The following is a 115343-nucleotide window of genomic DNA, read 5'->3' on the forward strand; positions in this document are numbered from 1 at the left end:
ACCGGAAAACCGGTGCGGCCTTTGAGTTTTCGAGCGGTTTGCGGAGGTGTTGTCAGGCGCCGTCGCCCTGTGTCAGTGGCGGCCACCAGTCCTGGATGGCGCCGTCTTGCCACACTGCCAGGTCGCCGAATTGCAGCAACACGAATTCGCTTTGCGTGGGGCGCAGAAACAGTTGGTCATCCACCTGCAGCGCCGTGTCCGGGCTGCCGTTGAACATCATCTGGTTGGTGCTGTGACCATAGACGCTGTTCTCGCGGATGCCCGCCGGGGATACCGGAGTGGCTTTCCAGTAACCGCCATAAATGAAATAGGTCTGGCGACGATTCGGGTCCCAGCGTTGCCACAGCTCCCCCAGGGGTATCGGCCCGGGCAGGTTCAGGCCGTCCCATTGCTTGAGTACCGGCGCGGCGATAAACACCGCCGGTTCGAAATTCGCCAGCAGGGGCAGATCGAAGTCACTGGCTTTCACCAGGCAGGAGCCGGCGGCCAGTTCGTTGACCGTGGTGCTGTCATCATAGAGCCCGATGGTCGGGCTGCCGCCGCCGTTGAAGCACAGAGTTTCATTCCGGTAAGCCGGCGCCAGCTGGTAGAGGCGCTCGATATAGTGCAGATAGATGGCTTCGGTTTCCCGGTGACCGTCCTCGGCACTTTGAATAAACCCAGGTAGTTTGCCCACGTGGGCGTCATAGCCCATGAAACCGCTGAAACGCAGATGCGCCGGGTGGGCCTGAATCAGGGAAATTATCTCATCGAGTTGGCTTGGGTCGGTGAGGCCGCCCCGGTGCAGACCCACGTCGATTTCGAGGTTGATGTTCAGGCGTCGGTCCAGATCGATTGCCAGTTGCAGGTACTGGTCCAGCCGCGGACGGGAGTCGATCAGCCACTGCAGTTGCGGGTCCGCATCGAAGTCACCGCTCAGTTCGTTGTAGAACTGTCGGGCGGCCTGTACCGGCATGGGTTTGCCCAGCAGCATGTCCACGCCGGGCTCTGCGTCGGCCAGCGCATTCATGAAAGGCTGGTGGAATACCATCACCCGGTCGCTGCCAGTCTCGCGCATCACCGTTTGAATCATCGGCACACTGGGCAGGGACTTGGCCACGATGCGCAGCGCGCAGCGGGACGGCAGCATGGCTTTAAGGGTGTGGCAGTTGCGCACCAGGCGCTGCTGATCCACCAGCATCAGCGGCCGGCCGGGGCTGGCGTTACGCAGGTGGTCATTGATGGACTGGAAGTAGGGTGTATGCGGTGCCCCCTGATTGCCCGGCCGTAGCAGCCAGCCCCCGGCCGCCACCGCTCCCAACCCGATCAGAAATCCTCGGCGTTTCATCCGGTTTCTCCAAACAGGGTTTTCAGATGTTGGTTCAGCATCCTTCCGTGTGGGTCCAGTTCCCGGCGCACGGTCTGAAAGCGATCAAAGGCGGGATATATCTCGCGCAGTTGCTGCTGGCCCAGGGTATGCAGTTTGCCCCAGTGTGGGCGACCGGCGCAGCGGCGCAGGATCGGTTCTACCGCCGTAAACAGTGGCTGATAGTCCTGTGCGAAGTACTGATGGATGGACAGGCTGGCGCCGTCGCGCTGGTGGTACATGGACAGCAGGCTGTCGTCGGCGGCCACGTAACGGAATTCGATGGGGAAGAACACATTGATGTCCTGCTTGCGGATGGTCTCGCAGACTTCCTGCAGGCAGGCAATACCGTCTTCCGCCGGCACCGTGTATTCCATTTCGTTGAATCGCACCGCGCGGCGGTTGGCGAATACCTTGTGGGCAGGGCCGATGTAGGTGCTGTCTTCCACGAACAGGGTGACCAGCTTCTGCAGGCTGGGTGTCATCCAGCCGGCACGCATGGCCAGTTTGCAGACCAGCTCCAGCAGGTCGTTACTGTCTTCCCGTGCGCTGCTGTCGTTGGGGTCGTCAGTGATTTCCATGGTCTTGACGATGGCTTGCTCGCCTAGCGGGAAGGCAAAGAACTCGATGTGGCGGAAGTTGTTTTTTTCCCGCTCCACGAAGTCCATGGCCTCTTGTAGGGGCAGGGTCCAGGTGCGTTCCTTGAGCCGGTAGGCGGGCTCGTGGCGAAAACCGATCTCGCTGACGATACCCAGGGCGCCGACGCTACAGCAGGCGGCCAGAAAAGCATCGCCATCGTCACGGGTCAGATCCATGGCCTCGCCGTCGGGCAGGATCAGGCGCAGGCTTTCCACCTGGCCGGAGAGGCTCTGCAGACCACTGCCGGTGCCATGGGTGCTGGTGGCGATGGCGCCGGCCAGGGACTGCAGGTTGATGTCAGGTTCGTTGTTGAAGCTGTAGCCCATGCTGTTGGCCTGGGCACTGGCCATGGCCAGCCGGGTGCCGCCGCCGTAGGTGAAGACGTTGCCATCCTGGCCGCGCAGCCCCGCCAAGGCTTCCAGAGACACCAGGGTGTCATCACTGGGGACCACGGCGCTGAACGAATGGCTGCCACCAAAGGGGCGAATAGTGCCGGTGCTGTCGCGCAGGGCCTGGCGCAGCTGTGCTTCGCTGGTGGCAAATACCAGATTGGCCGGGTTGGCCCTCTGGTTGCCGGACCAGTTCTGCCAGGCTGGCGCCTTCTCTGTCTCGGCCAGCAGGGCCTGGGGCGCCAATGCGCCAGTGGCCCCGGCACTGGCCAAGGCTTTCAGAAAACGGCGTCGATCAATGGAATCCAACAGGGCCATGGTGCATCCTTTTTTTATTTGGCACCATCGTACAAGAAAAGCAATTGATAGTTAATAGTTGATAATTGATAACTGCGCGGGAGAGGTCGGGCGCCGCTTTGTTGCCTCTGTGGCCGCGCCCAACCGTTTGGGCGCGGCTCCGATGCTGAAAGACCTGGCGTCACTTGTCCGCGCCGTTATCAATTCTCCATTCTCAATTATCAATTTCCAGGCTTTCCCACATCTCATCCACCCGCTGCTTCACTGCCGGGCTCATGCTGATGGCGCGGCCCCACTCACGGTCGGTTTCGCCGGGCCATTTGCTGGTGGCGTCCATGCCCATCTTGGAGCCCAGGCCGGAGACCGGGGAGGCGAAGTCCAGGTAGTCGATGGGGGTGTTTTCAATCAGCAGGGTGTCGCGGGCCGGGTCCATGCGGGTGGTCATGGCCCAGATCACGTCCTTCCAGTCGCGGGCATTCACGTCGTCGTCGCAGACAATCACGAACTTGGTGTACATGAACTGGCGGAGGAAGGACCACACCCCCATCATTACCCGCTTGGCATGGCCCGGGTACTGTTTCTTCATGGTCACCACCGCCATGCGGTAGGAGCAGCCTTCCGGGGGCAGGTAGAAATCCACGATTTCCGGGAACTGCTTTTTCAGGATCGGCACGAAGATTTCGTTCATGGCCACGCCCAGTACCGCCGGCTCATCCGGTGGGCGGCCGGTGTAGGTGCTGTGGTAGATAGGATCGCGGCGGTGGGTGATGCGCTCCACGGTGAATACCGGGAAACGCTCCACTTCATTGTAATAACCGGTGTGGTCGCCGAAAGGACCTTCCTCTGCCAGCTCGTCCGGATAAATATGGCCTTCCAGTACGAACTCGGCGCTGGCCGGTACCTGCAGGTCGTTGCCGATACATTCCACCAGCTCGGTTTTCGAGCCGCGCAGCAGTCCGGCAAAGGCGTACTCGCTAAGGGTATCCGGCACCGGGGTGACCGCGCCGAGGATGGTGGCCGGGTCAGCGCCCAGGGCCACTGCAACCGGGAAGGGTTCTCCCGGGTGGGCCTGCTGCCACTCCTGGAAATCCAGGGCGCCGCCGCGGTGGCTTAGCCAGCGCATGATGAGCTTGTTGCGGCCAATCAGCTGCTGACGGTAGATGCCCAGGTTCTGGCGTTCCTTGTTGGGCCCTCGGGTGATTACCAGCGGCCAGGTGATCAGAGGGCCGGCGTCGCCGGGCCAGCAGGTCTGGATGGGGAGCTGGTAGAGATCCACGGCGTCGCCTTCCAGTACCTTTTCCTGGCAGGGGCCGGAGCCGCGCAGTTTGGGGCTCATGCTCAGCACCTTGCGGAACACCGGCAGTTTCTCCCAGGCGTCACGCATGCCCTTGGGAGGCTCCGGTTCCTTGAGAAAGGCCAGCAACTCCCCCAGTTCGCGCAGCTCTTCCACCGACTCGCGGCCCATGCCCAGCGCCACCCGTCGTTCGGTCCCAAAGAGGTTGCCCAGAACCGGGGTGCCGAAGCCCACCGGGTTTTCAAACAGCAGGGCGGGGCCGCCGGCGCGTAGGGTGCGGTCGCAGATTTCGGTCATTTCCAGGTGGGGGTTCACCGGTACGGTGATGCGCTTGAGCTCGCCGAGTTGCTCGAGCTGTTGCAGAAAGTCACGCAGGTCGCGGTATTTCATGGCGATCCTTTTGTCGGAAGTCAGAGGATGGCGACGTTGGTTTGAGGTGAGTATAGCAGGCTGATGTCAGGCCGCAGTGAGGGGTTATCGGATGAACAGGGTATGGTGGGGCGAACGAGATTTCCATGCTATGGAGTCTTTACCGCCGGAGAGCGGGGCGTCCCATCGATTTATCAATCCATGTCCTCCAGACGGGCCTTTATGCTCTCTCGCTTCTGTGATTCTCGGTTTCCTCACGGTGTCAGGTCGACAGTGTGTGAAAACAGACAATGGGGACAGGGATGAATCGCGCGTATCAATATGGGTTTTGTTTGCTGGGGTTGAGCTGGGCCGGCTCGGTTTTTTCTCATGAGCTGGCACCCGTGGAGGTTACCGGCGCAATGGCCCCTCTTCCTGTCTCCGCTTCGCAAGGGCATGTGACGGGTGATGAACTACAAGTTCGCCCCCTCCTAAGAGCCGGGGAAATCATGGAGGCGGTGCCCGGCATGATTGCCACTCAGCACTCCGGCAACGGCAAGGCCAACCAGTATTTCTTCCGCGGTTTTAATCTGGATCACGGCACGGATTTCCGTACTGAAGTGAACGGAATGCCAGTCAATCTGCCCAGCCATGGCCACGGTCAGGGCTATACCGATGTGAACTTCCTGATACCGGAAGTGATCGATACCGTTGAGTATCGCAAAGGTCCCTATTATGCGTCGGTGGGGGATTTCTCCAGCGCGGGCAGCGTGGATATCAGCACACGCCGTTCATTTTCCCGCCAGCATGTGAAAGTGACCGGCGGTGAGCATGATTATTACCGGGGGCTTGTCTATGGCGGCAAGCGTTCAGGTGATCACAAGCTGGTTTATGCTGTCGAAGGGCAGACCTTTAATGGGCCATGGCGAGATATCAACGAGGATGTTGAGAAGGTTAACGTCTTGTTGGGCCACGAATGGCACCAGGGTGAATCGCATTATGCGACGACCCTGATGGTTTACGATAATAAGTGGAACAGTGCCGATCAGATTGCCAATCGAGCCGTCCGCTCAGGCCAGATCAGCCGGCTGGGTTCTCTGGATGAGGATGCCGGGGGCGAGTCTCACCGTTACTCCCTGTCATTTCAGTGGGACAAACCCGGCCAGCGTGGCTCTGTCTATGCCATCGATTACGGGCTCAATCTGTGGTCCAACTTTACTTACTTTCTGGATGACCCGGTCAACGGCGATGAATTCGAGCAGATCGACGACCGCGCTGTGGTGGGTGGTGATGTGGAGTACGACTACCAGTGGTTAACCGCCTTTGCCCCTTTGACGTTGCATTGGGGGCTGGAGTGGCGTCATGACCAGATTCGTGATGTGGGACTGTTCAAGAGCGCTGACAGAAATCGACTGGGAGTGGTACGCCGGGACCGAGTCGCCCAAACCAGTGCGGCGCTGTTCGGCTCTGTAGTGTACCCCTTCGCAGAGAAGTGGCGGGCCACTCTTGGCATGCGCTACGACCATTATTACTTCGATGTGCGCGATCGTGCCGGGGTTAACGTTAACGGGTTCGATTTGTCCGCCAATGGCGGCAATGCGCATGACGGTATCACCAGCCCCAAGTTCAGCCTGGCGTGGCTGCCAAATGAAAAAGCCGAGTATTACCTGTCCGCCGGGTACAGTTTTCACAGCAACGATGCCCGTGGCACCACTATCGAGATTGACCCGGTGGCGGGAACGCCTGTCGATCAGGTGGACCCACTGGTGAGAAGTCGTGGTGAGGAGCTGGGTGCCCGATTCTATCCTAACGATCAGTGGCAGGTGACCCTGGCTGCGTGGCAGTTGCGGCTGGCTTCCGAATTGCTGTTTGTTGGCGACGCGGGCAATACCGAGGCGAATCGACGCAGTCTGCGGCGTGGGGCGGAGATGAATGTGGTTTACCGGCCCACCCGCAGCTGGGAGTTTGACGTGGAATTGGCAACCACACGAGCGCGATTCCAGGGTGACGAACCCGGGGAAGGCCGCTTTATTGAAGGTGCCCCTGACCGGGTCATGGCATTTGGTGCTCACTATCGAGGTCAACGCTGGTTTGCCGGGTATCGCCTACGCCACTTCGGCCCGCGTCCACTGGACAGTTTTTCGGACCAGGAATCATCCAGCACCACCATTCAGAATATCAAGTTGGGGATGCAGTGGCCGCGCTGGGAGGTGGCTCTGGAAGTCCTCAACCTGGCTGACGTTGAGCATAACGACATTGATTATTTCTATGCCTCACGACTGGCCGGGGAGCCTGCCGGGGGCGTGGAAGACCGGCATTTCCACCCTATTCTGCCCCGCACCTGGCGCCTCAGTGTAGAGCACCAGTTCTGATTGGTGACACCGGGCTCTACCAGCACAAACAAAAAAACCCGCCGAAGCGGGGTTTTTTGTTTGTCTGCGAGCGTTACTTTCTCTTCATGGACTCGAAGAATTCCAGATTGGTCTTGGTATGCTTCATGCGGTCGATGAGGAATTCCATGGCGCCGATTTCGTCCATGGGATGCAGAACCTTGCGCAGGATCCACATCTTCTGCAGTTCATCTTCGCTGACCAGACGCTCTTCGCGGCGGGTGCCGGACTTGCGGATGTTCATGGCCGGGAAGACGCGTTTCTCTGCTACCTTGCGATCCAGGTGCAGTTCCATATTGCCGGTGCCCTTGAATTCTTCGTAGATCACTTCGTCCATTTTGGAACCGGTGTCTACCAGGGCCGTGGCCAGGATGGTCAGGCTGCCGCCTTCCTCGATATTTCGTGCGGCACCGAAGAAGCGCTTGGGTTTTTCCAGAGCATGGGCGTCCACACCACCGGTGAGCACCTTGCCGGAGCTGGGCTGCACGGTGTTATAGGCCCGAGCCAGACGAGTGATGGAGTCGAGCAGAATTACCACGTCCTGCTTGTGCTCTACCAGACGCTTGGCTTTCTCTATCACCATCTCGGCCACCTGCACGTGACGTGCGGGGGGCTCGTCGAAGGTAGATGCCACCACTTCACCGCGCACGGTGCGCGACATCTCGGTCACTTCTTCCGGACGCTCGTCAATCAGCAGCACAATCATGTGCGATTCGGGATTGTTGCGGGCAATGGACTGGGCAACGGTTTGCAGCAGCATGGTCTTGCCAGCTTTCGGCGGTGCCACGATCAGGCCGCGCTGCCCTTTGCCGATGGGAGCCACCAGATCGATCACCCGGCTGGTGATGTCTTCGGTGGAACCATTGCCTGCTTCCATGACGAAACGTTCCGTGGGGAACAGCGGCGTCAGGTTTTCGAACAGGATCTTGTTCTTGGCGTTTTCCGGCCGGTCAAAGTTGATCTCGTTGACCTTGAGCATGGCGAAATAGCGTTCGCCATCCTTGGGAGGCCGGATCTTGCCGGAAATGGTGTCGCCGGTGCGCAGGTTGAAACGGCGGATCTGGCTGGGAGAAACGTAAATGTCGTCCGGTCCGGCCAGGTAAGAGCCCTCTGCGGAACGAAGGAAGCCGAAACCATCCTGCAGGATCTCCAGCACCCCGTCTCCGTAGATATCGGAGCCGTTCTTGGCGGCGCGTTTGAGGATGGAAAAGATTACGTCCTGTTTGCGGGTTCTTGCCAGGTTCTCGAGGCCGAGTTCCTTGGCAATGTCCAGAAGTTCTCCAATCGGCTTCTGCTTCAGTTCAGAAAGATTCATTGGCGTCTAGTTTGATGTCTTTGAATGAATTGAGAGGGTGCACCACAGGTGGTGCGGCGGTTGTTTTGATAATCTGGTTGATTCGGAATCTGGCCCGGCAAGCCTATAAAGGGGGCCATCAGGAAAAGGTAACCAGAGGTTCCGAAAGACTTGCTAAGGGGATGCTTGTTGTAAGCTGGTTCTGGAATCTACCACTGGAACAACAGGCTGTCTAGTCTTTGCTGGTAGTAATAAAACGTAACACCCCCGCCGGGCAGCGGGGGTGTTAGTGGGGGGTGCTGTCTGTCTTAGAGAGTGCTGTCCAGGAATGCGGCCAGCTGGCTCTTGGACAGGGCGCCCACCTTGGTGGCTTCCACGTTGCCGTTCTTGAACACGGTCAGGGTGGGAATGCCGCGAACGCCGTATTTCTTGGGCGTTTCCGGGTTGTCGTCGATGTTGATCTTGGCAATGGTCAGCTTGTCACCGTACTCGCCGGCCAGTTGCTCCAGGATCGGCGCGACCATTTTGCAGGGGCCGCACCAGGGTGCCCAATAGTCTACCAGCACCGGGCCGTCTGCATTGATGACCTGGGCTTCGAAGTCCGCGTCGGTCACATTGATAATCTCGCCGCTCATTGAATTCTCCTGAGATAGGGGGTTAGCTGGCCCGACGGGCGGGCTGTTGCGATGATGGATAATATCAGGTCGCGGGTGCCGAATTTCAAGCGAGTGAGTAAATTATCGCGGTAGAGTTTGCCTATGACACCGTAACGCCATGATATTCCGTTAGAATTCGGGGGCGTTTATCAATTCTCTGTCTACCCGTGGTGGGCAGGAAAAGGGCAATGGCCTTTCAGGAAAGGAGTGCATATGGAACATGGCGAGCATCTGGCGGCCATTGACCTGGGGTCGAACAGCTTTCACATGGTAGTGGCCCGCCAGGCCCATGGTGAGGTCCAGATCCTGGATGGGTTGTCCGAGAAAGTGCAACTGGGGGCCGGGCTGGACCGGGATAACCGACTGGACGCGGACACCCAGGAGCGGGCGCTGGATTGCCTGGGCCGCTTTGCCCAGCGGATTGCCGGTATTCCCCGCGGCAGTGTGCGCGTGGTCGGCACCAATACCCTGCGTCAGGCCCGCAATGCCCGGGAGTTCATCGAGCGGGCGGAAGCGGTGCTGGGGCACGATATCGAGATCGTCGCCGGGCGCGAGGAAGCTCGTCTGATTTATCTGGGGGTGGCGCACAGCCTGGCGGATGATGCTGGCCAGCGGCTGGTGGTGGATATCGGTGGCGGCTCCACGGAATTGATCATCGGCGAGCGTTTCGAGTCCACCGAAACCGAATCCCTGCACATGGGCTGTGTCAGTTTTGCCCAGCGTTTCTTTATTGATGGCAATATCACGGAAAAGGCCTTTGACCGGGCAGTGACCGCCGCCCGCCAGGAAGTGCTGTCGATCCACGCCAACTACCGGCGTCTGGGTTGGCAGCAGGCGGTGGGGGCGTCCGGCACGATCAAGGCGATTAGCCAGGTGTGCGTGGATAACGGTTGGTCAGAAACCGGCGTCACCATGGAGGGCCTGAAGAAGGCCCGCAAAAAAGTGATCAAGGCCGGCAAGGTGGAGCAGCTGGACCTGAAGGGGCTGCGCGAAGATCGCAGAGCCATATTCCCCTCCGGCCTGGCGATTCTCTACGGCATCTTCGAACAACTGAGCATTGAGCAGATGGAGGTGTCCGGCGGTGCCCTGCGGGAGGGGCTGCTGTACGACCTGCTGGGACGGTTCGGCCATGAGGATGTGCGCGAACGCAGCATCCAGTCGCTGATGAGTCGCCACCATGTGGAGCGCACCCAGGCTGAGCGTGTCTGTGACACGGCGATGGGACTGTATCGGCAGGTGGCCAAAAGCTGGCAACTGGACGATGACGAATTGGCTGACACCCTGCGCTGGGGCGCGTTGCTCCACGAGGTCGGCCTTGCCGTCTCCCATAGCCAGTTCCACAAGCATGGCGCCTACCTGGTGACCAATTCAGACCTGCCCGGGTTTTCCCGTCAGGAGCAGCAGGCGGTGGCGGTGCTGGTGCGTGGCCACCGTCGCAAGCTTCCCCTGTCTGCCCTGTCGGAGCTACCCGACGATGAGCAGCAGGGCCTGTTGCGGTTATGCCTGGTGTTGCGACTGTCTGCTCGCCTGCATCATGCCCGCTGTGATGAAGTCATTCCCGAGATGGTACTGAAAGCCGAAGGCAATACCTTGTCCCTGCAGTTTCCGGAGCACTGGCTGGAAGAGCATCCCCTGACACTGGCGGATCTGGAACAGGAACAGGATTATTTTCGTGCTGGAGGCTATGAGTTGAGGTTAGTTGATAATTGATAACTAGCGGGAAAGGGCATCAAGCCCCGAAACGCAAGAGGCCGCGCCCAAACGCTTGGACGCGGCCTCTTGCATTCAAAGACAACAGCAACACCAATCCGCGCCGTTATCAATTATCCATTCTCAATTATTAATGAAGAATTCAGCTTCCTCCCAAGGTTTCCAGTAATACGTGCTGTGCGATGAAGCTCTCCTGCCCGTCCTGGGGCAGGGCGTGCAGATAGTTTCCATCTGCCTGCAGCAGCCAGGCACGGCTGTTATCGCGCAGGTAAAAATGCAGCCCCTGCTCGATTACCTGGGCCTTGAGTACCGGGTCATTGATCGGGAAGCAGGTTTCCACCCGGTTGAACAGGTTGCGATCCATCCAGTCGGCGCTGGAGCAATACACCAGATCTTCTCCACCATGATGGAAGTGGTAGATACGGGTGTGTTCCAGAAAGCGTCCGATCACAGAGCGCACCCGGATATTCTCTGACAGACCTGGCACACCCGGTTTCAGGCAGCAAATACCGCGCACGATCAGATCAATCTCTACTCCCGCCTGGCTGGCCCGGTACAAGGCCTGGATGATTTTTTCTTCGGTGAGTGAGTTGAACTTGGCAATGATACGGGCGGGCTTGCCGGCAGTGGCCTGCTGCGTTTCAAAGTCGATCCACTCGATCAGAGAGGGGTGCAGGGTAAAAGGGGAATGCTTGAGCTGCTTGAGCCGCGCCGCCTTGCCCATGCCGGTGAGCTCCTGGAAGATCTTGTGCACGTCCTGGCAGATGCCTTTCTCGCAGGTCATCAGGCCGTAGTCGGTGTACAGCTTGGTCGTCTTGGTATGGTAGTTGCCGGTACCAAGATGCACGTAGCGTTTGATGCCGTCGCCTTCGCGGCGCACCACCAGCAGCATCTTGGCGTGGGTCTTGTAGCCCACCACCCCGTACACCACGATGGCACCGGCTTCCTGCAGGCGTCGCGCCCCTTCGATATTGGATTCCTCGTCGAAGCGGGCACGCAGTTCCACGATGGCGGTCACTTCCTTGCCATTACGGGCGGCGGTTTCCAGATGATCGAGAATCTCTGACTTGGTGCCGGTACGGTATAGCGTCTGCTTGATGGCCAGCACCTTGGGGTCGCGAGCCGCTTCCGCCAGCAGATTGATCACCGGCTGGAAGGATTCATAGGGGTGGTGCAGCAGAATGTCGCCTTGATCCATGGCGTCGAAAATGGTGTCGGCTTTTTTTACCGCCGGCGCCAGTTTCGGTGAGAAAGGCGAGTAGTGCAGGCGTGGGCGGTTCACGCTGGTGAACATGCGAGCCAGGTTCACCGGGCCATTCACCTCGTACAGATCGATCTCGGTCAGTTCGAACTGCTCCAGCAAATAATCAATCAGATGACGCGGGCAGTTGTCGGCCACTTCCAGGCGCACCTCGTCACCATAGCGCAGGGAAAGCAGCTGCCCTTTCAGGGCGCTGGCCAGATCTTCCACATCCTCGTCCACTTCCATGTCCGCGTTACGGGTAACCCGGAACTGGTAACAGCCGGTGGCCTTCATCCCCGGGAAAAGATCAGAGACGTGGGCGTGAATCATGGACGACAGGAACACAAAATTGTCGTCACCGCTCTCGCTTATCTCGTCAGGAATACGAATCAGACGGGGCAGGGAGCGGGGAGCGGGAACAATGGCCAGGCCGGTCGAGCGACCAAAGGCATCCTTGCCGTCCAGCGATACGATAAAGTTCAGGCTCTTGTTGACCAGCCGCGGGAACGGGTGAGAAGGGTCCAGCGCAATTGGTGTGAGCACTGGGTAGATCTGTTCGCGGAAATATTTTTTGACCCATTCCACCTGGGCTTCGGTCCAGTCTTCGCGGCGAAGAAAGTCTACCCCTTCCTCACGCAGAGCCGGCAGCAGGATGTTATTAAGGATGTGGTATTGGCGGTCCACCGCGTCATGGGTGATACGGCTGATTTCTTTCAGCACTTCTTCGGCCAGCATGCCGTCGGGTCCCGGCTGGCCGGTGTGGGTTTCCAGCTTGTTCTTCAGTCCGGCCACACGGATTTCGAAAAATTCATCCATGTTGCTGGAAAAAATCAGCAGAAAGTTCAGCCGTTCCATCAAGGGATGGCTGTCGTCCATGGCCTGTTCCAGCACCCGCAGGTTGAACTGCAACAGGCTCAGTTCCCGGTTGAAATAGTAGTCCGGGTTGTTGAGGTCGATGGCGCTGTGTTCGCTGGCAATGTCATTCATTGGCGTCGTCCTGACCGGGCCGTTTGCAAAGACCCTATTGCATGACATTAATGTGACACGGTAATGACAGGTGCAAAATGATTTTGTGTTAACGGGCTTTTCAGCAGCCTGTTAAGCAGGATAGCGCGCGGATCGGGGAGGCGGGAAGTGGAGATGAAATAATAAAGCCGCCCGCAGGCGGCTTTATGGATACTCAGCCCTGGAAGATCCAGGATTGCTGGATTATGTCCAGCTCCTGCATCTCCTGTTCGGTTGGGGCGCGGCCTTCAGCAGCGGCCAGGCTCGACAGGCTCAGGGTGGCGATCAGTATCAGTGTACGCATTACAGTTATCCTCGGGTCAGGGACCCAGTCATCAGAATCAGCAGAAAACGGTGAAATTCTAACCGTTTCCTCATATAAGCCATTGGCTGTTCCTGCCGGGATTCACGGCTCCGGGGGCCATCCCGGGAATCGGGCTGGCTTGTCTGTGAGGATAAAGCAATATAAAGTGTAAATACACTAAATGGTAATCATGGCACAGCAAGGCGCATTTGGGTTGCTTTTGAGTGTATATACATTAAAGGAGAAGGGTTATGTTGCTATCCGTTTTTCAAACCTTGATGGCTGGCTATAGTCGGCTGCTGCCAGGCAGCGCCAGTGATACGGCACTGCATCTGTTGACTACGCCCCGGGTGTCCAGGGGGCCATTGTCGTTCCGCACATCAGAGCCGGATCTGACTGTTTCGCTGGGTGAGCGGGCGCAACTGGCGATATGGCAGGGTGGCGACGAGGCCGCGCTGTTTGTGCATGGGTGGTCCGGCCGGGCCACACAGATGTTGCCCTTCATCGATGCAGTGAATGGCAACCGATATACCCGCTACGCCCTGATTTTACCGGGGCATGGAGAGCAGGCGGATGGGCCGGCCCATGTGGGGGATTTCATTGCCGCGATTCGTCTGGCGCTGGATTTTATCGGTGGTCCTGTATCCGTTGCGCTGGGGCATTCCATGGGTGCCGGGGCCCTGGCCCACGTGGCCACACAGGAAAGCCGTATCGGGAGGCTGGTGCTGATTGCCGGACCGGCGGAATTTCGCGGCATGGTCAATAATTTCGCTTCGTTTCTGCATCTGGGTGAGCGGGCACGACTCCAGCTTCTACAGAAAATGGCCGCCCGGGTGGGGATTGGTTTCGATGCACTGAATATAGCGCGGTTGGGCAAGCAGATTCGTGGCCCGGTATTGCTGATCCATGATACCGGTGACAGGGAGATTCCTTTTGCGGAGGGGCTGCGTCTGCAACAAGCCATTCCAGAGGCTACGCTGCATCAAACGCAAGGGTTGGGTCATCGCAAAGTGCTCAGGGATGCGGCGGTGATCGATACCGTTAAAGCGTTTTCGGATTCGCCCCTGCCTTCTCAAGCGCCGCTTAAAGCTCTTGCTTGACCCGGGTACTGAAGCGATGAAGTTGACTGGCCATATTGTCCCACTCCTCTTTGCCGACCAGTGACTCGAAAGCGTTCTGGGCTTCCTGCCAGCGTATCAGTGCCCGCCGGTAGAGAGCCTCGCCATCGGCAGTGAGCGACAGACCCAGTGAGCGTTTGTTGCCTGTGGGCTCGGATTCCACCAGCCCTTTCTCGATCAGTTTGTCCACGGTGCGCTGCAGGGAGGTACGCTCCATGCCCAGCCATTCGGATAACTGAAAAATGGATTCCGGCGGTTGTGCCTTGATGGCATTGAGGATGGAAAACTGGGTAATGCGCAGGCCGGTATCTGCCAGCTTGTTGTTGTAGAGGCGGGTGACCAGACGTGACAGCACCCGGGAATGCAGGGCGGCGCAATGGCGACCCACTTCCAGGGGGGCGAGGGTGTCGGTCTTGTCTTGGCCCATTGGAGCGCTCCGCTAATGTATTGGTGTATATGCATTATAGGATGCGGGCCGGTGCCCCTGTCCAGCGCATGCTGTGGGGTATTGCGTTCAATGGAGCGAATGCGCCGGACAGGGTTTCTCAGATCAGCCTTTCAGTTTCTGCGCAGCCGCCTTGGCAAAGTAGGTGAGGATGCCGTCGGCGCCGGCACGTTTAAAGGCCAGCAGGGATTCCATCATTACCTTGTCTTGGTCCAGCCAGCCATTCTGGAAGGCGGCCATGTGCATGGCGTATTCACCGCTTACTTGATAAGCGTAGACCGGCACCTTGAATTCGTCTTTTACCCGGCGCACCACGTCCAGGTAGGGCATGCCGGGTTTTACCATCACCATGTCGGCGCCTTCGGCCAGGTCCAGGGCGATTTCGTGCAGGGCCTCGTCACTGTTGGCCGGGTCCATCTGGTAGGTGGTCTTGTCCGCCTTGCCCAGGTTGCCGGCGGAGCCCACGGCGTCACGGAACGGTCCGTAGTAGGCGCTGGCGTACTTGGCGGAGTAGGCCATGATGCGGGTGTGGATATGGCCGTTCGCTTCCAGAGCGTCGCGGATGGCGCCGATGCGGCCGTCCATCATGTCCGAGGGGGCGATCACGTCGGCGCCGGCTTCCGCCTGGGACAGGGCCTGTTTGACCAGTGCGTCCACGGTGTCATCGTTGAGCACGTAGCCATTGTCGTCGATGATGCCGTCCTGACCGTGGGTGGTGAACGGGTCCAGGGCGCCATCGGTGATCACCCCCATTTCCGGCACTGCCGCCTTGATGGCGCGTACCGCCCGCTGGGCAAGGCCGTCCGGGTTCCAGGCTTCCTTGCCGTCCAGGGTTTTTACATCGGCGGGGGTCACCGGAAAAAGGGCCATGGCGGGGACTCCCAGCCTGGCCAGTTCCTCGGCTTCTTTGACCAGCAGATCCACACTCATGCGTTCCACGCCGGGCATGGAAGCCACCGTCTCGGTCTGATTTTTGCCTTCCAGCACAAACACCGGATAGATCAGATCGTCCACGGTGAGGGTGTTTTCGCGCATCAACCGGCGGGAGAAGTCGTCGCGGCGCATGCGGCGCAGACGGGTGGCGGGCCAGGGGGCGCGGGTGACAGACATGGGGCGGAGTCCTCTAGTAACATGGGGCGCCCGACGCAGGTGTAGCAGTATCCTGCATCGGGCGGAATGACGAGAGTTTAGCAAGAGCGGTAGACGATGGAAAAACAGCCGGCCTTTCACCTGGCCTTTATGGTGAATGACCTGGAAGAAGCGGCAGACTTTTACTGCCGGGTGTTGGGTGGCCGCCGGGGGCGGGATGCCCCTAACTGGGTGGATATTGATCTGCATGGCCATCAGCTTTCCCTGCACAAAGGTGAGGATCTGACTCCGATCCAGGGCTACAGTGAGGTGGATGGCCATCCGGTGCCCATGCCGCACTTTGGCGTGGTGCTGGATTTCGCCCGCTGGGAAACCCTGGTGGAGCGCATTTACGACAATGACTGGCCGTTCCTGCTCAAGCCCCGCGAGCGTTTTGTGGGGCAGCCCGCCGAGCAGGGCACGTTTTTCGTGCAGGACCCCACCGGTAATACGCTGGAGTTCAAGGGACTGCGCGAGATCGATCGTATCTTCGAGGTGTAACCATCATGGGCCGCTGGCGACCAAAAAGCATTCCTGCTTCCAAGTACATCACCGCCGAAGGCTACAAGAAGCTCAACGATGAGCTGCAATACCTGTGGAAGGAAAAGCGCCCGGCAGTGACCCAGTCAGTGCAGGAGGCCGCTGCCCAGGGGGACCGGTCCGAGAATGCCGAATATATCTACGGCAAGAAGCAGTTGCGCGAGATCGACGGGCGGGTACGTTTTCTGAGCAAGCGTCTGGATGACATGACCGTCGTGGAGCGTTTGCCGGAAGATCAGAGCAAGGTGTTCTTCGGTGCCTGGGTGGAGCTGGAGAACGAGGACGGTGACACCGAAACCTACCGTCTGGTGGGGCCGGACGAAACCGATGCCAAGAGACATTACATCAGCATCGATGCGCCACTGGCACGGGCTTTGCTGAAGAAACAGGTGGATGATGAGGTGGTGGTAGACACCCCCGCCGGCGAGCGTTGCCTGTTCATCAGTCGCATCTGGTATGAGCAGGGCGAGAGGCGTTGAGCGAACCCTTGCCGATCGGTGTTGTCTGTTCATCACTGCTAACAACATGATAATCGAAGGCTTATAGCCCATGAGCGCCAATCGCCGTATCTGGTTCTTTATCCGCAAGTCCCTGCTGGGTGGCCTGACCATTCTGTTGCCCATTTCCATCATCGTGTTTTTCTTCCGCTGGATTTACCAGACGGTGACGGAAATGATCGCGCCGTTTACCACGGTATTTATCCGTGCCTTTGAGCTACCCAAATTCGTGGCCGACTGGTTGTCGGTGCTAGCGGTTCTGGTGCTGTGTTTTCTGGTTGGCACCCTGGTGGCCACCCGGGTGGGTAGCTGGCTGTGGCATCAGTGGGAAGAGAACGTGATGACCCGGTTGCCGGGTTACAAGACGGTGAAAGAAGTGATCGGCCAGCTAATGGGCAGCAACAGCGACAGCCCGTTCAGTCGTGGTGAGGTGGCAAGGGTGTGGCTGTATGGTCGTGATACGGATGTGTCGGTGACCGCGCTGGTGACCTCCCGCCATGCGGATGGCCATGTCACCCTCTTCGTTCCCACCGGCCCCAATCCCACCAGCGGGTTTATCTACCACGTAGATCAGAATCTGGTGGAGCTGCACCCGGAAATCGGCGTGGAGAGCATGATGAAAACCGTGGTGTCCTGCGGTGCAGGCACGGCGGCGTTGTTCAAGACCGACAAGGCATAAGAGCTACGAGCTATGAGCTATGAGCTATGAGCTATGAGCTACGCTGGTTGGATTGGGAAGGTCTGGAAAGTTCCTTGAGCTTTGTCATTTCTATGAAGCCGCTGTAGGAACGGAGCGCAGCGGAGTAACGCACGTAGTTCCGTGCGGCCCGAAGGGTGAGCGAAGCGAATAACCTATGCTTGCAGGGCGATCAGGAATCTCCGCGCTCGACAGGTCTATCCAAATTCACCGCCCCTATATCTCCCAAACCCCATTCGCATGTCGCAGATCCCCTCGGGGGCAAGCATGGCTCCAACGGGGAAGGTGGCTTCAGCCTCTCGCCGCCGTTGCTTTCTCTTCCAGCGCTGCCTTCATGAAATCGCGCATGGCTTTCAGATACAGCCCCTGATCCAGATGCAGCAGATGATTGCCCGGGAACCAGTGCAGATCGCAATTACCCCAGTGCTGGTGCAGCAGATGACTATGCTTGGGTGGCGCAAAGCGGTCGCCGGCACCGCCGATGATCATGCGCCCGGCCTGGGGTACCTTGCAGGGCCAGGTGAGGGGCGAATGCAGGGCGGTGACTTCCCGTAGACCCTGCAGGTCGGTGCCGTAGACCTTCTTCAGCAAGCCCACTTGCAGGTTGATCGGGAACCAGCTCTGCATCAGATCGATGATGCTGACCAGCGGCACATTGGGAATGGCGAAGGCCAGGTCATCTTCCAGGGCGGCCAGTAACCCGGTGGTATAACCGCCCAAGGAAATGCCAGTGGCGCCCATGGCCGGCGTGCCCTGTTCGCGTAAATAGTCCATGAACAGACGCAGGTCATGGATGGCGTGAGCAAAGGTTTCGTTGAGCAGCGCCATGCCCTGGCTGAAAAATTCCGCGCCACTGAAGGGCGCGAAACGGCCTTTGCGCCGCCCGTGGAAGGGCAGGGTATAAAGCAGCACATCAAACCCCTGCTTGTAGAACCAGGGCAAGGCCAACCAGCGCGTGTTGAGCCAGTAAGGGTCGGCGACAAAGCCGTGGATCATGATCAGCGTCGGGCGCGGTTCGCCGTGGTGACGCCAGTGCTGGGCCCAGGCGGTGCGGTTGCGGCGATGGCCCAGGTAACGGTCACGCAGCGCCGGGTTCTTGGGCTCGAAGGGCGAACGAAAACGCAGGGTATGGGCGTCGCCATCCTCCGGTTGAAAGTGATAGGGGGCCACCGGAATACGTTCAATATTTGCCGTCTGTGTAGGCCGGGAGAAGAACGTATTGGGATCCTCTTCCTGAAGAAAGGGGCGATAAAAATCCACCAGTGCCCGTTCTTCCCTCTGCCGCGAGATATTCAGTGTGGCGGGCAGGGCCGCAGCGCCGGCCATGCTGGCCAGGCCGGTACGCGCCAGGGTGTCGATGCTGGCGGTGTAGTCGATTCGCCAGCGGGTATCATTATCCGCGAGAAAATGATCCGGCAGCGCATGAAAGTTACCCGGCAGAGTCTGCCACCAGGGCTGGGCAAGCCGGGGCAGATCCTCGTCACAATAGTCGTCCGGATGGATGCGGGGCAGTTCTGTCATTACCGTCTCACTGTCACTGTGAACTATTCAGTTAACGCCGCTGCTGCGCTGGCAGCAATGACCAAAACAGTCAGGCGGTGCGGATAAACTCGACCACACTTTTCAGATCCCGATTTGCCTCCGGCAGGAAGGGCACCATGATCGGCCAGACATGGAACAGGCCGGGGCGCTCAATCCATTTCACCCGGACACCGGCCTGTTCTGCTGCCTTGCGGACTTGCTTGCCATCCGGGTAAAGCACTTCGTCGGTGCTGGCGGTAATCAGCAGCGGACAGACACCGCTGTAGTCACCCAGACAGGGCGACGCGTAGGGGTGCTTGCGATCTTCCTGATTGGGTAGATAGACATCAATCACGGTGCGGATAATGTCCGCCGACAGCATGGCGTCGCTGGGGTCCAGCGCGGCCATTACCTTGTCATCCGGGAAGGCATTGCTGGCCGGCGAAAACAGTACTGCGCAGCGTGGCTGGGGCAGGCCCTTGTCACGGATATGCAGCAGGGTGGCCAGGGTCAGGCCGCCGCCGGCGGAGTCGCCGGCAATCACGATATCGCTGGGATTCTTACCCTTGGCCAACAGGTATTCGTAGGCTTCCATCACCCGGTTCACGGCTGCCGGAAAAGGGTGCTCGGGCGCGAATGGATAAAGGGGCAGATAGACTTCGCCATGTAGCTGTTTTGCCAGGCGCCCGGCCAGGTTGTGATAGGTCTTTGTGACCCCGCCAATATAGGCGCCGCCATGCAGATACAGCACCGTGGTGGACGGGTTGCTGACACTCAGGTGGTCACCTTCGAACTGCGGTTCGCGGATCTGGTTGAGTGTCACTTTTCGGGGCAGCAGGGTGAGAACCGGGGTGTCATTGAACACCTTGCGCAGGTGACGGACCAGTTGCTGCTCGTTGAGGCCGTGACGTTTGATCGTGCGGCGGGTCACCGCCTTGATGATTTTTGCCTGAATGCTCATGGGACGTTCCGTATTGATTATTCTTTTACCCACTACCTTACTGTTTGTGCCCGTCCAGTAGCAGGGATGATCGGGTCAGAAAGCGCGGGCGTCAGGCCCGACGCTTATCCTGGTCCGTAAATAACGGGTTGTGCTCGCCCAGTGATGGGCTCTCACCGTCGCGGGTCTGTGCGCCCACAAAGCGGATGGGGGAGCGCAGCACCGGTCCTTTCTGGCTGTCGGTTACCAGGCCTCTTGCTTGCACCTGTTCATTGGCCAGGGCTTCTTCCAGGGTGAGGATCCCGGAGACGCAGGTATCCTTGTGGGCCAGCCGGGCGTCCCATTGATCGCGGGTGCGGGTCAGCAGGATCAATTGGATGGCCCAGCGCACCGGTATCATCAGGCGTCGCAGTTTTTTCGGGTCTGCGGCCAGGCGGGTCAATGCATCGTTGCCGCTACCGGCGGGCTTGGGTTTGTCGGCGGTTGAGCTGGAAGCGTTGCCAGTTTTTTTCTTTTTCTTCTTCCACAGAAAGGCTGGCGTAATTTCCTTCAGGAATGCCATGAAGAACTTCGGTTCCAGGGAACCCACCGCCAGGTACTTGCCGTCGCGACAGCGGTAGACGTTGTAGTTGGCCAGGGCGCCGGTGAGCATGTCCTTGCCGCGGGGCTGGCTGCTGCCGTGCTGGTGATGGGTGGCCAGCGCCATGCTCTGCAGGGCCAGGGCGCCATCCAGCATGGCCACGTCTACCCAGCAGCCTTCACCACTCTGCCGTGCCCCCATGACGGCGGCGAGAATACCAATGGTGCAATTCTGGGCGCCGCCAGCCAGGTCAGCGATCTGCACGTTGGACATGGCCGGGCGCTTGCCGGCCAGCCCGGTCTGATCCAGCACCCCGGCATAGCCCAGGTAGTTCAAATCATGGCCCGGGCGATCCGCATAAGGGCCGGTCTGGCCATAACCTGTGAGGGAGGCATACACCAGTCTGGGGTTAATGGCCTTGAGGGTGTCGTAGCCACAGCCCAGCTTGTCCATGACCCCGGGGCGAAACGATTCCAGCACCACATCGGCGGTTTCCACCAATTGTTTGAAGCGAGCCACGTCTTCTGCCTGGCGCAAGTCCAGGGTCAGGGACTGCTTGCCCCGGTTAACGATATCGAACAGCTCTGGGGATAGTTCGCGGGCATAATCGCCGCCATCCGGTTCCTCAATCTTGATCACGTCGGCGCCCAGTTGGGCCAGAGAGAGGGAGCAGAAAGGGCCGGGTAACAGACGGGAAAGGTCAAGGACCTTCAGGCCGTCGAGCAATGGGTTCATGGGGGATCCTGTCGCAGAGGCAGAGTATCAATTCCTTTGCACTGCGATATGGCAGAACAAAGGAATGGAAACTGAAAGAAAGAAAACCGAACGCCCGGAAGGGCGTTCGGTGTCAGGGGAGTTATTCGCCGACCGCCTTGGCCAGCTCATACTCCGGCGGCTGTTCCACACCACCGTCACCGGTGGCGCTCATGGCAGGAATGCCACCGGCGCCGTAGTACTCGTCCTTGGTGAACACGTCCACCTCGATGGCCAGCATGCAGGCTGCGGTAGCCTCATTCAGCAGTGCCAGTTCCGCATCGCTGATCACACCTTGCTGGGCCGCTTCGGCGGCGATTTCATCCACCTTGCCTCGGCCCAGTTTGCGGGCTTTCTGGGCGGCGCGGATCTTGGCGCGAACCGGCTCAGCTTCGGTGGTCAGGCGGAAGGCCTTGAGCAGACGCCCCAGACCCTGGTCGCTTTCTTCCGGCATGTAGTTGCCGCCCACCAGACGCTTGTACTGCTCGCCGTAGCTTTGCAGGGTCAGCGCGGCTTTGTGAGTCAGCTGGTCATCGGGCAGTTTGGCCAGCGGGTTCAGACCCAGCCAGATACGGCCCACGGTTTTCAGGATCACACCCACCGGGCCACCGAAGTTTTCATAGATGCCTTCGAAGGCTTTCTGGATCTGAGTCAGGCCGTATTCACCAGAATATTGCACCAGCGCCAGGTCTTCTGCTTTGCGGCCTTCGGCTTCAAAACGACGCAGGGCAGAGGTGGTGATGTACAACCAGGCAACCGCATCCGCATAGCGACCGGTCAGATTACCGCGGGCTTTCAGTTTGCCGCCCACGAAGAACATGGCCAGGTTGGTGAGCAAGCCAAAGCGGGTGGCTGCCCAGCCCAGACGACGGTAGATGCTCTTGGTCTTCGGCTCCACATCCGGCACCTTCACGGTGAACCAGCCACGGGTAACGCCGCGTACCAGGGTCATCACCATGCCTAGCAGGAACTGCAGCATCCAGCCGGTGAGGTTTTTGCGGAAGCTGGCCACATCCTCGTTTTCCACCGCCTGTACTACTTTGTAGGCGTAGGGGTGGCAGCGGGTAGCACCTTGACCAAAGATCATCAGGGTGCGGGTCATGATGTTGGCGCCTTCCACGGTGACACTCACCGGCGCGGAGTTGTACAGGCGACCCATGGTGTTGTTGGGGCCCTGCATAACGCCGTAGCCGGCAGTCACGTCCATGGCATCGGTGCCGATCTCACGGCCCATTTCCGTGGAGTAGGCTTTCATTACCGCGGACATTACCGGCGGCTGAATGCCGTGATCCACGGCGGAGCAGCCGAACACGCGGGCAGCGTCAAAGGCGTAGGTCATGCCGGCGGCCTTGCCGATCTTGTGCTCCACGCCTTCCATGCGACCAATGGGGATGCCGAACTGCTGGCGCACCATGGAGTAGGCGCCGGAAATCATGGCGCCGTGACGCACACCGCAGATGCCGGTAGCAGGCAGCGAGACCATGCGGCCGCCGGCCAGGGCTTCCATCAGCATTTTCCAGCCCATGCCGGTGTATTCCACGCCGCCCAGTACCTTGTCGGCGCCTACGATCACATCACGACCGACGATGGGGCCATTGGGGAAGTGTTCACCAATCGGCTGGTGGTGATCGCCGATATGCAGGCCTTCGGTACCCGGGGCGCCTTTTTCGATCAGTACCACGGTGATGCCCGGCTCTTCGCCTTTGCCCAGCAGATTTTCCGGATCGTGCAGGCGCACTGCCAGGGAAATCAGGTTGGCGACTGGTGCCAGAGTGATGTAACGCTTGCGGAAGTTGAGCTTGAACTTCACTTCGCCATCGTCGTCCTTGAATACCACGCCTTCCGCTTTCAGGGAGGCAGCGTCAGAACCGGCGGTGGGCTCGGTGAGGCCGAAGCAGGGAATGAACTCGCCCTTGGCCAGCTTGGGCAGGTAGTAGTTCTTCTGCTCGTCGGTGCCGTAGTGGCCAAGCAGTTCGGCGGCGCCCAGGGAGTTGGGGATCACCACCATGGCGCTGAGCAGGCCGGAATAGGAGCTGACCTTGGCCATGATGCAGGACTTGGCCTGGGTGGACATGGGCATGCCACCGTATTCCTTGGCGATCTGCATGGCGAAGAAGCCATTGTCTGCCATGAACTTGAACACATCGTCCGGCAGCTTGCGGGTGCGCGACAGCTCGTAGGCGTCGGCCATTTTCAGCAGCTCTTCTACCGGGCCGTCCAGGAACGCCTGTTCGTGGGCGGGGAGCTGGTCATAGTTTTCGGCGAGGATGTTTTCAAAGTCCACCTTGCCGCCGAAGAATTGACCATCAATCCACACATCGCCAGCTTCCAGCGCTTGCCGTTCGGTGTCGGAGATCTGCGGGAGAATCTTGTTGTCCCGCATCCAGTTCATCACTTGTTGAAACATGCTGTGGTTCCTTTGAGGTTGTTAGGCCCTGCGGGGCAGGGCGAACGTTTACAGGCGCTAGTAAACAGGCGCCGGACGCTTACTCGTAAAAGCGTTGTTTCTTTTTGGCCATCTCTACCAATAACGGAGCGGGTGTGAAGCGCTCGCCAAACTGTTCGGCCAGCCGCTCCAGGGTACGCACCGAATTGGTGAGGCCCAGGCTGTCCATGTAACGGAACGGGCCGCCGCGGAAGGGCGGAAAGCCCAGACCGAAGATGGCGCCGATATCACCGTGCATGGGGTCGCTGATAATACCGTCCTGCAAACAGTAGGCGGCTTCGTTGATCATCAGCCAGGCACAACGGCTGACGATTTCCTCGTCATCCGCATCTTTCTCGCTGGTGACATTCATCAGCTCATAGAGAGCGGTATTCACCGGCTTTTCGCCCTTGGCCACGCCTTCATAGATATAAAAGCCGCGGCCACTCTTGCGGCCCAGATAATCGTTTTCGATCATCAGGCCGGCGGCATCCGGTGACGCCATGCGGTCACCAAAGGCCTTTTCCAGTACCGGCCCCACCTTGGTGCCAACATCCACACCCACTTCGTCGAGCAGGGTGATGGGACCCACCGGGAAGCCGAAGCGCACCAGCGCCTTGTCCACAGCTTTCACATCCACCCCTTCGGTGAGCAGGCGGGTCGCTTCGTTCAGGTAGGGCGCGAGGATGCGGGTGGTGTAGAAGCCGGGGCCATCCTTCACCACGATCACGGTCTTGCCCTGGGCCTTGCCGAAGGCCACACAGCCGGCGGTCACTTCCGGGGCGGTCTTGTCCGTGGTGATGATTTCCAGCAGCGGCATCTTTTCCACCGGGGAAAAGTAATGCAGGCCGATCACGTTTTCCGGGCGCTCGGCGGCACTGGCGATGTCGGTGATGGGAATGGAAGAGGTGTTGGAGGCAAACACGGTGTGCTTGTTGCCGTTGGCTTCCACGTCCTTGAGCATCTTGTGCTTAAGACCCAGGTCTTCGAACACCGCTTCCACCACCAGGTCGAGCCCCTTGAAGCCGCTGTAATCAGCGGTGTAGGAAATGCGACCCTGTTCGGCGCTGGCATCGGCGGCGCTCATGGCCCCCTTTTTCGCGCGCTTGTTGTAGAACTCGCTGACGTATTTCACGCCATGGGCCAGGCCGTTATCGTCCCGGTCCTTGAGGCGCACCGGCAGCTTGGCCTTGTTGATGGTGGTCAGCGCGATGCCGGCCCCCATCAGGCCGGCGCCGAGGACACCGACTTTTTCGATGTTCCGGGCTTTCAGGCCGTCAGCCACAAAGGTTTCTTTCTTTAGGGTATTGGTGGCGTGGAAAATGCCGCGCAACTGTTTCGACTGGGGCGACATGGCCAGCTCGCCGAACAGACGGGCTTCGGTGGCGTAACCCTGTTCGATACCTTCCTCGAAGCCGGCTTCCACCGCATCAATGATGGCCGGCGGTGCCGGGTACAGACCGTGGGTCTTTTTCGCGGTCTGCTTGCGCGCCTGATCGAAGACCACCTTGCGGCCCAGGCTGTTCTGCTCCAGCGCTGCCTTGGTGAGGCCGTCCTTACTGAAGTAGCTGGCAAGATTGACGCTGCTTTCTTCCCTGGCGTCGGACAGCTCCAGAGCGCGGGCCACGGCACGGTCGTAGACGGCCACGCCTTCCACCACTTCATCCACCAGACCGATTTTCTTCGCCGGTTTGGCTTTCAACTGGCGGCCAGTGAGCATCAGGTCCAGGGCGGTGGCGATACCGACCTGGCGAGGCAGGCGCTGGGTACCGCCGCCGGCAGGCAGCAGGCCCAGCATCACTTCCGGCAGACCCAGCACGGTGTCGCTGCTGCTGGCGGCGATGCGGTAGGAGCAGGCCAGTGCCAGTTCCATGCCGCCGCCCAGGCAGGCGCCCTTGATGGCGGCAACCACCGGGATATCCAGGTCTTCCAGTTTCTGGAAAGTCTGTTGGCACTGGGTGGACAGATCGCTGACTTCTTTCGCGGTCTTTGCGCTTTCAAACAGCTTGATATCGGCGCCGGCCATGAATGAGCCTGCTTTGGTGGAGTACAGCACCAGCGCTTTGGGTTTGGCTTTCTCGATGGCAGCAAAGGCGCTGTTGAAGTCGTCGGCAAACTCCGCTTTCAGGGTGTTCTGGGCATCATTGGGGACATTGATTTCCAGTACTGCCACACCGTTATCCAGCGGCTTGAGAGTAAAAGCACGTTGCGTTTTGCTCATGGGGATCTCCTTGTTCCGCTGCTTATTCCGCTTCCAGCACCATGGCGGCACCGATACCGCCGGCGGCGCAGGCGGTGGTCAGGGCCAGGCCGCCACCGCGACGCTGCAGTTCATACAGTGCCTGGCTGATGACGCGGGCGCCGGTGGCACCGAAGGGGTGGCCGTAGGCGATGGAGCCGCCGTTCACGTTGAGAATGCTGCGATCTACCTCGCCGAGAGCGGCGAGGCCGGTCTGGCTGCGCACATAGTCGTCATCGGCCAGGCCTTTCAGGTTACAGGCCACCTGACCGGCGAAGGCCTCGTGCATGTCCACCAGGGTTAGATCGTTCAGGGTGAGGCCGGCGCGGGCCATGGCCATGGGGGCGGCCAGCACCGGGCCCATCAGCAAATCATCCTGCGGGCTGCGGGCAGCAAAGGCGTAGGAGCGGATATAGCCTAGTGGCTCGTAACCCAGCGCCTTGGCTTTTTTCTCGCTCATCATCAGCAGGGCGCCAGCACCATCGGTGAGCGGGCTGCTGTTGGCGGCGGTGACGCTACCGGACACCTTGTCGAACACGGGCTTCAACTTGCTGTAACCAGCGCGCTCGGAATTCTTGCGCACCAGGTTGTCGTCCTTTAGCGGGGTGGCCTTGGGAGGCAGGAAGGCGGTCATCACCTGCTTGTCCAGACGACCTTCGGCCCAGGCGCGGGCGGCGTTGCTGTGGGACGCATGGGCCAGGTCGTCCTGCTCCTGGCGGCTGATGCCCCATTTCTTCACCATCTTCTCGGTGCTTTCGCCCATGGTCTCGCCCACCGAGTATTCGGTGATGGACGGCGCCTGGGGCAGCAAATCTTTCGCCTTCAGCTGGCTGAGCAGTTTGATGCGGTCGGTCATGCTCTTGGCGAAGCTCACATCGCGCAGCACGGCGCTCAGCTCCGAGGACAGGGGTACCCGGGCAGAGCTGGTGGAGTCGGTACCACCTGCGATGGCGATATCGCTGTAACCGGCGACGATATTGTCCGCCACGCTGGCGGCGGTCTGGAAGCTGGTGGCGCAAGCACGGGTGATGGAGTGGGCGTCTACCGTGTTCATGCCCAGTGCCAGGGCAATCTCCCGGGCGATAAAGGGCGCTTCCGGGATCATCACCGTCATGCCGAACACCAGTTGTTCGATGTCGCGCTGGTCCAGGTTGTTGCGGGCCATCAGTTCTTTTACGGCCATGGCGCCCAGCTCGATGGCGTTCATGTCTTTGTAGTGGGTGGCGATACGGGCGAACGGGGTACGCAGACCATCCACCACGGCCACGCGGCCACTACGGCCAGCCAGCTTCATTTTGCGAACAGGCATTCCAGACTCCTTGCAGGGGTTGCCGGTCACGGTGTAATTTTGATTACACGAAATGTGACATTGAATGGTGACAAAGTGTGTCGAGACTAGAAGCCTCTTGGCAGGGAGTCAATGTCGCAATGAGCTCTGTCCGACACAGGTGTAATAAGAATTACAGAGAAAGGAAATGAGCGTGTGAGAAACGGTACGGCAGTACTTCCCGAATCCCGCCAGGACCCGGCGGTGCGCCAGCGCATCGAATGGGCGGCGGTGCAGGTGTTTGCGGACTCGGAATTCCATCAGGTCACGCTGCAGCAAATTGCCAAAGCGGCTCAGTGCAGCCTGCAGACCCTGTATCGCTACTACGGCAGCAAAGAAGCGCTGCTCAGCGCCTGTCTGCATCACGGCCTGGAGCAGTTGGCGGAGCGCATGCTGGATCACCTGGCCGGCATCGATACGTTCCGCGACCGGCTCAGCAAGGTGTTCTGGGTGGTGCTGGACTTCTTCGATCGCAACCCGCAGATGGGGCGGATGATGATCAACTCGGTGTATCCGGGCCGCTGGGGCAGCGATACCACGCCGGGGCAGCAGCGGCTTACCGAGCTGTTCCTGAGCGTGCTGGGTGAAGGGCAGGAGCAGGGTATCCTCAATGGTCAGGTGGCCACCCCGATCCTGCTGGATTTCTTCTACGGCGTACTGCTGCGCATTTCCCAGATGCATCTGCTGCGCGGCCGTACCGGGCGCATGGCGGATCAGCACGGGGTGCTGTTCGATATGTTGTGGCGAGCGATTACGGTATAGCTCGATGTGAACTGGTCGGCCCATCGGGCCAATCGCGGCGTCGGAACTTGTGGTTTGCCCGGGGCTTTTCTATGTTGATCAGCTCGCATTAGAACAATGAAGGGATCACATATGCAGTCAGGCACGGTGAGCAGTAACGGTATCGAGCTTTTTTATGAGAGTCGTGGCCCGGAAAACGGGGAGCCCATTGTCTTTGTCATGGGGTTGTCCGCGCAGATGGTGTTCTGGCCGGAACCGTTGCTGGATACACTGGTGGATCGTGGCTACCGGGTGATCCGCTTCGACAACCGGGATGTGGGTAAATCCACCCGCATTCGCAAACCGTTCAAGCAGGGGCCGCTGGTCGCCTTGCTGCGTTATACCCTGGGCTTGTCCGTGGACAGCGCCTATACCCTGCACGACATGGTGGCCGACACCGTTGGCCTGCTGGATGCCCTTAACATAGAGCGTGCCCATTTTGTTGGCGCCTCCATGGGCGGCATGATCAGCCAGTTGCTGGCTGCCACCCATCCGGATCGGGTGTTGTCGCTCTCCTCAATCATGTCCAGCAACAACAGTCCCTACCTGCCATTGCCGAAACCGGCGGCCCTCAAGACCCTGGTGGCCCCGAGAGTGAAGGTGGAAACCGAAGACCAGTTCGTGGCTTTCGGTCTGGAAATGATGAGCAAGCTGGCCGGCACCCTGCCCCAGGGCCGCGACGAACTGGAGGCCATGTACCGTGAGTGCTGGGCCCGCGGCATCAACCCGCGTGGCATCCGCAACCAGTTCCTGGCCGTCCTGGCCACCGGTACCCTCACCAAACACCTCAAACAGATCCGCTGCCCGACCACCGTGGTCCACGGCGGTGCCGACCCGTTGATCCGCCCCGCCGGCGGCAAGGCCTCTGCCCGCCACATTCGCGGCGCCAAGCTGGTCATCATTCCAGGCATGGGCCACGACTTCCCGCCGTCGGCGATTGACCGGATTGGCGATCTGATTGCCGAGACGGTGGCACGGGCCAATTCGGTGGCTCAGCCGGCAATGGCGTAAGGGCGGAGAATAGTTAACAGTGAATAATCAATAGCTCGCGGAAGCGGGGTGTTGATCAGGAAAGAAAAAGGCCGCTTCCATGATTTGGGTGCGGCCTTTTTTGTGTTTGCAGGTTGGGAATGTCCTCGCCAGCGTTCAGCCGGGTTGATCGCCCGCTGCAGCATCTTTCGACTGCACTGTATCGGCTTCTTCCGGTTCAGAGGGTAGCGTCTCCGGCGCGGTGGGATGGGTTTCTTCCGCCGCCAATCGTTCCGCTTCCCGTTCAGATTCTCGCAGTAGCAGCCGTTCAATCCGTTCATTCAGGAGCTTGTCTCTCTCTTCGCGGCGGCGCGATTCCAGGGCCAGGTCTTTATAAAGAGAATACGCCATCAGGACCATCAGCAGCATAAACGGAAACGCGGCAACAATGGAGACGGTGCGAAGACCAAGTAGGCCGCCACTAAGTAGTAACGCTGACGCCATCAGTAGCTGCAGCAGGCCCCACAGGATGCGTACAAAGCGGGTAGGGTTAAGGATGCCTTTGGAGGTAAACATGCCCAGCACGAAGGTGGCGGAGTCTGCCGACGTGACCACAAACATGGCCACCAGAATGATGGCGCCAATTGCCGCATAGAATCCACCCGGCAGTTGCTCCAGCAGTACGTAAAGCCCGGCCGGCACTTCCTGTGCAACTGCGTCAGCGATACCGGCATTCCCGAACAATTCGTAGTGGATAGCGGATCCGCCAAAGGTGGAGAACCAGAGCATGCTCAAAATCACTGGCACGATCATGACACCAAGGACAAACTCGCGAATTGATCGGCCCCGGGAAATACGGGCGATAAAGCTGCCCACGAAGGGCGCCCAACTGAGGCCCCAGGCCCAGTAAAAGATGGTCCACTGCTGCACCCAGTGTTCACTGGAATAAGGGGTGGTTACCAGGCTCATTTGTATAATGTTACCCAGGTATTCACCTACGGTTTGAGTGAATTCGCTGAAGATGAACGGGGTGGGTCCGAGTATCAGAACAAACAGTAAGAGCCCCGCTGCCAGCGCCATGTTGGCACTGCTGAGATAGCGGATTCCCCACTTCAGGGGCGTCATGGCAGAGAGAATAAATAACACGCCGAGCCCGGCCATGATCAGTAGTTGCGGCGTTGCCCCGTAGGGTACGCCGGAGAGCCTGGCTAGCCCGCTATTGATTTGCAGCGCACCCAGACCGAGTGTGGTGGCCACACCAAAAAGCGTAGAGACGACCGCCAGAGTGTCGATTGCCTTGCCCCAGCCGTGATCTACTCTGTCACCGAGCAGGGGCCTAAAGGTTTCACTGATCAGTCCGTGGCTGTTGTGACGGAAGCGCACATAGGCAATAGCCAGCCCGACCACCGTAAAATTAGCCCATTGATGTAGCCCCCAGTGGAAAAAAGCATAGCGCATACCCGTCTGTGCAGCTTCTGCAGTTCGTGGTGTGCCGATCCCGAGGGGGGGCGAGTTGAAATGCATCATGGGCTCCGCTACGCCCCAGAACACCAGGCCTACGCCCATCCCTCCGGAAAAGATCATGGCCAGCCAGCTTTTGAAACTGAACTCCGGCGGCTCGTCATCCGGGCCGAGACGAATACTGCCGAAACGAGAGAAGGCCAGCCCCAGAGCGAACAGAACAAAGCCGCTGGTTGCCATCAAGTATAACCAGCCAAAATTATTGGCTGTTGCATCAAGGATTTTCTGGGCTTGTCTCTGCACCGTTTCGGGGTCGACCATGGCTGCTGCCAGAAAACCGGCAATTAACAGCAGCGATAGATAGAAGACGGTGCCGACATCGCCCAGTAGCTGGTTTTTCCACCGTCTTAGCCTGTCCATAGTGTTCCTTGTGCGGTCAGTGTCTGTTTTTCTGGCTTTGCTATGATATGAATCACCAGGGAAGAATTGGTGTGTGCCTCCACCCCGCCATGGTCAGAAATATAGATTTGATTATCTGCAGCGTGAACGCGCTCAGAGTCATATACAAGTGGCAGCAGACCATACGCAAAGCTGAGTTTGGGGCGTTGCGATAGATCATGTTTTTAATATACGAGCTGCTGGAGAATCAGGATTTCAGGGAGTTCTTACCCTGTAACGAGTAGAGGTGGGAGCGGTTGACGTCTCCCGGGAAAATCAGGCCCTGTTGAAGGGAAACATTATTGCCTGGTCGATATTGTTGAGACGCTGCCCGGCCATGAGAAGGCGCTCAACCCCTATGGCGACGCCACTGCATTCGGGGAGAGATGATGCCATTGCTGCCAGTAGATAGGCGTCTTCCTCCATGGTGTTCATATCCTGTTCTCGCCGCAGTGCATTGTCTTTCTCAAACCGCTGCTGCTGTTCGGTAACGTCGGTGAGTTCCTGATAGCCATTGGCCAGCTCCAGCCCCCGGTAATAGATTTCGAAGCGGCGCGCGACGATGGCGCCGTCCCTGTCCTCGCCGGTTTGCGCCAGGGCGGCGGCCCAGCCAGGGAAGTCGGTGACCACGGACAGTTGCTCAGCGGGCAGTGCGGCTTCTATCTGGGTGGCCATCAGGTAGTCCACGGCGGCGGTTTTGTTCAGGCCTTTCGGGGCGCCGCAGGATTCGGCGTGGGCGATCAGTGCCGGGTCCTCGGCGGTGAGCGGTTCCAGACCGGTGACGTCGTGGAACAGATCGCGGAAACGGTAGGTTTGTGATCGCACATCGGTGAACAGATCGGCGAACAGGGTCAGGCATTCCTGAATCAGATCATTCAGTTCGAAGCCGGGGCGGTACCATTCCAGCATGGTGAATTCGGGGTTGTGGCGGCCGCCGGCTTCGCCATGGCGGTAGGCTTTGCAGATTTGGTAGATGGGCCCGCTACCCGCTGCCAGCAGGCGCTTCATGTGGTATTCCGGTGAGCTTTGCAGGTAGCCGTAACCGGGTACCGGGATGCACTGGATATGTGGGTCGCTGACGCCGTAGCGGGCCAGCTGTGGGGTGTCCACTTCCAGTACGTTGCGGGCGGCAAAAAAAGCGCGCACCGTGCTCAGCAGCTCGGCGCGCGCTTTGATGGCCTCCAGCGAGGCAGTGGGTTGCCAGTCGCTCACAACTAGCTCTTGATACGACCCACGTAATCGCCGGTGCGGGTGTCCACCTTGACGATCTCGCCTTCCTGAACGAACAGCGGCACACGCACAACCGCGCCGGTGGTCAGGGTGGCAGGCTTGCCGCCGGTGCCGGCGGTGTCGCCTTTCAGGCCCGGGTCGGTTTCCACGATCTGCAGTTCCACGAAGTTCGGCGGGCTGACAGACAGGGGTTCACCGTTGTAGAGGGTGACCTCGCAGATGTCTTCTTCTTTCAGCCACTTTTTGGCATCGCCCACGGCAGCTTCATCCGCTTGCTTCTGTTCGAAGCTGGTCTGGTCCATGAAGTGCCAGAATTCACCGTCGTTGAAGATGTACTGCATGGACACGTCCATCACGTCGGCGCCTTCCAGGGAGTCGCCGGACTTGAAGGTGCGGTCCCAGACCTTGCCGCTGCGCAGGTTGCGCAGGCGGACACGGCTGAACGCCTGGCCCTTGCCGGGCTTGACGAATTCGTTCTCGATGATGGCGCAAGGGTCGCCATCGAGCATCACTTTCAAGCCGGACTTGAATTCACTGGTAGAATAGTTGGCCATAAATGTTGTTCCAAAGGTTGATGTATGGCGTCGCAGAGGGTGCGGGGTCTGCTAATGTTTCATTTGCGTCTCTGTTGTGCCTGCAAGCGCACCAATCTAGGCACAAGGAGAGATGTTTGGTTTTATTCAAATGAACGACTTGTAACAACGAGTGGTGCGCTTGCAGGCACAACCCGAAGGGCTGGGCCCCTTTTTCCGCCCAGCTGCATTGTCAGTCGCTTACATATGAAAGACTATGCCGCACTCCTTCCGCCTTGCCGGACGAAAAAATGAACTCCAGCAGAGACGAAAATGAAACATCAGCAGACCCCCATCATAACGCAGGAAAGGGACGGTTGGGAGTTACCGGGCTGGCAGCGCCAGCAGGCGGACCTGATTACCGACCCGGCAGAGCTGCTCAGCCTGTTGGGGTTGGGTGCTGAATCCCTGCCTGAAAGCCTTGCAGCGGCGAAGGATTTCCCCCTGCGCGTGCCCCGTGGCTATGTACGTTTGATGGAGCCGGGTAATCCGCATGACCCGCTGTTGCGCCAGGTGCTCAGTGTGCCGGCGGAGCTGCGGGAAGAGGACGGTTACAGCAGTGATCCGCTGGAGGAAGCCTCCCACACGCCGGTGCCCGGGCTGTTGCACAAGTATCATGGTCGCGCACTGCTGGTGGTTACCGGTGCCTGCGCGGTGCATTGTCGTTACTGTTTTCGCCGGCATTTTCCCTACCAGAGTCACCTGAGCGGCAAGCGCTGGGATCAGGCCCTGGAATGGCTGGCATCGCGCCGGGACATTGGCGAGGTGATTCTCAGCGGTGGCGATCCGCTGACGCTGAACAATCGGCGCTTGCAGGAACTTTTGGCGGCGCTGGCGGAGATTCCTCATTTGCGTCGGCTACGTATTCATAGCCGCACGCCGGTGGTTATCCCCGAGCGGATGGATGAGCCGCTGCTGGCGCTGCTGTCGGATTCGCGCTGGCAGACTGCTCTGGTGCTGCACGCCAATCACTCCCGGGAAATCAGCGATGAGCTGGTGAGTCGCTGCCAGCAGTGGCGACGGGAAGGGATCACCCTGCTGAATCAGAGTGTGTTGCTGGCCGGGGTGAACGATTCTGTTGATACGCTGGAGGCGCTGTCAGATCGCCTCCATGTGGCAGGGGTGATGCCCTATTACCTGCACCAGCTGGATGCGGTGCAAGGGGCGGCGCACTTTGCGGTGCCGGATTCGGTGGCGATGCAATTGCACAGGGATCTGCGCAGTCGGTTGCCGGGTTTTCTGGTGCCCAGGCTGTCCCGGGAAGAGCCGGGGGAGCCGGCAAAGACCGTATTGGCGGGCTAGGGCATCCGCTGGTCGGCGCGAACACAATATTTACAGGTGTGTAACGGTATCGTAAAGTCGTGTGACGAAGGACACATAGAAAACAAGAGCTACTACTTAATAACTAGAGGGCTCCTTTAACAATTTCTTGCATATTTTTGGCCTTACGGAGTCGCTGCCAAGCTTCCCGGAGAAATTGTTCAGGGTTCCCCATCTGGGTGCCACCGAGATAAGGATTATCTTCATGGAGCAACCAGCCCAAACGGTGCGCTTGAAACTGCCCGAGCAGGATTTGCCGCACCTGACACTTGGCGCTGATCAGCCAAAGAAGCTGCAACAATGGGTTGACGCTCTCCCGGTTATGAACATGGGAGAAACTGCCCGTCAGCTTTATCAGTTCATTCAGGAGCTGAACCGGCTGCACATCGACTCCAAGCAGCGCTTCCAGTTGCTGGAAGTGGTGCGTCCTTCCATTCTGCATGTCAGCGATTCCCTGCAGAAACATTACCTGAACCAGTCCCTGGTATTGCCGGACAAGGCGCGTCGCGTGGCCAGCCTGGCCCAGGCCCTGCAGGGGCACCTGGCCAGTGGTTACAAACTGGTGGCCGTGAGAGGCATGCGCAAGCTCAAGGACAAGGCGGTCCGGCGCGCAGTGACCACATCGATTCATCGTGCCATCAGTGCTCTTGGCGATACGCTGTTGCGTTGTTACCAGTTGTACTTCCCCAGCCCTCGCCATCTCTGGCTGGAGCTGCATCAGCTTTATCTGCTGGCGGAACTGCACGGCATCGCGGCTTCGCCGGTGGACGACGAGAAGGGCAATTCCAGTATCCAGTCTGCCTATGCCCGTTGTCTGTTACTGGCGACCGCCAAGCCTAACCAATTGCGCCAGCAGGAGCTGGCAGCCCTGTTCAAGGCCGCGTTCAGCTGGGGGGATCTGATCGAGATTAAGACCGCCAGTGATGATGAAGATCTGTTTGTATTCGATCTGCAGGCAGACCGCCCGCCGATTTATCGCACCCACGCCTCCCAGGCCACGGATAGCTGGCGTTATATTGATTCCACCCGGTTGGTGCAGGCCATCAGTGCCTGGAAAGCGGAGCCGGAGAACAGCGATCTGCTCGTGCCCAAGGGACTCGATGACAGCATGATGAGCCATCTGCAGCAGGTGTGGGGCGCGCTCACCGAGCGGGCCTTCAAGCGCATGGCGGAAAGCGGCGAGATCGAATTGTGCTTTGGGCTGGTGGGCGTACATTATTTTCTGTCCGGCAAGGTGCCGTTTGAAACCTTGATCGAACGCGGCAGCCTGTCGGTGATGGGGGACGGGGAAGAGAACAATCCCTTCCTGCGTAATATCAAAGTGAACACCCGGCAAAAGCAGCAAAAGGAAGACCCCTGGGCCACGGCCTATCAGTCCGAATTTCCCAATGAAACCATTGATATCAGCAAACCGGACACCTCGCTTCGCAGCGAGGCTTCACTGCCGGAGAGCTATCATTGCCAGAAGGTCAATGCCAGCCCCGGTGGCTATTGCCTGTCCTGGCAAGGCAATACGCCAAGCCTGATGCGCACCGGCGAGTTGTTGGCCCTGCGTGATCACCCGGATAGTCAGTGGATGCTGGCGGTGGTGCGTTGGGTCACCCAGTTACCCAATCACGGTGCCCGTTTCGGGGTGGAGTTGCTGGCTCCGGGAGGCCGGCCGGTGGCGGCTCGTGCTCTGCGCAAGCAGGGGGAGGACAGTGATTTCATGCGGGCTATCCTGCTGCCGGAATTGACCGGCGTTGGTCAGCCGGCCACTCTGTTGCTACCCACTGTGGGTTTCAATGAGGGGGTCAAAGTGGAGCTGGTTGAGGCCGGCGAGCCCCGACGCGTACAGTTGCTTCGCCGAACCCAGGGGGCATCCGGATTCAGCCAGTATCCGTTCCGGGATATGGCGACCCCTGCTGCTCCCGTCAGACCGGTGAGCGATGATGATGAAGGTGATCTGGATTCGATCTGGTCCAGTCTTTAATCATTCAAGGGCGCGCTGATGCGCGTCTGACCCGTTTGCTATGTTCACAGCGAGGATGCTGTGTGATGGTCTTTTGCCATTGGCCGGGTTGCTTTTCATAAACAGAAAACCCGGAATCTGTCGCGATCTTTCCCTGGAAAGGTCGGTCGGTTCTATCTTTTTCTGCTGGAAAGTTGCCAAGACAGGGTTGTCAGGCACAATGGTGGGCCGTACGAAAACAGTATGAGTCGTCACCCCATGAGCTATGCCCTGGATAATCTCCGTTTACTGATCGCCCACGATTCACAGGATGAGGCTGAGCAGCTGATGAATATGCTGCGCAATGCCGGCCGGGCGACCCGGGCGCAACTCGCGCTAGGCGAAGATGACTTGCTGCGTGCCCTCAAGGGCGGTGCCTGGGAGCTGATGCTGTGCCGGCCGACCTTTGGCGATGGCAGTTTCGAATCGGCCATGGCTCACCTCAAGCGTCTGGGCAAGGCGGTGCCGGTGATTCTGCTGGAAAACACCTTTTCTGCCGAGACGGTAAAAGCCGCATTGCTGCAAGGTGCCAGTGGCGTGGTCCCCAATGACGACCGGGACATGCTTACTCTGATGGTGGACCGGGTGGTGGAAAATCTGCGCCTGCGCAAGGAACTCCAGCATTCCGAGATTGTTCGCCACGATGCGGAAAAACGCCTGGCGCTGTTGATGGATCAGAGCCGTGATGCCATCGCTTATGTACTCGATGGCATGCATATTCACGCCAACGACAATTATGTGGAGCTGTTCGGCTATGAAAGTGCGGATGATCTGGCTGGCGTGCCGATCATGGACATGGTGTCGGCGGCCGACCACGACAAGCTCAAGCAGCTGCTGCGTAGCCGCGCCCAGGATGAAAGCCAGACCCAGGAACTGGAGTGCAAGGGCGTTCACACCGAGGGTAATGAATTCGATGCGTCCTTTACCTTCTCGTCCAGCACCTACGACGGCGAAGCCTGTACCCAGATCGTGATCCGCGCCGGCGGGGTCGATGAGAACGAAATGCAGGAACGGCTCCATGAGATGAGCCAGAAAGACCAGGTCACCGGCCTGTTCGCCCGCAAATGGTTTATGGATCAGCTTGATGATGCGGTGGCCGAAGCGGCCAGAGAAGGGCAGTTGGCTACCGTGCTGTACCTGCGTCTGGATGATTTCGAGCAACATCAGTCCTCCCTGGGGATTGATGGCGCCGATGAAATTTTGCGGGCGGTGGCCGACTGGCTTGGTGGCCAGGTTGGTGATGCCAAGCTGGCCCGGGTGGATGGCGAGGATTTTGCCGTGCTGTTGCCGGTGGCTGACACCGATGAGGCGGAAGAGTTGGCCGAGCGTCTGCGGGCGGGTATTGAAGGGCTGATGCCGGAAGTGTCGGCCAAGACCATCCACGTGACCGCCAGTGTGGGCGTGGCCTTTGTCCGTGAGGATGCCCGCAGCGGTCAGGGCACCCTGACCACGGCCCTGAAATGCTGTAACCAGGCCCAACGGGAAAACAGTGGCAAAGGCAACAGCATCAAGGTGCACGACCCCATGGACGAGGTGGCCGCAGGGTCTTCCGAGGCCATCGTCATGCTGCTGCGTCAGGCGCTGGAGCAGGGTAGTTTCAATCTGCGCTACCAGCCGTTGATGAATCTGGAAGACGACAGCGAGCATGTTTTCGAGGTGTTTGTGAACCTGCCCCAGAAACAGGGCGAAGCCATGGAGGCCGGCGAGTTCATTCCGGTGGCTGCTGAACAGGGTCTGGTGGGCAAGATCGATCGCTGGGTGGTGCTCAATGCCATGCGCGCGGCAGCGACCATGAACGAACCGGTAAAGCTGGTGTTCAATATCAACGGCGGTTCTCTGGCGGATGCCTCCCTGGCGGATTGGCTGCTCAAGGCCATGCGTGCTGCCAAGATGGACGGCTCCCGCCTGACCTTCCAGCTCACCGAAGGCGATGCTACCACTTACCTGAAGCAGGCCGGCGTGTTTGCCGAGAAGATGAAGAGCGCCGGCTGCGGCATCTCCATCAGTCGCTTCGGCGGTGGCCTGGATCCGTTCAAACTGTTCCAGCACATTCCCGCCACCATGGTGAAATTCGAAGGCTCCTTCACCCAGGATGTGGCCAAGGCCGAAGGCCGCCAGCGGCTCACCGAGATCGTCAAACAGGTGAAGGAAGGCAACCGCAAGACGGTGGTAGGTTTCGTGGAATCCGCCGCCCAGATGCAGGCCCTGTGGAGTCTCGGCGGGATCGATTACCTGCAAGGCTTCTACCTGCAAGCGCCGATGGATACGTTGCAGATTCCGGAGTCGGCGTAATTAATTGACAGTTGATAATGGATAATTGATAACGCGCATGCGGCGCTAAAATTATTCCTGAACGCAAGAGGCCGCGACCAATTCATGGGCGCGGCCTCTTGTCGTTTGATAACCAGCTAAGCTTTGTCCGCGAGTTATCAATTCTCAACTATCAATTTTCAATTGCTCTTAAGCAGCTCCGCCTGATCCTTATCCCTTACCCCGATCAAATAAAGAATCCCGTCCAGGCCCAGAGTGGAGATGGCCTGTTCGGCGTTCTGTTTTACCAGGGGTTTGGCGCGGAAGGCGATGCCCAGGCCGGCTTCGCCGAGCATGGGCAGGTCGTTGGCGCCGTCGCCCACGGCAATAACCTGTTCCAGGCTGATGCCTTCCTGGGTGGCGATCTGCTTGAGCAGATCTGCCTTGCGCTGGCCGTTGACGATCTGGCCGACTACCCGGCCAGTGACCTGGCCGTTCTCGATTTCCAGCTCATTGGCATACACATAGTCGATGCCCAGCAATTGTTGGAGCCACTGGCCAAACCAGGTGAAACCGCCGGATAGAATTGCCGTGCGATAGCCCAGGGCGCGTAGGGTGCTGATCAGCCGTTGTGCGCCTTCGGTGAGCTGGATGCGTTCGCGCACCCGCTCCAGGGCACCTTCATCCAGCCCTTTGAGCAGGGCCACCCGGGCCCGGAAACTTTCATTGAAATCCAGCTCGCCGCGCATGGCCCGCTCGGTGATTTCTGCCACCTCTTCGCCCACCCCGGCTTCCATGGCCAGCTCGTCGATCACTTCCGAGCGGATCAGGGTGGAATCCATATCGAACACCACCAGGCGCCGATTACGGCGGAAGGCGCTGTCGCGCTGGAAGGCGATGTCCAGATTGCGTTCGTTGGCGATGCTGAGGAAGGCGGCGCGCATGGCTTCGCCATCTTTCGGCTCACCGCGCACGGAAATCTCGATGCAGGCGCGACTGTCTTCGTTGAGAGCTTCCCCTTCCAGATGCACCCGACCGGACAGGCGGGCGATGCTGTCAATGTTCAGGCCGTTGTCTGCCACCGTGGCGGTCACGTCGGAGAGTTGTTCGGCGGTGATCTTGCGCGCCAGCAGGGTGATGATGTGGCGGTCCTTGCCCTGGCCGGATACCCATTCTTCGTAGCGGTCTTCGTCGATGGGGCGGAAGCGCACATTGATATTCAGCTTGTGGGCCTCGAACAACAGATCCTTGAGCACCGCGGAGGACTCCGCGTCCGGCGGAGTTTCCACCAGGATGCCCAGCGACAGGGTGTCGTGGATTACGGCCTGGCCGATATCCAGGATATTGAGCCGGTAACGGGCCAGAATCCGGGTGAAAGCGGCGGTCAGACCGGGACGGTCACTGCCGGATACCTGAATCAGAATGATCTCGCGCACGCATGGGCTCCCGGGGGCAAGTCAGACAAGCGGAAGGCGGAAGCAGTGGCTCCCGCGAAAACCGCGTAAGGGTAGCAGAAATGGTACCGCAAGCGGCAGTGCCTTGGGGATTAGCGATGTTTTACATCGCCAATAGCCTGTAGGGGCATCATCGCTGCTAAGGTGCGCCGATTCGGTCAACGCCATCTCTTCCTGTCGCGCTATACTGCGCGCAAGCTCAATACTACGGAATGCAACTCTATGTCCCTGTGGGAACAATGGCGGCCATGGATTCGGCAACAACGCAGCCTGCTGCGTGAGTTGATCCTGATGCTGCTGGCCATGCTGGTGGTCGGTGTCTATTTTCTTGAGCACTTCTCCGCGCGGCTTGAGCAGGAGCGCAAGGTACAGCTGCAGGCGCTGGCCGAACAGACTGCCCGCCGGGCTGCCGAGGCCCTGGCCAGCGATGACTCCATCAGCATCAACCTGATCGGTCGGGAAACCGTGCAGCTGGCCCCGGTGGCCGGGGTGCGCTTTCTGGATGCGGCGGATATTCAGGTGGGGCTGTCCGGAGTGTCACGCTCGGATTTGGTGGTCTCGGTGCCGGTGGCGTTGCCGGACGGGGAGCTGGCCGGCACTTTGACCCTGCTAGGTGATACCAGTGCCCTGCCGCGCCAGCGGCTGGAGGCCGGCTTTGTGCTGGCCGTATTGTGCCTGTTGCTGCTGCGTGTGGCTGTTGCCCTGATTCAGCAACGGTTGCTGCCGCCTCCGCTGGAGCCTGAAGAACCGACGCCAGTGGAGCCCCCTGCAACATCACCGCTGGCCACGCCTGCATCGACGCAGGCGCTGGCCGAGCCCTTGCCGGAAGGCGCTGAGCCACTGGCCCAGCTGCGCCTGAGCATCGTCAATTTTGAACATATCCGTCAGCGTTATACCCAGGCGGCCATGGCCGAGGTGCTGGCGGATTATCAGCAGATTCTCGACAAGGTGGCGGGTATCTATGGTGGCCGGGTAGGCCAAAGGGTAGGCGATCAGGCCGGGCTGTTTTTCTATCAGGAGCCGGCGTCCCGCTGTGCGTTTTCCGCGCTGTGCGCGGGCCTGCTGTTCCTCCGTGTAGTGCGCCTTCTGGCGCCGTTACGCAAGCAGCAGGGCAAGCCACCACTGGAATTCAAGGCGCTGGTCACCACCGATAGGGGCCAGCAGGAAGCCTGGTCCCTCTGTGTGGCAGGGGTGCCGGGTCGGCTGAATGTGCCGGAAGCACAATTGGCCGCCACCGAGCTGGATGTGAAAGCCCTGTACCAGCCAGAAAAGGCCCAGGTGGTTACCGCCGGCGATCACAAGGTACGGCTACAGCCGGTTGAGCAGTTGGCTCACCGTTACCAGAACCTGCTGCGCACTCAGGCGGATACCTTGCTGTCCGAAGAGGGCGGCGACGATGGCTCGCCCAGCAGGTAGTGGCTCATGGCCTGTTGAACCCGCTGATTGAGGTCGGGGATGCCGGTGTTGCCGAACAGGCGATTGAATTCCAGGATGTAGGGGTGGCCATCCACCATGGCCACATCAAAGCCGGCATGGTTGATACCCAGATAACGGGCCAGCCCCTCCACCAGGGAAATGGCATTGTCCGGTACCGACAGATCGGTGCGCACGCGCCCGCCCTGGCTCACGTTGTTCAGAAAACCCACTCCTTCCCGCCAGTAGCTGGCCACCACTTCCTCGCCCACCACCACCACGCGCAGGTCGCGCACAATGGGCAGTAGCTTCTGTATATAGAGCACGGCTTCGCGCTCCGCATAATCCAGAAACTGCTGGCGGTTCTCGATCAGGTAGACGCCCATGCCCTGGCTGGAGCGCACTGATTTGGCCACAAACGGAAACCGCCATTGATCCAGCACCTGGCCAATGCCGTACTTGTCGGAAGCCACAATCAGGGTTTCCGGCACATGCTCAGGGCAGGCGGTTTGCAGAGCTCGGGTCATTTCCACCTTGTCGTGGCCCAGGTGGTAACTGCTCAGGCTGGGGAAGATGGGGCGCTTGAGCACATAGTGCAGACTGTTGATCTGCCAGAAGCCGGGAAACAGTAACCAGTCCGCTTCCGCCAGGGTCTCGCGGTGCTGGTTCATGTGTTCCGGCTTGATATAACGCACGCCGGGCAGGCCCAAAGTGCGGAAAGGATCGAAAGTGATCAGTTTCACGGTGACGATCTCAGGAGAGGTGCGCTTTTTTAAGGTGCTTTGACCGGCTGGTCAATACCCTTTGTCGGTATTCGTCCTTGGCATGGGCGGAGCGGGCGGCTAGCCTTGCCCGACAAATAATGATTGGGAGAGCTGTCGTGACCTTGCCGACATTGGAAAGTGATCTGATTCTGGTGAAACACACCGAATCAGTGTTGGAAATTACCCTGAACCGCCCGGATAAACTGAACGCCCTCACCGGCGCCATGTACCGGGACATGATCGCCCTGCTCCATACCGCGGAACAGAGCGATGAGATTCGCGTGGTACTGTTTGCTGCCGAAGGAAAATCTTTCAGTGCCGGCAACGATCTGGTGGACTTCCTCAATGCCAAGCCCGGTGAAGTGGGTGAAGCGGCGAATTTCATCAAGGCCATTTATGCTTTCCCGAAAGTAGTGGTCGCTGCTGTTCAGGGCAATGCGGTGGGCGTAGGCACCACCATGCTGCTGCACATGGATATGGTAGTAGCCTCCGATGATGCCAAGTTCATCACCCCCTTTGCCGATCTCGGCGCGGTACCGGAAGCGGGTTCCGCCAAGCTCCTGCCGGACTGGCTGGGCTATCAGCGCGCCGCCCGCATGTTGCTGCTGGGTGAGCCGATGCTGGCACAGGAAGCTTTCGAGGCTGGCCTGATCGCCAAGGTGGTGGGTCGTGAGGACCTGCAATCCACCGCCCGCGGTTGGGCTGACACCCTGGCAAAGAAACCCCCCAAGGCCCTGCGCGAGAGCAAACGGTTGATGCGTCAGGCGATCAGCAAGCCGCTGCAGGATGTACTCGAGGAAGATCTGGCCCTGTTTGGTGAAATGCTACAGGGCGATGAGGCGAAGGCGGTGTTGGCGGCCATGGTGAACAAGAGCAAGGGGTAAGGCAGCTGTGAGCTTCTAGCTGTTAGCGACTAGACGCGGGTTGGCTTGTCAGTAATGGAGAGTCCGTGCCCGCGCCCATGGTTGGGCGCGGGCACGGACATTCAGATCCCAAAGAGTTCTACCGCGCCTCGAAGCTAGCAGCTAGAAGCTCGTAGCTCAAAGAATCCCCGCATCCAGCCCCGCCGCCAGATACATCCCCAGCTCTTCTACCTGCTGCTCGAAGGCATCCTGCCATTCTCCGCGCAGTACCAGCGGGTCCTGTACCCAGTTCCAGCGCAGACCCGTAGCAATGCTTTCCACGGCTCGACGGGTGCCGGTGCCGTCCTGGCCGGCGCGGATGTAGAGAGCGCAGGGGAGTCCCTGTTTTTCTTCCAGTACCGGGTAATAACTGCGGTCGAAGAAATCCTTCAGGGCACCACTCATGTAGCCCAGGTTTTCGGTTGTGCCGAGCAGAATGGCATCACAGGCCAGTACATCCTCGGGCCCCGCTTCCAGAGGCGGCTTCACCGTGACGGACACGTTCTCGATATCTTCATGGCCGGCACCCCGGGCGGCGGCGTCGCGCAGTTTCAGGGTGTTCGGCGACGGGGCGTGGGCGACGATCAATAGTTTTTTCATGGTCTCGCAACTCTACGCATTTGATAGTGCCAGCATATCAGTTAGGGCCGGGCCATCTGTAGGAGCGTCGCTTGACGCATGACAACGCCCTGGCCACGAAGCAACGGTAGGAGCACCTCTTGAGGTGCGAATCCGAGCCTTGGCGAAGGAGGCGGTATGCCGATGGCAATGCATTCTGGACGTGCTGCTGTTTCATGCTGGTTCTTTGCATCACGTCTGTTCGCACCTCAAGAGGTGCTCCTACAAGGGAGTCAGGGTTTGCGAGTGCGAGAGCTACGTCTCCACATAATTCAACGGCAATGCCGCCGTATCCACCACCCGGCGCATGACAAAGCTGGAATGCACCCCGCTGACACCTTCGATGCGAGTGATCTTGTTGAGCAGGAAATGTTGGTAGCCATCAATATCCGGCACCACCACTTTCAGTAGGTAGTCGGCTTCCTGGCCGGTGACCAGGTAGCACTGCTGCACTTCCGGATAGCTGGCCACCTTCTCCTCGAAGTTGGCGAAACGCTCGGGGGTGTGGCGGTCCATGCTGATCTGGATGATCACGGTCAGGTCCAGGCCCAGCTTGCGGGCGTCCAGCACGGTCTCCCGTTTGAGAATGATGCCGGCGGCTTCCAGCTTCTGTACCCGCCGGGAACAGGGGGAGGGGGACAGGCCGACGGTTTCCGCCAGCTGCTGGTTGGTAAGCCCGCCGTTATGTTGCAGGGCTTCCAGGATACGCAGGTCAGTGCGGTCCAGTTTTGCCAGTTCCTGCTTTCTCATGATGATTTCAGCCCTTTTTTGCTGTTATTTCGCAACATTATTGCTTATATGGCTGTTTTCTGATGAAAAAAGCAAGCACATTGCCGGTTTGCTGCCGTAAAGTATCTCTCGTGGGGCGATGATGCGAACCGTCAAAAGCGGGCCGCCACTCTTCGTTGCCATCCGTGCCTATCGGCGCGCTGATCGAGACCCGAGATCACAGACAGCGAGTTGTTGACCCCATCCGGCTCACCCCCTGGATTCGGTCGGGAATTCTCCTTCGGGGGCAGCCGATGCCCCTTTTTGGTTTGAGGAAATGACATGAGCTTTGATCACCGTAAATACCAGCCTTTCCCCGTTATCGACAAACCTGATCGTCGCTGGCCGAGTCAGCGTATCGAGAAAGCCCCGCTGTGGGCGGCGGTGGATCTGCGTGATGGTAACCAGGCGCTGATCAAACCCATGTCCGTGGCCCAGAAGCGTCGCTTTTTTCAGATGCTGGTGGAGCTGGGTTTCAAGGAAATCGAAGTGGGCTTCCCGTCTGCCAGCCAGATCGATTTCGATTTCTGCCGGGCCCTGATCGAAGAAGACCTGGTGCCGGATGACGTGCACATCCAGGTGCTCACCCAAGCCCGGGAAGAGTTGATCGCCCGTACCTTTGAATCCCTCAAGGGGGCGAAGAACGCCATCGTGCATATCTACAATGCCACTTCGCCCACCTTCCGCGAGCAGGTGTTCAGCGTGGACAAGGCCGGCTGCAAGGCGATTGCCGAACGCGCTGCCGGCTGGGTAAAAGCCTGTGCCGCGGCGCAGCCGGAGACCCACTGGAGCTTCCAGTATTCCCCGGAAACCTTCAGTGCCACGGAAACGGATTTCGCCATCGAGGTGATCGATGCGGTGAACGCGGTGTGGCGCCCGGACCAGGGCCAGCGGGTGATCATCAACCTGCCGGCCACCGTGGAGGTGAGCACGCCCAATGTGTTTGCCGATCAGGTGGAGCTGGTCCATGACAGCATTCAGTACCGCGAACATGTGATTATCAGTGTGCACACCCATGATGATCGAGGTTGCGGTGTGGCGGCGGCAGAAATGGCGGTGATGGCGGGAGCGGACCGTGTAGAAGGTACCTTGCTGGGCAACGGCGAGCGTACCGGTAACATGGATCTGGTTACCGCCGGCATGAACCTGTACAGCCAGGGCATCGACCCGCAAATCGACTTCTCGCGCATGAAGGAGATTATTGCTCTGGTGGAGGAGATTACCGATATCCAGACGCATCCGCGCCACCCCTATGCCGGTGATCTGGTGTTCAGCGCCTTTTCCGGCAGCCATCAGGATGCCATCCGCAAGTGCCTGGCCCGCTATCAGGAAGGCGATATCTGGCAGGTGGCCTATCTGCCCATCGATCCGGCGGATGTGGGACGTCGCTACGAGGAAGTGGTGCGTATCAATTCCCAGTCCGGCAAGGGCGGGGTGGCCCACGTGCTGGAGCGGGATTTTGGTATCGATCTGCCGCGCTGGTTGCAGCAGGAATTGGCCGGTGTGGTGCAGCGCGATGCGGAAGAGGATGGTGGCGAGATCACCAGCGAGCGGGTGCACCGTCGCTTCAACAGCGATTATCTCAATGTGCCGCTGGGCTGGATGTTGCGCTCCTATGACCTTAACCGCAGCAACGATCAGGTGCAGGCCCAGATCAGCATCGGCGATGCCAGCCAGCCGGTGACCCTGTTGTCCGGCCGCGGCGACGGTGCCATGTCTGCATTGGTGGACGCGCTCAACCGTCGTACCGGTGGCGAGGTGAAGGTGGTGTCCTTCGATGAGTACTCATTGGGCGATAACACCGAAGCCAACGCCATGGCCTGTGTGCGAGTGCAGGTGGGGGACACTGTGCAGAGTGCCGTGGCTACCGCTGCCGATACGACTGCGGCTGCACTGCAGGCGATCCTGTCTGCGGTGGGCCGGGTGCAGGAAGGCAGTGAACAGTTAATAGTGAATAGTTAACAGCGGCGCGAGGTCGCGTTGGTTGAGCTGAAAACGAAGAAGCCGCGCTCCTAGCTGGGGGGCGGCTCCCAATTCCGTTGGAGCCTTGCTTGCAAGGCGAATCAGTCCAACCTGTGGCTTTCGCCTTGCAAGCAAGGCTCCAACGGTGGGTTGGGCGGTCGGTGGGGGTTGGCGGCTTAGCGAAGAAAGGCGCTCAACACTCGGCCCAGTAACTGCCGGGCATCCTCAAAGCGCTGCTCGTCCGCCAGCATGCTGTCGCGGGGTTCTACCCAGGGGCCGTCTGCCAGATCCTCCGGGCAGGCATCGCACAGGGCGGCGGCATTGTCGGTCTGCAGCTCCAGGTGAAACTGCAGGCCCAGCACATTATCCCCGTAACGAAATGCCTGATTGGGGCAGCCTTTGCTTTCCAGCAGATGTACGGCGCCGTCAGCAATGGCAAAGGTGTCGCCGTGCCAGTGCAGCACCGGCGGGGCGCCGGCAAACAGTTTGCCGATGCTGTCGGATTTGCCGGCACTGGTGGGGTAGACCGGAAACCAGCCGATTTCCCGGTCCGGGTTGGCGGTTACCGGGGCGCCCAGCACCCGGGCAATCAGTTGGGCGCCAAGACAGATACCCAGTACTTTTTTGCCGGCGGCGATGCTGTCGCGTATCAGCGCCTTTTCCGGGGTCATCCAGGCATGGCTGTCATCATCATCCGCCCCCATGGGGCCGCCCATGACCACCAGTACATCAAACTCGCCGGTGTCAGGGAGTGGGTCACCCTCAAACAGCAGCGACTGGCTGATGGTGGCGTCGCGCTCCCGGAACCAGGCTTCCATGGCCCCCAGTTGTTCGAACGGCACATGGGACAGGTAATGGATGCGCATGGTCTTTCCCTCCAGGACTCAGCGGGCGGTTACAGCGCGATGGCCTGGAAACCGGCCAGCGACTGATTGTTGTCATCGAACAGGGTCAGCAACTCGCCGTCGATGCGGAAACCATTGGTTGCTTTCAGCGCCTGCAAAAAGGCCTGTTCTCCTGCCATGTCCGGGCACGCCTTACGGGTAGTCGCGATGGCGCCGAAGGAGAGGCTGTCGTTATTGAGTTGATAGCTGCCGTTGAGGCCGTTGCAACCGGCATTGCCATGCACGTTGCCTTCATTGTCCAGGGTCAGGTAGGGCTGTTGTTTACTGCTCGCATCAAGCGTCTTGTCACCGAGCGCACTGAGCTGCCAGCGGGTATTGGTCAGCTCTGCGCTGGGCAGGCGGCAGTCGTCATAGCCGCTTTCCAGGGAAAAGCTTTCCACGATGATGCCACTCTGGATGCTGCCTTCCTGTTCGCCAGGCACCTTGCGCAGCAGGCCGCTGATGGTGGCCACGCGTGGCTGCAGCGGATACTCGCGGGCGGCTTCATAGGCGTCGATCAGGTCGTCGCGCTGGGGGCCGGCCAGTTGCAGGCGGCGATCGCTGTTGCAAAGGATCAGGCTGGTGGTGCCGTACTGGTATACCAGGGCGCCGCGCAGGGTTTCGCTGGCCGTCATTACCGCACTGAGGGGCAGGGTGATATCGGCAAACTGGCCGCGGGTAAAGTCCAGTGGTGTGGGCTCAGATTGGAAGAACAGGCCGCCATCGGCAAGGACCTGGCTGCGCACCTGATAGTCGCTATCCGCGTTCACTGCGCTGGCCGGGTAATACAGCCGGAAGGGCTGGCTGAGAGCATCGCTGGTAAGGGGTATCAGGCGGCGGATCACCGCCTCGTCGTTGCGGGTGAGCAGGGATACGGTCAGCACCGCCTTGTCGGGCAGTTCGCTATCCTTGGGGAGTTCCACCCTGCCGCTGAGATGGCCGACGGCGTCGTTGGCGCGCTGATAGTCGCCGGTGAACAGGGGGCTGTCGGCTTGCTCTTCTTCCCCGGTCGAGGGGGTGGAGGGGCTGAGGCTGAGTGTGTCCTGCTGTTGCTCGCCACTGACACTCTGGGTTTCCACTGCCAGCCGGCTGTTATCCAGGTAGCGGAAGGTGAAGGTGCCATCACCGTTTTCCCAGGTCAGGCCCTGGCGCTGGTTGTCGGCGGGCAGGTAGAAATCGCCGTTTTCTTCCAGTACCAGTGTCTGTTCGCCGTTTTGCCAGGCGCCTACCAGCGGGTTGCCGGTGTCACTGGGCGGCGATGAGATCGGCGGGGTACCGGTGTCATTGTCGCTACAGCCCAGCAGGGCCAGACCGGTCAGGCAAAGTACTACAAACTGCTTCATTGCGTGTTTCCTTGGCGGGGGTCAGGTTCAGACGGGGATGGCAGCGGCAGGTTCCCGGGATCGGGAATGCGCACCAGTGCCATTTGCTCCTGAATCCAGTTGGCCCGTTGTTGTACATAATCGGTCGGGCCCTTGAAATCATAGTAATTGGGGCGTGGCAACATGGCCGCCAGTTGCGCCGCCTGGACTATGCTCAGTTCGGCGGCGCTGACCTGGAAATAGTGCCGGGCGGCGGCTTCGGCACCGTAAATCTGGTGGCCCCACTGGGCCACATTCAGATACAGCTCCAGAATGCGGCGTTTGCTCAGGCCGATTTCCAGCATCAACGCAATCATGGCTTCCTGAACCTTGCGGGTATAACTGCGTGCGCCGGAAAGATACAGGTTCTTGGCCAGTTGCTGGGTGATGGTGGAGCCACCGGCCACCGGCTTGCCCGCTTCCAGGTTGCGTCGCAGCGCGTAACGGATGCCCTGCCAGTCAAAACCGCTGTGATTGGTGAACTGGGCGTCCTCGGAAATCAGTACCGAGCGCTTCAGGTAATCGCTGATCTGATCGTAGTCCCGCCAGTGCTGCTGCACCTGTCCCTGCGCCTTGGCCCGCTGCATATAGGCGCTGCCTTCCGGATTGTGGTGCTGCAGGCGCAGCACCTGACCCAGATACCAGAGCTGGGACAGGGCGAAGGCCACAAACAGCAGGGCGAGGCATTGTAGAGCACGGTATCGGAGCGTCATGGTCTGCACAGCCGGGTAGGCGATACTCCTTTTGCGGGAAGCGATGGGCAAGCCGCAGGCGAATGTTCGGGCAGGTGGCCCTCTGATAGTCACCCAATTGTCGGTGAAAGTTCCGGTTTTGTCAGGTGACGCTGGCAAGTAAGAGGCAGGCAGTTCAAAAAGTGAACAGGTGGTCAGGAATTACAATAATCAACAATGGACGTGAACCATGCAGGCTTTGCTAATTGGGGCAGCCGTGGGGGTAGTGGCCCTGGCGGTCATTTTTTTCCGCCGTGAACGGTCTGGGCGATTGGCCCTGGAGGAGCGGGAAAAGCGTTTCAGGCTGACCATGGAGTGTTCGGCGATAGCCATGGCCCTGATGGGCCCCGATGGGCGCTGGCTGGCGGTCAATCGTGCCCTGTGCCGTCTGAGCGGCTACCGGGAGGAAGAGCTACTGGCGAGTTCCTTCCAGCAGATGATTTACCCGGATGACCTGCAGGAGGATCTTCAGCAGCTGGGAGCGATACTGGCAGGCCGGGTAGAGAGCCTTCGCCTGGAAAAACGCTATGTCACCAAGGCCGGCGAGCTGGTCTGGGTGCGCCTGTCCATTGCTGCCGTGAGTGAAGACGGCAGCGTTCGCTATCTTATCGTGCAGTGCGAGGATATCCAGGCCGCCAAGGAGGCCGAACATGCCCTGGCGGAAAGCCGCCACCAACTGCAACTGGCCCTGTCTGCCGGTGGCGTGGGGATCTGGCAGTACAATACCGTCACCGGCCAGCTGGACTGGGATGAGCGTATCTATGAGATGTACGGGGTCAAGCCCGGGCAGCAGGGCGATGGTACCCTGAAAATCTGGTACGACCGCATTCACCCGGATGACCTGGCCCAGCTGCAGCCCCGACTGCAACAGGTGATGGATGCCCCCGGCGAGCTGGACGGGGAATTTCGCATTCTCACCCCGGCTGGCGAAGAGCGTTATATTCGTGCCCGTGCCGAGACCACCCTGGTCGGCCCCGATAAAGTGCCCCTGATGGTGGGAACCAACTGGGATGTGACTGCCGAACGGACCATGCAGCACTCACTGGCCCATGAGAAAGAAAGCCTGAGGGTGACGCTTAACTCCATTGCCGACGGGGTGATCGCCACGGATCAAGGCGGGCGGATTACCTTCATGAATCCGGTGGCAGAATCATTAACGGGCTGGCGGGAAAGGGATGCCGAGGGTGAGCCCGTGGATACGGTGCTGCAGCTCAGTGATGAAGAGGGTCGGCCAGCGCCCACCAATCCCATTGCGGTGGCCTTGCGCGGCGGAGACATGTGTTTTTTGCGCGAGGATTGTTTTCTGCTGAGCCGCGATGGCAGCCGCTATGAAATCCAGGATTCGGCCGCCCCGGTGAAGACCGCCGAGGGTGAAGTGAAAGGGGCGGTGATGGTGTTTCGTGATGTGAGCGCCCGTCGCGCCATGCAGAAGAAGCTGCGCTATCACGCTACCCATGATGCCCTGACTGGCCTGACCAACCGGCGCGAATTTGAAAACACCCTGCAGCAGACACTGGATGAAGGCATCGCCGAGCATAGCGTGTTGTGCTTTATCGACCTGGATCGTTTCAAGGTGGTCAACGATACCGCCGGCCATGTGGCCGGCGATGCCCTGTTGCGCGAATGCGCCCGGGTCATTGGCCGTCAGATTCGCGACGGGGATGTGGTAGCCCGGTTGGGCGGCGACGAATTTGGCCTGCTGCTGCGTAGCTGCCCGTCAGACAAGGCCGTGCAAATTGCCGAGCGACTGATCGCGGCCCTGGGAGACATCCGTTTTGCCTGGAAGGATTCCCTCTACGATATCGGTGCCAGCGTCGGTCTGGTGCAGCTGGATGGCAATCTGATCAGCGTGGAAGAGGCCATGAGTCGGGCAGACGTGGCCTGCTACGCCGCCAAACACCGGGGTCGTAACCGGGTTTCGGTGTACACCCCGGATGACAGCGAAGCCTCTCGCCGGCATCTGGAGCTGCAGATGGCCGCGGGTCTGCGCGAGTCCCTGGAGTCGAATCGCTTTCTGCTTTATGCCCAGGAAATCCGCCCCATCGGCGGGGAAACGGATGCCTCCCATTACGAAATCCTGTTGCGCCTGCGCGACCGCAACGGTGACATTCTCAACCCCGGCGCCTTTATCCCCGCGGCGGAACGCTACCAGATGATGCCGCACATCGATCGCTGGGTACTCACCCAGGTGCTGGTTACGCTCAGCGAGGAATTGGCCGCCCTGCCCAGCCTGCATCTGGCGATCAATCTGTCAGCCACCTCCCTGGATGATCCCACCTTTATTCCGTTTCTGGAGGAACTGCTTGATCGCACCACGGTGGCGCCCGAGCGGCTTACCTTCGAGATCACCGAAACCACCGTGGTCAATCAGCTGTCCAGTGCCAGCGAATTGCTGGCGCGGATTCGCCAGAAGGGCAGCAAGGTGGCGCTGGATGACTTTGGCAGTGGCTTCAGCTCGTTCAATTATCTCAAGCATTTCCAGGTGGACTTCATCAAGATCGATGGCAGTTTCGTGCGCAACCTGCTCTATTCCAGCGTGGACCGCACCATTGTCGAATCCATCAGCGAAGTGGCCCACCGACTGGGCGTGAAAACCGTGGCGGAATACGTGGAAGATATCGCCATGATTCCGATACTGGAGCAGGCTGGTGTGGACTTTGTGCAAGGCTATGCCATTGGTCGGCCCCAACCGTTGACCATGCTGTTCGAGCAACTGGCGGCACCCTCGGTACTCCAGGGGCGGCAACTGCGGCTGGTGAATCGGGACGCTTGAATCCGGCAGGACTTGTTGGCGCCTTGTGAACAAGGCGCCAACTGACATCTATTACTCCTTGCCCGGACAGGGTTCCTTCACCCGGCGGCCACTCCCCTGACGGCATTCTTGAGTTTTGAGATGTTGTGGGAGAGGTCGTGAAAGTCGGAATCATTCTGGGTGACCAGCTCAGCCTGTCTCTGCCCACGCTGCAGGCGCTGGACAAAAAACGCGACCGGCTGGTGATGGCGGAGGTGCCCGCCGAGGCCACCTATGTGGGCCACCACAAGCAGAAGATTGCCTTTATCTTCAGCGCCATGCGCCACTTTGCCGCAGACCTGCGCGAGTCAGGTTGGCAGCTGGATTACTTTGCCTATGGCGAGCATGACCATGGCAGCCTGCCTGAGGTGCTGGGCCCGCTCTGTGAGCAGGCCGAGGAGCTGGTGGTTACCCATTGCGGCGAATACCGTCTGCAGCAGCAGATCAATGAGCAGTGGCCGGAGCAATTGTCCTGTCCCGTCACCTGTCTGGAAGACAGTCGGTTCCTCTGTTCCCCGGCCTTCTTCCAGCGCTGGGCCAGCGGCAAGAAACAGCTGCGCATGGAGTTCTTCTACCGGGAAATGCGTCGCCACACCGGCCTGCTCATGGAAGGGGATGCGCCGGTGGGCGGTCAGTGGAATTTTGATGCCAGCAACCGCAAGGCCTACAAGGGTGACGTGCCCTTGCCAGCGGACCTTTCTTTCCCTCGCGATGCCATCGACGAGCAGGTGCTGGCGCTGGTGGAGCAGCACTTCCCCGATCACATCGGCAACCTGACAGATTTTCGCTGGGGCACCACCGCCGCCCAGGCACAGCAGGCACTGGCACATTTTATCGAACAGCGGTTGCCGCACTTCGGTGATTTCCAGGATGCCATGGTCACCGGGGAAGACACCCTGTTCCACAGCCTGCTGTCGCCCTATCTGAATATTGGTTTGCTGGATCCGCTGGTGGTCTGTCAGGCCGCCGAGCAGGCTTACTGGGAGGGTCAGGCGCCGCTCAATGCGGTGGAGGGCTTCATTCGCCAGATCCTGGGCTGGCGGGAATATGTGCGGGGCATCTATTGGCTGCTGATGCCGGATTACGCCGGCGAAAACCGGCTTAACAATCAGCGTCCGCTGCCCGGTTATTACTGGAGCGGCCACACCCGCATGCACTGCATGTCCGAGGCCTTGCGCAATACCCTGGACCACGCCTATGCCCATCACATCCAGCGTTTGATGGTCACCGGCAATTTTGCCCTGCTGCTGGGCGTGCTGCCGGAAGCCATTTGCCAGTGGTACCTGGAAGTGTATGCAGATGCCTTCGACTGGGTGGAGCTGCCCAACACCCTGGGCATGGTGATGCATGCCGATGGCGGCTACCTGGGCAGCAAGCCCTATGCGGCGTCCGGCAGTTATATCAATCGCATGTCGGACTACTGCAAGCACTGCCAGTACAATGTCAAAACCGCCAGTGACGATGACAGCTGTCCGTTCAACAGCCTCTACTGGCATTTCATTCATCGGCATCGCGGCCAGTTCCAGAACAACCACCGCATGCGCATGATCTATCGCAACCTGGATCGCATGGACCCGGCCAAGGTCAACGCCATGCTGACTCGGGCGGAACAATTGCTGGCGGACCCGGAGGCCCTGTGAGCAGCGGCTGGAAAGGCAACAAGGCGGCGCTGCCGCAGAAGACCTGCCGGGTGTGTCAGCGGCCCTTCAGCTGGCGCCGCAAATGGGCGCGGCACTGGGAGCAGGTGGTGTACTGCAGTGAACGCTGTCGCCGCCAGGGGAGACCGCAATGATTACCGTGGTCTGGTTCCGGCAAGACCTGCGCGTGGCGGACCAGCCGCTGCTGCAGCGGGCGGCCAGTCTGTCGCAGCCGGTGCTGGGGCTGTATCTGTTGCCCGACCACTGGCTGCAAGCGGATGTGGATGGCATGGACCGGCTGGGCCCGGCCAAGTCAGCGTTTTTACTGGAAAGTCTCAGCGACTTGCAGGCGCAGTTGGCACAACGTGGTCTAGCCCTGCAGTGCCTGCGGGCGGAGCCGGTAACGCTGCTGAGCCACTGGCACGCCCGGCAGCCGTTGCAGGTGATAACAGCGGCGGCCCAGGCTCCGGAAGAGGCCGCCATGATCGCCGCGTTGCGACAGGCCGGTATCCGGGTTATCGAAGAAGAGACCCAGACCCTGCTTGCCGCTGACGCCTTGCCCTGGGAGGGACCTTTCCCGGCCACCTTCAGCCGTTTTCGGCGCAAGGTGGATAGTCGCGATGGCGTGCCGGTGTCCCAGCCGGACGGTCCGCCGCCGTCCCTTACCGCCGCCCAGTCATTGCCCACGCCTCCCTTCGCCGAGCTTGCCCGTGAGCTTTTGGCGAAACGCAGCCAGCACTGGCAGCGCAATTCCCAGGACTACTTTTCTCTGCACGGTGGAGAGCAGGCGGGCCTGCAATGGCTGGAGCATTACCTGTTTGAGACCCGCAGCGCGGACCACTACAAGCAGACCCGGAACCGGCTGATCGGGGAGCATTATTCCAGCCGTTTGAGCGCCTTCCTGGCCTGGGGGAATCTCTCTGTAAGGCGGGTCTGGCAGCGCATTCTCGACTACGAAGCCGGTCATGGCGCCAACCCGGGCAGTGAATGGCTGCGGGTGGAATTGCTGTGGAGGGAGTTTTACCACTGGTCGCTGCGAGAACACGGTGCCCGGGTGTTTCACTATGCCGGGCTCAATGACCAGGCGCCGCGGCGACCGGAACCGGCAACGTCACTGGCCCGTGAATACTGGCAGCGTTGGTGTCAGGCCAACACCGGTCTGCCCTTTATCGACGCCAACCTGCGCGAGCTGATGGCCACCGGCTATGCCTCCAACCGGGGGCGGCAGAACCTGGCCAGCTTCTGGGTGCACGACATGGGGCTGGACTGGCGCCGGGGTGCCCGCTGGTTTCAGCACCACCTGGTGGATGATGATGTGGCCTCCAACTGGGGCAACTGGGCCTACATCGCCGGCGTGGGGCACGATGCCCGCGGCGGCCGTCGCTTCAGCCCTACTCGCCAGTGCCAGCAGTACGATCCCGAGGGCGAGCACCTGCACTATTGGTTGCCCGCCTTGCGCGCACTGTCTGCCCGCCAGTGTCTGTCGCTGCATTTCACCTTCGGGCAGGATGATCCGCTGCCGGATTACCCGGCGGCCATGCTGCCGCTTCCTGCTGCGGATCTGAAACTGGCATGACGCTGCAAGTGGTCTGGTTCAAGCGTGACCTGCGGGCACATGATCACGGCCCGCTGGCCCGCGCCTGCCGGGAGGGCCCGGTGCTGCCCCTGTATATCCTGGAGCCTGGTTACTGGCAGCAGCCGGACACCAGCCTGCGCCAGTGGCGTTTCGTGGCGGAAAGCCTGCGGGATTTACGCGGCCAACTGGCCCGGCTGGGGTTGCCGCTGTGGGTGGTGGAAGGGGAGGCCGTGACCGTGCTGGCGAACCTGCAACAGCGCTTTGGTGCCATGGTGCTGCACAGTCATGAGGAATACGGCGGCGCCTGGACCTATGCCCGCGACCGGGCCGTGAAGCAGTGGTGCGGGGAGCGTCGGGTGCCCTGGCATGAGGAAGCCCCCTTCGGCGTCCAGCGTCCCTGCCTGGACCGGGATCACTGGGGGACACACTGGCAGGATTTTATGACCCGGCCCCTGGCCACGCTGCCGTCCACTATTCAGGCGGCGGCCCCCGCCGATCCCTGGCCGCACCTGCATACCGCCCGTGGTGCAGACCGGTCCGACTGCCCGGGGCGTCAGCATGGCGGCACCGATACGGCGGAACCGGTCTGGCAAAGTTTTCTGGAGCGGCGGGCACGGGGTTATCGCGGCGGCATCAGTGCGCCGCAGAAAGCCGAACACTGCGGGGCGCGTATCAGCCCTTATCTGGCCTGGGGCTGCCTGAGCCTGCGCCGGGTGGTGCAGGAGACCTGGGAGGCGTTGGAGCAGGAAGATGACCCGGCCCTGCGGGCCGGCTTGTCCGCCTTCGAATCGCGACTCTGGTGGCACTGCCACTTTATCCAGAAACTGGAAGACCAGGTGTCCATGGAGACCTGCAGCGTGCACCCGCTGTTGCGCAACCTGCGCGATGAACCGGGTAACCCTCAGTGGTTGGCGGCCTGGCAGAGCGGCCATACCGGCTGGCCGCTGGTGGATGCGGCCATGCGTTATCTGCATCACCATGGCTGGATCAACTTCCGCATGCGCGCCATGTTGGTTTCCATGGCCTGTTACCCGCTCTGGCTGCATTGGCGCGAACCGGCGCTGCATCTGGCGCGCCTGTTCGTGGATTACGAACCGGGCATTCATTTCCCCCAGGTGCAGATGCAGGCCGGTGTCACCGGTATCAATGCCCTGCGCATGTACAACCCCACCTTGCAGGCCCGCAAGCTGGACCCGGATGGCAGCTTTATCCGCCGCTGGGTGCCCGAGCTTAAGCGGGTATCAGCCACCTGGATCCACCAGCCCTGGCAGATGGGCCCGCGCCAGCAACGGGATGCCGGGGTGGTGATAGGGCAGGATTATCCGGCGCCGCTGGTGTGTTTCGACACAGCGGTGCGCGAGGCTCGTCAGCGCCTGGCCCAGGCACGCCAGCAAGCCGGCTTCCGGGATGAAAGCCGGGCCGTTAATCAGCGTCACGGTAGCCGTCGGCGCCGCTCCCGCCGTAGTCGCAAGCCGGACGATTCCCAGTTGTCGCTGTTCTGAACCGCGGTTGCAGTCCGTTAGAAATTTTCTATCGCCATGATAAGAAGTTTCAAATTTAACTATCAGTGTGGATTCCCCATTCTATCCCTCGCCGAAACGAATCAACGACCAATCGAGGGAGTGTTAACCACATGGCACTGATCAACAGCGAGATCCAACCGTTTAACGCCACCGCCTTCAAGCAGGGCGAATTTGTCGATATCTCCGAAGCCGACGTGAAAGGCAAGTGGGCCATTTTCTTCTTCTATCCGGCCGACTTTACTTTCGTCTGTCCCACCGAGCTGGGCGACGTGGCTGACAAGTATGAAGAGCTGCAGAAGCTGGGCGTGGAAGTGTTTTCCGTATCCACCGATACCCACTTCACTCACAAGGCCTGGCACGACACCTCCGACACCATCGGCAAGATCAACTACTACATGGTTGGCGACCAGACCGGCACCATCACCAACAACTTTGGTGTGATGCGTGAAGGTCAGGGCCTGGCAGATCGCGCTACCTTCCTGATCGATCCGGATGGCGTTATCCAGGCCATGGAAATCACCGCCGAAGGCATCGGCCGCGACGCCGACGACCTGATGCGCAAGGTCAAAGCGGCCCAGTACGTCCGCAACAATCCCGGCGAAGTGTGCCCGGCCAAGTGGAAAGAAGGCGAGCAAACCCTGGCGCCTTCCCTGGACCTGGTCGGCAAGATCTAAACCGGCCTATCCCGCTCCCCGTTAGCACCTGCCTTCAATGGAAGGTCTCCTCTCCCGCTTGCGGGAGAGGGACAGGGAGAGGGTATGTTTTTTAGTCACTGATTACTGAACTCACGCTAAGGGAAGACTCATGCTCACGAATGACATCCTGCAGGCCCTGAAAGGCTATGCAGCCAACATGCAAAAAAAGATCACCTTCGTGCTGCAGACCGGTGCGCACGAAAAGCGCGATGAACTGGTGACGTTTCTCTCCGACATCGCCGGTGTCAGTGACAATCTGGCCTTCGAGGAACGGGACCTGGGCGATGCTCTGCGCAGCCCCCTTTCCTTCCTGCTGGAGGCAGACGGCGAGGACACCGGTATCCGTTTTTCCGGTATCCCGGCCGGCCACGAATTCAATTCCCTGGTGCTGGCGTTTCTGCATGCATCAGGGACCGACATCAAGCTGGATGACAGCCTGCAGCGCATGGTCGCCAATGTGAAAGACGACCTGCATTTCGAGGTGTTCATCAGCCTGAGCTGTCACAACTGCCCGGACGTGGTGCAGGCGCTCAACCAGTTTGCCCTGCTCAATCCGCGCATCAAGAGTGAAATGATCGATGGCGGTCTGTTTCAGGACACGGTGAACGAGCGCGACATTCAGGGCGTGCCCAGCGTGTACCTGAACGGTGAGCTGTTCGCCAACGGCAAGGTCACCGCCGCCGAGCTGATCGACAAGTTGCTGGCTTTCGACCCGGCCATCGCCCAGGCAGGCGGCGGAGAAAAACTGCCGTTGCAGGACGTGACCGTGATCGGTGGTGGCCCCGCCGGCGTGGCGTCGGCCATCTACAGCGCCCGCAAGGGCCTGAAGGTCACCCTGATTGCCGATCGTATCGGTGGCCAGGTGAAAGACACCATGGATATCGAGAACCTGATTTCGGTGAAGAAAACCACCGGGCCGGAATTGTCCGGCGCTCTGCACGCTCACATGAATGAATACGATGTGACCGTGAAGGAGCACCTGAAAGTGGCCGAGGTACGCAACGGCGAGATCAAGACCGTGGTGCTGTCCTCCGGTGAGGAAATCGATACCAAGACCCTGATCGTGGCCACCGGTGCCAAATGGCGAGAGCTGGGCGTGCCCGGCGAGAAAGAGAACATCGGTAACGGTGTGGCCTATTGTCCGCACTGCGATGGCCCCTTCTTCAAGGGTAAGGACGTGGCGGTGATCGGTGGCGGTAACTCCGGCATCGAAGCGGCACTGGACCTGGCCGGCATCGTCAAATCCGTCACCGTGTTCGAATTCATGCCCGAGCTGAAGGCGGACAAGGTGCTGGTGGACAAGGCAGAACAGAAGACCAACGTCACCATTCACCGCAACGCGGCCACCCGTGAGATCAAGGCCAGCAATGGCAAGGTGAGCGCCATCGAGTACCAGGACCGGGCCACCGAAGCTGTACACGAGCTGCCGCTGGAAGGGGTGTTCGTGCAGATCGGTCTGGTGCCCAACAGCGACTTTATGGACGGCGTGGTGGAGCGCTCCCGCTTCGGCGAGATCGTCATCAACGAGAAGTGCCAGACGTCACAGGAGGGTATCTATGCTTGTGGCGATGTCACCACTGTGCCCTACAAGCAGATCGTCATTGCCATGGGTGAAGGGTCCAAGGCATCGCTGGCTGCCTTCGAATACCTGATGACTCAGGGTGACCGTCTGGAAGACCTGTATGAGGGTGAGCAGAATCATGATGAGCAACAGGATGCTGCCGTGGCCTGATCCTGCTGACGCTTACCGGTAGAACGAAAAAACCACCGCACGCGGTGGTTTTTTCGTTTAAGGGCAAGGCGTGTTTAGCGCGGGTTCGCCAACAGCGTATAAGCGCCGGAGCCGCTTTGCGCTGTGACGCGCCAGCGGTAGGTACCGCTGCCCACCGAGCCGTTCAGGGTCGCCACGCCGTTCTGCGGCTGGGCGCTGCCCACCTGGGACCAGCTACAGCCGAAAAAGAGGAAGCAGCTACGTTGCTCCAGGGCCAGTGAGAAGGCGCCACCGGCAGGGCTGTACAGGTAGGCCTCCACATTACCACCACCGTAGCTGAAGCCACCGGAAGGCAAGGTTACGGAGCTGCCATTCCCCAGATTGCCTTCATAGCGTGTGCAGCTTGGGCAAGGGTTGCTGGTGTCTTCGCTGGTCACGCTCTTGTCGATGCTGGCGGTTTGGTTGGCAGTGTCGGTGACGGTCAAGGTCACGGTAAAGCTGCCGGCGCTGCCGTAGTCATGGCTGATCTGTTCGCCGCTGGCCACATTGCCGTCGCCCAGGGTCCAGTCCCAGGCGGCCACGCCAATATCATCGCTGCTGCCGCTGGCATCGAACTGGCAGACGGTGCCGCTGCACTGGGCCGTAAAGGCGGCCGTGGGCAAACGATCTGTCACTGTGCCGCCATCGTCTTCACCGACCTGCAACAGGCGGTTGGGTGACTGGCTGCCGGCATTGCTGATCATGCCGGTGGCGCTGCCATCGACCAGTGCCGCGAACACCTGCTCAGGGCTGGCGCTGGGATTCGTTCCCAGATACACGGCCGCTGCACCGGCAGCATGAGGGGCTGCCATGGAGGTGCCGTTCAGGCGTGCGGTCTGGGTGTCGGATTGAAACCAGGCAGAGGTAATGTCGCTACCCGGGGCGAACAGGTCCACACAGGCGCCGAAATTGGAGAACGAAGAGCGCTGGTCTGTTCGGGTGGTTGCCCCGACAGTCAGGGCTTCTGCGACCCGGTTGGGGGAGCCGTTACAGGCATTGGAATTGTCGTTGCCGGCGGCCACCACCATGCTCACCCCTGCGGAGACCGCATTGCGCACGGCGGTATCCAGGGCGCTGGAGCTGCCGCCCCCCAGAGACATATTCGCCACGGCGGGTTTGCGGTGATTGCCGGCTACCCAGTCCACCCCGGCAATGACGCCGGAATTGCTGCCGCTACCGTTACAGTCGAGGACTCTTACGGGGGCAATCTGTGCCTGCTTGGCCACCCCGTAAATGGTGCCAGTGGCTGTGCCGGCCACATGGGTGCCGTGGCCATTACAGTCGTTGGTATTGGCCGGGTCGACGCTGCCGCCGCCAAACAGGAAACCGCCGCCACTGCTGACGAAGTTACGGCCAGGACTGACCCGCCCGCTGAATTCGTTATGGCTGGCGCGCAGACCGGTGTCGATCACATAGACGGTGACATCGTTACCGGCGCTGTTGGGGTACTGGTAGCTGCCATCCAGTGGCAGTGCCGGCTGATCCACCCGGTCCAGGCCCCAGGTGGCGTTTGCCTGGGTAGCGATGGCCTGCACCCGACGGTCCTGTTCCAGACCGATCACACCGGGCAGCTGGCCTAACAGAGTGGCCTGCAGATCCGTTAGCCGCACTGTCATGCCGGTGAGCGCATGCTGGTAGGTATAAAGCACGTCGCCGCCACCCACCGTGGCCAGCAGGGTGCGAATCGCCGTGGTCAGATCCGTAACACCAAGGCGCTGAATAATGTCCGGGGCCAGTGTCACGATGTACTGATTGTCGATGACCTCATTCTGCGTTTGCGTCGCAAAAGACGGTGAATCATCCGCCCACACCGGGCTGAGCACACTGCCACCCAGTAGCGCCGCCAGCAGGGCGCCAATACCTGTTTTTCTCTGCATGAAGATCCCTCCAAAAGTCGTGCTCTGACCCTAATTAGTACGGGTGTATCTCTCTATGCAATGGCTGTGTTTTTTTGTTGCGCTGAAGAGAATTCAGGAGGTTGGAGGCCGCGTACCTGCTGGGCAGGATGCATTTTGTGATCTGGGTGTGAAGACAGGGTGAGTGAAGGACTAAACCAGTGCTCCCAGTGCCGATACGGTTTTCCAGGCGAGCATCTGCATGCGTTGAGAGTTCACCGATGGCCGTGCCATACAGGCAAACACCATATCGCCCACGGGCCAGATACAGATGCATCCTTCCCGGCAGCGGATGAAGATTTCTTCGCTATGACCCAGCCGTAACCCGTCGAGTACCCGGTCACAGGCTTTTTTCATCTCGAAAAACAGCGCACTCTGCTCGTCATAATCCAGCCCCTCACCAATATGCACCACCGGCATACCGTCACTACTGATCAGCGATACCAGCAGGATATCATCAGAGGAATCGTGGAGAGCCTGCAGGGGCGGAGTAAGGGTGGTGAGCTTCATTATTGTTATCCCTGCATGGTGGCTTTCAGGTCAGCTTAAGGGCAGGGGTAACTGGAATCAAAGCCAATAACGGTGTGGCCCGTTATTGGCAGGTGAAAGTCGCCGTGTGTCCGATTTACGGTCGCTGGTTCGGCTCGCCATCGGCAAGCCGCATGTGGCTATTACGCCTGGCCGAATACCGTACTGAGCAAGTAAAGGGTATAGCCAACGTAAGCAGCCAGCAGCAGGGTGCCCTCAATGCGGTTGATGCGCCCTTGCCCCCGGAACCCGTAACCGATCACGAATAGCGACAGGGTCAGCGCCGCCATGACCAGCATGTCCCGATTGAACACCTCGGGTCCCACCGCCAATGGATGGATCGTGCCGGCGATACCTACTACGGCAAGGGTATTGAACAGGTTGGACCCCAGGATGTTGCCCAGAGCGATATCGTGTTCGCCCTTTCTGGCAGCAATGATCGACGATGCCAGCTCCGGTAGCGACGTGCCCACCGCGATGATGGTCAGGCCGATAATCAGATCGCTGACGCCAAACCCCTGGGCAATCTCTACCGCTCCCCATACCAGCACCCGGGAGCTGACAATCAGCAACAACAGCCCGGCCACCAGCCAGAAGATGGCCCGCCGCAGAGGCAGGGCGCGCACGTCCAGTTCCTGCTCGATCTCGCTTGCCAGCGCATCCTCTTTCTTTCGCATGCCCTGCCAGATCGTCCAGGTCATCAGCGTGCCGAATACACCTAGCAGCACCAGCGCATCAACCCGTGTGATTTCGCCGTCCAGCAGTTGCCACGCGGCCAGGCCGGTGACCAGTGCAAGGATGGGCAGCTCCTTGCGTAGCACCTGCGAATGCACGGCGATGGGGCTGATCAGGGCGGTAATCCCCAGGATCAGAGCAATGTTGGTGATGTTCGAGCCATAGGCGTTGCCCAGCGCGATTCCCGGATTCCCCTGGGAGGCCGCCAGCGCCGACACCACCATCTCCGGCGCGGAGGTACCGAAACCGACCACCACCATGCCGATCAGCAGCGGCGGCATACCGAAGTGGGAAGCCGTGGAGGCGGAGCCCTCCACAAACCGGTTGGCACTCCACACCAGCAGCAACAAACCAGCAACTATCGCGACGGAAGCGAAAATCATACGAACTACATGCTCCTTGAAACGGTGAAGGGTCGCCCACCGATTGGTCGATACTGGGTGTAAGTGATCAGAGGCTGGCGATGTGTAAAAACACTGATTTTCTAACGCTTCCTGCCCTATGCGTAAATCAGATTCTATTGGTGAGACGGGCTCTCTCGTCAAGATAAATCACCATGCTCGCTTGGCGATTTTTGGTATGACCTCATTCTTGATCAGGAAGGGGTAGGTATCGCTCTGGGGAAAAGGTTTTCAGTGAGATGAGCAAATAGTCGGATGAGATAATCGTCGGTCAAGCATTAGCAACGGCATCTAACCCTTCGGGGCCCTCATCGTGGGCGGGAGTTGTGTTGACGAGTCTGCAAGCGAGTTATTAGCAGATCGACAAAGAAAAAGGGCTAGCCCTCTCGGGATAGCCCTTTTCTTTGATTGGTGGAGCCGGCGGGAATCGAACCCTATTTTGCTGGCCCTCATTGCCTCCCTATTCTCCCCAAAGCCCCACAATCACTGGGCCACTATTCATTCCCAACCCGCTATAACCCGCTATTTCAGGCAGTGTTTTCGACACTTTCTCGTCACTTTCTTAGCGTCTCAGTGTTACTGGTCGATTGTCTGTTTCAGTATTTGCGACAGCATTTACCAAGCAGCAAGAGCATGGACATACCCGGCTGAACAAGTTTTGAGCAATTGCAGCAGCCTCGCTGCTCGTCCTGCACATACCCAAGAATACCCTTCCGCCTTCCTGGGGGATCAGTCCACATCCTTGCTTGTGGATCTCACGAAAGCCCTGGGGTGAGGGTGATTTGCTTACGTAGTACCGTTCCACTGGTAGCCCTATCCATTTCATCCTTGATGATAGGAAGCCTATTGAGTCCAGGTTTAAAGGAGCAATGTCGATATAGAGGAAAAGGGTGTAAGAGAATTCTTATGCTCATGGCGTTCCTTTTCTAGAGGACCATTTGGACTCAATTCACATGGAGCATTACTACTCTCGATCCCACTGACCAGTAACTGTCCCTCTTGACAGTATGTACAGGTTTCTGTACATTAGTCATTATTCAATACCGAAACCAAGGAGTTAACCATGACCTGAACCCAACGCAAACTCGACCTATCAATGTAACAATACAGCTTTCGAGTAATAAGCGGTAGGCGTAGGCCATTGAATATATTACAAATAATGGCGCTGCAGAGAGGAGCGACAAATAGTCGTGCAGTTAAAAAGCCTTGTTTCGCTTTCGATGAGCTTCACGTCATGTGCCAAGTTTGGCAATGACGTTATAGGAGGAGCGGCCAAGAGATGGCCCATAGTGATATGAATATTATTTCTTACACAAACGCACGTGCCGGATTAAAGCAGTTAATGGATGAGGTTTGTATTGACCATGAGCCTGCGGTTATCACGCGACAGAGCGGCGACCCTGTTGTTGTGCTTTCGCTGTCAGATTTCAAGAGTTTAGAGGAAACACTCTATCTCTTGTCTTCCCAGGCGAATGTCAATCACCTAAAGAAATCTATTTCCGAGCTCGGTTCCGGCAAAATTATCTATAAGGAACCCGTAAATGTCACAGAAGAAACAGAAACAGAAGCCGAAGACTGACTCCACCAAGATCGTTGCCTGGACGGAGTCAGCTTGGAACGACTATCTATATTGGCAAGTAGAAAATACCAAGATAAAAGACCGTATCGATCGTTTAATAACAGAATCCCTTCGAACACCCTTCCACGGGATAGGTAAGCCTGAACCCTTAAAAGCCAATTTGAGCGGTTTCTGGTCTAGGCGAATAGACAACCAGCATCGCTTTATTTATGCCTTTTTGGATGGTGAATTAAGCATTTTATCTTGCAGGTACCATTACTGACTGGTATCACATTCGATATAGCGTTATTTGCCTTCGGTATATTCGGCCTCGCACTAGATGGGGCCGACCAAAGACTAATGCCAATATATCGATCCCGCCTTTCGAATGATGTCATCATAGTTCATCCAAGCCGAAATCAAACGTTGGGGCTGGTATAGCTCTACGTGTCAAAAAAACCCCAATCACTCTGCTGCCAGGAAAAGCCTTCAGTAATACTTGTTTCATTGCTTTAAAGTGCCGCCCGGTAGTCAGAACATCGTCGAAAACAATAATGAAGTTTTTTATCTGTTCCACCTGCGTCAAATCGATTTTGTATAGATTTACTAGTTCCTCAACACTACCTCTGCTATTAGCAGTGTGAGAGGCTTCCGTGCTAACCATTTGGGTCACAATTTCACGAAAGTCTACCTTTCCCCCGTTAGCTGAATTAAATACCTTTAGTGCCTGTATGAGTCTATCGTCATAAAGTGAATCTTCTTTATTCTTCGAAGGCGGTACAGGAACAAACGTGCATTGGTCAAGATCGAACCCAGGACTTCTCAATAGGTTGGCGGCCTGAGATATAGCCACGTCTTTGTATTTGTATTCAGGTTTTCCCTTTCGCGACACGCACTTCTTAAAATTATAAATCAACTGATTCGATTCGCTGTGAGATGCACCTTTTTGGGCTGTGTATTCACCAAAAAAATAACATTCGTCGTCATCAGTTAATAAATAATGATCGCCTCTGTTGCTGCTATCAATTTGAGTTAGGCGCCATGTCATATTTTAAGCGCCCTCTTGATATCCTCAAATGTTTTTACTCTGTGAGCGCCTTTTTTTTCAAAGCGCTCAGGCCAAGTAATTTTTTTATTGTTAAAGCAGCTTTCTAAAATGAAAAGTTTTCGGCCTTGGGCGAGAGCTGCTCTTGCTTGATAAAGTGTTCCTGAAGTATCAGATGCCTCTACAATTATAGTTGCTTCTGTTAACGCAGACATCGTGACGTTTCTTTCTGGGAAGAAATTTCTATTCGCCCTATAGTCTTGTTGTTTGTACTTAAGAAATGGAACTTGACTAATTAATAAGTGTTCTTTTGAAATTAAATCCTGTAAATCTTTGTTTTTTCTAGGGTAGATATGATTGAGAGGGGTGCCTATAACTGCGATAGTGTTCCCGCCGCTTTCTATCGCTGCAGTATGTGCTGCCGTATCAACCCCTTCAGCCAGCCCTGAAACAACAGTATAGCCCTCTGCTACTAGCATTTTGGCTAATTTTTTAGTCCTTCTTACTCCATCTTCCGAAACCTTTCTCGCACCTACAATTGCAATCGCTTTCGAAAAAACCAAGTCCCAGTTTCCGCAGAAATAAAAGACTTCTATCGGATTTTTAGCATCTCTAAGTTTTTGTGGGTACTCAAAACTACCATTAATTCTTATGCCAAGATTTAAACCGTTAGGCTGTGATAAAACAGCTTCATTTAAAAATGACTTGGCTGTCTCTAGTTCTTTTTCGCTAACAAAATCTGAAGGCAGGAAGTCAGGGTGTTGACGGAATTTGTCGGCAATACGCTTAAAGGTTGCTCCATCCCTTATCCAAAGAGCCTCATAAGCCGCCATTTCCTCTGCTGGCGATATTGCCCTATCAAAGGGCGAATCTGTTCCAAAAAGAGAACCTATACTCATTTCAGTCTCACATTCTTTCTCATGAATCTTGGATTTTAAACCATCGCTCTGCGGCGATCTTTGTAAGTCTTACCCCAGCCCCGGTTTGCTTAAATTTCCGTTTGCAAGATCATACTCTGGGCTCACTTGACCAACCTCCGGCATTACCTCACCTGTTACAAGCCACCATCTGTATCGAGGGAATACGCGTCCAAGTATTTCAATTTCCTCGGCAGCAAAGCGCGCTCTACCCCGCTTAATGTTTTGCCACCTGGTGTAATCGCTGTTTCCAGCATCTGCCAGTTCTTTAAGGCTGACGCTTTCCAGTAATTGCCTTGCTCTATCAACAATCGCAGATTCCATAGGAAAACTTCATTTGTGTACCTAGTACACTTCTGCATTAATGAGTATGTACTAAGTACATGTACATAATACACAATAACTTCATACCACGTTTATCTTGAACATAGTGGAACAAAGCCGATGGTAGCGGAACTACAAGAATCAATCACCTCTCGTCCGGACTGGCCCCCGGTCATGCCGTGGCGCGAATTCGCTGACTGGTGCCGCGCAGAGCAAGGCGTCGTCCAGGGCTGGATAGAACGTGGCTACCTACCCACGATCAAGTTCGGCAAACACCGCATGGTGAACGTGGCCGCTCTGATCGACCAACTGAAAGAAGATGAGGTGTAGCCATGAACCCACTCAAGGACCTATCCCAGCGTTACCCGCGTCTTGCCGAGATACTGGACCAACTGTCCGCCGCTAAAGGCATGGACCGTCACGAGCACTACGTACGCGCCTGCGGCTTCCTCGAAGGCCTCTCTGCAGCCGACGTGACAACAAAATCAGAGTCCTCCGCTCTGAACGTATGTCTGTGCAACGTCCTTTTCGGCCTGGTCGTTGAGAGGGCATAGCCATGATTGAGTGCGTGACTTATCCAGATCTGTTGGAGCTCATCGAAGCCACAGAGCCACTTTTCAATTGGTTATGCCTGCTGGCAGGTTACGGCTTCTTTGCTATCGGTCGCGATATTCTCGTTTATGTAGACCGTGTTTGGTTGGGCCATGTCGAGCCTTGCCCATGCTCACTTTCAACCCGTTCAAACACTGAAGGCGAGGTGTAACCATGCCCCGCCTGGCAGGAAGCCCCCAGACCCCCATCGCCACAGGCGATAACAGCCCGCGGGAAAGCGTCGCTACGGGAACCCCCATTTCCCGGGCGACACCGCGCCCCCGGCGCACCCCTGAGGCACAACACCCCGCAACCGCCTCAGCACGCTTCCTCGCCCGTTTCGGCGCGCGTACCAGCCTCGCAGCCCCTGACCCCCTTTCCCGTGCCATGAACAACACAGGTTCAGCCCATGGAACAGCAAAAAGTCACGTTATTGCTGGCGCTTCTGCTCTCGCTCCTGCTGACCCAGCAGCCCCCCAAACCGCAAGCCAGCACACGGGAGGTGGCCAGCAATGAACGCTACTACCGCCAAGCTTATCTTTCGCCGCATAGCCAAACGCAGCTACAGCACCTGCGGCCTGTACCGAGTCCGCGAACTGCGCCCCGGACTTTTCGTTTCTGAACGCACCTGGCTGCCCTTCGAGAAGCCCGCCCACCTGTATGCCAAAGCGTGGTGCTTCGTGGGCTTCGCCGACACTGAAGCCAAAGCCAAAACCCTCTGTGAGCAGACCGAAAAGAAGCTCCAGAAGAAGGCACCCAGTTTCCAACGCAGTACCCATACCCAAACGGGCCTAAACGCCCAACACGACCTGCTAACCACCCACAAAGGTAACTAACCATGCAATTCGAAATCCCTACAACCCTGCTCGGCTGCCGTCTCGTTAACGTCGATGGCAACAAATACTGCTCCGTCTACACCGGCCAGATGCCGGAAGGTGACAACGCCAACAACTTCCGGGGCTATGAGGTCACCAAGCTCAGCGCCGACCCGGTGGTGTTCGACCAACTGGCCGACCACAAGACCCCCACCGAACGCCGCCTGCTGGCCGTCCTCAAGATGGCTGCCGGCGGCAAGTCCCAGCCCTACATCGTTGGCGTGGTCCCGGAAACGAAGACCACCACCAGCACCAGCAAGCCCGACAGCAAGTAAGGGGCGCTGAGCCATGACGGAAAAACGAATTCTCTTCGGCTTCTTTGCCCTGGTCTTTTTCGGGATGTGTCTCGCAGGTGCTGGCCTGTATTTCCATCACATCAGCGCAATGGCCGGCATCGCTGCGGGCTGTACGCCCTGAGTGGCTATCTGGACAGGAAGGGGATTCATCCATGAACCAAATCGCGTGCACGGACGGAGAGTGGCAACAGGCACCAGATGGCGCCCCTCTCTGCACCGGCACGCTCCAGATAGTGAGCGCGGGCGGCCCGTTTGGACTACCCGAGCTGACTTACGAGGACGCGAACTTGATCCTCGGCGCCGTGCTCTCGCTGTACGCCACGGTGTGGGGCGCCAAGAAACTCTTTGGCGTCGTTCGCTAGCAACACCAATGCAAGCAACTCAACCAAAACGCACTACCCAAACCAACTGGAGAAACACCATGAAAAACGCAATGAAAGCCCGTCTGGAGGCTATCCAGAGTAAAGGCCGTCACCTGTACCTGGCTGGCGGCACCGCAATGGCACTGGCCGCCACTGGCCCCGCCAATGCCGCCATCGATGTCGCTGGCGTTACCAGCGAAATCACTGGTCAGTCTGCGAATGTGGAACTGATCGCCGTTGCGGTACTGAGCGTGCTGGCAGTCCTCGCCGGTGTGACCTACCTGCGCCGGGTTGTTCGCTAACCCACCCGCAACAGAAGGGGCCTTCGGGCCCCTTTTTTCTCAAGGGGATTCGAGGTGAACAATGGAAGCGGACTTTGGCCCATGGATTTATTTAATCGTCTCTCTGGGGGCGTTTTACTTGCTGTTCTCCTGACCCTCTCGTCAGTCAGTGATGCCAGCACAGTGGCAGGGAAAACTGCTAGAAGATCATTAAACGGATTCAGCGGTGGATTCCCTCCATGCGAAAATGTAGCCCCTCCTGCATTGCCAAATACACACTTCGGAGCAACAAGCCCGGCTTGTGGTCAATGGTCCCAAAACAGTAACAACCACACCACATTCAAGTATATTCATTACTGTGAAACGGAAACTCACCCCCTAGTTATAAGTGCCACACAAACCAGCCCTTCCGGCGATTTTGACGTTGTCTGTGGTGAGCCCACCCCTGAATGTCCAGAGAACGATATCCACGTTGAATACGGCTGTGATGGCGGTCTTGTTGTGGGTACCGAAGGCACTTACCCACTCTGCTCCAACTCCATCCCTGACACCCTCTGCCGGGATGAGTGCATTTATGACCGACCCCAATTTGTCATTGGTGGTTCTCACCAATACCCAGGCACCAACTACGAAACCTCTGGCCGCTGGTTCTACGCCTCCAATGGCGATGCCTGCGGACAAGACACCGTCATTGATGGCGACCCCATCGAACAGGACGCAGACGGTGATGGCGTCCCCGATCAGGACGACAACTGCCCCGATGAACCCAACCCCCATCAAATCGACTCCGACCAAGATGGCGTTGGTGATGCCTGCCAGCCCGGTGACGGCGAAGGGGATGGTAGTGGTGATGGAGAGGGCGACGGCAGTGGTGATGATGGTAGTGATGAAGGTGACGGTAACGGCGAAGGGACCGACCCCGGTGATGGTACTGGGGATGACGGCGATGGCACCGGTGATGACGGGACAGGTGGCAACGGCGGAGGCGACGAAGACCCGGCCAGTAGCGTCTCTGGTGGCGAGTGCACCTCAGAAGGCGTAACCACCCCGAGCTGTACACACCTGGATGCCGTTCAATGCGCCATCTTCCTCGAAACATGGGGCACCCGCTGTGATGAAAAGCTGCGCCATGAAGACTTTATAGGCACCGACGAATACCGCGAAGGCGAGTCACTCCTTGATGTCGACGGTGAGGGTGGCAACGCCATTGCACAGCAAAGCATCGACTTTGGCATGTTCCTAAGTGGGCTCGATGACTCTGGGTCTGGCTTCGGCGGCGCCAGAGTCTGCCCGCCCGACAAAGTCATTAGCCTTGGTTTTGGAACCATCAGGCTTCCCTTCACCTTCATTTGTGAATGGGCCGAACGCATCCGCCCCTTAATCATCGCACTCGGCTGGCTCTCTGCCGCCTACATCGCCTTTCAATCCATGACAGGAAAGGAGTAATCCATGCCCAGCTGGTTGCAAGCCCTTGGCGTATTCCTCGCCCAAATCATCAGCCCCATGACTGCCAGGGTAATGGGCGCTCTTGGGCTGGGCGCTATTTCCCTCACTGGCGTGCAAGTCACCCTTAACCAGATCATCAACCACATCAAAGGGGCCATTGGTGGTGTGACTGCCGATATCCTCAACATAATCAGTTTGGCAGGCTTCGATGTGTTTATTGGCCTCGTTATCAGCGCGTATATCGGGGTGATCAGCATCCGAACCTTCTACGGTGCTTTTAAGCGCTTCGGCTTTATGGATCTGGGCGCGGGTGATAGCTGATGTTATGGATTTTCTCAGGCAAGCCAGGCTCGTCTAAAACGTCCCATGTGATCGACTTTGTCTTGTACAACGATCAGTTTCTGAAAGAGGACGAGAAGCGCAAAAAGAGCCCCTACCGGCGCTTTTTCTCCCTTGGCATTCCTGATTACACCGAGTACTGCTCTAACCGCCGCCCGGTCTACTACCGTGGCATCAAGGAAGTGAAACTGCCTTGGCATGAGCTGACAGATGAAGAGGCGGCTAACTGGCATGAGCATGTGCCGGATAATGCTGTAGTCATCATCGACGAGGCCCAGGAGCTCTGGGCACAGCGTCACAGCTCCAAAACGGTTCCACCTGGCATTAAAGCCCTCGAAAAGCACCGTCACCGTGGGCTGGATATCATATTTATCAGCCTGGACCCGGCCTTGCTGGATGTGAATGCCCGCCTTATCTGTAACGAGCATTTCCATTTCTCGCGCCCGTTCGGTGCCCCCTTCGTCATTGAGTATCACGCCGGTTCCGGCTATGTGAACCCCAATACCAAATCAGAGCTGGATAAATGTATTCAGACCAAGCGGCCATTGGCCAAACGGGTCTATGGGCTCTACAAATCCGCCGAGGTCCACACCCACAAATTCAAACCGCCCAAAATTATTTTCATCTTGCCGGTCATTGCCGCCTTTGCGGGCTTTCTTATCTGGTACTTCCTGAATAACTACGGCACCGATACCCCACAAACGGCCCAAGCGGTGACGGTCAACGGCCAACAGGCCCAGGTAGTTACCCGGCAAACCTACAAGCCGGAGGATTGGGGGGAGTTGATGAAACCAGAGGTCAGGGGACTGCCTTACACCGCCCCGATCTATAGCCCGAAATCAAAAGAACCCTCAGTGATACCCGTCGTTCAAGGCTGCATGTCCATGAAAGCCGATTTCAGTGACTGCAGCTGCTACACCCAGCAGGGCACCACTATCTTGGATATGCCACAGCAGATGTGCCGCCAGATCATCAAGCACGGGATCTTTAATCACCTGGCTAAAGAAGAACGTAATGAAAGCGGCCAGCGGCAGAGCGGCAGTGGTGAGGCACGAACCACGCCGGCTGCCGCAGGCCAGCTGCAGACGTCCCTGTAACACGTCTTACAAGTGACCCTTAGGTCCCACAATAAACCACATTAGGTACTCGTTATGGCAAGCGCTCCAAAACACTGCATCGCACTGGATAACGAACTCAACGAAGCCCCTTGGGGAAAGCTGTTCATTGACCCGGCTTCTGGCAAAACCTTCAACCTCAATAACGTGGAAGTGGTCCACTTCGGCACGGATACCGTCCGCCAACTCTACAAAGGCCAGCTACAGCCCGAAGTCATGGCCCTGTTTGATGAACCAGGCATGGTGAGCTTTGCCGGGGAACGGTGGTCGGCGGGACGGATTGGCCGGGATTCGGGGTATCAATACCGCCTACAGAACGCTGACCTTGGCCTGATCCTGCTGATCAAAAGCTTTCACGCCCAGATCGATGCAGTCGGCCCCCACCTGAAAATTGAAGTCTCCCCCCATTGCCTGCGATCACAGACCCCACAGCAACTACAGGCCACATTGAACCACTTTGCCGAACAGGTCCTCATAGACCCAGCACCCGCACAATGCGCTGTTCATATCGCCCTGGACGTACAAGGGTGGACACCCCCGAGAGACTTTGAAACCAAGCTGCACTGCAGATCCCGACGGGTACGCAGCTATCACGGCATCGACACCGTGGAATTCGATACCTCAAGCGCCGTCTATGGCCGTGGCGAATCCTTCCTGTTCGGCTCACCTGCAGGCATTCAGCTTGCCGTGTACGACAAGACCCAAGAGGCCAAACTACGCGACAAACTCGACTACTGGCGCTCTGTCTGGTCCGAGAAAGAGAACTATCAGGATGACCAACCGGTGTACCGGATCGAGTTCCGTTTCCATCACTCCGTAGTGGAGCAATTCGCCCAGGGCTCCATCAACAAGGAAACCGGGGAAGTCCTCGCATTCCAGGACTATGCCGACCTGTTCGACCACCTGGACGCCCTGTGGCGCTATGGCTGCGATTCCTTCCGGTATCTCTATCGCCCCGGCTGGTTCGACCCCTTCTGGACCCTGATCGCCCGCCAGGCACTGCCAACAGATCCCCCCGAAGTGGACTATAAGCGCTACTACAAGACTTCATCCGGCTACTCAGGCAAGAACGTGGAACTCCTCCTGGGCAACTACATCAGCTGTGCAGCCCGTCACCGCATGTCCCACTGCCAGGCATGGAAAGCCCTTGAAGCCCTGCCATTTTTCCAACTGATCCTCGATCACTACCGAGACCGAGGCAAGAAAACATGGGAGGTAAAAAAACACGTTAAGGATCTGCTCGAAGAGCGCTATATACGCTACGGGAAGGCCATATGATCAAGCAGCTAACTGACGGCCGTTGGCATGTCGATGTGGAACCGGTGAAGGGGAAACGCCACCGTAAGACCCTGCCCACCAAAGCTGAAGCCAGGCGCTACGAATCTCACATTCGGGCCCAGTACGCACAAAACACCGACTGGAACCAAACCGCCAAGGATCGTCGACGCCTGACACAGATCGTCGAGCATTGGTTCTCCCTCCATGGCCACAGTTTGCGTGATGGTGATCGCCGCGCCCGTGCTTTAGTGGTGCTTTCTCGTCGCTTGGGCAACCCCATTGCTGCCGATCTGAAAGGGCACCATTACTCCCAGTACCGCGCAACCAGAGCAGGGCAGGGCATTGCACCTAAGACCCTGAACAATGAGCTGGGGTATTTGAAAGCGGTCTATAACGAGATGCAGACCCTCGGGAATATTCACTATGAATGCCCGATTGCCGGGGTCAGGCCGTTGAAGGTTCCTGAGAGGGAGTTGTCTTGGCTAACAACAGAGCAGATCAAAACCTTGCTGCATGAGATCCGGGAAAGGACGGATAACCCTCATGTAGAGCTGATTACGCTGGTGTGTCTGGCTACGGGTGCAAGATGGTCAGAGGCTGAAGGGCTTACCCTGGACAAGATCCGGAACGGGTCCGTGGTGTTCAGCAATACCAAAAGCGGAAAGGTGCGCGTCATCCCGATCAGTGAGGATCTGGAAGCCAGGCTCACTGCCCATCTGAAAATTCACCGCCACATGTCGTCCAGCATTACCGCATTCCGTAGGGCTCTTGCCAGGACGGGCATCGAACTACCCAAGGGCCAGGCAGCCCACGCCCTCCGTCACACCTTCGCAAGTCACTTCGTCATGAATGGCGGTAACATCCTGACGCTACAGAAGGTACTAGGACATTCCACCATCAACATGACAATGCGTTATGCCCATCTTGCGCCAGGTCATCTACGAAAATCTGTTTCCCTGAATCCTATTCATGGGGTGAAATTTTGATCTTCTTTGTGTATTACTTTGTGATGAAGTTATCAAAATCAAAAGGAGATTGTTATGAATGGAATCAAACTTCTAAAAGGAGTGATGCTCTTATTTGTTATTGCGTCTCTGTCAGGCTGCTCGCATTTCACATCACCAGCTAGAGTCGAGAGGCTCGAATCTGGAGACAGTTATTGGATGGATTACAATGCTTACAGGAGAGGGACTCTTGTTCTGAACCGTGCAGAGCAAGACGGAACTAGTCGTATAGTAACCTGTTCTGAGCCTGCACCAGATGCTGCAATGGAGCTAGTGAACAAATTTGAAGCAAACATCAAGGCAGAAGATGTTGATCTGGCAAAAGGCAAAGTCGAATTAACTTCGAAGGCGGTTGATCTCGCCAAGCGTACCCAAATGATTAATTTCCTGAGAGAGTCACTGTACCGGTTATGTGAACTGTCGATGAATACTGATCTAAGTGCCGCTCAAATGAAGGATATGTACGAGGGGGTGTCTGAAGCAGCTGTTGAGTTGGTTCAACTTGAGATCAAACAGGCTCAGGGTGAAATCGACAGGGAGAAAACAAAGCAACTTAAAGTAATTGAATCTTTTGTAGAGAAAGGTACTAGTCCTGAGCAAATTGAGAGTTTCATTACTCCCTAAGTTCGACACATTTTCGACAGCGCAAAAAAAAGCGCAAGCCAAAGATAGCTAAAACATATTGCTATCAAGGGCTTGCGCCTTCTTTGTTTGGTGGAGCCGGCGGGAATCGAACCCGCGTCCGTCAGCAATCCATCTGCAGATCTACATGCTTAGCCAAGTTTATTGATTTAAGCCTTCACAACCCAACTGGCAGGACGTGAAAGCCGGGCCCCTAAGAGTTTTAACAGCGCCATCCGGGGCGGACTTTGCTGCGAGCCTGTGTTGCGATGCTCGCCGCTCTTCCCCACAGGCAGGGTCGATTGGCGATAAGCAGGGTTTAAGCTGCTAGTGCGTAAGAATCGTCGTTAGCGATTGCTTTAATGTGCCACAAATGATTTACGAGACTCGTGACCTTCTCGGCATGCACCACAGAATTCAATACCGGCGTCGAATCCAGGTCGGCCCCTGTGATGGGTTCATTGTAGGTGATGGGGGCAGGGAAGTCGATTCACAAGTGGGGTCCGGGATGTTCCGGATCGGCCATGTTGTGGGGGTAAACGCCATGAATCATGTTCTAAATGTAACTAGATTGTGAAAAGTGTTACTTTAATACCCGAATGCTGTCTGACAATCAGACCCGGAATACTTGTTTTGTCATTTTTCAAGCGCACTATACAGGTGTCATCACGGCACTGTGTCATTGGCCGATGGTGAGGTTGAGCGAGTGATGCTCAGGTAGCCACAAGCCACCATGGAACATCCAGCTCGAAATTGTGTATCACACAATGGCTTTACAGCGAGCCTTGAAATAGACGTTATATAAAGGCCGCTGATCAAAGCATTGTCGTTCATTAAAGGAGAAAGTCGATGAACACGATCTTTCGGTCAGCAGGGCAAGTTTCCGAGAAGGCACTGTCGCCTTTGAAGGCTCAGCCGCTGCTCTACAGAGCGTTGCAACTGGTATTCGCGCTGGCTGCGTATGCAGGTGGTGTGTACCTGGTGGATATGGCGACTCCGGAGGCACGTCTTCCGGTGATTCTGTTCGCCGTTTACTTCCTGCCTGCGGTGCTGCGCGCCTGGCTGCAGTTTTACTGGCAGCTGCGCGGCGACAGCCGGGCTCAGGACGTGAACACCCATCAGTCGGTGTAGCGCCAACCGGTACAGTCTGAAGACAGTGTCACGCGTGCAGGGGGCGGCCCGTTAACCCGGGTTAGCTGCCCTGCCGCATCAGACGCTGCTTCTGACGGTTCCAGTCGCGCTCCTTCTCAGTAGCGCGCTTATCAAACTTCTGCTTACCCTTGGCCAGGGCGATATCGCACTTGGCGAACCCTTTCTTCCAGTACAGGCTCACCGGTACGCAGGTGTAGCCCTCTTTCTGTACGCCACCAAAGATACGTCCCAGTTCGCTGCGATGCAGCAGCAGCTTGCGTGTGCGCACCGGATCCGGGTTGACGTGGGTACTGGCGGCGATCAGGGGCTCGAAGCGAGCACCGAACAGAAAGGCTTCCCCATCCTTGAGCAGGACGTAGGCCTCGGTCAGGTTGCCTTTACCGGCACGCAGTGACTTCGCCTCCCAGCCTTCCAGGACCAGGCCGGCTTCGAAGTGCTCTTCCAGATGATATTCGTGGCGTGCCTTGCGGTTTTGCGCAATGGTGGCCGACGGCGCTTTGGCTTTTTTCTTGGCGTTTCCCATAGGCGAACGATTATAGAGCATGCGTTTCGCGGCTGACAGGGCTTTGTCTGTCAGGACGACGGTGAGTTGTGCATTGGGCTTACTTGAGCCGCCCAGTTAAAAAAAAGACAATAGCGCCACGCTAACGAGGGTAATCCTGTTATGAAGCAAGAGATCAAGCCGGTCCATGGCATGTGGGCCAGCCGTTGGGTGTTTATTCTGGCGGCGACCGGGTCGGCCGTGGGGCTGGGTAACATCTGGCGTTTCCCGTATATCACCGGCGAGAACGGCGGTGGTGCCTTTGTGTTGCTGTACCTGCTGTGTATTGCGGTGGTGGGCATTCCCATCATGGCGGCAGAGGTGATGCTGGGCCGCAAGGGTGGGCTGAGCCCGATCAATTCCATGCGCAAGGTGGCGGCGGACAGCAAGGTGACCCAGCGTTGGGCGGGCATCGGCTATCTGGGCGCGCTGTCGGCGTTTCTGATTCTGTCGTTTTACTCGGCAGTGGCCAGCTGGGCGTTGTATTACGCCTGGGAGGCGGTGCGCGGCGTTTTTGAAGGTATTACCGCGACCCAGTCGGAAGCCCATTTCAACGATATGCTGGCCAACCCCGGATTGCTGCTGGGTTACCACACGCTCTTTATGGTGCTGACCATGGTGGTGGTGGCCCGGGGCGTGAAAGGCGGACTGGAAAAGGCGGTGCAGATTCTGATGCCGCTGTTGTTCGTGCTGCTGCTGGTATTGGTGGGTTATGCGGCGACCACGCCGGGTTTCAAGGAGGGGATTAGCTTCCTGTTTGCCTTTGATTTCTCCAAGTTGACCGGCAAGGCAATCATCGTGGCCGTGGGGCAGGCCTTCTTTACCCTGAGTCTGGGCATGGGCGCGATCATGGCCTACGGGGCGTATATGCCCAAAACGGTGAAGGACAAGAAGACCGGGCGCAGCCGACCGGTGTCGATCATGTCGACCGTAGCGATCATTGCGCTGCTCGATACCCTGGTGGCACTGGGCGCCGGTGTGGCCATGTTCCCGCTGTTGTTCTCAAACGGCCTGGAAGTGAGCCAGGGCCCGGGGATGATGTTTGTGACCCTGCCGCTGGCCTTCGGTCAGATGCCGGGTGGTCTGTTGTTTGGTTCCCTGTTCTTCGTGCTGGTGGTATGTGCCGCCTGGAGCTCGTCCATCAGTCTCGGCGAGCCGGTGGTGGCCTGGCTGGTAGAGCGGGGCTTGAAGCGCCCGATGGCGGCACTGGTGGTGGGCCTGGGGGCCTGGCTACTGGGTGTGGGCTCGGTGCTGTCCTTTAACGTATGGAAGGATCACACCTTCCTGGTGGGGACTTTCTTCGACAATATGGAATTCCTGTCCACCACGGTAATGTTGCCCCTGGGCGGGCTGCTGATTGCTATCTTTGCGGGCTGGGTGATGAAGGAAACCCAGGCGCGCAAGGAACTGGCCATGCAGAACTTCAAGCTCTATCTGGTATGGCGGGCATTGGTGCGGATTTTTTCACCGGTGGCGGTGATTGCGCTGTTTGTCTATTCCATCTGGGCGACCTTCGCCCCAGAAGAGGAGGCTCAGGCTGCAGAGGCGCTGGCTCAGGAACAGGTGGATGCGGTTACCAGCGAGGCGCCGGCGCAGCAGGATACTGCCGCGCCGCTGCCGCAAGAGGGTGGCACTAAGGTGCCCGTGGAGCAGGAGTCCCCTTGATGGCCGGTGATGCGCGTATTCATGTGGAAGTGACCTATGCGCTGCCGGACAAGCAGCGTCTGATCGGCCTGGATGTACCGGAAGGTACTACCATGCTGGAGGCGGCAAAGCTGTCCGGTATCGAAGAGCAGTTCGAAGGGCTGGTGCTGGACAAGGCGCCCATGGGGATTTTCGGCAAGGTGGTGGCCAATCCGGCCGGCCAGGTGCTGAAGCCCGGCGAGCGGGTGGAGATCTACCGCCCGCTGCAGGCGGACCCGAAGCTCAATCGCAAGAAGCGGGCGGCAGAAAAGGCCCGCTGATGGTGCGGATCAGGCTGCTGGTTGGCCTGGGTCGGTCGGTTCCTGAGGCAGCGTTTCCGGATCTGGCGCCGATTGCTGGGTAGCAGGGGCTGGCTCGGGGGTGGTTTCTTCCTGCTTGCGTTGGTCCAGTTTGCGCTGCAATTCGCGGTCTTGCTGCGAGCTGGTTTTCTTGCGGAAGTCCTCGATCACTTCGCCTTCATGGCGGCTGTAGCTGCCATTTTCGAAGTGCAGCACAATCTGCTGACTGACGTTGTCGCCCTTGCCGGGGCGGTAGGTCATCAGATAAAACCATTTGTCAGGGGTGAACGGGTCCACCAGAGTGGGGGCCCCAAGCACGTAGCGAACCTGCTCCGGGCTCATGCCGGGCTGGAGCTCGCCGAGCATTTCCTCGGTGACGAAGTTGCCCTGCGGAATATCGATCCGGTAGACGCCGGGAAAGCGCAAGGAGCTGCAGCCAGTGGTGGCCAGCAGGGCTGTCAGACTAAGGACGGCTAGAATTCGTGGCATGGTTTTTCGACTTCACTAAGTGTTCGGGCGATAATACAGACTTGCAGTAGCGGTACAAGTTTCCCGCTTTTTTCATATCGCCCTGAATCTGTGGCTTCAGCGTGGATGCATGGCGTGAGAATTTGTTGTCACAGTGGGTTTTCTGAGGGAGGGTCGTATCAGGGAATACGATCGACTGAAAAAAATCCTCTGTGGCGGCAAAGACTTGCGTCAGGCGCCGCGATGAAGTCACGGGTTCAGGGGCATCGCCACCTTTTGGCAAATTGGAGCATACGCATTGGATAATCAGGATCTCAGAAAAGCGGGCCTTAAAGTGACCCTGCCGCGGGTGAAAATCCTGCAGCAACTGGAGAAATCTGAAGAGCGCCACCTGAGCGCCGAAGATATCTACAAGTCGCTGATGGACGCCGGCGAGGATGTGGGGTTGGCCACCGTCTACCGTGTGCTGACCCAGTTCGAGCAGGCGGGCATGGTGCTGCGCCACAACTTCGAGGGTGGCTCTGCCGTTTTCGAGCTGGCGGACGAGGACCATCATGACCATATGGTGTGCATGGAAACCGGCCAGGTGATTGAGTTCATGGATGACGTGATCGAGAAACGCCAGCACGCCATTGCCGAGGAGCACGGCTACGAAATCATGGACCACTCGCTGGTGCTGTATGTCAAGCCGAAGAAGTAGCGAGGAGGCTGCTTTACATCGCACGACATCGCACGCGGGTGTGTCCTGCGTGTGACACGCGGCTGCCCCTCTCTCCTGGTTAGCTCCGTTGGAGCCATGCTTGCATGGCGAAAGCCCCTCGGCGGGCCCGGCGCGGTGATCGGGGCCCTTCGCTTTGCGAGCAAAGCTCCAACGGGGTGCACTCTTTTCGTCAGTCAGTGCGCGAAGGGCCTACAGGGCTGCTGTTAACTATTCACTATTAACTGTTCACTGCCTTCCTACGCTGCCTGGGCCTTGCTCAGCATCTCTCTGGCATGAGTACGGGTGGATTCGGTGATTTCCACGCCGCCCAGCATCCGTGCCAACTCTTCAATTCTTGCGTTGTCATCCAGCCCCTGGATACGGGTATGGGTGGTGTCGTCGCCCTGAATCTTGTGGACCTGCCAGTGCTGGTGACCCTGGCTGGCCACCTGGGGCTGGTGGGTGATGCACAGCACCTGGGCGTGGCTGCCCAGTTCACGCAGCAGCCGGCCGACGATCTCGGCCACGCCACCACCGACACCCACGTCCACTTCATCGAATACCAGACTCGGTACCGTCAGGTTGCGGGCGCAGATCACCTGGATCGCCAGGCTTACCCGTGACAGTTCGCCGCCGGAAGCCACTTTGCCAAGCGGTTTGAGGGGCTGGCCCGGGTTGGCAGAGAACAGGAATTCCACGTCTTCCAGGCCGTCGGCGCCAGGGGCGGATTCGCTCAGCTGGGCTTCCAGCTTGGCGGCTTTCATACTCAGGGCGGTGAGCTGCTTCTGTACCTGCTGGGTGAGGTTCTTGGCGGCGCTGCGGCGGGCCTTGCTGAGCTGGCGGGCGCTGTCCATGTATTGCTGCTGGGCCGCGGCTTCCTGCTCGGACAGGGCATGCAAGTGGGCATCCACATTGCCCAGGGCGTCGGACTCCGCCAGCAGTTGCCGGTGGTGTTCAACCAGTTCTTCCGGGCGAATGCGGTGCTTGCGGGCCAGGGTGTAGCTCTGGCTGAGCCGTTCTTCTACCTGGGCCAGGCGCTCCGGGTCCAGGTCCAGCCGTTCCAGGTAATGGCGCAGGTCATCGGCGGCGGCTTCCACTTGCAGGCGGGCGGATTCCACAGTGTCGGCGATGGTGCTCAGGCCTTCATCCTGGTTGCGAGCCTCGTCCAGCCAGTGGCTGACCTGGCTGAGGTGGTCGTTGCAGGTGCCGTCATCGCCTTCGTAAAGGGCGTTGAGAGACTGCTGGCAGGTACGAATCAGGCTTTCCGCGTTGCCCAGACGCTGCTGTTCCTGCTCCAGCTGTTCCAGTTCGCCGTCCTGCAGGGCGAGGGCGTCCAGCTCTTCCAGCTGGAAGCGCAGCAACTCTTCCTTTTCGTTTTGCTCGCGGGCCTGATTCAGGGCGTCGTCGTGGGCCCGGCGCGCTTTTTGCCAGTGGCGCCAGTGTTCGCGAACGGTGTTGGCCAGATCGCGGGCGTCGGCAAAGTTGTCCAGCAGCTGCCGATGGGCTTCTTTCTTCATCAGGGCCTGGTGTTCGTGCTGGCTGTGGATGCTGATCAGCCGCTCGCCCAGTTCCCGCACTTCCGCCAGCGGAGTGGGGGTGCCGTTCACATAGGCCCGGGAGCGACCATCGGCGCGTACGGTGCGGCGCAGCAGGCACTGGTCGTCATCATCCAGCTCCCGGTCGGCCAGCCACTGGCGGGCGGTCGCGTTGTCGCTGACATCAAAGGTGGCGAGCACTTCCGCCCGGTCGTGGCCGTGGCGGACAATACTGGAGTCGGCACGATCGCCCAGGGTCAGGCCCAGGGCATCGATGATCACGGACTTGCCCGCCCCGGTTTCCCCGCTGATCGCGGTGAGACCGTTTTCCGGCTCCAGTTCCAACTGGTCCACGGTGGCAAAGTGACGAACGCTCAGATGGGTCAGCATGGTATCTCTCCGAAACGGGCGAGTCAGGGTGATGATTAGCGGCTGGCAGGGACCTGTATCACCTGGGTGCCGGCCAGCAGATCGTGCAGGCAGCGGCGATCACCGCGGAATATCAGCAGCGGGTCGACAAGCATGACCAGGTTGATGCCGGGTACCTGTGCCAGCACATGGAACAGTAGATAGCGCAGGCCGTAGAGTTTGCCGGGGGGCACGTCCCGCTGCTCCATGCCGATAATTTGCATGCCCAGCAGCCACTTGCCGATGGTCTGCTGGCGATTGAACAGCAGCCAGCCCTGCAGGGCCAGGAAGATCACTTCGCCGACAATGAACCAGACCAGGGTGGCGGTCAGGTCGAGAGCGCCATTGTTAGCCATCATGTCGGCCCAGGTGCCGGAAAAGAACACGATGGGGCCGATAATGGCGAGCTGGATCAGGCCGTCGATCAGGGCACCGAAAAAGCGATACCAGCGGCTGGCAAGCGCCGGGTTGTCCAGAGTCGGGCGGTTCTGTGCGTCGGCGGCGGGGCTCTGGTAGGGGTTGCTGTTGTCGGTCATGGTGACGTCCTTGTTACGATAACTGTTCTTTTGAGCAGTGGTTGTAATCTTAGGGGATTCCGCTCGCCAGTGTAAGCCCCCGATAAACTCCGAACGAGAAGGCTATATAATGTCGGACTGATTTTCTGGTACATATACCGCTATGACGAAGCTGGATCTGAACGAACGCAAACAACGATTGCTGATGGCGCTGGTGGAGCGCCATATCCGCGACGGTCAGCCGGTGGGGTCCAAGACCCTGGCCTCCGGCAGTGGGCTCACCGTGAGCCCGGCCACCATTCGCAATATCATGGCGGAGCTGGAAGATCTCGGTGTGCTGACCAGTCCTCATACGTCTGCCGGGCGCGTGCCCACGGAGCTGGGTTACCGTCTGTATGTGGACTCCCTGCTGGCATCCAGTGTCATGGATCGCCCGGGCCACCGCTCACTGAAAAAGGAGCTGGGTCAGTTACTGGCGCCGGAGCAGTCGCCCCAGGAGTTGATTGCCCAGGCGTCGCGAACCCTGGCGGAGCTGACCCGCATGGCCGGGCTGGTGGCGGTGCCGCGGCGGGAGGTGACGACCCTGCGCCAGGTGGAATTCTTGCCGTTATCGGGCAAGCGGGTGTTGGTGGTACTGGTGGTCAACCGCTCCGAGGTGCAGAACCGCATCATCCATACCGACCGGGATTACGATGAGGTGGAGCTGCGCCAGGCGGCCAACTACATCAATCACACCTATGCCGGCTGTGACCTGAACAGCATCTGCGATGGGTTGCTTAACACCATGAATGCAGATCGGGCACAGATGGATGTATTGATGGAGACGGCGGTCGCTGTCGCCGGCAAGGCATTACGCACGGAGCAGGAGGATTCCGATTATGTGGTGTCCGGTGAGTCCAACCTGCTGAAGTCCGCAGAAGCCGACAATATCGGTCAGTTGCGCAACCTGTTCGATGCGTTCAGCCACAAGCGCGACATCCTGCACCTGCTGGAACGCTCCATGAAAGCGGATGGGGTGCAGATCTTCATCGGCCGGGAATCCGGCTTCCAGCCATTCGAGGACTACTCGCTGATCTCGGCTCCTTACCGGGCAGACAATGGTCCGGTGGGCGTCCTCGCCGTGGTCGGCCCCACCCGCATGGACTACGAAAAGGTCATCCCCACCGTTGATATCACCGCCAAAATCCTCTCGGCGGCCCTGACACAGCTCTAACCTCAGTTGACAGTGGACAGTTGATAATTGACAGCTGCGCGGGCGAGGTTGTTGATTTTGGAACGTATGAGGCCGCGCCCAGGCTTATGGGCGCGGCCTCTTGCGTCTCAGAAACTGACCGGGGTTATCCCGCGACGCTGTCAACTGTCCACTATCAACTGTTAACTGCCTTCCTCCCCCTTGAATCCTCGCCATCCGCTCCCATATATTTGCCCGCTTTCCTGGAAAAGCCCGGATTGGGATGTGGAGTAAAGAATGAGTGATCAGGAAAAAGACCCTAAAAACGCCGAGCCGCAGGTAGAGACTGCCGAAGAGCAGCAGGCGGCAAAGGAGGCTGAAGCGGCCCAGGCAGAGCCTTCCGCCCCAGAAGAGCCCTCAGCGGAAGAAAAGCTGGCAGAGGCGGAAGTCGAGCTGGCCAAGGTCAAGAAAGCCCTGAGTGAGGCGGATATCCGCGCTCAGGCGGAAATCCAGAATGTGCGCAAGCGCGCCGAGCGGGACGTGCAGCACGCCCGCAAGTTTGCCCTGGAGAAGTTTGCCGGCGATCTGTTGAGCGTGGCGGACAACCTGGAGCGCGGCCTGGCCGCCCTGGATGCCGACGACGACGCCCTGCAAGGTGCCCGCGAAGGTATCGAGCTGACCCTCAAGTCGCTGCTCGATGCGTTTGCCAAGTACAACCTTGAGCAGATCAGTCCGTCTGACGAGCCGTTCAACCCGGAATTGCACGAGGCCATGACCATGGTGCCGGTGCCCAATGTGGAGCCCAACACCGTGATCGACGTGTTGGAGAAGGGCTACCAGCTGAATGGTCGCCTGATCCGCCCGGCCCGCGTCATCGTCAGCAAGGCGGCTGAGTAAAAAGCGGTGCTGGCCCCTTGAAACGGCGCGCGACAGCGCCATATAGATGCCAGACGAATTAACAATTCAACTGCCTGGGTCGCCGAAAGGGGCCCGGCTGGTGTGAAGGAGAACGAGAGATATGGGTAAGATTATCGGTATCGACCTGGGTACGACCAACAGCTGTGTGGCCGTGCTGGAAGGTGATAAAGCCAAGGTTATTGAAAACGCTGAAGGCGCGCGTACCACGCCGTCCATCATCGCCTACACCGACGACAAGGAAACCCTGGTCGGTCAGTCCGCCAAGCGTCAGGCGGTGACCAACCCGGAAAACACCCTGTACGCGGTGAAGCGTCTGATCGGCCGTCGTTTTGACGACAGCGTCGTTCAGAAAGACATCAAGATGGTCCCTTACAAGATCACCAAGGCCGACAATGGCGATGCCTGGGTAGAAGTGAAGGGCGAAAAAATGGCGCCGCCGCAGATTTCTGCGCAGGTGCTCAAGAAAATGAAGAAGACCGCGGAAGATTACCTGGGTGAGGCCGTTACCGAGGCCGTCATCACCGTGCCCGCGTACTTCAACGATTCCCAGCGTCAGGCCACCAAGGATGCCGGTCGCATCGCCGGTCTGGACGTGAAGCGCATCATCAACGAGCCCACCGCGGCGGCCTTGGCCTATGGCCTGGACAAAAAAGGTGGTGACCGCACCATCGCTGTCTACGATCTGGGTGGCGGTACCTTCGATATCTCCATCATCGAGATTGCCGAAGTGGATGGCGAGCACCAGTTTGAAGTGCTGGCCACCAACGGTGACACCTTCCTGGGTGGTGAAGATTTCGACCTGGCGCTGATCAACTTCCTGGCAGACCAGTTCAAGGCAGATTCCGGCATCGACCTGGGCGGCGATCCGCTGGCCATGCAGCGTCTGAAAGAAGCGGCCGAGAAAGCCAAGATCGAGCTGTCCTCCGCCGAGCAGACCGAAGTGAACCTGCCGTACATCACCGCCGACAGCACCGGTCCCAAGCACCTGGTGGTGAAAGTGACCCGTGCCAAGCTGGAATCCCTGGTGGGTGATCTGGTTAGCCGCTCCCTGGAGCCATGCAAGACTGCGCTGACTGATGCGGGCGTGAAAACTGCCGATATCACCGACGTGATTCTGGTGGGTGGTCAGACCCGTATGCCGATGGTGCAGAAGAAAGTCACCGAGTTCTTCGGCAAAGAGCCGCGCAAGGACGTGAACCCGGATGAAGCGGTTGCCATGGGCGCAGCCATTCAGGGTGCGGTACTGAGCGGTGACGTGACCGACGTGCTGCTGCTGGATGTGACGCCGCTGACCCTGGGTATCGAAACCATGGGTGGCGTGATGACGCCGCTGATCGAGAAGAACACCACCATCCCGACCAACGCGTCCCAGGTGTTCTCCACGGCGGATGACAACCAGACCGCAGTGACCGTGCATGTACTGCAGGGTGAGCGTAAGCAGGCGGCACAGAACAAGTCGCTGGGCCAGTTCAACCTGGAAGACATTCCGCCGGCACCGCGCGGTATGCCGCAGATCGAAGTGACCTTCGACATCGATGCCAACGGTATTCTGCACGTGGGCGCGAAAGACAAGGCCACCGGTAAAGAGCAGACCATCCAGATCAAGGCCTCCTCCGGTCTGTCCGACGAGGAAGTGGAAAAGATGGTGCAGGACGCCGAAGCTCACGCGGACGAAGACAAGAAGTTCGAAGAGCTGGTGCAGACCCGCAACCAGGCTGACCACTTGGTGCACGCCACCAAGAAGACTCTGGAAGAAGCCGGTGACAAGGCGACTGACGAAGAGAAAGAAGCTATCACCAAGGCGGCTGACGAGCTGGAAGAAGCTGCCAAAGGCAGCGACAAGGACGACATCGACGCCAAGATCAAGGCGCTGTCGGAAGTCTCTGCGCCGCTGGCCGAGAAGCTGTATGCCGAGCAGGCTCAGCAGGCGGAGGGCGCAGCCGCGGACGCCGCTGGCGAGCAGCAGAAAGCTTCTGGTGATGACGTAGTCGACGCCGAGTTTGAAGAAGTGGACGACGACAAGAAGAAGTAAGTCGTCGGACATCCCGGTGCCGCGCTCAGGCGCGGTAGCCGGGAGATCCGCGCAACTTCTTTATTGCCGGCGCCTTGCCGGCGTTTTTGTGTGACGGGACTGATTCAAAAAGGCCCACTATGTCCAAACGTGATTATTACGAAGTGCTGGGCGCATCAAAAGATGCCAGCCAGCAGGATCTGAAAAAGGCTTACCGACGCCTTGCCATGAAATACCATCCGGATCGCAATCCGGATGACCAGGAAGCTTTGGCCAAGTTCAAGGAAGCCAAGGAAGCCTACGAAGTGCTCTCCGATGAGCAGAAGCGTGCTGCCTACGACCAGTTCGGCCATGCCGGCGTGGATGGCCAAGCGGGCGGCGGTGGAGCCGGTGGCTTCGGCGGTGGCGGTTTTGGTGACATCTTCGGCGATATTTTCGGCGATATCTTTGGTGGCGGCGGTGGTGGCCGTCGTGGGCCAGCCCGTGGCGCCGACCTGCGTTATACCCTGGAGCTGTCTCTTGAGCAGGCCGTGCGTGGCTGCGATGAAAAAATCCGCGTGCCGACCTGGGATAGCTGTGAAGTCTGCCATGGCAGTGGTGCCAAGGAAGGCTCGCAGCCAGTGGCCTGTAACACCTGTGGCGGCATGGGCCAGGTGCGCATGCAGCAGGGTTTCTTCACCGTGCAGCAGGCCTGTCCTACCTGTAAGGGCGAAGGGCGTGTCATCAAGGATCCCTGCACCAGTTGTGGTGGTCAGGGCCGGGTACAAAACACCAAGACCCTGTCGGTGAAAATTCCGGCGGGCGTTGATACCGGTGACCGTATCCGTCTGGCTGGCGAAGGCGAAGCGGGCATGCATGGCGCCCCCGCCGGCGACCTGTATGTGCAGGTGGCGGTGCGCGAGCACGACATCTTCCAGCGTGATGGCGCCAACCTGTTCTGCGAAGTGCCGATCAGTTTTGTCGATGCCAGCCTGGGCGGCGAGCTCGATGTGCCGACCCTGAATGGCAAGGTGAAACTGAAAGTGCCCGCGGAAACCCAGAGCGGCAAACTGTTCCGCTTGCGCGGCAAGGGGGTAACCCCGGTACGCGGTGGCGGTCCGGGTGATCTGCTCTGCAAGGTGGTGATCGAAACGCCGGTGAAACTGTCCGGTGAACAGAAAGACTTGCTGCGTAAATTCCAGGAGTCCCTGGAAAGCGGTGGCAATCGTCACAACCCGCGCAAGAGCAGCTGGTTTGAAGGGGTGAAGCGTTTCTTCGACGCTAAATAACCTCTGAGCCCAGCGTCATCCAAAGAAGCCCGGTGCATATTGCCCGGGCTTTTTTGTGTTTATCAGCCGATAGTCTGAAATTTGGCCACTGGCGTTGCCGCTTTAACATCGCCTGCGATATTGTGCATAAAAACAACAATAACAGAGGTAATCATGACCACGCGGCGACTGGCAGGGATGCTGGGGGGTATGTTGTGTTGTCTTCCCCTTTCTTTATATGCGGGGCCTGTGGATCAGGCTCACGAGCGGGCACGTGCCACCTTTGCCCAGAAGGCGCCGTTGGAGCTGGATGCGCAGGTGCTGGACACGCCCTGGGTGCCGGCGCCGTTTGAGGCGTCTTCCTATACCTACACCTATGATGACATTCGCCAGTCCTGGCCCGACTTTATGCGGGGCCTGCGGATACCGTTTCCGTCGCCGGACTATCTGGAGGCGCGCTATCAGCGTTTCCCTTCCCTTTATCGTGATCTGCATTACCAGGATGAAAATTGGGAGCAGCACAGCCGTAATGTGCTGGAGGTGTGGCAGGCCTTTTTCCGTGGGGACTTCCGCCATGCCCGTGAGCTTGGCAAGCGCTATGGCGGCTATGCCCGGGTGCCGGGGCTGGTAGCGCAGATTATTTATGCCACTTATCTGGCGCCGAGCCACACTCAAAAGCAGCAGCTGCTGCAGGAGGCCATTAACGAGATGGCCTGGTTTGGTGAGCAGGTGTCAATTCTGCCGAGCGAGAAGGGCCTGACGGCGGATTACTGCATGCTGCGTCTCGGCTTTGGCTATGCGGTGGCGCGCTTGGCGGAGGATGAGTCGGTGCCGGCCACCCTGCAACGCAACTATGCGGCCATGGTGATTAATGCGGCCACCGAGATTCTGGCGGTGGAGCCGGAGCATCCGTTAGCGCTGTCACTGAGCGCGGCCTTTGAGGCCAATGTGCTGCGCCGGGTGGGCAAGGCGGCGGGCAGGCTGACCCTGGCGGCAGACAGTGAGGATGCCACGCAGCCTTTTGAGGCATCGCTGGTGGCGGTGCCGGATCTGGCGATTGTTCGCTATGAGTACGCCAACAGTCTGCTTTATACCCATCAGGATGCGTCGGCGGATCAGGCGCTGGCGCAATTGCAGGCGGCTGCCGACATGCCGGCGCGCTTTGCCATGGAGTGGCTGGACCGGGCCTATGCCCGAAAGCGGTTGCAGGAAGTGCAGGCCTGGCGTGACAGTGGCATGAGTTTCAAGCGCTTTGACCGCAAGCGGCGCAAGTTCATGCGTAAGGAGAACATCAATCTCTACGCGGTGACCCGGCCGCCCTTTCTGGTAGACTAGCGGCCTTCAATCGTTTTGCCGTGGTGGTGCTCAAAGAGCGCCTGCCACGGTGCCATTTCCAAGGAAGTAGCATGAAAGTAGGCATTATCGGTGCGGCCGGTCGTATGGGCCGGATTCTGATCGAGGCCACTCTGGCCAACCCGGATACCACCCTGGCAGCGGCGGTGGATGTGCCCGGTTCCAGCCTGATCGGTGCCGATGCCGGTGAGCTGGTGGGTCAGGGTGCCAGTGGTGTGATGCTGGCGGATGACCTGGGCAAGGTGGTCAAGGATGCCGATGTGTTTATCGATTTCACTGTGCCGGAAGCCACCGCCCGCAATGTGGAGGTGTGCCGCGCTGCTGGGACCAAGCTGGTGATCGGTACGACCGGACTGGATGACGACCAGAAGGCCGCCCTGCGGACCGCCAGCGAAGATATTGCTATCTGTTTTGCGCCCAACTACTCCATCGGCGTGAATCTGTGCTTCAAACTGCTGGAAACCGCCGCTCGGGTGATGGCGGAAGAGGCCGATATCGAGGTGATTGAAGCCCATCACCGTCACAAGATCGATGCGCCGTCCGGCACCGCCCTGCGTATGGGGGAAGTGGTGGCTCAGACCCTGGGGCGCGACCTGAACGAATGCGCCGTCTACGGGCGTGAGGGCCGTACCGGTGAGCGTGATCGCCAGACCATCGGCTTCGAGACCATTCGCGCCGGGGATATTGTCGGGGATCACACCGTTATGTTTGCCGCAGACGGCGAGCGGGTGGAAATCACCCACAAGGCTTCCAGCCGTATGGCCTTTGGTCGCGGGGCAGTGCGGGCTGCGGCCTGGCTGGCCGCCCACGACAAGGGATTGTTCGACATGCAGGATGTGCTTGGCCTGGCGGGTGAAAGCGCCGGTTGGGGCAAGGCCTGAAAAAGCCAGCGGTCGGTTGCACCGAGCAAAGGGTGACATTTGCCCGCTGAGGCCCTAAAATAGCGCGCAGCCCGTGATGGGCGTGCGGGGCACTGATGACGAATTTCATGAAAAAGCGAGGTGGAGCAATCCATCTCGCTTTTTTGCGAATGTGCCCTGCCGCATATCTCCCTATATTCTTACCAGCCTGGAGGTTGCGTTGACGGTTCCCGCCATTCTCGCTCTTGAAGACGGAAGCATCTTTCGGGGTGTTGCTATCGGTGCCACGGGTCAGACCGTGGGTGAAGTGGTGTTCAACACCGCTATGACCGGCTACCAGGAGATCCTGACGGATCCCTCCTACGCCAAACAGATTGTGACCCTGACCTATCCTCATATTGGTAACACCGGTGTGACGCCCGAGGACGAAGAGTCCGCCCAGATCTGGGCGTCCGGCCTGGTGATTCGCGATCTGGCCATGACGGTCAGTAACTGGCGTAGCCAGCAGTCCCTGCCGGACTACCTGCGCGATAACAATATCGTGGCCATTGCGGAGATCGATACCCGCCGCCTGACTCGCATCCTGCGCGACAAGGGTGCCCAGAACGGCTGCATCATTGCCGGCGATAACCTGGATGAGGCCAAGGCACTGGAAGCTGCCAAGGGCTTCCCGGGCCTGAAAGGCATGGATCTGGCGAAGGAAGTCACCGTCAGTGAAGCTTATAGCTGGACCGAGTCCACCTGGGATCTGGAGAAAGGTCACACTGAGGGCGTCGATAGCCGCTTCCATGTGGTGGCCTACGATTACGGCGTCAAGCGCAACATCCTGCGCATGCTGGTCGAGCGTGGCTGCAAGCTCACGGTGGTGCCGGCGCAGACCCCGGCCGCCGACGTGCTGGCCATGAATCCCGATGGCATCTTCCTGTCCAACGGCCCGGGTGACCCGGAGCCCTGTGACTACGCCATCGAGGCCATCAAGGAAATCGTTGCCACCGGCAAGCCGGTGTTCGGTATCTGCCTGGGTCATCAGCTGCTGGCGCTGGCCAGCGGAGCGAAAACCATGAAGATGAGCACGGGCCACCACGGTGCCAACCACCCGGTGAAAACCCTGGCCGACGACACGGTGATGATTACCAGCCAGAACCATGGTTTTGCCGTGGATATGGATTCCCTGCCCGAGACTCTGAAGGTCACTCATGTGTCCCTCTTTGATGGCACTTTGCAGGGCATTCATCGCACCGATGTGCCGGCGTTCAGCTTCCAGGGTCACCCGGAAGCCAGCCCGGGTCCGCGAGACTGCGCGCCGCTGTTCGATCATTTCATCGAACTGATGGAAGCGAAGAGCCAACAGTAAGCCAGAGCCAGACCCGGCATCGCCGGGTCCCTGATGCAGCCATTTACGTCTGACGGTTAGTGAACTATGCCGAAAAGAACTGACATACAAAGCATTCTCATCATTGGCGCTGGCCCGATTGTCATCGGCCAGGCCTGTGAGTTTGACTACTCCGGTGCCCAGGCCTGCAAGGCCCTGCGTGAAGAGGGGTTCCGGGTCATCCTGGTGAATTCCAACCCGGCCACCATCATGACCGACCCGGCCATGGCCGATGCGACCTACATCGAGCCGATCACCTGGCAAACCGTGGCCAAGATCATCGAAAAGGAGCGTCCGGACGCCCTGCTGCCCACCATGGGCGGGCAGACCGCCCTGAATTGCGCGCTGGATCTGGACAAGCACGGCGTGCTGGCCGAGTTCGGTGTGGAAATGATCGGCGCCACCCAGGATGCCATCGACAAGGCGGAAGACCGGCATCGTTTCGACCAGGCCATGAAAGCTATCGGTCTGGAATGCCCGCGCTCTGCCATCGCCCACAACATGGAAGAGGCCAATGCGGCCCTGGAAGATCTGGGCTTTCCCTGCATTATCCGGCCCAGCTTCACCATGGGCGGTTCCGGTGGCGGTGTTGCCTATAACCGGGAAGAGTTCGAAGAAATCTGCCAGCGCGGTCTGGACCTGTCGCCCACCAACGAGCTGTTGATCGACGAGTCCCTGCTGGGCTGGAAAGAGTACGAGATGGAAGTGGTCCGCGACAAAAAGGACAACTGCATCATCGTCTGCTCTATCGAGAACTTCGATCCCATGGGTGTGCACACCGGTGACTCCATCACCGTGGCCCCGGCGCAGACGCTCACCGATAAAGAGTTCCAGATCATGCGCGACGCCTCTCTGGCGGTGCTGCGCGAGATCGGTGTGGAAACCGGCGGTTCCAACGTGCAGTTCGGGGTCAACCCGGACAACGGCCGCATGGTGGTGATCGAAATGAACCCGCGGGTAAGCCGCTCCTCGGCGTTGGCCTCCAAGGCCACCGGTTTCCCGATCGCCAAGGTGGCCGCCAAGCTGGCGGTGGGTTACACCCTGGACGAGCTGCAGAACGAAATTACCGGCGGTAAGACTCCGGCTTCTTTCGAGCCGTCGATCGATTACGTGGTTACCAAGATTCCGCGCTTCAACTTCGAGAAGTTCGCCGAAGCAGACGCCGTCTTGACCACCCAGATGAAGTCCGTGGGTGAAGTGATGGCCATCGGCCGTAACTTCCAGGAATCCGTTCAGAAGGCATTGCGTGGCCTGGAAACCGATTCCGTCGGCTTTGATCCCAGTGTGGATCCGGCTTCACCGGATGCCCGCGAGCAGGTGGCCCAGTTGCTGGCCACTCCGGGTCCGGAGCGGATCTGGATTGTCGGGGATGCCTTCCGTGTCGGCATGACCGTGGATGACATCTTCAATATCACCAAAATTGATCACTGGTACCTGGTGCAGATCGAAGACCTGGTGCGCACCGAGCAGCAGCTGGCGGCCACCACCTTTAGCGATCTGACCCGCGACAGCCTGTATGCGCTCAAGCGCAAGGGTTTTTCGGATGCTCGCCTGGCACAGCTGCTGGGCGTCAAGGAATCCGACGTGCGCGGTAAGCGTGACGAGTTCGGCGTACAACCGATCTACAAGCGGGTGGACACCTGTGCGGCGGAATTTTCCACCGATACCGCCTACATGTACTCCAGCTATGACGAAGAGTGCGAATCCAACCCGTCCGACCGTGACAAGATCATGGTGATCGGCGGTGGCCCCAACCGTATCGGTCAGGGCATTGAGTTCGATTACTGCTGTGTGCACGCCGCCTTCGCCATGAAGGATGACGGTTACGAGACCATCATGGTCAACTGTAACCCGGAAACCGTGTCCACCGACTACGATACCTCTGATCGCCTGTACTTCGAGCCGGTGACGCTGGAAGACGTGCTGGCCATCGTCGCCAAGGAAAAGCCCAAGGGTGTGATCGTGCAGTACGGTGGCCAGACGCCGCTGAAACTGGCGCGTGCCCTGCAGGCCGCAGGCGTGCCGATTATCGGTACTCCGCCGGATGCCATCGACGAGGCGGAAGACCGCGAGCGCTTCCAGCTGATGGTTAACAAGCTTGGTCTGAAGCAGCCGCCCAACCGTACTGCCCGCTCCATGGAAGACGGTGTGCGTCTGGCGGAAGAAATCGGTTACCCGCTGGTAGTGCGTCCCTCCTATGTACTGGGTGGTCGCGCCATGGAAATCGTTTACAGCGAGGCCGAGCTGCGTAACTACATGATGAACGCGGTGTCCGTGTCCAACGACTCGCCGGTATTGCTGGACCGTTTCCTGGATGACGCCATCGAAGTGGATGTGGATGCGGTCTGTGACGGCACCGATGTGGTTATCGGCGGCATCATGCAACATATCGAGCAGGCCGGTGTTCACTCCGGTGACTCCGCCTGTTCCCTGCCGCCGTATTCCCTGGGTGAAGAGGTGCAGAATGTGATGCGCCAGCAGGCGGCAGACATGGCGCTGGAGCTGGGCGTGATCGGCTTGATGAATGTGCAGTTCGCGGTTAAGAGCGGCGAGGTGTATGTTCTGGAAGTGAATCCCCGTGCATCACGGACCGTGCCTTACGTGTCCAAGTGCATCGGTGTGTCCCTGGCCAAGGTAGCGGCTCGCTGCATGGCGGGTACCAGCCTCAAGGAACAGGGCTTCACTCAGGAAATCAAACCGCAGCATTACTTCGTGAAGGAAGCGGTGTTCCCGTTCGCCAAATTCCCGAAAGTAGATCCCATCCTCGGCCCGGAAATGAAATCCACCGGGGAGGTAATGGGTGTCGGCGCTACCTTTGCCGAAGCGTTTGGCAAGGCGTCTCTGGGCGCGGGCGAAGCCCTGCCGGAGAAGGGAACTGCCTTTATTTCGGTGCGTGAAGTGGACAAGCCGGCAGCTATCGAGGTGGCACGCATGCTGATCGAGCGTGGCTTCAATCTGGTGGCCACTCGCGGTACCGCCAAGGTAATTGCCGACGCCGGTCTGGATGTGAAAGTGGTCAACAAGGTGCTGGAGGGGCGTCCGCACATTGTGGACATGATCAAGAACGACGAGGTTGCCCTGATCGTGAACACCACTGAGGGCAAGCAGGCGATCCGTGATTCCTTTGCGATTCGCCGCTCTGCTCTGCAGCACCGGGTGTTTTACACCACCACAATCACCGCCGCCCACGCGGTGTGTCAGGCGCTGGGAATCAGCGGCGAGCCCACGGTTCGGCGCCTGCAGGATTTGCACGCACAAATGCAGTAAATCGTCCCATGGGGCGCTCGGAGCCGAGTGCTCCGGGCGGTTTTCATTGATTAGACGAGGATGACTATGCAACGCATACCGATGACCGCCAAGGGTGCAAAGGCCCTGCGCGAAGAGCTGGAAAAGCTGAAAAGAGAAGATCGTCCGCGCATTACCGCAGCCATTGCCGAGGCCCGCGAGCACGGTGATCTGAAGGAAAATGCGGAATACCACGCGGCTCGCGAGCAGCAGGGTTTTTGTGAGGGGCGCATCAACGAGATCGAGTCCAAGCTCGGCGCGGCCCAGATCATTGATATCACTGAGCTGACGCATACCGGCAAGGTGATTTTTGGCGTTACCGTGACCATCATCGATGTGGATACCGACGAACAGAAGGTGTACCAGATCGTGGGTGACGATGAAGCCAACATCAAGCAGGGCAAGCTGAGCGTCAATTCCCCCATCGCCCGTGGTCTGATCGGCCGTGAAGAAGGGGATGTGGTGCAGATCGATACCCCTGGTGGTACCCGGGAGTATGAGGTCGACAAGGTCGAGCACATCTGAGTTGCAAGGCAAAAGAAAAGGCGACGTTAAACGTCGCCTTTTTTATGTGCTCTGTGTGAAATCAGCCGATGGCAGTCACGCGTCCTGATAACGCAGGATGTTGGATAATTTCGGGTTCGGCTTCTGCGCAGGCCGGTAGAGCAGCGCGATGTTGCCGATACGCTGAATCAGCTCGGCGCTACCTTTGTCGCTCAGGGCCTGAACGATGGCGGCCCGGTCATCGCGGGTTTCTGCATTGACCTTCACCTTGATCAGTTCGTGGTCTTCCAGGCGCAGGTTGAGCTCCTCGACGAAGGTCTCGGTGAGGCCCTTGCCGCCGAAGATCAGTACGGGTTTGAGGTGGTGGCCAATACGGCGCAGCCGTTTGATGTCCTGTTGAGATAGCGGCACGGTGTGGCTCCAGAGCTGCAGGGTGTCGCCAGCAGGGCAACACAAAATGAGGGAATGTCCGGGCTGTCCCGGCGATGGGCGTATTCTACGGGTTAGCAGGGTGAAAAGCAGCCGTTAAGCAAGGCAGCGGCAAAGCGGATTGAAGAGGTGATCTCTGATGGCGAAATCGAGCCGTTCCAAAACCAGCAAGGCCTGGCTCAAGGAGCATTTCAGCGACCAGTGGGTGGCAAAGGCCCAGGCAGAGGGTTATCGCTCCCGTGCCAGTTTCAAACTGCTGGAGATGAACGAGAAAGACCGCCTGTTCCGGCCCGGCATGACAGTGCTGGATCTGGGGGCTGCGCCGGGTGGCTGGTCCCAGGTGGCGGGCCGGCTGATGGGTTCACACGGCACTGTCATCGCCAGCGATATCCTGCCAATGGATGCCTTACCGGATGTGACCTTTATTGAAGGGGATTTTCGCGAAGACGCCATCTATGAGCAAATCCTTGCGGCGCTCGGGGATCGCAAGGCAGACCTTGTAATGTCCGACATGGCCCCCAATATGAGTGGTAACAAGGGCGTGGATCAGCCGCGGGCCATGTATCTGGCCGAACTGGCGCTGGATATGGCCGAGCGGGTGCTGGAACCGGATGGCCAGTTTCTGGTCAAGGTATTCCAGGGTGAGGGGTTTGATGAGTACCGGCAGCTGCTGTTGCAGCGTTTTCACCGGGTAGTCAGCCGCAAGCCGGCCGCCAGCCGTGCCCGTTCTACTGAGGTGTATCAGCTGGCCAGTGGTCTGAAATGGGCTGTAAAAAAGCCGTGAAATGGCGCTTTTGCTGTCCGAACCGGCATTACGCAGGGTTCGGCAAATGGTGTAAGGTGTAAGTTCGTTAGTGTGCGCGTGAAGCGCCCGGAATTGATCGAGGTCTCCCTTGAACGACATGACCAAGAATATTGTGCTGTGGCTGGTTATTGCTGGCGTACTTTACGTGGTGGCATCCAGCATCAGCACTCAGCCTGCTTCAACCAGTATCCCCTACTCGGATTTTATTTCTCGGGTGGAGAGTGGTGACGTGCAGGAAGCCAAGATCGGCGAAAGCGCGATCACTGGCACCTACAAGGATGGCAGCCAGTTCAAGACGGTGAAACCGCCGACACTGGATACCAACCTGATGCCTACGCTGATCCAGAATAAGGTGAATGTGGTAGGTGTGGAGCCCGAGCGTCAGGGCTTCCTGATGCAGTTGTTCCTGTCGGTACTGCCGATCCTGATTATTCTGGCGATCTTCATCTTCTTCATGCGCCAGATGCAGGGTGGTGGTAAAGGCGGCGGCGGTCCCATGACCTTCGGCAAGTCCAAGGCCAAGCTGCTCGGCGAAGACCAGATCAAGACCACCTTTGCCGATGTGGCAGGGGTGGAAGAAGCCAAGGAAGAAGTGCAGGAGCTGGTCGAGTTTCTGCGTGATCCGGCCAAATTCCAACGCCTGGGCGGCAAGATTCCCCGCGGCGTGCTGATGGTCGGTTCGCCCGGTACGGGTAAAACCCTGCTGGCCAAGGCCATTGCGGGGGAGGCCAAGGTGCCTTTCTTCAGCATTTCCGGCTCTGACTTTGTGGAAATGTTTGTGGGTGTTGGTGCCAGCCGTGTCCGTGACATGTTCGAGCAGGCCAAAAAGCATTCTCCCTGCATCATCTTCATCGATGAGATTGATGCGGTGGGCCGTTCCCGTGGCGCCGGTGTCGGTGGCGGCCACGATGAGCGTGAACAAACCTTGAACCAGCTGCTGGTGGAAATGGACGGGTTTGATGGCAATGAAGGCATCATCGTCATCGCTGCCACCAACCGCCCCGACGTGCTGGATCCGGCGCTGCTGCGCCCGGGTCGTTTCGACCGCCAGGTAACGGTGCCATTGCCGGATATCCGTGGTCGCGAGCACGTACTCAAGGTTCACATGCGCCAGGTGCCAATCTCTGAAGACGTGGATCCCAGCGTGATTGCCCGCGGCACCCCCGGTTTCTCCGGTGCCGATCTTGCCAATCTGGTCAACGAAGCGGCGCTGTTTGCTGCCCGTGCCAACAAGCGCATGGTGTCCATGGAGGAGTTCGAGAAAGCCAAGGACAAGATCCTCATGGGCGCGGAACGTCGCTCCATGGTCATGAGCGAGAAAGAGAAGCTGAACACGGCTTATCACGAGGCGGGTCACGCCATTGTTGGCCGTCTGGTGCCCGAGCATGACCCGGTCTACAAGGTGAGCATCATTCCGCGCGGTCGTGCGCTGGGTGTGACCATGTATTTGCCAGAAGAAGATCGATATTCCCAGTCCAAACGCGGTCTGGAATCCTCCATCTGTTCGCTCTACGGCGGGCGTTTGGCGGAGGAAATGACGTTGGGCTTTGATGGCGTGACCACGGGTGCCTCCAATGATATCGAGCGTGCTACCAAGCTGGCTCGTGCCATGGTGACCAAGTGGGGTCTGAGCGAGAAGCTGGGGCCGCTGGCCTACGAGGAAGAAGAGGGTGAGGTCTTCCTGGGCAAACAGATGTCCCAGCGCAAGAGCATGTCCGAGCAGACCGCCGAAGAGATTGACCGTGAAGTGCGGGCGATCATCGACAGCTGCTATGGTCGCGCCAAGCAGATTCTTGAGGACAACCGAGACAAGCTGGATCTGATGGCGGAAGCGTTGATGCAGTACGAAACCATCGACGCCAACCAGATCGAGGACATTATGACCGGCCATAAGCCGCGCCCGCCGAAAGACTGGCGTGATCAGGGTCCAGGGAATGGTACCGCTGCCAGCGGTGACAAGGAGCCGGGCGATGATGCCATCGGCGGACCTGCCAATACCCATTGATCCCTCTGATCCATGATTGAAACGCTGACCTGTGGGGCGCGGACACTAAACCTGTCCGCGCCTGTCGTTATGGGGATACTCAACGTAACCCCCGACTCCTTTTCCGATGGTGGCCGCTTTACCGAGCGGGATGCCGCCCTTCGCCAGGCCGAGCAGATGCTGGTGGACGGAGCGGCCATCATTGATGTGGGTGGCGAGTCTACACGCCCCGGCGCAGCGCCGGTTTCCGAACAGCAGGAGCTGGACCGGGTGGTCCCGGTGGTGGAGGCGCTGACGGGTGAGCTCGGCGCCCTGGTGTCCGTGGATACCAGCACTGCGGCAGTGATCCGTGATGCTGCTGCTGCCGGTGCCGGCATGATCAATGATGTGCGCGCCCTGCGCCGCCCCGGGGCGCTGGAGGCTGCGGCAGCCAGCGAATTACCGGTCTGTCTGATGCATATGCTGGGTGAGCCCGGCAACATGCAGGATGATCCCCGTTATGGGGATGTTACCGCCGACGTGATCGATTTTCTGCGTCAGCGTGTCGCCGTCTGCAAGCAGGTGGGCATTCCCCGTGAGCGACTTCTTGTCGATCCGGGCTTTGGCTTTGCCAAGACCGTGGCGCACAATCTTACCTTAATGAATGAAATGGCCGCGTTGCAGGAACTGGCGCTGCCGGTCCTGATTGGTATTTCGCGCAAGTCCTTGTTTGGCAAGCTGCTGGACCGGGACGTGAGTGAGCGATTGCCGGCCAGTCTGGCGGCGGCGGCCATCTGTATTGAACGCGGAGCAAAGATTGTCCGTGCCCATGATGTGAGGGAAACCGTGGATGTGGTGCGTTTCGCCCACGCCGTGAGGCAGTCAGGCGACAGTCATCGTATAAAATAACCGCACAAGGAGTAGTCATGGCGCGTAAGTATTTCGGGACGGATGGCGTGCGAGGCACGGTGGGGGAATTCCCCATTACCCCGGATTTCGTGCTCAAGCTGGGCTGGGCGGCCGGCAAGGTGCTTGCCGCCCATGGTGGCAGCAAGATTCTGATCGGCAAAGACACCCGTATCTCCGGCTACATGTTTGAATCGGCCCTGGAGGCCGGCATTTCTGCCGCCGGTGTCGATGTGCGCCTGCTCGGGCCCCTGCCAACACCGGGTATTGCCTACCTGACCCGCACTCTGTCGGCCCAGGCCGGGATCGTTATTTCCGCTTCTCATAATGCCTATACCGATAATGGCATCAAATTCTTCGGGGCGGATGGGCGCAAGCTCAATGATGAGATTGAGCTGGAAATCGAGCGCCTGCTGGACGAAGACATGTCCGTGGTCGCCACTGACCAGATCGGCAAGGTACGTCGCATCGATGATGCCCGTGGCCGTTATATCGAATTCTGCAAGAGCACCGTGCCGGGTCTGAATCTGAGTGGCATGAAGATCGTGGTCGATACCGCCAACGGCGCGGCGTACCACATCGCGCCGGATGTGTTCGAGGAGCTGGGGGCCGAAGTGGTGGCCATGGCCAATACTCCGGACGGTTTCAATATCAACCGTGATTGTGGTTCCACCCATCCGGAAAAGCTGCAGCAGCGAGTACTGGACGAAAAGGCGGATCTGGGGGTTGCCCTGGACGGTGATGCGGACCGGCTGATCATGGTCGATCATACCGGCAAGCTGGTGGATGGTGACCAGCTGCTGTTCGTGGTGGCCCGGGATCGCAAGGAAAGCGGGGCGGACATGCCCGGTGTGGTCGGCACCCTGATGTCTAACTTCGGTTTGGAGCTGGCACTGCAGGCGCAGGGTATCGAGTTCGTTCGCGCCAAGGTGGGTGACCGCTATGTGATGGAGCAGCTCGATCAACGTGGCTGGCTGATCGGCGGCGAATCCTCAGGCCATCTGGTCTGTCTCGATTGTACCTCTACCGGCGATGGCACAGTCTCTGCCCTGCAGGTGCTGGCGGCGCTATCCCGCCGTGACCAGAGTCTGGCGGATGCAGTGGCGGATGTAGCGTTGTTGCCGCAGACCATGATCAATGTGCGCGGCTCCAGCCGTGACGGTTTTATGGATAAGGCAGAAGTGAAGGCTGCCATGGCAGGCGTGGAAGACAAGCTGGGCGGCAATGGCCGGATTCTGCTGCGGCCCTCCGGTACCGAGCCACTGGTGCGGGTGATGATCGAGGGCAAGGATGCGGATCAGGTGGCTAGCCTGTGCCGGGAACTGGCCGATGTGGTGGAAAAGGCGATTGCCTGATAACGCTGGCTGCCTGGCGCCGGACGTGGGGATGGCAAACGTCATACTCCGTCAGGCGTCAGGCATTTTTATATCCAAGGAATAACAGATGAAATCAAGAACACCGCTGGTTGCCGGCAACTGGAAAATGAACGGACGGCAGGATTTGCTAGCCGAGATGGCGCAAGTTTTGGCTGGCTATGACGGTGCGGCGGAGGTGGTGATCTGTCCGCCTTATCCTTATCTGGCAGCGGCGAGATCCGTTTTGCCGGCGACCATTGGTGTGGGCGGGCAGAATCTGAGCGATCAGGATGATGGTGCTTTCACCGGGGAGGTGTCCGCTCCGATGCTGGCGGAGGTGGGTTGTGGCTACGTGATTATTGGCCACTCCGAGCGTCGCGCGCTGTATGAAGAGACTGATGCGCTGATCGCCGCCAAGTTTTCCCGGGCTCAGGCTGCCGGCCTTGTGCCAATCCTCTGTGTGGGTGAAACCCTTGAAGAGCGTGAGGCTGGTGATACCGAAGCCGTGGTGTGCGGGCAGCTGCAGGCCGTCGTGGATGCGGTGGGTATTGCCGCTTTCGACAGAGCGGTAGTGGCGTATGAGCCGGTATGGGCTATCGGCACCGGTAGAACCGCCAGCCCGGAACAGGCCCAGGAAGTACATGCTTCCCTGCGGAAGTCTCTGGCCCAAAACGATAAGGATATCGCTGAATCGCTGTGCTTGCTTTACGGCGGCAGTGTAAAGGCGGATAATGCCGCCCTTCTGTTTGCCCAGTCAGACATCGATGGGGGTCTGATAGGCGGGGCATCGTTAACAGCCGACAGTTTTATTGCTATCTGTCAGGCGGCGGAATAATAGAGTCATTATGGATATTGTTGTTCATGTAGTGCATGTGCTGGCGGCCCTTGGCCTGATTGGGCTGGTGCTGATCCAGCACGGTAAGGGTGCCGATGCCGGCGCTTCTTTCGGTGGTGGCGGTTCCCAGACTGTATTTGGCAGTGCCGGGTCGGCTAACTTTCTGACTCGCGCCACGGCGATGCTGGCGGTGGTGTTCTTCATCACCAGCATGGGACTGGCCTGGATGGCTCGTCAGGAAGCTGAGGGCGTGCGCAGTTTCCTGCCGGAACTGGAAACCCTCGAGCAGCAGGAAGATGATGTGCCGGCTGCTCCGGCGGATTCCGACGTGCCAGCGACCATGTCTGAAGTGCCGGTTGCATCCGATGATGCTCAGGCACAAAAAGAGGTTTCAGATGTGCCGCAAGCTGGGGTAGAATCCCCGGCCCCGGCTGAAGTGCCTCAGTCGGAGCAGTAACGAAAGCGTTCTTTGCCGAAGTGGTGGAATTGGTAGACACGCTATCTTGAGGGGGTAGTGAGCTTCGCTCGTGCCGGTTCAAGTCCGGCCTTCGGCACCAATTTGGAAATGAGATCCGCTGGCGGATCTCGGTGTAACCCGGTCTGGTGGTGCTAACTCTCCGATCGGGCGCGATGGAAGTGGTTTTTCATCGCTCCATGGCATGGCGCAACGTGGTTTTTTTGTGGCGCTTTCCGGTTGATTTCTGCGGCGACGAGCAGCAGAGAGCAGTCCCGGCAGCGCAGATGCCATGGTGTTTGCGGGCGCAGTCTGGAGTTCGCTCCCGGTCGTGCTAAGGCAGCGAAAAGTAAATGTTTTTTTCGCGATTGCCTTGACAGAGTGAGCGCCTCTAAGTACTATTTGCGCTCGATATTTGAGGCGGGTTGAACGCTTGGATTAGCAAGATTCAACCAGCTGGAACCGAAAAGGTTTACACTCACCAGAATGTAAATCGAGTGCCGAGGGGCGCTAAAGGTTCAACGATTTTATTGCGGGGTGGAGCAGTCTGGTAGCTCGTCGGGCTCATAACCCGAAGGTCGTAGGTTCAAATCCTGCCCCCGCTACCACTTAGAGGAATCAGTCAAGGCTGGTTCAAAGCGGACAAAAGGCCCCTCTAGCAGGGGCCTTTTGTTATCCGCAGCAGTGGAATGGGCGGTGGATGTGCGGTCGATTGCATGGCTTCCTTGCAGTCACTGTAATGTCCCCAGGCCCATTTTTTGTTTGTACTGTCGGAAAGGACATGTCGAAACGCGTAGAACAATTAACGGAGCTGCTGGCTCCGGTCGTTGAAGACTTGGGCTTCGTGCTTTGGGGTATTGAACATATCCAGGGGCGCGGGGCTGTTTTGCGTGTGTATATCGACCATGAAGACGGTATTTCGGTAGATAATTGCGCGGCGGTGAGTCACGAAGTCAGCGGCGTGCTGGATGTGGAAGATCCAATTCCCGGCGAATATAACCTGGAAGTGTCCTCGCCGGGCATGGATCGGCCCATGTTTGATATTGCGCAATATGCCGACTACATCGGTGAAGACGTTCAGCTGAAGTTGCTGGCGCCGGTGTCTGGCAAGCGTAAAATGACGGCGGCCATTGTGGCCGTGGATGGCGAAACGCTGGTGGTGGAGCTTGATGGCGACACCCTGCGTATTCCTTACAGTCAGGTAGATCGTGCCCGGTTGCAGCCTCGCTTCGACTGAGCACGCCCTGAAGAACTTTGTCTTTGTAAAGGCCTGGCCATGAACAAAGAGATCCTGCTGGTAGCGGAAACCGTATCAAACGAAAAAGGCGTCAGCCGTGACGTGATTTTCGAGGCCATCGAGCTTGCTCTGGCGGCCGCTACCAAAAAACGCTTTAAGGAAGAAGACGTGGAAATTCGCGTGGATATCGACCGGGTATCCGGCGATTCTCGCACCTTCCGCGTATGGCACGTGGTGCCCGATGAAGAGCTTTACGAATTCGGTAAGCAGCTGACCCTCGATGAAGCCCATGAACAGGATACGTCGCTGCAGATCGGCGACACCTGGGAAGAGGAAATCGAATCCGAAGCCTTTGGTCGTATCGGTGCCCAGACAGCCAAGCAGGTCATCGTGCAGAAAGTGCGCGAAGCCGAGCGTCGCCAGATCATCGAAGAATATCGTGATCGCATTGGTGAGCTGATCAGCGGCATCGTCAAGAAAGCCAGCCGGGATTCCATCGTTCTGGATCTGGGCGGCAACGCGGAAGCGCTGATCACCCGTGAGCACATGATTCCCCGCGAAGCGGTGCGTCAGAATGACCGGATTCGCGCTTACTTGCTGGGCGTGAACGAAGAAAATCGTGGCCCACAGCTGTTTGCAAGCCGTGCCTGCCCGGACATGCTGGTTGAGCTGTTCAAGATTGAAGTGCCGGAAATCGGTGAAGAGCTGATCGAGATCAAGGGCGCAGCCCGTGATCCCGGCTCGCGCGCCAAGATCGCCGTGAAAAGCAACGACCAGCGTATTGATCCGGTTGGCGCTTGTGTCGGTATGCGCGGTGCTCGCGTCCAGGCCGTTTCCAACGAGCTGGCCGGTGAACGTATTGATATCGTCCTGTGGGACGACAACCCGGCGCAACTGGTGATCAATGCCATGCAGCCGGCGGAAGTGGCTTCCATCGTAATGGATGAAGAAAGCCATTCCATGGATATTGCGGTGGAAGATGAATCCGCCCTGGCCCAGGCCATTGGTCGCAGTGGTCAGAATATCCGTCTGGCCTCTGAGCTGACTGGCTGGGAACTCAACGTCATGACTCTTGACGATGCCCAGAACAAGCAGGAAGAGGAAGCCGCCCAGGCCCTGGAAACGTTCATGAAAGAACTGGACGTGGATGAGGATGTGGCCGGCATTCTGGTGGATGAAGGCTTTACCACCCTGGAAGAAGTGGCCTATGTGCCTGAAGAAGAGATGCTCGCTATCGACGGTTTCGATGAAGATATTGTCGAAGCACTGCGTCAGCGTGCCAAGGATGTCCTGCTGACCAAAGCACTGGTATCCGAAGAGAGATTTGAACTGGCCGAGCCTGCTGAAGATCTTCTCAACATGGATGGCATGGATCGTGACCTGGCGGTGGAGCTGGCGTCCCGTGGCATCGCCACTATGGAAGACCTGGCCGAACAGGCGGTGGATGATCTGATGGAAATCAGTGGCATGAGCGAAGAGCGTGCCGCCGAGTTGATCATGACAGCCCGGGCTCCCTGGTTCGCCGATGAAGGCGAAGCCGGAGCCTGACAGCCTTTATTAGTTCTGGCGGATTAGACGCGGGCACCAACAGCAGGGTGTTGAAAAGGCCACAAGGTGCTTTTCAAGCTATCTTCGCGGTACGGTCCGCAAAGATAAGCACACAATGCGCTGACCGGAATGTGCCGGGCAGTGCGGTCATTCGCCCAAAGGGCAATGGCCCAGGCTATTTTCAATAGCCTGCTAGAGACGGACAGGAGAGTGTTGCTGACATGGCAGAAACGACCGTAAAGAAACTGGCCGACATCGTAGGGACTCCCGTCGAGAAGCTGCTTATGCAGATGAAAGACGCCGGATTACCCCATGGCGATGCCAGCGAAGTGGTCTCCGATGAGCAGAAGCAGCAGCTGCTGGCTCATCTGCGCAAGTCCCATGGTGCCGCGGATACCGAAGCCAAGAAGATTACCCTCAAGCGCAAGTCCACCAGCACCATCAAGACTACCGGTGCGGCGGGCAAATCGAAGACCGTAAACGTGGAAGTGCGCAAGAAGCGCACCTACGTGAAGCGCGAGACGCTTGAAGAGCAGGAACGCGAGGAAGCCGAACGCAAGGCGGCCGAAGAGGCTGCGCGTCTGGCGGAAGAAGAGCAGCGCCAGGCTGAAGAAGTTGCCAAGCGTCAGGCTGAAGAAGCGGCCAGCAAGAAAGAAGAAGACGCCAAGGCCCGTGCGGAAGCCGAGCGCAAGGCTGCAGGCGAAAAGGCGGCAGAAGAGAAGACCAAGCGTGTCTCCGTGCCGAAGACAGCGGCCGCCAAAAAGCCTGCCAAGGCAGAAACGGCTGAAGAAAAAGCCAAGCGCGAAGAAGCCGAACGCAAGCAGCGTGAAGCCGATGAAGCCAAGCGCAAACAGGAAGCCGAAACCCGCAAGAAAGCGGAAGAGGAAGCTGCTCGCCGTACCGCTGAAGAAGCTGCCCGTATCGCGGCGGAGCTGGAAAAACGTGGCGATCAGGAAGAGAAAAAGCCTGAGGAAGAGGAAGACAAAGGGTCTTCCATTGTTGTTGCCGCGCAGGAAGCCAGCTATCAGCGTGAAGAGCGCCAATCTCGCCGCCGTCGTCGCAAGCCGAAATCAGCTGGCGTGGCTCACGGCCAGATGAAGAGCTCCATGAACAAGCAGCACGGCTTTAAAACCCCGACGGAGAAGAAAATCTACGAAGTCGAAGTACCGGAAACCATTACCGTGGGCGATCTGGCCCAGCGCATGAACATCAAGGCCAAGCAATTGATCAAGGCCATGATGAAGATGGGTGAAATGGCGACGGTCAATCAGTTTATTGATCAAGAGACCGCATTCCTTCTGGTAGAAGAAATGGGTCACAAGCCCGTTGCCAGCAAAGGGCAGGAAGAAGTTCTTGAAGATCACCTGGCCGGCATGGTTGTTAACCGTGATGAGGGGGATCTGAATGATCGCGCTCCAGTGGTGACCATTATGGGCCACGTGGATCACGGCAAGACCTCCCTGCTGGATTACATCCGCAAGGCCAAGGTTGCCGACGGCGAAGCCGGTGGTATTACTCAGCATATCGGTGCCTACCATGTAGAGCACGAGAAGGGCATGATCACCTTCCTGGATACTCCGGGCCACGCAGCCTTTACGGCCATGCGTGCCCGCGGTGCCAAGGCTACGGATATCGTGGTGATCGTGGTTGCTGCTGACGATGGTGTGATGCCGCAAACCGCCGAGGCGATCGACCACGCCAAAGCGTCCGGTGCGCCGATCATCATCGCCGTGAACAAGATTGATAAAGAGCAGGCGGACCCGGATCGTGTTCGCAATGAGCTGGCCACCAAGGATGTGATCCCGGAAGAGTGGGGCGGTGAATATCAGTTCATCAACGTGTCTGCACATTCCGGGCAGGGTGTAGATGATCTGCTTGATGCCATCCTGCTGCAGTCCGAGCTGCTGGAACTGAAAGCACCGTCCACGGGCTCTGCCACTGGCGTAGTGATTGAATCGCGTATTGAAAAAGGCCGCGGTACCGTTGCTTCCATTCTGATCCAGGCGGGTCAGTTGAATATCGGTGACATGCTGCTGGCTGGCGCTCACTTCGGCCGCGTACGAGCTATGGTCGACGAGAACGGCAAGCCCATCAAAACCGCCGGTCCTTCCATCCCGGTGGAAGTACTGGGTCTGGATGGTGCCCCGGAAGCAGGTGAACAGGTGCAGGTGGTGCCCGACGAGAAGAAGGCCCGTGAAGTGGCTGAATTCCGTCAGGAGCGTGATCGCGACCTGAAACTCAAGCGTCAGCAGGCCTCCAAACTGGAGAACCTGTTTGAGAACATGGGCAGCGCAGAAACCAAGACCGTCAACATCGTCCTCAAGACCGATGTACGCGGCTCCCTGGAAGCGCTCACTGGCGCCCTGCATGATCTGGGCACCGATGAAGTGAAGGTGAACCTGGTATCTGCCGGCGTAGGTGCGATCAACGAATCCGACGTCAATCTGGCCATGACCAGTGAAGGCGTACTGCTGGGCTTCAACGTCCGTGCTGATTCGAAGGCCAAGAAACTGTGCGAACAGGAAGGCCTGGATCTGCGTTACTACAGCGTGATCTACGAACTGATCGACGACGTCAAGTCGGCCATGAGTGGTCTGCTGGCACCAGAGAAGCGCGAAGAGATCCTTGGTACCGCCCAGGTTCGCGACGTGTTCCGTTCTTCCAAGTTCGGTGCCGTTGCCGGCTGTATGGTCATCGAGGGTACCTTGTACCGCAATCGTCCGATCCGCGTGTTGCGCGATGATGTCGTGGTCTTCGAAGGCGAGCTCGAATCGCTGCGTCGCTTCAAGGACGATGTCCAGGAAGTGCGTAACGGCATGGAGTGTGGTATCGCTGTGAAGAGCTACAACGACGTGAAAGCCGGTGACAAGATCGAAGTCTTTGAAGTGAAGGAGGTGGCGCGCTTCCTGTAAGGAGCGTGCCCCGTTAGCCATGAGCCGTCATCGTCGCCCGCAGGGCTTTAACCGTACCGACCGGATTGCCGATCAGATACAGCGTGAGCTGTCGCGGTTACTGCAGTTTGAAATGAAAGACCCGCGGGTAAATCTGGCCACCATCCAGGATGTAACGGTGTCCCGGGATCTGTCCTTTGCCGACGTGTACTTCACACTGCTGGGCAAGGGCGAGGAAGAAGGCGCCGAGGCGGAGGAAGTACTGGTAAAAGCCAGTGGCTTCCTGCGCAGCAGCCTGGCTCAGAGCCTCAACACCCGCACCACCCCCAAATTGCGTTTCCATTACGACATGACCCCGGAAAGGGCGGCACATCTGTCACAGCTGATTGATGAAGCCCGCGCGGAAGACCGGGAATTGCGTCCGGACAACGACGAAACCGAAAACGATTAGTGTAGCGGAGCTGTCAGGTGGCAAAACGTCGTCCTCGTGGCCGTAACGTCAACGGCATCCTGTTGTTGGATAAAGTCGGTGGTGTCAGCAGTAATGGCGCCCTGCAAATGGTCAAGAAAATGTTTGCGGCGGCCAAGGCCGGTCACACCGGCAGCCTGGATCCGCTGGCCACCGGCATGTTGCCGATCTGTTTTGGTGAGGCCACCAAATTCAGCCAGTTCCTGCTGGAGTCGGACAAAAGCTATCGGGTCACCGCCAAGCTGGGAGTGATTACCGAAACCGGCGATGCGGACGGTGATGTGGTCAGCACCACAGCGGTGACGGCGACGCCTGCACAGATTGAAGACGCCCTGATGTCCTTCAAGGGGGATATCGAACAGGTGCCAAGCATGTATTCGGCGATCAAGCACCAGGGTGTGCCGCTTTACAAACTGGCCCGTGAAGGCAAGACCGTGGAGCGTAAACCGCGCCCGGTAACGATTTATGATCTTCGCATTTTGCGTATCGAAGGCGATGAGCTGGAATTCGAAGTGGATTGTTCCAAAGGCACCTATGTGCGTTCGCTGGTGGAAGATACCGGTGAGAAGCTGGGTTGTGGCGGCCATGTCACCGCCCTGCGCCGTCTGTCTGCCGGTCCCTATCCGGCGGAGCGCATGCTGACCCTGGAACAACTGGGCAAGATCAAGGAAACCGGCGGCTTCGAAGCAATCGACGAGCTGCTCTTGCCTTTATCCACCAGCGTGGCAGACTGGCCGCGCATTGAGCTGGGTGACAATGCTGCCTATTACCTGCAGCAGGGTCAGCCAGTGATGACCTCAGACCGTCCTGCGGACGGTTGGGTAAGTATTTACCAGGCATCCAGTGAAGAATTTCTGGGTGTCGGTGAAGTGCTGGAAGACGGGCGGATTGCCCCTCGTCGACTGGTATCGGGCTGAGACGCCCATCCACAGACGGCAGCTATAAATATGCATGGCTGACCGCGTCTTTTTATTGAGCATATTGGAGAAATAGCATGGCGTTAACCACTGAACAGAAAGCGGAAATCCTGAAAGAGCACGGCCAGAAAGAAGGCGATACCGGGTCCCCGGAAGTACAGGTTGCTCTGCTGAGTGCCAATATCAATGGCCTGCAGGACCACTTCAAGGGTCACAAGAAGGATCACCACAGCCGTCGCGGCCTGATCCGCATGGTAAACCAGCGTCGTAAGCTGCTGGACTACCTGGCCAAGAAAGACCGCACCCGTTACCTGCAGCTGATCGAAAAGCTGGGTCTGCGTCGTTAAAAGACCGCAGATCGGGTAACCACAACAGAAGCTCGGCAGTCGCCGGGCTTCTGTTGTTTCTGGCCTGTGGAAAATGGCTGGAGATCACGTTCGGAATACCGCTGGCTAAGGGCTTCGGGCGTATCTGTTGGCTAATTTACGGTTGGGCCAGGCGCCCTGGCGGGCTATGATGCCCGGGCAAAAGATGAATTGTTATCAGAGGCATGGGCCTCGAAGATTGTCGTGAAGAGAGAAGAGACGAGATATGTTCAATAAAATCACTAAACAGATTCAGTTCGGCCGTGACACGGTAACCCTGGAAACCGGGCAGATCGCCCGCCAGGCCACCGCTGCTGTCATGGTTCGTATCGGTAACACCGAAGTGCTGGTTACCGTGGTAGGCAAAAAAGAAGCGGATCCCAACAAACCCTTTTTCCCCCTGACCGTTAACTATCAGGAAAAGACCTACGCAGCCGGCCGTATCCCCGGTGGCTTTTTCAAGCGTGAAGGTCGTCCCAGCGAGAAAGAGACCCTCACTTGCCGCCTGATCGACCGCCCGATCCGCCCACTGTTTCCCAAGGGCTTCATGAATGAAGTGCAGGTAGTCGCCACGGTCATGTCTGCCGACAAGAATCAGGATCCGGATATCGCTGCCCTGATCGGCACCTCCGCCGCCCTGTCTATTTCCGGCATTCCTTTCGGTGGCCCCATCGGCGCTGCCCGCGTTGGTTTCAAGGATGGCATGTATATCCTCAACCCCAGCCGCAGCGAACTGGAAGAATCCGCCCTGGATCTGGTGGTTGCCGGTACCGAGCCTGCGGTGTTGATGGTGGAATCCGAAGCCAAAGAACTGTCCGAAGACCAGATGCTGGGCGCTGTCCTGTTCGGTCACATGGAAATGCAGCCGGTTATTCAGGGCATCAAGGAATTTGCTGCCGAAGTGGGCACCCCCACCTGGGAGTGGCAGCCCGCTACCGAGAACACCGAGCTGAAAAACGCCATCAAGGAAAAATTTGAAGGTGCGCTGGGCGAAGCCTATACCATCACCGAGAAGATGGCCCGTTACGCCAAAGTGGGCGAGCTGCGTGATGCCTGTGTGGAAGCGTTTGCCACCGGCGAAGAAGGCGCTCCGGAAGCCGGCGAAGTGAAAGAGCTGTTCGGCAAGGTCGAGAAATCCGTGGTGCGTGAAGCGGTAGTGTCCGGCAAGCCGCGTATCGACGGCCGTGCTCTTGATGCAGTACGTGCCATCGAATGTGAAGTCGGCGTGCTGGCCAAGACCCACGGTTCTGCCTTGTTCACCCGTGGTGAAACCCAGGCCATCGTTACCGCCACCCTGGGCGGCATGCGCGATGCCCAGTTCATCGACGCACTGGAAGGGTCCCGCCAGGATCACTTCATGCTGCAGTACAACTTCCCTCCCTACTGTGTGGGCGAAACCGGCATGATCGGCTCTCCCAAGCGTCGCGAGATCGGTCACGGCCGTCTGGCCCGCCGTGGTGTGGAAGCGGTAGTGCCTGACGAGAAGGCTTTCCCGTACTCCATCCGCGTGGTGTCCGAGATTACCGAATCCAACGGTTCCTCCTCCATGGCGTCCGTATGTGGCACTTCCATGGCGCTGATGGATGCAGGTGTTCCCCTGACCGCGCCGGTGGCGGGTATTGCCATGGGTCTGGTGAAGGAAGAAGACGGCCGCTTCGCGGTACTGTCCGATATCCTCGGTGACGAAGATCACCTGGGCGACATGGACTTCAAGGTGGCCGGTACTGCCCGTGGCGTAACCGCCCTGCAGATGGACATCAAAATCGAAGGCATCACCGAAGAGATCATGGAGAAGGCGCTGGAACAGGCCAATGCCGGCCGTATCCACATCCTCGGTGAAATGGCCAAGGCGATTGGTGAATCCCGCACCCAGGTATCTGACAATGCGCCGACCCTGCTGACCCTGAAGATCAATCCGGACAAGATCCGTGACGTGATCGGTAAAGGCGGCGCCACCATCCGTGCGCTGACCGACGAAACCGGTTGCACCATTGATCTGGAAGACGATGGCAGCGTGAAGATCTACGGTGAAACCCGCGAGAAGGCAGAAGAAGCCGTGCGTCGTGTGGAAGAAATCACTGCCGAAGCGGAAGTGGGCGCCATCTACGAAGGCAAGGTCACCAAGGTGGTGGATTTCGGTGCTTTCGTCGCGATCATGCCCGGTACTGAAGGCCTGCTGCACATCTCCCAGATCGCTGAAGAGCGGGTGGAGAAGGTGTCTGACTACGTCAATGAGGGCGACCTGATCAAGGTGAAGGTCCTCGACGTGGATCAGCGTGGCCGTATCAAGCTGTCCATGAAGGAAGCGAAGGAAGACTAAGCTTTTCTTTCTCAGCTCCACAAAAAAGGCCGGCATTTGCCGGCCTTTTTTGTGTCTGAATACCGGGTTTCGCCGGCAATGGCAGACTTAGTCACCACATACGGTGGTGGTGGTCTCGCCGTACAGGCCGAGAATGTTGGTGAAATGAACATCCACGGTACCGACACGGGTGATACCGGCGTTCTGCTTGGCCTTGGCGGTGGAGGCATCGCCGGTGGCCAGAAAGCCCAGATAGTTCTGCATGGTGGCGGAGCCTTCCTTGGTACAGGCGACAGCATTGTCGCGTACGTCTACTGGGGCGGCCATGTCGCTGTAGATCAGGCCGGGGGAGTAGGGGGTCTGACAACCTGTCAGGAAAAGGGAGCCGGAAACGGCGGCAAGCGCAAACAGATTTTTCATTTTTTCTCCTTGGTTTTCAATATATTGATCGCATGTGAAAGGATGCCTTGTGACAGAGATATGTCTGTAGGCTAAGTCAGGCTTTACTTGTAGGAGATCGCTTACAATTGCTACATGGAAATGTTCTGATGCTAGGGCTTGGATGCTCAGACAAAGGAATAAAGGATATGAACCCCCAAGACAGCTGCGGGCTGCCTTGGGGGGGAGCGGGCCGGTTTAGTTATTGACTCGGGTGTCGATTAACTGGTCCACCACCGCCGGGTCGGCCAGGGTGGAGGTGTCGCCCAGGCTGTCCAGCTCGTTGGCGGCGATCTTACGCAGAATGCGGCGCATGATCTTGCCGGAGCGGGTCTTGGGCAGGCCGGGGGCGAAATGGATCAGATCCGGTTTGGCGATGGGCCCGATTTCCTGTGTCACCATGTCGCGCAGTTCCTGCACCAGCTCATCGCTGCCTTCCTTGCCGGCCATTAGTGATACATAGGCATAAATACCCTGGCCCTTCACGTCGTGCTGGTAGCCGACTACGGCGGCTTCAGAAATGCTGGTGTGCAGTACCAGGGCGGATTCGATTTCGGCAGTGCCCAGGCGGTGGCCGGATACGTTGAGCACGTCGTCCACCCGGCCGGTGATCCAGTAATAGCCGTCTTCATCACGGCGGGCGCCGTCACCGGTGAAGTAGTAGCCCTTGTATGCGCTGAAATAGGTATCGATCAGCCGTTGATGGTCGCCATAGACGGTACGGATCTGGCTGGGCCAGCTGGCCTTGATGGCCAGATTGCCGGAGGTGGCGCCATCCAGTTCGTTACCTTCCGGGTCCATCAGTACCGGCTGTACGCCGAACATGGGCAGGGTGGCGGAACCGGCTTTCAGGTCCACCGCACCCGGTAGCGGTGCAATCATGATGGCGCCGGTTTCGGTCTGCCACCAGGTGTCGACGATAGGGCAGCGGGACTCGCCCACCACCTTGTAGTACCACTCCCAGGCTTCCGGGTTGATCGGTTCGCCCACCGTGCCCAGCAGCTTCAGGCTGGCCCGTGAGGTCTTTGTGACCGGCTCATCGCCCAGCCCCATCAGGGCGCGGATGGCGGTGGGGGCGGTATAGAAGATGTTGACCTTGTGCTTGTCCACCACCTGCCAGCAGCGAGAGGCATCCGGGTAGGTGGGCACGCCTTCGAACATCAGCGTGGTGGCGCCGTTGGCCAGCGGCCCATAGACAATGTAGCTGTGCCCGGTGATCCAGCCCACATCGGCGGTGCACCAGTAGATGTCACCCTCGTGGTAGTCGAACACATATTTATGGGTCAGTGCGGTGTTGAGCAGATAGCCGGCGGTGGTGTGTACCACGCCCTTGGGTTTACCGGTGGAGCCGGAGGTGTACAGGGTGAACAGCGGGTCTTCCGCGTCGACCCATTCCGGTTCGCAGTCGCTGGACGCTTCCGCCATGGCCTCGTGGTACCAGACATCCCGGTCCGCCTGCCAGTCGATATCACCGCCGGTACGTTGAACCGTCAGGCAGGTATGCACGCTATCGGTACTGGCCATGGCCTTGTCTGCATTGACCTTCAGGGGGATGGCTTTACCACCACGGACCCCTTCGTCGGCAGTAATGACGGCACAGGCGCCGGCGTCCTGAATGCGATCTTTCAATGCTTCCGGCGAGAAACCGCCGAACACCACGGAGTGAATGGCGCCGATGCGGGCGCAGGCCAGCATGGCGTAGGCCGCTTCCGGGATCATCGGCATGTAGATCACCACGCGATCCCCTTTCTTGACGCCACGGCTTTTCAGTACGTTACCGAACTTGCTCACTTCCTCGAACAGTTGCTGGTAGGAAATGTGTTTGTCCTGATCCGGTTCGTCGCCTTCCCAGATAATGGCAGTCTGATTGGCACGCTCGGGGAGGTGGCGATCCACGCAGTTGTAGCAGACATTGAGGGTAGCACCCTGGAACCAGGTGGCACGGCCTTCGTTGAAGTCCCAGTCGCTGACGGTGTCCCAGGGAGTTTTCCAGTCCAGGAATTCCCGGGCCCGGTCGGCCCAGAAGGTATCCGGGTCATTGATGGACTGTTCGTACCATTTTTCGTAGGTATCGCGGTCCATCAGGGTCTGGGCTTTGAAGTCTGCGGGAACAGGGTGAATGTGGGTCTTGGACATCGGGGCCTCCTTGGGATACTGCCAGTGGGGAGCGCCCGTGGGGCTCCCGGCTTTCCCTTGATTATTGTGTGACGCTCCCTGGCTGGCTATTCAACCATGGTCGAAGGGGGGAGCGGTTTGTTGGCATCAAGAGTAAACAATGTGTTGCTGAATGGCCAAGGGAGGAGGCAGTTAATAGTGAATAGTTAACATTGAATAGTTGCGCGGATGAAGTTTGCGGTTATTGAGGTGCAGATGGACGCGAATGGGTTTGAGTGCTGCCGCTGTAAAAGCTTGCCTGCAAGCGATAGGTCTAGCCGCTGAGCGGACAAAAAAACGCCGGCAAAAGCCGGCGTTTCAGGAATTCCTTTTCGGATTTCGGTATCAGGCAACCTGTACCGGAATCGCGTTGCTGGTGCCCTTTACTTCGTTGCCTTCTGCCATATAGATCAGGCTGGGCTTGAAGTTCACCAGTTCGGCGCTGGAATAGCTGGCGTAGGCGCAGATAATCACCCGGTGGCCGGGCTGGGCTTTATGCGCAGCGGCACCGTTGACGGAGATGATCTTGGAACCGGCTTCGCCACGAATGGCGTAGGTTTCAAAGCGCTCACCGTTATCGATGTTATAGATCTGGATCTGTTCGTATTCCAGGATACCCGCCATGTCCATCAGGTCACCATCAATGGCACAGGAGCCTTCGTACTCAAGCTCTGCGTGGGTTACCCGAGCCTGATGGAGTTTTGCTTTCAGCATGGTGCACTGCATCTTGGTTACCTCTTGCGCTACCCGAAGCCTGCGGATACACGGTGTTACGACCAAGCAGGCGCTTCAAGGGGCCGGAAGTATGCATGAATCACCGGTCACGCACAACGGCCAGACTGACATTGTCTATCAATCGTGTATTGCCCAGTTTGGCGGCCACAGCGACCACCAGATCGGTGTCGTCTGCGCTGGCGGGGGCTAGGCTGCGGGCGTTGGCCACGGTCAGGTAGTCCACCTGAAAACCGGCCTGTTCGAGGCTGTCACGGTAGCGGCTTTGCAGGCCCTGATAGTCCTGCTCACCGGCTTCGATATCCGCTTTCAGCTGTTGCAGTGCCTGATAGAGTTGCGGCGCAAGTGTGCGCTCACTTTCGTCGAGAAAACCATTGCGCGAACTGCGTGCCAGACCGTCACTCTCCCGGCTGGTGGAGGCGCCGACGATCTTGATCGGGAACAGCAGTTCTTCGCTCATGCGACGAAGAATGGCCAGTTGCTGGAAGTCCTTTTCGCCGAACACGGCCACATCCGGCTGTACGATATTGAACAGTTTGGATACCACCGTGGTCACGCCACGGAAGTGACCTTCCCGGCTGGCGCCGCACAGATGGTCGCCAAGGCCATCAACATCCACCCAGGTCTGGTTCTGGCCCAACGGATACATCTCGTCCACGGAGGGGGCGAATAACAGATCGGTGCCCGCATCCACCAGGGCGGCGGCATCCGCGTCCAGGGTGCGCGGGTAGCGATCAAAATCCTCGTTGGGGCCAAACTGGGTCGGGTTGACGAAAATGGACACCACCACCACGTCGCAACGAGCCCGCGCCTCCTTGATCAGGCTGATATGACCGTCATGAAGATTGCCCATGGTGGGTACGAAACCGACGGACAGGCCTTTCTGGTGCCAGCCACGCACATATTCACGAACCTGGGAGACGGTATGGACGGTTTGCATCAGGAATCCT

At 58.6% G+C, this 115343-nt stretch carries 101 protein-coding genes, 2 tRNA genes and 1 other RNA gene; 63 read left to right on the forward strand and 41 right to left on the reverse strand.

All coding sequences use genetic code 11. From position 1 onward, the window contains the following. Nucleotides 1-52 precede the first annotated feature (52 nt). The 3 genes from T9A_RS10885 to ubiD form a co-directional block, all read right to left on the reverse strand. Nucleotides 53-1327 (reverse strand): alanine racemase, encoded by a 1275-nt coding sequence (locus T9A_RS10885; protein WP_035248290.1) that lies wholly within the window; start codon nt 1325-1327, stop codon nt 53-55. Then, complete coding sequence (locus T9A_RS10890; RefSeq protein ID WP_035248292.1) at nt 1324-2691, reverse strand: D-arabinono-1,4-lactone oxidase; 1368 nt, start codon at nt 2689-2691, stop codon at nt 1324-1326. Before T9A_RS10890 ends, T9A_RS10885 begins: the two co-directional genes overlap by 4 nt. Before the next feature lie 193 nt (nt 2692-2884). After that, complete coding sequence (ubiD, locus tag T9A_RS10895; protein ID WP_035248294.1) at nt 2885-4354, reverse strand: 4-hydroxy-3-polyprenylbenzoate decarboxylase; 1470 nt, start codon at nt 4352-4354, stop codon at nt 2885-2887. A gap of 380 nt (nt 4355-4734) precedes the next feature. Between ubiD and T9A_RS10900 the strand changes: the two genes are divergently transcribed. Next, nucleotides 4735-6684, forward strand: coding sequence for a TonB-dependent receptor (locus T9A_RS10900; protein ID WP_198030661.1), 1950 nt, complete (start codon nt 4735-4737; stop codon nt 6682-6684). Between the two features lie 73 nt (nt 6685-6757). Here the strand turns inward: T9A_RS10900 and rho are convergent, their stop codons facing one another. Both rho and trxA read right to left on the reverse strand, forming a co-directional pair. After that, complete coding sequence (gene rho, locus T9A_RS10905) at nt 6758-8017, reverse strand: transcription termination factor Rho (RefSeq protein WP_035248298.1); 1260 nt, start codon at nt 8015-8017, stop codon at nt 6758-6760. Between the two features lie 287 nt (nt 8018-8304). Then, nucleotides 8305-8631, reverse strand: coding sequence for a thioredoxin TrxA (gene trxA / locus T9A_RS10910; RefSeq protein WP_035248300.1), 327 nt, complete (start codon nt 8629-8631; stop codon nt 8305-8307). A gap of 234 nt (nt 8632-8865) precedes the next feature. Between trxA and ppx the strand changes: the two genes are divergently transcribed. Further along, nucleotides 8866-10362, forward strand: a complete 1497-nt coding sequence (ppx, locus tag T9A_RS10915; protein WP_035248302.1) for an exopolyphosphatase — start codon at nt 8866-8868, stop codon at nt 10360-10362. Between the two features lie 142 nt (nt 10363-10504). Here the strand turns inward: ppx and ppk1 are convergent, their stop codons facing one another. Together ppk1 and T9A_RS17360 are read right to left on the reverse strand one after the other, a co-directional pair. Next, nucleotides 10505-12592: a polyphosphate kinase 1 gene (gene ppk1 / locus T9A_RS10920; protein WP_035248304.1), complete on the reverse strand. Its 2088-nt coding sequence runs from the start codon at nt 12590-12592 to the stop codon at nt 10505-10507. 193 nt (nt 12593-12785) lie between these two features. Next, on the reverse strand, nt 12786-12914 hold the full coding sequence (locus tag T9A_RS17360) for a hypothetical protein (RefSeq protein WP_269530045.1): 129 nt from the start codon (nt 12912-12914) through the stop codon (nt 12786-12788). A 251-nt stretch (nt 12915-13165) separates the two neighbouring features. Here T9A_RS17360 and T9A_RS10925 point away from each other — a divergent pair, with 251 nt between their 5' ends. Further along, complete coding sequence (locus T9A_RS10925; RefSeq protein ID WP_052042838.1) at nt 13166-14014, forward strand: alpha/beta fold hydrolase; 849 nt, start codon at nt 13166-13168, stop codon at nt 14012-14014. On the opposite strand, the gene T9A_RS10930 is transcribed toward T9A_RS10925, so the two are convergent. Beyond that, on the reverse strand, nt 13998-14459 hold the full coding sequence (locus T9A_RS10930) for a MarR family winged helix-turn-helix transcriptional regulator (protein WP_035248306.1): 462 nt from the start codon (nt 14457-14459) through the stop codon (nt 13998-14000). The genes T9A_RS10925 and T9A_RS10930 overlap by 17 nt on opposite strands. Nucleotides 14460-14582: 123 nt before the next feature. Beyond that, complete coding sequence (hemB, locus tag T9A_RS10935) at nt 14583-15587, reverse strand: porphobilinogen synthase (protein WP_035248307.1); 1005 nt, start codon at nt 15585-15587, stop codon at nt 14583-14585. A gap of 96 nt (nt 15588-15683) precedes the next feature. Between hemB and T9A_RS10940 the strand changes: the two genes are divergently transcribed. The 3 genes from T9A_RS10940 to T9A_RS10950 all read left to right on the forward strand — a co-directional run bounded on the left by T9A_RS10940 (nt 15684) and on the right by T9A_RS10950 (nt 17321). Next, entirely contained in the window at nt 15684-16106 is a 423-nt protein-coding gene (locus T9A_RS10940; RefSeq protein ID WP_035248308.1) for a VOC family protein, read from the forward strand. A 5-nt stretch (nt 16107-16111) separates the two neighbouring features. Further along, on the forward strand, nt 16112-16624 hold the full coding sequence (gene greB, locus T9A_RS10945; RefSeq protein ID WP_052042841.1) for a transcription elongation factor GreB: 513 nt from the start codon (nt 16112-16114) through the stop codon (nt 16622-16624). Between the two features lie 70 nt (nt 16625-16694). Next, the gene (locus T9A_RS10950; RefSeq protein WP_035248310.1) at nt 16695-17321 is read left to right on the forward strand and encodes a DUF502 domain-containing protein; all 627 of its coding nucleotides are present in this window, start codon (nt 16695-16697) and stop codon (nt 17319-17321) included. A gap of 309 nt (nt 17322-17630) precedes the next feature. On the opposite strand, the gene T9A_RS10955 is transcribed toward T9A_RS10950, so the two are convergent. From T9A_RS10955 to fadI, 6 genes are all read right to left on the reverse strand, one after another. Next, nucleotides 17631-18860, reverse strand: coding sequence for an alpha/beta hydrolase family protein (locus T9A_RS10955; protein ID WP_035248313.1), 1230 nt, complete (start codon nt 18858-18860; stop codon nt 17631-17633). A 70-nt stretch (nt 18861-18930) separates the two neighbouring features. After that, nucleotides 18931-19821, reverse strand: a complete 891-nt coding sequence (locus T9A_RS10960) for an alpha/beta hydrolase (RefSeq protein ID WP_035248315.1) — start codon at nt 19819-19821, stop codon at nt 18931-18933. A 91-nt stretch (nt 19822-19912) separates the two neighbouring features. Then, entirely contained in the window at nt 19913-21115 is a 1203-nt protein-coding gene (locus tag T9A_RS10965) for a CaiB/BaiF CoA transferase family protein (RefSeq protein ID WP_035248317.1), read from the reverse strand. A gap of 121 nt (nt 21116-21236) precedes the next feature. Further along, nucleotides 21237-23540 carry an acyl-CoA dehydrogenase gene (locus T9A_RS10970; protein WP_035248319.1) on the reverse strand — a complete coding sequence of 768 codons (2304 nt, stop codon included), beginning with the start codon at nt 23538-23540 and terminating at the stop codon, nt 21237-21239. Between the two features lie 79 nt (nt 23541-23619). After that, a complete protein-coding gene (gene fadJ / locus T9A_RS10975; protein ID WP_035248321.1) occupies nt 23620-25779 on the reverse strand; it encodes a fatty acid oxidation complex subunit alpha FadJ in 2160 nt (719 codons plus the stop codon). 22 nt (nt 25780-25801) lie between these two features. Continuing rightward, nucleotides 25802-27106 carry an acetyl-CoA C-acyltransferase FadI gene (fadI, locus tag T9A_RS10980; RefSeq protein WP_052042844.1) on the reverse strand — a complete coding sequence of 435 codons (1305 nt, stop codon included), beginning with the start codon at nt 27104-27106 and terminating at the stop codon, nt 25802-25804. Nucleotides 27107-27280: 174 nt separating this feature from the next. On the opposite strand from fadI, the gene T9A_RS10985 reads away from it, so the two are divergent. Then, a complete protein-coding gene (locus T9A_RS10985) occupies nt 27281-27886 on the forward strand; it encodes a TetR/AcrR family transcriptional regulator (RefSeq protein WP_035248322.1) in 606 nt (201 codons plus the stop codon). Between the two features lie 111 nt (nt 27887-27997). After that, nucleotides 27998-28915 (forward strand): alpha/beta fold hydrolase, encoded by a 918-nt coding sequence (locus T9A_RS10990; RefSeq protein ID WP_035248324.1) that lies wholly within the window; start codon nt 27998-28000, stop codon nt 28913-28915. A 135-nt stretch (nt 28916-29050) separates the two neighbouring features. On the opposite strand, the gene T9A_RS10995 is transcribed toward T9A_RS10990, so the two are convergent. The 3 genes from T9A_RS10995 to efp all read right to left on the reverse strand — a co-directional run bounded on the left by T9A_RS10995 (nt 29051) and on the right by efp (nt 32556). Beyond that, nucleotides 29051-30754: a BCCT family transporter gene (locus T9A_RS10995; RefSeq protein WP_084573480.1), complete on the reverse strand. Its 1704-nt coding sequence runs from the start codon at nt 30752-30754 to the stop codon at nt 29051-29053. A gap of 294 nt (nt 30755-31048) precedes the next feature. Beyond that, nucleotides 31049-31984 (reverse strand): EF-P lysine aminoacylase EpmA, encoded by a 936-nt coding sequence (gene epmA / locus T9A_RS11000; RefSeq protein WP_035248327.1) that lies wholly within the window; start codon nt 31982-31984, stop codon nt 31049-31051. 2 nt (nt 31985-31986) lie between these two features. Next, nucleotides 31987-32556 (reverse strand): elongation factor P, encoded by a 570-nt coding sequence (gene efp / locus T9A_RS11005; protein WP_035248329.1) that lies wholly within the window; start codon nt 32554-32556, stop codon nt 31987-31989. A 291-nt stretch (nt 32557-32847) separates the two neighbouring features. Between efp and epmB the strand changes: the two genes are divergently transcribed. The 3 genes from epmB (at nt 32848) to T9A_RS11020 (ending at nt 38176) form a co-directional block, all read left to right on the forward strand. Then, nucleotides 32848-33876 carry an EF-P beta-lysylation protein EpmB gene (epmB, locus tag T9A_RS11010; RefSeq protein WP_052042849.1) on the forward strand — a complete coding sequence of 343 codons (1029 nt, stop codon included), beginning with the start codon at nt 32848-32850 and terminating at the stop codon, nt 33874-33876. Nucleotides 33877-34099: 223 nt separating this feature from the next. Continuing rightward, complete coding sequence (locus T9A_RS11015) at nt 34100-35866, forward strand: cyclic-di-GMP receptor FimW-related protein (protein WP_035248331.1); 1767 nt, start codon at nt 34100-34102, stop codon at nt 35864-35866. A 222-nt stretch (nt 35867-36088) separates the two neighbouring features. Beyond that, the gene (locus T9A_RS11020; RefSeq protein ID WP_232222083.1) at nt 36089-38176 is read left to right on the forward strand and encodes an EAL domain-containing response regulator; all 2088 of its coding nucleotides are present in this window, start codon (nt 36089-36091) and stop codon (nt 38174-38176) included. Between the two features lie 158 nt (nt 38177-38334). Here the strand turns inward: T9A_RS11020 and serB are convergent, their stop codons facing one another. Then, nucleotides 38335-39570 (reverse strand): phosphoserine phosphatase SerB, encoded by a 1236-nt coding sequence (gene serB, locus T9A_RS11025; protein ID WP_035248335.1) that lies wholly within the window; start codon nt 39568-39570, stop codon nt 38335-38337. 240 nt (nt 39571-39810) lie between these two features. Here serB and T9A_RS11030 point away from each other — a divergent pair, with 240 nt between their 5' ends. Further along, nucleotides 39811-41004 carry a hypothetical protein gene (locus tag T9A_RS11030; protein WP_052042853.1) on the forward strand — a complete coding sequence of 398 codons (1194 nt, stop codon included), beginning with the start codon at nt 39811-39813 and terminating at the stop codon, nt 41002-41004. On the opposite strand, the gene T9A_RS11035 is transcribed toward T9A_RS11030, so the two are convergent. Further along, nucleotides 40947-41744: an ATP-grasp domain-containing protein gene (locus T9A_RS11035; RefSeq protein ID WP_035248337.1), complete on the reverse strand. Its 798-nt coding sequence runs from the start codon at nt 41742-41744 to the stop codon at nt 40947-40949. The two genes, T9A_RS11030 and T9A_RS11035, sit on opposite strands and share 58 nt — an antisense overlap. Before the next feature lie 137 nt (nt 41745-41881). Between T9A_RS11035 and T9A_RS11040 the strand changes: the two genes are divergently transcribed. Further along, nucleotides 41882-42649 carry an enoyl-CoA hydratase-related protein gene (locus tag T9A_RS11040; protein ID WP_232222084.1) on the forward strand — a complete coding sequence of 256 codons (768 nt, stop codon included), beginning with the start codon at nt 41882-41884 and terminating at the stop codon, nt 42647-42649. Nucleotides 42650-42805: 156 nt separating this feature from the next. Here the strand turns inward: T9A_RS11040 and T9A_RS11045 are convergent, their stop codons facing one another. Then, nucleotides 42806-43267, reverse strand: a complete 462-nt coding sequence (locus tag T9A_RS11045; protein ID WP_035248340.1) for a flavodoxin family protein — start codon at nt 43265-43267, stop codon at nt 42806-42808. Between the two features lie 273 nt (nt 43268-43540). Then, on the reverse strand, nt 43541-44035 hold the full coding sequence (locus tag T9A_RS11050; protein ID WP_035248342.1) for an Lrp/AsnC family transcriptional regulator: 495 nt from the start codon (nt 44033-44035) through the stop codon (nt 43541-43543). Between the two features lie 300 nt (nt 44036-44335). Here T9A_RS11050 and T9A_RS11055 point away from each other — a divergent pair, with 300 nt between their 5' ends. Next, complete coding sequence (locus T9A_RS11055) at nt 44336-46015, forward strand: 2-isopropylmalate synthase (protein ID WP_035248343.1); 1680 nt, start codon at nt 44336-44338, stop codon at nt 46013-46015. Nucleotides 46016-46191: 176 nt separating this feature from the next. Here the strand turns inward: T9A_RS11055 and T9A_RS11060 are convergent, their stop codons facing one another. Genes T9A_RS11060 through mtgA form a run of 3 tightly spaced genes read right to left on the reverse strand, consistent with a single transcriptional unit; the run spans nt 46192 to nt 48973 of the window. Then, a complete protein-coding gene (locus T9A_RS11060) occupies nt 46192-46881 on the reverse strand; it encodes a type 1 glutamine amidotransferase (protein ID WP_035248345.1) in 690 nt (229 codons plus the stop codon). Between the two features lie 29 nt (nt 46882-46910). Next, complete coding sequence (locus T9A_RS11065) at nt 46911-48242, reverse strand: META domain-containing protein (RefSeq protein ID WP_035248347.1); 1332 nt, start codon at nt 48240-48242, stop codon at nt 46911-46913. Further along, nucleotides 48239-48973: a monofunctional biosynthetic peptidoglycan transglycosylase gene (gene mtgA / locus T9A_RS11070; RefSeq protein ID WP_052042859.1), complete on the reverse strand. Its 735-nt coding sequence runs from the start codon at nt 48971-48973 to the stop codon at nt 48239-48241. Before mtgA ends, T9A_RS11065 begins: the two co-directional genes overlap by 4 nt. 208 nt (nt 48974-49181) lie before the next feature. Here mtgA and T9A_RS11075 point away from each other — a divergent pair, with 208 nt between their 5' ends. The 7 genes from T9A_RS11075 to ahpF all read left to right on the forward strand — a co-directional run bounded on the left by T9A_RS11075 (nt 49182) and on the right by ahpF (nt 58945). After that, nucleotides 49182-51764: an EAL domain-containing protein gene (locus tag T9A_RS11075; RefSeq protein ID WP_052042864.1), complete on the forward strand. Its 2583-nt coding sequence runs from the start codon at nt 49182-49184 to the stop codon at nt 51762-51764. A gap of 137 nt (nt 51765-51901) precedes the next feature. Continuing rightward, entirely contained in the window at nt 51902-53422 is a 1521-nt protein-coding gene (locus tag T9A_RS11080) for a cryptochrome/photolyase family protein (protein ID WP_035248350.1), read from the forward strand. Then, nucleotides 53419-53574, forward strand: a complete 156-nt coding sequence (locus tag T9A_RS16880) for a DUF2256 domain-containing protein (RefSeq protein ID WP_084573481.1) — start codon at nt 53419-53421, stop codon at nt 53572-53574. Before T9A_RS11080 ends, T9A_RS16880 begins: the two co-directional genes overlap by 4 nt. Further along, entirely contained in the window at nt 53571-54995 is a 1425-nt protein-coding gene (locus tag T9A_RS11085) for a DASH family cryptochrome (RefSeq protein ID WP_035248352.1), read from the forward strand. Before T9A_RS16880 ends, T9A_RS11085 begins: the two co-directional genes overlap by 4 nt. Beyond that, a complete protein-coding gene (locus tag T9A_RS11090) occupies nt 54992-56497 on the forward strand; it encodes an FAD-binding domain-containing protein (protein WP_035248354.1) in 1506 nt (501 codons plus the stop codon). The genes T9A_RS11085 and T9A_RS11090 overlap by 4 nt, the downstream gene beginning before the upstream one ends. 137 nt (nt 56498-56634) lie before the next feature. Next, nucleotides 56635-57192, forward strand: a complete 558-nt coding sequence (gene ahpC / locus T9A_RS11095) for an alkyl hydroperoxide reductase subunit C (protein WP_456297569.1) — start codon at nt 56635-56637, stop codon at nt 57190-57192. A gap of 130 nt (nt 57193-57322) precedes the next feature. Then, complete coding sequence (gene ahpF / locus T9A_RS11100; RefSeq protein WP_035248359.1) at nt 57323-58945, forward strand: alkyl hydroperoxide reductase subunit F; 1623 nt, start codon at nt 57323-57325, stop codon at nt 58943-58945. 74 nt (nt 58946-59019) lie between these two features. Here the strand turns inward: ahpF and T9A_RS11105 are convergent, their stop codons facing one another. From T9A_RS11105 to T9A_RS11115, 3 genes are all read right to left on the reverse strand, one after another. Further along, nucleotides 59020-60840, reverse strand: coding sequence for a S8 family serine peptidase (locus tag T9A_RS11105; protein ID WP_035248361.1), 1821 nt, complete (start codon nt 60838-60840; stop codon nt 59020-59022). Nucleotides 60841-61011: 171 nt separating this feature from the next. Next, nucleotides 61012-61368, reverse strand: coding sequence for a roadblock/LC7 domain-containing protein (locus tag T9A_RS11110; RefSeq protein WP_035248363.1), 357 nt, complete (start codon nt 61366-61368; stop codon nt 61012-61014). A gap of 161 nt (nt 61369-61529) precedes the next feature. Further along, nucleotides 61530-62504 (reverse strand): calcium/sodium antiporter, encoded by a 975-nt coding sequence (locus T9A_RS11115; RefSeq protein WP_035248365.1) that lies wholly within the window; start codon nt 62502-62504, stop codon nt 61530-61532. A gap of 1297 nt (nt 62505-63801) precedes the next feature. Between T9A_RS11115 and T9A_RS11120 the strand changes: the two genes are divergently transcribed. Further along, entirely contained in the window at nt 63802-64101 is a 300-nt protein-coding gene (locus tag T9A_RS11120; RefSeq protein ID WP_232222085.1) for a type II toxin-antitoxin system Phd/YefM family antitoxin, read from the forward strand. Beyond that, nucleotides 64064-64363, forward strand: coding sequence for a Txe/YoeB family addiction module toxin (locus T9A_RS16885; protein WP_084573482.1), 300 nt, complete (start codon nt 64064-64066; stop codon nt 64361-64363). The genes T9A_RS11120 and T9A_RS16885 overlap by 38 nt, the downstream gene beginning before the upstream one ends. A 114-nt stretch (nt 64364-64477) precedes the next feature. Here the strand turns inward: T9A_RS16885 and T9A_RS11125 are convergent, their stop codons facing one another. The 3 genes from T9A_RS11125 to T9A_RS11135 all read right to left on the reverse strand — a co-directional run bounded on the left by T9A_RS11125 (nt 64478) and on the right by T9A_RS11135 (nt 66366). After that, nucleotides 64478-65128 (reverse strand): hypothetical protein, encoded by a 651-nt coding sequence (locus T9A_RS11125; protein WP_035248367.1) that lies wholly within the window; start codon nt 65126-65128, stop codon nt 64478-64480. Continuing rightward, the gene (locus T9A_RS11130) at nt 65125-66024 is read right to left on the reverse strand and encodes a DNA-processing protein DprA (RefSeq protein WP_035248369.1); all 900 of its coding nucleotides are present in this window, start codon (nt 66022-66024) and stop codon (nt 65125-65127) included. The genes T9A_RS11125 and T9A_RS11130 overlap by 4 nt, the downstream gene beginning before the upstream one ends. Before the next feature lie 69 nt (nt 66025-66093). Next, complete coding sequence (locus tag T9A_RS11135) at nt 66094-66366, reverse strand: hypothetical protein (RefSeq protein WP_035248370.1); 273 nt, start codon at nt 66364-66366, stop codon at nt 66094-66096. A gap of 174 nt (nt 66367-66540) precedes the next feature. Between T9A_RS11135 and T9A_RS11140 the strand changes: the two genes are divergently transcribed. The 12 genes from T9A_RS11140 (at nt 66541) to T9A_RS11195 (ending at nt 74577) form a co-directional block, all read left to right on the forward strand. Continuing rightward, nucleotides 66541-66696: a hypothetical protein gene (locus T9A_RS11140; protein ID WP_198030662.1), complete on the forward strand. Its 156-nt coding sequence runs from the start codon at nt 66541-66543 to the stop codon at nt 66694-66696. A 773-nt stretch (nt 66697-67469) separates the two neighbouring features. Then, nucleotides 67470-67793 carry a hypothetical protein gene (locus T9A_RS11150; RefSeq protein ID WP_035248374.1) on the forward strand — a complete coding sequence of 108 codons (324 nt, stop codon included), beginning with the start codon at nt 67470-67472 and terminating at the stop codon, nt 67791-67793. 2 nt (nt 67794-67795) lie between these two features. Beyond that, nucleotides 67796-68107 (forward strand): hypothetical protein, encoded by a 312-nt coding sequence (locus tag T9A_RS11155; RefSeq protein ID WP_035248376.1) that lies wholly within the window; start codon nt 67796-67798, stop codon nt 68105-68107. 13 nt (nt 68108-68120) lie between these two features. Beyond that, nucleotides 68121-68249 (forward strand): hypothetical protein, encoded by a 129-nt coding sequence (locus tag T9A_RS17365; protein ID WP_269530046.1) that lies wholly within the window; start codon nt 68121-68123, stop codon nt 68247-68249. Nucleotides 68250-68280: 31 nt separating this feature from the next. Next, complete coding sequence (locus T9A_RS11160) at nt 68281-68490, forward strand: hypothetical protein (RefSeq protein ID WP_035248378.1); 210 nt, start codon at nt 68281-68283, stop codon at nt 68488-68490. Nucleotides 68491-68549: 59 nt separating this feature from the next. After that, a complete protein-coding gene (locus T9A_RS11165; protein WP_035248380.1) occupies nt 68550-68792 on the forward strand; it encodes a major capsid protein in 243 nt (80 codons plus the stop codon). An 81-nt stretch (nt 68793-68873) separates the two neighbouring features. Then, entirely contained in the window at nt 68874-70217 is a 1344-nt protein-coding gene (locus T9A_RS11170; RefSeq protein WP_156964888.1) for a thrombospondin type 3 repeat-containing protein, read from the forward strand. 3 nt (nt 70218-70220) lie between these two features. Beyond that, nucleotides 70221-70538 carry a DUF2523 family protein gene (locus T9A_RS11175; RefSeq protein ID WP_035248383.1) on the forward strand — a complete coding sequence of 106 codons (318 nt, stop codon included), beginning with the start codon at nt 70221-70223 and terminating at the stop codon, nt 70536-70538. Then, entirely contained in the window at nt 70538-71653 is a 1116-nt protein-coding gene (locus tag T9A_RS11180) for a zonular occludens toxin domain-containing protein (RefSeq protein ID WP_084573483.1), read from the forward strand. Before T9A_RS11175 ends, T9A_RS11180 begins: the two co-directional genes overlap by 1 nt. 54 nt (nt 71654-71707) lie before the next feature. Further along, entirely contained in the window at nt 71708-72949 is a 1242-nt protein-coding gene (locus tag T9A_RS11185) for a phage replication initiation factor (RefSeq protein WP_052042870.1), read from the forward strand. Then, nucleotides 72946-73935: a phage integrase gene (locus T9A_RS11190; protein ID WP_035248386.1), complete on the forward strand. Its 990-nt coding sequence runs from the start codon at nt 72946-72948 to the stop codon at nt 73933-73935. The genes T9A_RS11185 and T9A_RS11190 overlap by 4 nt, the downstream gene beginning before the upstream one ends. Before the next feature lie 54 nt (nt 73936-73989). Next, entirely contained in the window at nt 73990-74577 is a 588-nt protein-coding gene (locus T9A_RS11195; protein WP_035248388.1) for a hypothetical protein, read from the forward strand. Between the two features lie 88 nt (nt 74578-74665). Here T9A_RS11195 and ssrA read toward each other — a convergent pair. Continuing rightward, nucleotides 74666-75022, reverse strand: a transfer-messenger RNA (tmRNA) gene (ssrA, locus tag T9A_RS16890). Nucleotides 75023-75423: 401 nt separating this feature from the next. Between ssrA and T9A_RS11200 the strand changes: the two genes are divergently transcribed. Further along, a complete protein-coding gene (locus tag T9A_RS11200) occupies nt 75424-75705 on the forward strand; it encodes a hypothetical protein (protein WP_035248390.1) in 282 nt (93 codons plus the stop codon). A gap of 61 nt (nt 75706-75766) precedes the next feature. Here the strand turns inward: T9A_RS11200 and smpB are convergent, their stop codons facing one another. Next, nucleotides 75767-76249 (reverse strand): SsrA-binding protein SmpB, encoded by a 483-nt coding sequence (smpB, locus tag T9A_RS11205; protein ID WP_035248392.1) that lies wholly within the window; start codon nt 76247-76249, stop codon nt 75767-75769. Nucleotides 76250-76390: 141 nt separating this feature from the next. Between smpB and T9A_RS11210 the strand changes: the two genes are divergently transcribed. Together T9A_RS11210 and T9A_RS11215 are read left to right on the forward strand one after the other, a co-directional pair. Beyond that, nucleotides 76391-77932, forward strand: coding sequence for a sodium-dependent transporter (locus T9A_RS11210; RefSeq protein WP_084573484.1), 1542 nt, complete (start codon nt 76391-76393; stop codon nt 77930-77932). Further along, nucleotides 77932-78231 (forward strand): RnfH family protein, encoded by a 300-nt coding sequence (locus T9A_RS11215; protein WP_035248393.1) that lies wholly within the window; start codon nt 77932-77934, stop codon nt 78229-78231. Before T9A_RS11210 ends, T9A_RS11215 begins: the two co-directional genes overlap by 1 nt. A 9-nt stretch (nt 78232-78240) precedes the next feature. Here T9A_RS11215 and T9A_RS11220 read toward each other — a convergent pair whose 3' ends face one another. After that, the gene (locus T9A_RS11220; RefSeq protein ID WP_084573485.1) at nt 78241-78738 is read right to left on the reverse strand and encodes an outer membrane protein assembly factor BamE; all 498 of its coding nucleotides are present in this window, start codon (nt 78736-78738) and stop codon (nt 78241-78243) included. Between the two features lie 277 nt (nt 78739-79015). Here T9A_RS11220 and fur point away from each other — a divergent pair, with 277 nt between their 5' ends. Further along, nucleotides 79016-79417 (forward strand): ferric iron uptake transcriptional regulator, encoded by a 402-nt coding sequence (gene fur, locus T9A_RS11225; RefSeq protein ID WP_035248394.1) that lies wholly within the window; start codon nt 79016-79018, stop codon nt 79415-79417. A gap of 257 nt (nt 79418-79674) precedes the next feature. On the opposite strand, the gene recN is transcribed toward fur, so the two are convergent. Together recN and T9A_RS11235 are read right to left on the reverse strand one after the other, a co-directional pair. After that, a complete protein-coding gene (recN, locus tag T9A_RS11230; RefSeq protein ID WP_035248395.1) occupies nt 79675-81342 on the reverse strand; it encodes a DNA repair protein RecN in 1668 nt (555 codons plus the stop codon). Nucleotides 81343-81377: 35 nt separating this feature from the next. Further along, entirely contained in the window at nt 81378-81896 is a 519-nt protein-coding gene (locus T9A_RS11235) for an RDD family protein (RefSeq protein ID WP_035248396.1), read from the reverse strand. A 142-nt stretch (nt 81897-82038) separates the two neighbouring features. Between T9A_RS11235 and hrcA the strand changes: the two genes are divergently transcribed. From hrcA to greA, 9 genes are all read left to right on the forward strand, one after another. Then, nucleotides 82039-83088: a heat-inducible transcriptional repressor HrcA gene (gene hrcA, locus T9A_RS11240; RefSeq protein ID WP_035248397.1), complete on the forward strand. Its 1050-nt coding sequence runs from the start codon at nt 82039-82041 to the stop codon at nt 83086-83088. A gap of 255 nt (nt 83089-83343) precedes the next feature. After that, the gene (gene grpE, locus T9A_RS11245) at nt 83344-83943 is read left to right on the forward strand and encodes a nucleotide exchange factor GrpE (protein WP_035248398.1); all 600 of its coding nucleotides are present in this window, start codon (nt 83344-83346) and stop codon (nt 83941-83943) included. Nucleotides 83944-84064: 121 nt separating this feature from the next. Further along, nucleotides 84065-85996, forward strand: a complete 1932-nt coding sequence (gene dnaK / locus T9A_RS11250; RefSeq protein ID WP_035248399.1) for a molecular chaperone DnaK — start codon at nt 84065-84067, stop codon at nt 85994-85996. A 119-nt stretch (nt 85997-86115) separates the two neighbouring features. Next, a complete protein-coding gene (dnaJ, locus tag T9A_RS11255) occupies nt 86116-87243 on the forward strand; it encodes a molecular chaperone DnaJ (protein ID WP_035248400.1) in 1128 nt (375 codons plus the stop codon). A gap of 153 nt (nt 87244-87396) precedes the next feature. After that, complete coding sequence (locus T9A_RS11260) at nt 87397-88557, forward strand: hypothetical protein (protein ID WP_232222086.1); 1161 nt, start codon at nt 87397-87399, stop codon at nt 88555-88557. Nucleotides 88558-88628: 71 nt separating this feature from the next. Further along, nucleotides 88629-89456 carry a 4-hydroxy-tetrahydrodipicolinate reductase gene (gene dapB / locus T9A_RS11265; RefSeq protein ID WP_035248401.1) on the forward strand — a complete coding sequence of 276 codons (828 nt, stop codon included), beginning with the start codon at nt 88629-88631 and terminating at the stop codon, nt 89454-89456. 199 nt (nt 89457-89655) lie between these two features. Beyond that, nucleotides 89656-90789, forward strand: coding sequence for a glutamine-hydrolyzing carbamoyl-phosphate synthase small subunit (carA, locus tag T9A_RS11270; protein ID WP_035248402.1), 1134 nt, complete (start codon nt 89656-89658; stop codon nt 90787-90789). A gap of 66 nt (nt 90790-90855) precedes the next feature. Beyond that, the gene (gene carB / locus T9A_RS11275; RefSeq protein WP_035248403.1) at nt 90856-94074 is read left to right on the forward strand and encodes a carbamoyl-phosphate synthase large subunit; all 3219 of its coding nucleotides are present in this window, start codon (nt 90856-90858) and stop codon (nt 94072-94074) included. Between the two features lie 66 nt (nt 94075-94140). Further along, nucleotides 94141-94617, forward strand: a complete 477-nt coding sequence (gene greA, locus T9A_RS11280) for a transcription elongation factor GreA (protein ID WP_035248404.1) — start codon at nt 94141-94143, stop codon at nt 94615-94617. A gap of 75 nt (nt 94618-94692) precedes the next feature. Here greA and T9A_RS11285 read toward each other — a convergent pair whose 3' ends face one another. Then, nucleotides 94693-95007, reverse strand: coding sequence for a YhbY family RNA-binding protein (locus T9A_RS11285; RefSeq protein WP_035248405.1), 315 nt, complete (start codon nt 95005-95007; stop codon nt 94693-94695). 157 nt (nt 95008-95164) lie between these two features. Between T9A_RS11285 and rlmE the strand changes: the two genes are divergently transcribed. The 15 genes from rlmE to pnp all read left to right on the forward strand — a co-directional run bounded on the left by rlmE (nt 95165) and on the right by pnp (nt 111090). Next, complete coding sequence (gene rlmE / locus T9A_RS11290; protein ID WP_035248406.1) at nt 95165-95809, forward strand: 23S rRNA (uridine(2552)-2'-O)-methyltransferase RlmE; 645 nt, start codon at nt 95165-95167, stop codon at nt 95807-95809. A 118-nt stretch (nt 95810-95927) separates the two neighbouring features. Next, nucleotides 95928-97835, forward strand: a complete 1908-nt coding sequence (ftsH, locus tag T9A_RS11295) for an ATP-dependent zinc metalloprotease FtsH (RefSeq protein ID WP_198030663.1) — start codon at nt 95928-95930, stop codon at nt 97833-97835. A 12-nt stretch (nt 97836-97847) separates the two neighbouring features. Then, nucleotides 97848-98702 (forward strand): dihydropteroate synthase, encoded by an 855-nt coding sequence (folP, locus tag T9A_RS11300; protein ID WP_052042874.1) that lies wholly within the window; start codon nt 97848-97850, stop codon nt 98700-98702. A gap of 17 nt (nt 98703-98719) precedes the next feature. Then, nucleotides 98720-100054 carry a phosphoglucosamine mutase gene (gene glmM, locus T9A_RS11305; RefSeq protein WP_035248409.1) on the forward strand — a complete coding sequence of 445 codons (1335 nt, stop codon included), beginning with the start codon at nt 98720-98722 and terminating at the stop codon, nt 100052-100054. A gap of 88 nt (nt 100055-100142) precedes the next feature. Next, nucleotides 100143-100889: a triose-phosphate isomerase gene (gene tpiA, locus T9A_RS11310; RefSeq protein ID WP_035248410.1), complete on the forward strand. Its 747-nt coding sequence runs from the start codon at nt 100143-100145 to the stop codon at nt 100887-100889. Between the two features lie 10 nt (nt 100890-100899). After that, on the forward strand, nt 100900-101346 hold the full coding sequence (secG, locus tag T9A_RS11315; protein WP_052042878.1) for a preprotein translocase subunit SecG: 447 nt from the start codon (nt 100900-100902) through the stop codon (nt 101344-101346). Between the two features lie 14 nt (nt 101347-101360). After that, nucleotides 101361-101446: transfer RNA gene (locus T9A_RS11320), tRNA-Leu, on the forward strand. A gap of 428 nt (nt 101447-101874) precedes the next feature. Beyond that, nucleotides 101875-101951, forward strand: a tRNA-Met gene (locus tag T9A_RS11325). A 173-nt stretch (nt 101952-102124) separates the two neighbouring features. Then, nucleotides 102125-102580 carry a ribosome maturation factor RimP gene (rimP, locus tag T9A_RS11330; protein ID WP_035248411.1) on the forward strand — a complete coding sequence of 152 codons (456 nt, stop codon included), beginning with the start codon at nt 102125-102127 and terminating at the stop codon, nt 102578-102580. A gap of 39 nt (nt 102581-102619) precedes the next feature. Further along, complete coding sequence (nusA, locus tag T9A_RS11335; RefSeq protein ID WP_035248412.1) at nt 102620-104128, forward strand: transcription termination factor NusA; 1509 nt, start codon at nt 102620-102622, stop codon at nt 104126-104128. A gap of 221 nt (nt 104129-104349) precedes the next feature. Next, nucleotides 104350-107040 (forward strand): translation initiation factor IF-2, encoded by a 2691-nt coding sequence (gene infB / locus T9A_RS11340; protein ID WP_035248413.1) that lies wholly within the window; start codon nt 104350-104352, stop codon nt 107038-107040. Nucleotides 107041-107059: 19 nt separating this feature from the next. Continuing rightward, complete coding sequence (gene rbfA, locus T9A_RS11345; protein ID WP_035248414.1) at nt 107060-107470, forward strand: 30S ribosome-binding factor RbfA; 411 nt, start codon at nt 107060-107062, stop codon at nt 107468-107470. A 17-nt stretch (nt 107471-107487) separates the two neighbouring features. Beyond that, a complete protein-coding gene (truB, locus tag T9A_RS11350; protein ID WP_035248416.1) occupies nt 107488-108405 on the forward strand; it encodes a tRNA pseudouridine(55) synthase TruB in 918 nt (305 codons plus the stop codon). 77 nt (nt 108406-108482) lie between these two features. Continuing rightward, nucleotides 108483-108752 carry a 30S ribosomal protein S15 gene (gene rpsO, locus T9A_RS11355; RefSeq protein WP_035248417.1) on the forward strand — a complete coding sequence of 90 codons (270 nt, stop codon included), beginning with the start codon at nt 108483-108485 and terminating at the stop codon, nt 108750-108752. Nucleotides 108753-108996: 244 nt separating this feature from the next. Then, nucleotides 108997-111090, forward strand: coding sequence for a polyribonucleotide nucleotidyltransferase (gene pnp, locus T9A_RS11360; RefSeq protein WP_035248418.1), 2094 nt, complete (start codon nt 108997-108999; stop codon nt 111088-111090). Between the two features lie 87 nt (nt 111091-111177). Here the strand turns inward: pnp and T9A_RS11365 are convergent, their stop codons facing one another. The 4 genes from T9A_RS11365 to panC form a co-directional block, all read right to left on the reverse strand. Continuing rightward, nucleotides 111178-111489: a TRL-like family protein gene (locus T9A_RS11365; protein WP_035248419.1), complete on the reverse strand. Its 312-nt coding sequence runs from the start codon at nt 111487-111489 to the stop codon at nt 111178-111180. Between the two features lie 216 nt (nt 111490-111705). Continuing rightward, the gene (acs, locus tag T9A_RS11370) at nt 111706-113643 is read right to left on the reverse strand and encodes an acetate--CoA ligase (RefSeq protein WP_035248420.1); all 1938 of its coding nucleotides are present in this window, start codon (nt 113641-113643) and stop codon (nt 111706-111708) included. 363 nt (nt 113644-114006) lie between these two features. Then, nucleotides 114007-114387 carry an aspartate 1-decarboxylase gene (gene panD, locus T9A_RS11375; protein WP_035248421.1) on the reverse strand — a complete coding sequence of 127 codons (381 nt, stop codon included), beginning with the start codon at nt 114385-114387 and terminating at the stop codon, nt 114007-114009. Between the two features lie 88 nt (nt 114388-114475). Beyond that, nucleotides 114476-115333: a pantoate--beta-alanine ligase gene (gene panC, locus T9A_RS11380; protein ID WP_035248422.1), complete on the reverse strand. Its 858-nt coding sequence runs from the start codon at nt 115331-115333 to the stop codon at nt 114476-114478. Nucleotides 115334-115343 lie beyond the last annotated feature (10 nt).

This window comes from Alcanivorax jadensis T9 (assembly GCF_000756655.1).
GTDB classification, from domain to species: domain Bacteria; phylum Pseudomonadota; class Gammaproteobacteria; order Pseudomonadales; family Alcanivoracaceae; genus Alcanivorax; species Alcanivorax jadensis.

What these genes read in the sequence shown, in the direction of transcription:
- T9A_RS11160 (WP_035248378.1), top strand. Translation starts at nt 68,281, where the DNA reads ATGAACCAAATCGCGTGCACGGACGGAGAGTGGCAACAGGCACCAGAT.
- rbfA (WP_035248414.1), top strand. Translation starts at nt 107,060, where the DNA reads ATGAGCCGTCATCGTCGCCCGCAGGGCTTTAACCGTACCGACCGGATT.
- T9A_RS11185 (WP_052042870.1), top strand. Translation starts at nt 71,708, where the DNA reads ATGGCAAGCGCTCCAAAACACTGCATCGCACTGGATAACGAACTCAAC.
- T9A_RS11105 (WP_035248361.1), bottom strand. Translation starts at nt 60,840, where the DNA reads ATGCAGAGAAAAACAGGTATTGGCGCCCTGCTGGCGGCGCTACTGGGT.
- panD (WP_035248421.1), bottom strand. Translation starts at nt 114,387, where the DNA reads ATGCAGTGCACCATGCTGAAAGCAAAACTCCATCAGGCTCGGGTAACC.
- T9A_RS10890 (WP_035248292.1), bottom strand. Translation starts at nt 2,691, where the DNA reads ATGGCCCTGTTGGATTCCATTGATCGACGCCGTTTTCTGAAAGCCTTG.
- dapB (WP_035248401.1), top strand. Translation starts at nt 88,629, where the DNA reads ATGAAAGTAGGCATTATCGGTGCGGCCGGTCGTATGGGCCGGATTCTG.
- trxA (WP_035248300.1), bottom strand. Translation starts at nt 8,631, where the DNA reads ATGAGCGGCGAGATTATCAATGTGACCGACGCGGACTTCGAAGCCCAG.
- ftsH (WP_198030663.1), top strand. Translation starts at nt 95,928, where the DNA reads ATGACCAAGAATATTGTGCTGTGGCTGGTTATTGCTGGCGTACTTTAC.
- T9A_RS17360 (WP_269530045.1), bottom strand. Translation starts at nt 12,914, where the DNA reads ATGCGTACACTGATACTGATCGCCACCCTGAGCCTGTCGAGCCTGGCC.
- ubiD (WP_035248294.1), bottom strand. Translation starts at nt 4,354, where the DNA reads ATGAAATACCGCGACCTGCGTGACTTTCTGCAACAGCTCGAGCAACTC.
- greB (WP_052042841.1), top strand. Translation starts at nt 16,112, where the DNA reads ATGGGCCGCTGGCGACCAAAAAGCATTCCTGCTTCCAAGTACATCACC.
- T9A_RS11235 (WP_035248396.1), bottom strand. Translation starts at nt 81,896, where the DNA reads ATGACCGACAACAGCAACCCCTACCAGAGCCCCGCCGCCGACGCACAG.
- acs (WP_035248420.1), bottom strand. Translation starts at nt 113,643, where the DNA reads ATGTCCAAGACCCACATTCACCCTGTTCCCGCAGACTTCAAAGCCCAG.
- T9A_RS11060 (WP_035248345.1), bottom strand. Translation starts at nt 46,881, where the DNA reads ATGCGCATCCATTACCTGTCCCATGTGCCGTTCGAACAACTGGGGGCC.
- pnp (WP_035248418.1), top strand. Translation starts at nt 108,997, where the DNA reads ATGTTCAATAAAATCACTAAACAGATTCAGTTCGGCCGTGACACGGTA.
- T9A_RS11165 (WP_035248380.1), top strand. Translation starts at nt 68,550, where the DNA reads ATGAAAAACGCAATGAAAGCCCGTCTGGAGGCTATCCAGAGTAAAGGC.
- rlmE (WP_035248406.1), top strand. Translation starts at nt 95,165, where the DNA reads ATGGCGAAATCGAGCCGTTCCAAAACCAGCAAGGCCTGGCTCAAGGAG.
- T9A_RS10960 (WP_035248315.1), bottom strand. Translation starts at nt 19,821, where the DNA reads ATGAGCATTCAGGCAAAAATCATCAAGGCGGTGACCCGCCGCACGATC.
- T9A_RS11200 (WP_035248390.1), top strand. Translation starts at nt 75,424, where the DNA reads ATGAACACGATCTTTCGGTCAGCAGGGCAAGTTTCCGAGAAGGCACTG.
- T9A_RS11190 (WP_035248386.1), top strand. Translation starts at nt 72,946, where the DNA reads ATGATCAAGCAGCTAACTGACGGCCGTTGGCATGTCGATGTGGAACCG.
- mtgA (WP_052042859.1), bottom strand. Translation starts at nt 48,973, where the DNA reads ATGACGCTCCGATACCGTGCTCTACAATGCCTCGCCCTGCTGTTTGTG.
- T9A_RS16885 (WP_084573482.1), top strand. Translation starts at nt 64,064, where the DNA reads ATGTCACAGAAGAAACAGAAACAGAAGCCGAAGACTGACTCCACCAAG.
- T9A_RS11140 (WP_198030662.1), top strand. Translation starts at nt 66,541, where the DNA reads ATGCCGTGGCGCGAATTCGCTGACTGGTGCCGCGCAGAGCAAGGCGTC.
- T9A_RS10885 (WP_035248290.1), bottom strand. Translation starts at nt 1,327, where the DNA reads ATGAAACGCCGAGGATTTCTGATCGGGTTGGGAGCGGTGGCGGCCGGG.
- T9A_RS11180 (WP_084573483.1), top strand. Translation starts at nt 70,538, where the DNA reads ATGTTATGGATTTTCTCAGGCAAGCCAGGCTCGTCTAAAACGTCCCAT.
- T9A_RS11030 (WP_052042853.1), top strand. Translation starts at nt 39,811, where the DNA reads ATGTCCCTGTGGGAACAATGGCGGCCATGGATTCGGCAACAACGCAGC.
- T9A_RS11170 (WP_156964888.1), top strand. Translation starts at nt 68,874, where the DNA reads ATGGATTTATTTAATCGTCTCTCTGGGGGCGTTTTACTTGCTGTTCTC.
- folP (WP_052042874.1), top strand. Translation starts at nt 97,848, where the DNA reads ATGATTGAAACGCTGACCTGTGGGGCGCGGACACTAAACCTGTCCGCG.
- ppx (WP_035248302.1), top strand. Translation starts at nt 8,866, where the DNA reads ATGGAACATGGCGAGCATCTGGCGGCCATTGACCTGGGGTCGAACAGC.
- T9A_RS11365 (WP_035248419.1), bottom strand. Translation starts at nt 111,489, where the DNA reads ATGAAAAATCTGTTTGCGCTTGCCGCCGTTTCCGGCTCCCTTTTCCTG.
- T9A_RS11195 (WP_035248388.1), top strand. Translation starts at nt 73,990, where the DNA reads ATGAATGGAATCAAACTTCTAAAAGGAGTGATGCTCTTATTTGTTATT.
- glmM (WP_035248409.1), top strand. Translation starts at nt 98,720, where the DNA reads ATGGCGCGTAAGTATTTCGGGACGGATGGCGTGCGAGGCACGGTGGGG.
- T9A_RS11055 (WP_035248343.1), top strand. Translation starts at nt 44,336, where the DNA reads ATGAGCTTTGATCACCGTAAATACCAGCCTTTCCCCGTTATCGACAAA.
- T9A_RS10995 (WP_084573480.1), bottom strand. Translation starts at nt 30,754, where the DNA reads ATGGACAGGCTAAGACGGTGGAAAAACCAGCTACTGGGCGATGTCGGC.
- rho (WP_035248298.1), bottom strand. Translation starts at nt 8,017, where the DNA reads ATGAATCTTTCTGAACTGAAGCAGAAGCCGATTGGAGAACTTCTGGAC.
- smpB (WP_035248392.1), bottom strand. Translation starts at nt 76,249, where the DNA reads ATGGGAAACGCCAAGAAAAAAGCCAAAGCGCCGTCGGCCACCATTGCG.
- dnaJ (WP_035248400.1), top strand. Translation starts at nt 86,116, where the DNA reads ATGTCCAAACGTGATTATTACGAAGTGCTGGGCGCATCAAAAGATGCC.
- T9A_RS11110 (WP_035248363.1), bottom strand. Translation starts at nt 61,368, where the DNA reads ATGAAGCTCACCACCCTTACTCCGCCCCTGCAGGCTCTCCACGATTCC.
- ppk1 (WP_035248304.1), bottom strand. Translation starts at nt 12,592, where the DNA reads ATGAATGACATTGCCAGCGAACACAGCGCCATCGACCTCAACAACCCG.
- T9A_RS10970 (WP_035248319.1), bottom strand. Translation starts at nt 23,540, where the DNA reads ATGTTTCAACAAGTGATGAACTGGATGCGGGACAACAAGATTCTCCCG.
- T9A_RS10900 (WP_198030661.1), top strand. Translation starts at nt 4,735, where the DNA reads ATGGCCCCTCTTCCTGTCTCCGCTTCGCAAGGGCATGTGACGGGTGAT.
- T9A_RS10940 (WP_035248308.1), top strand. Translation starts at nt 15,684, where the DNA reads ATGGAAAAACAGCCGGCCTTTCACCTGGCCTTTATGGTGAATGACCTG.
- T9A_RS11065 (WP_035248347.1), bottom strand. Translation starts at nt 48,242, where the DNA reads ATGAAGCAGTTTGTAGTACTTTGCCTGACCGGTCTGGCCCTGCTGGGC.
- tpiA (WP_035248410.1), top strand. Translation starts at nt 100,143, where the DNA reads ATGAAATCAAGAACACCGCTGGTTGCCGGCAACTGGAAAATGAACGGA.
- secG (WP_052042878.1), top strand. Translation starts at nt 100,900, where the DNA reads ATGGATATTGTTGTTCATGTAGTGCATGTGCTGGCGGCCCTTGGCCTG.
- T9A_RS10990 (WP_035248324.1), top strand. Translation starts at nt 27,998, where the DNA reads ATGCAGTCAGGCACGGTGAGCAGTAACGGTATCGAGCTTTTTTATGAG.
- T9A_RS11120 (WP_232222085.1), top strand. Translation starts at nt 63,802, where the DNA reads ATGGCCCATAGTGATATGAATATTATTTCTTACACAAACGCACGTGCC.
- T9A_RS11090 (WP_035248354.1), top strand. Translation starts at nt 54,992, where the DNA reads ATGACGCTGCAAGTGGTCTGGTTCAAGCGTGACCTGCGGGCACATGAT.
- T9A_RS11215 (WP_035248393.1), top strand. Translation starts at nt 77,932, where the DNA reads ATGGCCGGTGATGCGCGTATTCATGTGGAAGTGACCTATGCGCTGCCG.
- infB (WP_035248413.1), top strand. Translation starts at nt 104,350, where the DNA reads ATGGCAGAAACGACCGTAAAGAAACTGGCCGACATCGTAGGGACTCCC.
- T9A_RS11135 (WP_035248370.1), bottom strand. Translation starts at nt 66,366, where the DNA reads ATGGAATCTGCGATTGTTGATAGAGCAAGGCAATTACTGGAAAGCGTC.
- T9A_RS11020 (WP_232222083.1), top strand. Translation starts at nt 36,089, where the DNA reads ATGAGTCGTCACCCCATGAGCTATGCCCTGGATAATCTCCGTTTACTG.
- epmB (WP_052042849.1), top strand. Translation starts at nt 32,848, where the DNA reads ATGAAACATCAGCAGACCCCCATCATAACGCAGGAAAGGGACGGTTGG.
- T9A_RS17365 (WP_269530046.1), top strand. Translation starts at nt 68,121, where the DNA reads ATGACGGAAAAACGAATTCTCTTCGGCTTCTTTGCCCTGGTCTTTTTC.
- dnaK (WP_035248399.1), top strand. Translation starts at nt 84,065, where the DNA reads ATGGGTAAGATTATCGGTATCGACCTGGGTACGACCAACAGCTGTGTG.
- T9A_RS11220 (WP_084573485.1), bottom strand. Translation starts at nt 78,738, where the DNA reads ATGCCACGAATTCTAGCCGTCCTTAGTCTGACAGCCCTGCTGGCCACC.
- fadI (WP_052042844.1), bottom strand. Translation starts at nt 27,106, where the DNA reads ATGCCTGTTCGCAAAATGAAGCTGGCTGGCCGTAGTGGCCGCGTGGCC.
- rimP (WP_035248411.1), top strand. Translation starts at nt 102,125, where the DNA reads ATGTCGAAACGCGTAGAACAATTAACGGAGCTGCTGGCTCCGGTCGTT.
- recN (WP_035248395.1), bottom strand. Translation starts at nt 81,342, where the DNA reads ATGCTGACCCATCTGAGCGTTCGTCACTTTGCCACCGTGGACCAGTTG.
- T9A_RS11150 (WP_035248374.1), top strand. Translation starts at nt 67,470, where the DNA reads ATGAACGCTACTACCGCCAAGCTTATCTTTCGCCGCATAGCCAAACGC.
- T9A_RS11210 (WP_084573484.1), top strand. Translation starts at nt 76,391, where the DNA reads ATGAAGCAAGAGATCAAGCCGGTCCATGGCATGTGGGCCAGCCGTTGG.
- T9A_RS11155 (WP_035248376.1), top strand. Translation starts at nt 67,796, where the DNA reads ATGCAATTCGAAATCCCTACAACCCTGCTCGGCTGCCGTCTCGTTAAC.
- T9A_RS11115 (WP_035248365.1), bottom strand. Translation starts at nt 62,504, where the DNA reads ATGATTTTCGCTTCCGTCGCGATAGTTGCTGGTTTGTTGCTGCTGGTG.
- greA (WP_035248404.1), top strand. Translation starts at nt 94,141, where the DNA reads ATGCAACGCATACCGATGACCGCCAAGGGTGCAAAGGCCCTGCGCGAA.
- T9A_RS11050 (WP_035248342.1), bottom strand. Translation starts at nt 44,035, where the DNA reads ATGAGAAAGCAGGAACTGGCAAAACTGGACCGCACTGACCTGCGTATC.
- T9A_RS11075 (WP_052042864.1), top strand. Translation starts at nt 49,182, where the DNA reads ATGCAGGCTTTGCTAATTGGGGCAGCCGTGGGGGTAGTGGCCCTGGCG.
- grpE (WP_035248398.1), top strand. Translation starts at nt 83,344, where the DNA reads ATGAGTGATCAGGAAAAAGACCCTAAAAACGCCGAGCCGCAGGTAGAG.
- fadJ (WP_035248321.1), bottom strand. Translation starts at nt 25,779, where the DNA reads ATGAGCAAAACGCAACGTGCTTTTACTCTCAAGCCGCTGGATAACGGT.
- T9A_RS11085 (WP_035248352.1), top strand. Translation starts at nt 53,571, where the DNA reads ATGATTACCGTGGTCTGGTTCCGGCAAGACCTGCGCGTGGCGGACCAG.
- nusA (WP_035248412.1), top strand. Translation starts at nt 102,620, where the DNA reads ATGAACAAAGAGATCCTGCTGGTAGCGGAAACCGTATCAAACGAAAAA.
- T9A_RS10930 (WP_035248306.1), bottom strand. Translation starts at nt 14,459, where the DNA reads ATGGGCCAAGACAAGACCGACACCCTCGCCCCCCTGGAAGTGGGTCGC.
- hemB (WP_035248307.1), bottom strand. Translation starts at nt 15,587, where the DNA reads ATGTCTGTCACCCGCGCCCCCTGGCCCGCCACCCGTCTGCGCCGCATG.
- panC (WP_035248422.1), bottom strand. Translation starts at nt 115,333, where the DNA reads ATGCAAACCGTCCATACCGTCTCCCAGGTTCGTGAATATGTGCGTGGC.
- T9A_RS11045 (WP_035248340.1), bottom strand. Translation starts at nt 43,267, where the DNA reads ATGAAAAAACTATTGATCGTCGCCCACGCCCCGTCGCCGAACACCCTG.
- T9A_RS11260 (WP_232222086.1), top strand. Translation starts at nt 87,397, where the DNA reads ATGACCACGCGGCGACTGGCAGGGATGCTGGGGGGTATGTTGTGTTGT.
- hrcA (WP_035248397.1), top strand. Translation starts at nt 82,039, where the DNA reads ATGACGAAGCTGGATCTGAACGAACGCAAACAACGATTGCTGATGGCG.
- T9A_RS10925 (WP_052042838.1), top strand. Translation starts at nt 13,166, where the DNA reads ATGTTGCTATCCGTTTTTCAAACCTTGATGGCTGGCTATAGTCGGCTG.
- T9A_RS11130 (WP_035248369.1), bottom strand. Translation starts at nt 66,024, where the DNA reads ATGAGTATAGGTTCTCTTTTTGGAACAGATTCGCCCTTTGATAGGGCA.
- T9A_RS11175 (WP_035248383.1), top strand. Translation starts at nt 70,221, where the DNA reads ATGCCCAGCTGGTTGCAAGCCCTTGGCGTATTCCTCGCCCAAATCATC.
- T9A_RS10950 (WP_035248310.1), top strand. Translation starts at nt 16,695, where the DNA reads ATGAGCGCCAATCGCCGTATCTGGTTCTTTATCCGCAAGTCCCTGCTG.
- efp (WP_035248329.1), bottom strand. Translation starts at nt 32,556, where the DNA reads ATGGCCAACTATTCTACCAGTGAATTCAAGTCCGGCTTGAAAGTGATG.
- T9A_RS10965 (WP_035248317.1), bottom strand. Translation starts at nt 21,115, where the DNA reads ATGAACCCATTGCTCGACGGCCTGAAGGTCCTTGACCTTTCCCGTCTG.
- T9A_RS11015 (WP_035248331.1), top strand. Translation starts at nt 34,100, where the DNA reads ATGGAGCAACCAGCCCAAACGGTGCGCTTGAAACTGCCCGAGCAGGAT.
- T9A_RS11125 (WP_035248367.1), bottom strand. Translation starts at nt 65,128, where the DNA reads ATGACATGGCGCCTAACTCAAATTGATAGCAGCAACAGAGGCGATCAT.
- rpsO (WP_035248417.1), top strand. Translation starts at nt 108,483, where the DNA reads ATGGCGTTAACCACTGAACAGAAAGCGGAAATCCTGAAAGAGCACGGC.
- ahpF (WP_035248359.1), top strand. Translation starts at nt 57,323, where the DNA reads ATGCTCACGAATGACATCCTGCAGGCCCTGAAAGGCTATGCAGCCAAC.
- T9A_RS10955 (WP_035248313.1), bottom strand. Translation starts at nt 18,860, where the DNA reads ATGACAGAACTGCCCCGCATCCATCCGGACGACTATTGTGACGAGGAT.
- carB (WP_035248403.1), top strand. Translation starts at nt 90,856, where the DNA reads ATGCCGAAAAGAACTGACATACAAAGCATTCTCATCATTGGCGCTGGC.